This window comes from Afipia sp. P52-10 (assembly GCF_000516555.1).
Classification (GTDB): domain Bacteria; phylum Pseudomonadota; class Alphaproteobacteria; order Rhizobiales; family Xanthobacteraceae; genus P52-10.
Genome location: NZ_AZSJ01000007.1, coordinates 571,717 through 685,129 on the forward strand (window position 1 = coordinate 571,717; position 113,413 = coordinate 685,129).

At 64.0% G+C, this 113,413-nt stretch carries 106 protein-coding genes, 1 tRNA gene and 1 pseudogene (2 of these 108 running past the window's edge); 49 read left to right on the forward strand and 59 right to left on the reverse strand.

All coding sequences use genetic code 11. The annotated features are described in order from the left end of the window. Nucleotides 1-73 (reverse strand): annotated as a pseudogene (locus tag X566_RS19950) (TPM domain-containing protein); its annotated part reaches 665 nt to the left of the window's first position; the annotation flags it as partial. Between the two features lie 19 nt (nt 74-92). Next, entirely contained in the window at nt 93-686 is a 594-nt protein-coding gene (locus tag X566_RS19955) for a LemA family protein (RefSeq protein ID WP_051444377.1), read from the reverse strand. Between the two features lie 238 nt (nt 687-924). Here X566_RS19955 and X566_RS19960 point away from each other — a divergent pair, with 238 nt between their 5' ends. Continuing rightward, nucleotides 925-1,911, forward strand: coding sequence for a tripartite tricarboxylate transporter substrate binding protein (locus X566_RS19960; RefSeq protein WP_034472554.1), 987 nt, complete (start codon nt 925-927; stop codon nt 1,909-1,911). A gap of 94 nt (nt 1,912-2,005) precedes the next feature. Then, nucleotides 2,006-2,971, forward strand: a complete 966-nt coding sequence (locus tag X566_RS19965; RefSeq protein ID WP_034470882.1) for a tripartite tricarboxylate transporter substrate binding protein — start codon at nt 2,006-2,008, stop codon at nt 2,969-2,971. Between the two features lie 85 nt (nt 2,972-3,056). On the opposite strand, the gene X566_RS19970 is transcribed toward X566_RS19965, so the two are convergent. Continuing rightward, complete coding sequence (locus X566_RS19970; protein WP_034470884.1) at nt 3,057-3,755, reverse strand: ribonuclease activity regulator RraA; 699 nt, start codon at nt 3,753-3,755, stop codon at nt 3,057-3,059. 131 nt (nt 3,756-3,886) lie between these two features. Here X566_RS19970 and pxpB point away from each other — a divergent pair, with 131 nt between their 5' ends. Genes pxpB through X566_RS19985 form a run of 3 tightly spaced genes read left to right on the forward strand, consistent with a single transcriptional unit; the run spans nt 3,887 to nt 6,460 of the window. Beyond that, complete coding sequence (pxpB, locus tag X566_RS19975; protein WP_034470886.1) at nt 3,887-4,612, forward strand: 5-oxoprolinase subunit PxpB; 726 nt, start codon at nt 3,887-3,889, stop codon at nt 4,610-4,612. Then, entirely contained in the window at nt 4,609-5,706 is a 1,098-nt protein-coding gene (locus X566_RS19980; protein ID WP_051444378.1) for a biotin-dependent carboxyltransferase family protein, read from the forward strand. Before pxpB ends, X566_RS19980 begins: the two co-directional genes overlap by 4 nt. Further along, complete coding sequence (locus tag X566_RS19985; protein WP_034470888.1) at nt 5,684-6,460, forward strand: LamB/YcsF family protein; 777 nt, start codon at nt 5,684-5,686, stop codon at nt 6,458-6,460. Before X566_RS19980 ends, X566_RS19985 begins: the two co-directional genes overlap by 23 nt. Here the strand turns inward: X566_RS19985 and X566_RS19990 are convergent. The 10 genes from X566_RS19990 to X566_RS20030 form a co-directional block, all read right to left on the reverse strand. Next, nucleotides 6,450-9,176, reverse strand: a complete 2,727-nt coding sequence (locus X566_RS19990; RefSeq protein WP_034472559.1) for a nitrate reductase — start codon at nt 9,174-9,176, stop codon at nt 6,450-6,452. The genes X566_RS19985 and X566_RS19990 overlap by 11 nt on opposite strands. Before the next feature lie 37 nt (nt 9,177-9,213). After that, entirely contained in the window at nt 9,214-9,354 is a 141-nt protein-coding gene (locus tag X566_RS25080; RefSeq protein WP_160170500.1) for a hypothetical protein, read from the reverse strand. A 224-nt stretch (nt 9,355-9,578) separates the two neighbouring features. Continuing rightward, nucleotides 9,579-11,177, reverse strand: coding sequence for a sulfite reductase subunit alpha (locus X566_RS19995; protein ID WP_034470890.1), 1,599 nt, complete (start codon nt 11,175-11,177; stop codon nt 9,579-9,581). Beyond that, nucleotides 11,174-12,931, reverse strand: a complete 1,758-nt coding sequence (locus X566_RS20000) for a NirA family protein (RefSeq protein ID WP_034472562.1) — start codon at nt 12,929-12,931, stop codon at nt 11,174-11,176. The genes X566_RS19995 and X566_RS20000 overlap by 4 nt, the downstream gene beginning before the upstream one ends. Before the next feature lies 1 nt (nt 12,932). Next, complete coding sequence (locus tag X566_RS20005; RefSeq protein ID WP_051444379.1) at nt 12,933-14,147, reverse strand: NAD(P)/FAD-dependent oxidoreductase; 1,215 nt, start codon at nt 14,145-14,147, stop codon at nt 12,933-12,935. A 42-nt stretch (nt 14,148-14,189) separates the two neighbouring features. After that, a complete protein-coding gene (locus tag X566_RS20010) occupies nt 14,190-14,981 on the reverse strand; it encodes an ABC transporter ATP-binding protein (RefSeq protein ID WP_034470892.1) in 792 nt (263 codons plus the stop codon). A gap of 72 nt (nt 14,982-15,053) precedes the next feature. After that, nucleotides 15,054-15,953 (reverse strand): nitrate ABC transporter permease, encoded by a 900-nt coding sequence (gene ntrB / locus X566_RS20015; RefSeq protein ID WP_034470894.1) that lies wholly within the window; start codon nt 15,951-15,953, stop codon nt 15,054-15,056. Nucleotides 15,954-16,007: 54 nt separating this feature from the next. Next, entirely contained in the window at nt 16,008-17,321 is a 1,314-nt protein-coding gene (locus X566_RS20020) for a CmpA/NrtA family ABC transporter substrate-binding protein (RefSeq protein ID WP_051444380.1), read from the reverse strand. A gap of 370 nt (nt 17,322-17,691) precedes the next feature. Then, nucleotides 17,692-18,879 (reverse strand): CmpA/NrtA family ABC transporter substrate-binding protein, encoded by a 1,188-nt coding sequence (locus X566_RS20025; protein WP_244434845.1) that lies wholly within the window; start codon nt 18,877-18,879, stop codon nt 17,692-17,694. Next, on the reverse strand, nt 18,876-19,466 hold the full coding sequence (locus X566_RS20030) for an ANTAR domain-containing response regulator (protein ID WP_034470897.1): 591 nt from the start codon (nt 19,464-19,466) through the stop codon (nt 18,876-18,878). Before X566_RS20030 ends, X566_RS20025 begins: the two co-directional genes overlap by 4 nt. Before the next feature lie 113 nt (nt 19,467-19,579). Here X566_RS20030 and rimO point away from each other — a divergent pair, with 113 nt between their 5' ends. Beyond that, nucleotides 19,580-20,905 carry a 30S ribosomal protein S12 methylthiotransferase RimO gene (rimO, locus tag X566_RS20035; protein WP_034470900.1) on the forward strand — a complete coding sequence of 442 codons (1,326 nt, stop codon included), beginning with the start codon at nt 19,580-19,582 and terminating at the stop codon, nt 20,903-20,905. 279 nt (nt 20,906-21,184) lie between these two features. Then, complete coding sequence (locus X566_RS20040) at nt 21,185-22,381, forward strand: acetylornithine transaminase (RefSeq protein ID WP_034470901.1); 1,197 nt, start codon at nt 21,185-21,187, stop codon at nt 22,379-22,381. Between the two features lie 47 nt (nt 22,382-22,428). Here X566_RS20040 and X566_RS20045 read toward each other — a convergent pair whose 3' ends face one another. The 3 genes from X566_RS20045 to X566_RS20055 all read right to left on the reverse strand — a co-directional run bounded on the left by X566_RS20045 (nt 22,429) and on the right by X566_RS20055 (nt 25,000). Then, nucleotides 22,429-23,403 (reverse strand): quinone oxidoreductase, encoded by a 975-nt coding sequence (locus X566_RS20045; protein WP_034470904.1) that lies wholly within the window; start codon nt 23,401-23,403, stop codon nt 22,429-22,431. 104 nt (nt 23,404-23,507) lie between these two features. After that, complete coding sequence (locus tag X566_RS20050; RefSeq protein ID WP_173402601.1) at nt 23,508-24,257, reverse strand: TerC family protein; 750 nt, start codon at nt 24,255-24,257, stop codon at nt 23,508-23,510. 11 nt (nt 24,258-24,268) lie between these two features. Next, a complete protein-coding gene (locus X566_RS20055) occupies nt 24,269-25,000 on the reverse strand; it encodes a phosphatidylcholine/phosphatidylserine synthase (RefSeq protein WP_034470909.1) in 732 nt (243 codons plus the stop codon). A 113-nt stretch (nt 25,001-25,113) separates the two neighbouring features. Between X566_RS20055 and X566_RS20060 the strand changes: the two genes are divergently transcribed. Then, complete coding sequence (locus X566_RS20060) at nt 25,114-26,322, forward strand: UbiH/UbiF family hydroxylase (protein ID WP_034470912.1); 1,209 nt, start codon at nt 25,114-25,116, stop codon at nt 26,320-26,322. Here X566_RS20060 and X566_RS20065 read toward each other — a convergent pair. After that, entirely contained in the window at nt 26,319-27,269 is a 951-nt protein-coding gene (locus tag X566_RS20065; protein WP_034470915.1) for an AEC family transporter, read from the reverse strand. The genes X566_RS20060 and X566_RS20065 overlap by 4 nt on opposite strands. Before the next feature lie 251 nt (nt 27,270-27,520). Here X566_RS20065 and hspQ point away from each other — a divergent pair, with 251 nt between their 5' ends. After that, complete coding sequence (hspQ, locus tag X566_RS20070; RefSeq protein ID WP_034470918.1) at nt 27,521-27,850, forward strand: heat shock protein HspQ; 330 nt, start codon at nt 27,521-27,523, stop codon at nt 27,848-27,850. Nucleotides 27,851-28,066: 216 nt separating this feature from the next. On the opposite strand, the gene X566_RS20075 is transcribed toward hspQ, so the two are convergent. Then, nucleotides 28,067-28,840, reverse strand: a complete 774-nt coding sequence (locus X566_RS20075; RefSeq protein WP_034470921.1) for an invasion associated locus B family protein — start codon at nt 28,838-28,840, stop codon at nt 28,067-28,069. A 442-nt stretch (nt 28,841-29,282) separates the two neighbouring features. Between X566_RS20075 and X566_RS20080 the strand changes: the two genes are divergently transcribed. The 3 genes from X566_RS20080 to X566_RS20090 all read left to right on the forward strand — a co-directional run bounded on the left by X566_RS20080 (nt 29,283) and on the right by X566_RS20090 (nt 33,987). Beyond that, nucleotides 29,283-30,992, forward strand: coding sequence for an extracellular solute-binding protein (locus X566_RS20080; protein ID WP_034472571.1), 1,710 nt, complete (start codon nt 29,283-29,285; stop codon nt 30,990-30,992). Further along, nucleotides 30,976-32,490 carry a class I adenylate-forming enzyme family protein gene (locus X566_RS20085; RefSeq protein WP_051444382.1) on the forward strand — a complete coding sequence of 505 codons (1,515 nt, stop codon included), beginning with the start codon at nt 30,976-30,978 and terminating at the stop codon, nt 32,488-32,490. The genes X566_RS20080 and X566_RS20085 overlap by 17 nt, the downstream gene beginning before the upstream one ends. A 255-nt stretch (nt 32,491-32,745) precedes the next feature. Beyond that, nucleotides 32,746-33,987 carry a hypothetical protein gene (locus X566_RS20090; RefSeq protein WP_034470924.1) on the forward strand — a complete coding sequence of 414 codons (1,242 nt, stop codon included), beginning with the start codon at nt 32,746-32,748 and terminating at the stop codon, nt 33,985-33,987. Nucleotides 33,988-34,053: 66 nt separating this feature from the next. On the opposite strand, the gene mfd is transcribed toward X566_RS20090, so the two are convergent. After that, on the reverse strand, nt 34,054-37,584 hold the full coding sequence (mfd, locus tag X566_RS20095; protein ID WP_034470927.1) for a transcription-repair coupling factor: 3,531 nt from the start codon (nt 37,582-37,584) through the stop codon (nt 34,054-34,056). Continuing rightward, on the reverse strand, nt 37,581-37,871 hold the full coding sequence (locus X566_RS20100) for a succinate dehydrogenase assembly factor 2 (protein WP_034470930.1): 291 nt from the start codon (nt 37,869-37,871) through the stop codon (nt 37,581-37,583). The genes mfd and X566_RS20100 overlap by 4 nt, the downstream gene beginning before the upstream one ends. A gap of 192 nt (nt 37,872-38,063) precedes the next feature. On the opposite strand from X566_RS20100, the gene recG reads away from it, so the two are divergent. The 3 genes from recG to X566_RS20115 are packed head-to-tail and all read left to right on the forward strand — an operon-like array spanning nt 38,064 to nt 41,107. Next, a complete protein-coding gene (gene recG, locus X566_RS20105; RefSeq protein WP_034470933.1) occupies nt 38,064-40,163 on the forward strand; it encodes an ATP-dependent DNA helicase RecG in 2,100 nt (699 codons plus the stop codon). A gap of 46 nt (nt 40,164-40,209) precedes the next feature. Then, nucleotides 40,210-40,848, forward strand: a complete 639-nt coding sequence (locus tag X566_RS20110) for a DUF2975 domain-containing protein (protein ID WP_244434846.1) — start codon at nt 40,210-40,212, stop codon at nt 40,846-40,848. Between the two features lie 7 nt (nt 40,849-40,855). After that, nucleotides 40,856-41,107: a helix-turn-helix transcriptional regulator gene (locus tag X566_RS20115; RefSeq protein ID WP_034470941.1), complete on the forward strand. Its 252-nt coding sequence runs from the start codon at nt 40,856-40,858 to the stop codon at nt 41,105-41,107. A 62-nt stretch (nt 41,108-41,169) separates the two neighbouring features. Here X566_RS20115 and X566_RS20120 read toward each other — a convergent pair whose 3' ends face one another. From X566_RS20120 to glmU, 3 genes are all read right to left on the reverse strand, one after another. Continuing rightward, entirely contained in the window at nt 41,170-41,934 is a 765-nt protein-coding gene (locus tag X566_RS20120; RefSeq protein ID WP_081740366.1) for a DUF502 domain-containing protein, read from the reverse strand. A gap of 94 nt (nt 41,935-42,028) precedes the next feature. After that, a complete protein-coding gene (gene glmS / locus X566_RS20125; protein ID WP_034470944.1) occupies nt 42,029-43,855 on the reverse strand; it encodes a glutamine--fructose-6-phosphate transaminase (isomerizing) in 1,827 nt (608 codons plus the stop codon). A 132-nt stretch (nt 43,856-43,987) separates the two neighbouring features. Then, complete coding sequence (glmU, locus tag X566_RS20130) at nt 43,988-45,361, reverse strand: bifunctional UDP-N-acetylglucosamine diphosphorylase/glucosamine-1-phosphate N-acetyltransferase GlmU (protein WP_034470947.1); 1,374 nt, start codon at nt 45,359-45,361, stop codon at nt 43,988-43,990. A gap of 180 nt (nt 45,362-45,541) precedes the next feature. On the opposite strand from glmU, the gene X566_RS20135 reads away from it, so the two are divergent. Together X566_RS20135 and X566_RS20140 are read left to right on the forward strand one after the other, a co-directional pair. After that, the gene (locus tag X566_RS20135; RefSeq protein WP_160170501.1) at nt 45,542-46,609 is read left to right on the forward strand and encodes a hypothetical protein; all 1,068 of its coding nucleotides are present in this window, start codon (nt 45,542-45,544) and stop codon (nt 46,607-46,609) included. Nucleotides 46,610-46,729: 120 nt separating this feature from the next. Beyond that, a complete protein-coding gene (locus tag X566_RS20140) occupies nt 46,730-47,110 on the forward strand; it encodes a hypothetical protein (RefSeq protein ID WP_034472582.1) in 381 nt (126 codons plus the stop codon). Here X566_RS20140 and X566_RS20145 read toward each other — a convergent pair. Then, nucleotides 47,070-48,659: a beta-(1-6) glucans synthase gene (locus X566_RS20145; protein ID WP_244434873.1), complete on the reverse strand. Its 1,590-nt coding sequence runs from the start codon at nt 48,657-48,659 to the stop codon at nt 47,070-47,072. The two genes, X566_RS20140 and X566_RS20145, sit on opposite strands and share 41 nt — an antisense overlap. Before the next feature lie 320 nt (nt 48,660-48,979). Between X566_RS20145 and X566_RS20150 the strand changes: the two genes are divergently transcribed. From X566_RS20150 to X566_RS25615, 4 genes are all read left to right on the forward strand, one after another. Next, a complete protein-coding gene (locus tag X566_RS20150) occupies nt 48,980-49,561 on the forward strand; it encodes a hypothetical protein (RefSeq protein WP_034470953.1) in 582 nt (193 codons plus the stop codon). A gap of 212 nt (nt 49,562-49,773) precedes the next feature. Continuing rightward, the gene (locus X566_RS20155; protein ID WP_034470957.1) at nt 49,774-52,446 is read left to right on the forward strand and encodes a glycosyltransferase; all 2,673 of its coding nucleotides are present in this window, start codon (nt 49,774-49,776) and stop codon (nt 52,444-52,446) included. 533 nt (nt 52,447-52,979) lie between these two features. Then, nucleotides 52,980-53,055 (forward strand) — tRNA-Lys (locus X566_RS20160). 70 nt (nt 53,056-53,125) lie between these two features. Further along, nucleotides 53,126-53,323 carry a hypothetical protein gene (locus X566_RS25615; RefSeq protein ID WP_160170502.1) on the forward strand — a complete coding sequence of 66 codons (198 nt, stop codon included), beginning with the start codon at nt 53,126-53,128 and terminating at the stop codon, nt 53,321-53,323. Between the two features lie 733 nt (nt 53,324-54,056). On the opposite strand, the gene X566_RS24095 is transcribed toward X566_RS25615, so the two are convergent. Both X566_RS24095 and X566_RS20175 read right to left on the reverse strand, forming a co-directional pair. Further along, nucleotides 54,057-54,662, reverse strand: coding sequence for an acyloxyacyl hydrolase (locus X566_RS24095; RefSeq protein WP_244434874.1), 606 nt, complete (start codon nt 54,660-54,662; stop codon nt 54,057-54,059). Nucleotides 54,663-54,863: 201 nt separating this feature from the next. Continuing rightward, nucleotides 54,864-55,856: a tripartite tricarboxylate transporter substrate binding protein gene (locus X566_RS20175; RefSeq protein WP_051444387.1), complete on the reverse strand. Its 993-nt coding sequence runs from the start codon at nt 55,854-55,856 to the stop codon at nt 54,864-54,866. A 237-nt stretch (nt 55,857-56,093) separates the two neighbouring features. Between X566_RS20175 and X566_RS20180 the strand changes: the two genes are divergently transcribed. Then, nucleotides 56,094-56,315 (forward strand): hypothetical protein, encoded by a 222-nt coding sequence (locus tag X566_RS20180; RefSeq protein ID WP_034470960.1) that lies wholly within the window; start codon nt 56,094-56,096, stop codon nt 56,313-56,315. 414 nt (nt 56,316-56,729) lie between these two features. Here the strand turns inward: X566_RS20180 and X566_RS20185 are convergent, their stop codons facing one another. Continuing rightward, complete coding sequence (locus X566_RS20185; protein WP_034470962.1) at nt 56,730-56,924, reverse strand: hypothetical protein; 195 nt, start codon at nt 56,922-56,924, stop codon at nt 56,730-56,732. 143 nt (nt 56,925-57,067) lie between these two features. Between X566_RS20185 and X566_RS20190 the strand changes: the two genes are divergently transcribed. Beyond that, the gene (locus tag X566_RS20190; protein ID WP_034470965.1) at nt 57,068-57,682 is read left to right on the forward strand and encodes a cupin; all 615 of its coding nucleotides are present in this window, start codon (nt 57,068-57,070) and stop codon (nt 57,680-57,682) included. An 18-nt stretch (nt 57,683-57,700) separates the two neighbouring features. On the opposite strand, the gene X566_RS20195 is transcribed toward X566_RS20190, so the two are convergent. Further along, on the reverse strand, nt 57,701-58,606 hold the full coding sequence (locus X566_RS20195) for a DMT family transporter (protein WP_034470968.1): 906 nt from the start codon (nt 58,604-58,606) through the stop codon (nt 57,701-57,703). A 157-nt stretch (nt 58,607-58,763) separates the two neighbouring features. On the opposite strand from X566_RS20195, the gene X566_RS20200 reads away from it, so the two are divergent. The 3 genes from X566_RS20200 to X566_RS24100 all read left to right on the forward strand — a co-directional run bounded on the left by X566_RS20200 (nt 58,764) and on the right by X566_RS24100 (nt 59,911). Further along, a complete protein-coding gene (locus tag X566_RS20200; protein ID WP_034470970.1) occupies nt 58,764-59,117 on the forward strand; it encodes a GrlR family regulatory protein in 354 nt (117 codons plus the stop codon). Nucleotides 59,118-59,320: 203 nt separating this feature from the next. Beyond that, nucleotides 59,321-59,497 carry a hypothetical protein gene (locus X566_RS25090; RefSeq protein WP_160170503.1) on the forward strand — a complete coding sequence of 59 codons (177 nt, stop codon included), beginning with the start codon at nt 59,321-59,323 and terminating at the stop codon, nt 59,495-59,497. A 228-nt stretch (nt 59,498-59,725) separates the two neighbouring features. Then, nucleotides 59,726-59,911: a hypothetical protein gene (locus X566_RS24100; protein ID WP_152540045.1), complete on the forward strand. Its 186-nt coding sequence runs from the start codon at nt 59,726-59,728 to the stop codon at nt 59,909-59,911. Nucleotides 59,912-60,088: 177 nt separating this feature from the next. Here X566_RS24100 and X566_RS20210 read toward each other — a convergent pair whose 3' ends face one another. After that, nucleotides 60,089-60,550 carry a hypothetical protein gene (locus tag X566_RS20210; protein ID WP_034470974.1) on the reverse strand — a complete coding sequence of 154 codons (462 nt, stop codon included), beginning with the start codon at nt 60,548-60,550 and terminating at the stop codon, nt 60,089-60,091. A gap of 201 nt (nt 60,551-60,751) precedes the next feature. On the opposite strand from X566_RS20210, the gene X566_RS20215 reads away from it, so the two are divergent. The 5 genes from X566_RS20215 to X566_RS20235 all read left to right on the forward strand — a co-directional run bounded on the left by X566_RS20215 (nt 60,752) and on the right by X566_RS20235 (nt 66,684). After that, nucleotides 60,752-61,018: a hypothetical protein gene (locus X566_RS20215; protein ID WP_034470976.1), complete on the forward strand. Its 267-nt coding sequence runs from the start codon at nt 60,752-60,754 to the stop codon at nt 61,016-61,018. A gap of 376 nt (nt 61,019-61,394) precedes the next feature. Continuing rightward, a complete protein-coding gene (locus X566_RS20220; RefSeq protein WP_034470978.1) occupies nt 61,395-62,651 on the forward strand; it encodes a cytochrome P450 in 1,257 nt (418 codons plus the stop codon). 142 nt (nt 62,652-62,793) lie between these two features. Next, nucleotides 62,794-64,068 carry a cytochrome P450 gene (locus X566_RS20225; RefSeq protein ID WP_034472592.1) on the forward strand — a complete coding sequence of 425 codons (1,275 nt, stop codon included), beginning with the start codon at nt 62,794-62,796 and terminating at the stop codon, nt 64,066-64,068. A 266-nt stretch (nt 64,069-64,334) separates the two neighbouring features. Beyond that, the gene (locus X566_RS20230; protein ID WP_051444488.1) at nt 64,335-65,774 is read left to right on the forward strand and encodes a DHA2 family efflux MFS transporter permease subunit; all 1,440 of its coding nucleotides are present in this window, start codon (nt 64,335-64,337) and stop codon (nt 65,772-65,774) included. Nucleotides 65,775-65,958: 184 nt separating this feature from the next. Beyond that, nucleotides 65,959-66,684, forward strand: coding sequence for a PilZ domain-containing protein (locus X566_RS20235; RefSeq protein WP_081740372.1), 726 nt, complete (start codon nt 65,959-65,961; stop codon nt 66,682-66,684). Nucleotides 66,685-66,745: 61 nt separating this feature from the next. Here X566_RS20235 and cysK read toward each other — a convergent pair whose 3' ends face one another. After that, entirely contained in the window at nt 66,746-67,735 is a 990-nt protein-coding gene (gene cysK / locus X566_RS20240; protein ID WP_034470979.1) for a cysteine synthase A, read from the reverse strand. Nucleotides 67,736-68,136: 401 nt separating this feature from the next. Here cysK and X566_RS20245 point away from each other — a divergent pair, with 401 nt between their 5' ends. Then, nucleotides 68,137-68,355, forward strand: coding sequence for a hypothetical protein (locus X566_RS20245; protein ID WP_034470983.1), 219 nt, complete (start codon nt 68,137-68,139; stop codon nt 68,353-68,355). A 148-nt stretch (nt 68,356-68,503) separates the two neighbouring features. Here the strand turns inward: X566_RS20245 and tgt are convergent, their stop codons facing one another. From tgt to coaD, 5 genes are all read right to left on the reverse strand, one after another. Next, nucleotides 68,504-69,637 (reverse strand): tRNA guanosine(34) transglycosylase Tgt, encoded by a 1,134-nt coding sequence (tgt, locus tag X566_RS20250; RefSeq protein WP_034470985.1) that lies wholly within the window; start codon nt 69,635-69,637, stop codon nt 68,504-68,506. A 58-nt stretch (nt 69,638-69,695) separates the two neighbouring features. Further along, nucleotides 69,696-70,772, reverse strand: a complete 1,077-nt coding sequence (gene queA / locus X566_RS20255; protein ID WP_034470987.1) for a tRNA preQ1(34) S-adenosylmethionine ribosyltransferase-isomerase QueA — start codon at nt 70,770-70,772, stop codon at nt 69,696-69,698. A gap of 161 nt (nt 70,773-70,933) precedes the next feature. Beyond that, nucleotides 70,934-71,395, reverse strand: coding sequence for a peptidylprolyl isomerase (locus tag X566_RS20260; protein WP_152540000.1), 462 nt, complete (start codon nt 71,393-71,395; stop codon nt 70,934-70,936). A gap of 53 nt (nt 71,396-71,448) precedes the next feature. Next, on the reverse strand, nt 71,449-72,099 hold the full coding sequence (locus tag X566_RS20265) for a peptidylprolyl isomerase (protein ID WP_034472600.1): 651 nt from the start codon (nt 72,097-72,099) through the stop codon (nt 71,449-71,451). Nucleotides 72,100-72,205: 106 nt separating this feature from the next. Further along, nucleotides 72,206-72,703 (reverse strand): pantetheine-phosphate adenylyltransferase, encoded by a 498-nt coding sequence (gene coaD / locus X566_RS20270; protein WP_034470992.1) that lies wholly within the window; start codon nt 72,701-72,703, stop codon nt 72,206-72,208. A gap of 366 nt (nt 72,704-73,069) precedes the next feature. Between coaD and X566_RS20275 the strand changes: the two genes are divergently transcribed. Continuing rightward, entirely contained in the window at nt 73,070-73,327 is a 258-nt protein-coding gene (locus X566_RS20275) for a hypothetical protein (protein WP_034470995.1), read from the forward strand. Between the two features lie 188 nt (nt 73,328-73,515). Next, nucleotides 73,516-73,989 carry a VOC family protein gene (locus tag X566_RS20280; RefSeq protein WP_173402605.1) on the forward strand — a complete coding sequence of 158 codons (474 nt, stop codon included), beginning with the start codon at nt 73,516-73,518 and terminating at the stop codon, nt 73,987-73,989. Nucleotides 73,990-74,100: 111 nt separating this feature from the next. Here the strand turns inward: X566_RS20280 and gyrA are convergent, their stop codons facing one another. Together gyrA and X566_RS20290 are read right to left on the reverse strand one after the other, a co-directional pair. After that, nucleotides 74,101-76,797 carry a DNA gyrase subunit A gene (gene gyrA, locus X566_RS20285; RefSeq protein WP_081740480.1) on the reverse strand — a complete coding sequence of 899 codons (2,697 nt, stop codon included), beginning with the start codon at nt 76,795-76,797 and terminating at the stop codon, nt 74,101-74,103. Nucleotides 76,798-76,949: 152 nt separating this feature from the next. After that, nucleotides 76,950-77,348, reverse strand: a complete 399-nt coding sequence (locus X566_RS20290) for a DUF2306 domain-containing protein (RefSeq protein ID WP_034471004.1) — start codon at nt 77,346-77,348, stop codon at nt 76,950-76,952. A gap of 286 nt (nt 77,349-77,634) precedes the next feature. On the opposite strand from X566_RS20290, the gene dmeF reads away from it, so the two are divergent. Beyond that, the gene (dmeF, locus tag X566_RS20295; protein ID WP_034471007.1) at nt 77,635-78,675 is read left to right on the forward strand and encodes a CDF family Co(II)/Ni(II) efflux transporter DmeF; all 1,041 of its coding nucleotides are present in this window, start codon (nt 77,635-77,637) and stop codon (nt 78,673-78,675) included. 42 nt (nt 78,676-78,717) lie between these two features. Here the strand turns inward: dmeF and X566_RS20300 are convergent, their stop codons facing one another. From X566_RS20300 to X566_RS20310, 3 genes are all read right to left on the reverse strand, one after another. Then, the gene (locus X566_RS20300; RefSeq protein ID WP_152540001.1) at nt 78,718-79,566 is read right to left on the reverse strand and encodes a transglutaminase domain-containing protein; all 849 of its coding nucleotides are present in this window, start codon (nt 79,564-79,566) and stop codon (nt 78,718-78,720) included. Between the two features lie 98 nt (nt 79,567-79,664). Beyond that, nucleotides 79,665-80,318: a Pr6Pr family membrane protein gene (locus X566_RS20305; protein ID WP_206538716.1), complete on the reverse strand. Its 654-nt coding sequence runs from the start codon at nt 80,316-80,318 to the stop codon at nt 79,665-79,667. A gap of 200 nt (nt 80,319-80,518) precedes the next feature. After that, nucleotides 80,519-81,022, reverse strand: a complete 504-nt coding sequence (locus X566_RS20310; RefSeq protein ID WP_034471010.1) for a single-stranded DNA-binding protein — start codon at nt 81,020-81,022, stop codon at nt 80,519-80,521. A gap of 542 nt (nt 81,023-81,564) precedes the next feature. Between X566_RS20310 and X566_RS20315 the strand changes: the two genes are divergently transcribed. Continuing rightward, nucleotides 81,565-82,278, forward strand: a complete 714-nt coding sequence (locus tag X566_RS20315; RefSeq protein ID WP_034471013.1) for an outer membrane protein — start codon at nt 81,565-81,567, stop codon at nt 82,276-82,278. Nucleotides 82,279-82,440: 162 nt separating this feature from the next. Here the strand turns inward: X566_RS20315 and X566_RS20320 are convergent, their stop codons facing one another. Next, on the reverse strand, nt 82,441-82,686 hold the full coding sequence (locus tag X566_RS20320) for a hypothetical protein (RefSeq protein ID WP_152540002.1): 246 nt from the start codon (nt 82,684-82,686) through the stop codon (nt 82,441-82,443). A gap of 511 nt (nt 82,687-83,197) precedes the next feature. On the opposite strand from X566_RS20320, the gene uvrA reads away from it, so the two are divergent. Both uvrA and X566_RS20330 read left to right on the forward strand, forming a co-directional pair. Beyond that, a complete protein-coding gene (uvrA, locus tag X566_RS20325) occupies nt 83,198-86,194 on the forward strand; it encodes an excinuclease ABC subunit UvrA (protein ID WP_034471018.1) in 2,997 nt (998 codons plus the stop codon). Between the two features lie 62 nt (nt 86,195-86,256). Then, entirely contained in the window at nt 86,257-87,063 is an 807-nt protein-coding gene (locus X566_RS20330; protein WP_051444388.1) for a potassium channel family protein, read from the forward strand. Between the two features lie 65 nt (nt 87,064-87,128). Here the strand turns inward: X566_RS20330 and X566_RS20335 are convergent, their stop codons facing one another. Next, nucleotides 87,129-87,593: a pyridoxamine 5'-phosphate oxidase family protein gene (locus tag X566_RS20335; protein WP_034471020.1), complete on the reverse strand. Its 465-nt coding sequence runs from the start codon at nt 87,591-87,593 to the stop codon at nt 87,129-87,131. 160 nt (nt 87,594-87,753) lie between these two features. Between X566_RS20335 and X566_RS20340 the strand changes: the two genes are divergently transcribed. Together X566_RS20340 and X566_RS20345 are read left to right on the forward strand one after the other, a co-directional pair. Next, nucleotides 87,754-87,951, forward strand: coding sequence for a hypothetical protein (locus X566_RS20340; protein ID WP_034471021.1), 198 nt, complete (start codon nt 87,754-87,756; stop codon nt 87,949-87,951). Nucleotides 87,952-88,025: 74 nt separating this feature from the next. Then, on the forward strand, nt 88,026-88,499 hold the full coding sequence (locus X566_RS20345; protein ID WP_051444389.1) for a GFA family protein: 474 nt from the start codon (nt 88,026-88,028) through the stop codon (nt 88,497-88,499). Between the two features lie 260 nt (nt 88,500-88,759). Here the strand turns inward: X566_RS20345 and X566_RS20350 are convergent, their stop codons facing one another. Continuing rightward, nucleotides 88,760-89,161, reverse strand: a complete 402-nt coding sequence (locus X566_RS20350; protein ID WP_034471023.1) for a hypothetical protein — start codon at nt 89,159-89,161, stop codon at nt 88,760-88,762. Between the two features lie 298 nt (nt 89,162-89,459). Here X566_RS20350 and X566_RS20355 point away from each other — a divergent pair, with 298 nt between their 5' ends. From X566_RS20355 to X566_RS20365, 3 genes are all read left to right on the forward strand, one after another. Continuing rightward, nucleotides 89,460-90,545, forward strand: a complete 1,086-nt coding sequence (locus tag X566_RS20355) for a zinc-binding dehydrogenase (RefSeq protein WP_034472614.1) — start codon at nt 89,460-89,462, stop codon at nt 90,543-90,545. A 317-nt stretch (nt 90,546-90,862) separates the two neighbouring features. Then, complete coding sequence (locus tag X566_RS20360; protein WP_034471026.1) at nt 90,863-91,162, forward strand: GNAT family N-acetyltransferase; 300 nt, start codon at nt 90,863-90,865, stop codon at nt 91,160-91,162. Between the two features lie 141 nt (nt 91,163-91,303). Continuing rightward, nucleotides 91,304-91,579, forward strand: a complete 276-nt coding sequence (locus X566_RS20365) for a GNAT family N-acetyltransferase (protein ID WP_034471028.1) — start codon at nt 91,304-91,306, stop codon at nt 91,577-91,579. Between the two features lie 181 nt (nt 91,580-91,760). Here X566_RS20365 and X566_RS20370 read toward each other — a convergent pair whose 3' ends face one another. Further along, entirely contained in the window at nt 91,761-92,141 is a 381-nt protein-coding gene (locus tag X566_RS20370; RefSeq protein WP_034471031.1) for a DUF3597 domain-containing protein, read from the reverse strand. Nucleotides 92,142-92,558: 417 nt separating this feature from the next. Here X566_RS20370 and X566_RS20375 point away from each other — a divergent pair, with 417 nt between their 5' ends. Next, the gene (locus tag X566_RS20375) at nt 92,559-93,458 is read left to right on the forward strand and encodes a DUF2189 domain-containing protein (protein ID WP_034471034.1); all 900 of its coding nucleotides are present in this window, start codon (nt 92,559-92,561) and stop codon (nt 93,456-93,458) included. A gap of 120 nt (nt 93,459-93,578) precedes the next feature. Then, nucleotides 93,579-94,415 carry a patatin-like phospholipase family protein gene (locus X566_RS20380; protein ID WP_034471037.1) on the forward strand — a complete coding sequence of 279 codons (837 nt, stop codon included), beginning with the start codon at nt 93,579-93,581 and terminating at the stop codon, nt 94,413-94,415. A gap of 94 nt (nt 94,416-94,509) precedes the next feature. Here X566_RS20380 and X566_RS20385 read toward each other — a convergent pair whose 3' ends face one another. Continuing rightward, nucleotides 94,510-95,571 (reverse strand): 3-deoxy-7-phosphoheptulonate synthase, encoded by a 1,062-nt coding sequence (locus tag X566_RS20385; protein WP_034471039.1) that lies wholly within the window; start codon nt 95,569-95,571, stop codon nt 94,510-94,512. A 386-nt stretch (nt 95,572-95,957) separates the two neighbouring features. On the opposite strand from X566_RS20385, the gene X566_RS20390 reads away from it, so the two are divergent. Next, nucleotides 95,958-96,770 (forward strand): lytic transglycosylase domain-containing protein, encoded by an 813-nt coding sequence (locus X566_RS20390; protein ID WP_034471042.1) that lies wholly within the window; start codon nt 95,958-95,960, stop codon nt 96,768-96,770. A gap of 228 nt (nt 96,771-96,998) precedes the next feature. Here the strand turns inward: X566_RS20390 and X566_RS20395 are convergent, their stop codons facing one another. Both X566_RS20395 and X566_RS20400 read right to left on the reverse strand, forming a co-directional pair. Then, nucleotides 96,999-98,015 (reverse strand): DUF1775 domain-containing protein, encoded by a 1,017-nt coding sequence (locus X566_RS20395; protein WP_081740485.1) that lies wholly within the window; start codon nt 98,013-98,015, stop codon nt 96,999-97,001. A 43-nt stretch (nt 98,016-98,058) separates the two neighbouring features. Further along, the gene (locus tag X566_RS20400; protein WP_152540003.1) at nt 98,059-98,451 is read right to left on the reverse strand and encodes a hypothetical protein; all 393 of its coding nucleotides are present in this window, start codon (nt 98,449-98,451) and stop codon (nt 98,059-98,061) included. A gap of 669 nt (nt 98,452-99,120) precedes the next feature. On the opposite strand from X566_RS20400, the gene X566_RS24490 reads away from it, so the two are divergent. Both X566_RS24490 and trmFO read left to right on the forward strand, forming a co-directional pair. Next, nucleotides 99,121-99,273, forward strand: a complete 153-nt coding sequence (locus tag X566_RS24490) for a DUF1127 domain-containing protein (protein WP_081740375.1) — start codon at nt 99,121-99,123, stop codon at nt 99,271-99,273. 204 nt (nt 99,274-99,477) lie between these two features. Continuing rightward, entirely contained in the window at nt 99,478-100,926 is a 1,449-nt protein-coding gene (trmFO, locus tag X566_RS20405) for a methylenetetrahydrofolate--tRNA-(uracil(54)-C(5))-methyltransferase (FADH(2)-oxidizing) TrmFO (protein WP_051444390.1), read from the forward strand. Nucleotides 100,927-101,321: 395 nt separating this feature from the next. Here the strand turns inward: trmFO and X566_RS20415 are convergent, their stop codons facing one another. The 5 genes from X566_RS20415 to yajC are packed head-to-tail and all read right to left on the reverse strand — an operon-like array spanning nt 101,322 to nt 105,564. After that, nucleotides 101,322-102,185 carry a phytoene/squalene synthase family protein gene (locus X566_RS20415; RefSeq protein WP_034471048.1) on the reverse strand — a complete coding sequence of 288 codons (864 nt, stop codon included), beginning with the start codon at nt 102,183-102,185 and terminating at the stop codon, nt 101,322-101,324. Beyond that, on the reverse strand, nt 102,182-102,565 hold the full coding sequence (locus tag X566_RS20420) for an Mth938-like domain-containing protein (protein WP_034471050.1): 384 nt from the start codon (nt 102,563-102,565) through the stop codon (nt 102,182-102,184). The genes X566_RS20415 and X566_RS20420 overlap by 4 nt, the downstream gene beginning before the upstream one ends. 2 nt (nt 102,566-102,567) lie before the next feature. Beyond that, the gene (gene secF, locus X566_RS20425; protein ID WP_034471052.1) at nt 102,568-103,572 is read right to left on the reverse strand and encodes a protein translocase subunit SecF; all 1,005 of its coding nucleotides are present in this window, start codon (nt 103,570-103,572) and stop codon (nt 102,568-102,570) included. 13 nt (nt 103,573-103,585) lie between these two features. Next, the gene (gene secD / locus X566_RS20430; protein ID WP_034471056.1) at nt 103,586-105,187 is read right to left on the reverse strand and encodes a protein translocase subunit SecD; all 1,602 of its coding nucleotides are present in this window, start codon (nt 105,185-105,187) and stop codon (nt 103,586-103,588) included. A gap of 35 nt (nt 105,188-105,222) precedes the next feature. Beyond that, nucleotides 105,223-105,564: a preprotein translocase subunit YajC gene (gene yajC / locus X566_RS20435; protein ID WP_034471058.1), complete on the reverse strand. Its 342-nt coding sequence runs from the start codon at nt 105,562-105,564 to the stop codon at nt 105,223-105,225. A gap of 174 nt (nt 105,565-105,738) precedes the next feature. On the opposite strand from yajC, the gene X566_RS20440 reads away from it, so the two are divergent. Further along, complete coding sequence (locus X566_RS20440; RefSeq protein WP_034472619.1) at nt 105,739-106,722, forward strand: ATP-binding protein; 984 nt, start codon at nt 105,739-105,741, stop codon at nt 106,720-106,722. Nucleotides 106,723-106,803: 81 nt separating this feature from the next. On the opposite strand, the gene X566_RS20445 is transcribed toward X566_RS20440, so the two are convergent. The 7 genes from X566_RS20445 to tatC all read right to left on the reverse strand — a co-directional run. Further along, a complete protein-coding gene (locus X566_RS20445) occupies nt 106,804-108,153 on the reverse strand; it encodes a LysM peptidoglycan-binding domain-containing M23 family metallopeptidase (protein ID WP_034471059.1) in 1,350 nt (449 codons plus the stop codon). A gap of 174 nt (nt 108,154-108,327) precedes the next feature. Continuing rightward, nucleotides 108,328-108,978: a protein-L-isoaspartate(D-aspartate) O-methyltransferase gene (locus X566_RS20450; protein WP_275451034.1), complete on the reverse strand. Its 651-nt coding sequence runs from the start codon at nt 108,976-108,978 to the stop codon at nt 108,328-108,330. 110 nt (nt 108,979-109,088) lie between these two features. Next, complete coding sequence (locus X566_RS20455; protein ID WP_051444391.1) at nt 109,089-109,436, reverse strand: EthD family reductase; 348 nt, start codon at nt 109,434-109,436, stop codon at nt 109,089-109,091. 25 nt (nt 109,437-109,461) lie between these two features. Continuing rightward, nucleotides 109,462-110,466, reverse strand: a complete 1,005-nt coding sequence (locus X566_RS20460; protein WP_034471063.1) for a tripartite tricarboxylate transporter substrate binding protein — start codon at nt 110,464-110,466, stop codon at nt 109,462-109,464. Nucleotides 110,467-110,673: 207 nt separating this feature from the next. Further along, a complete protein-coding gene (gene surE / locus X566_RS20465) occupies nt 110,674-111,441 on the reverse strand; it encodes a 5'/3'-nucleotidase SurE (protein ID WP_034471065.1) in 768 nt (255 codons plus the stop codon). Nucleotides 111,442-111,447: 6 nt separating this feature from the next. Continuing rightward, on the reverse strand, nt 111,448-112,752 hold the full coding sequence (gene serS, locus X566_RS20470) for a serine--tRNA ligase (RefSeq protein WP_034471067.1): 1,305 nt from the start codon (nt 112,750-112,752) through the stop codon (nt 111,448-111,450). Between the two features lie 144 nt (nt 112,753-112,896). After that, nucleotides 112,897-113,413, reverse strand: the 3' portion of a protein-coding gene (gene tatC, locus X566_RS20475; RefSeq protein WP_034471070.1) for a twin-arginine translocase subunit TatC. 293 nt of this gene lie beyond the right edge of the window; 517 of the gene's 810 nt are visible here — the last part of the coding sequence; its start codon lies off the right edge, out of view; its stop codon occupies nt 112,897-112,899.

Sequence of the window (113,413 nt, forward strand, 5' to 3'; positions counted from 1 at the left end):
GCTCGAGCGCATGTGCGAACGTGCTTGCGATGCCGAGCAGGATCGCAAGCAGTGTCAGGCGCAGTCCGTGGATCGCGACCGCGCGCACCACTTCAGAACTTCACCGATGGTGCCTGCTGGCTCTCCGGCGTGGCCTGGAAAGTTTCCATGGTCTTGGCGCCCCAGAACAGCTTCGCCCACAGGATGCCCGGGAAGGTTCGGACCTCGGTGTTGTAGGCCTGTACCGCGCCCACATAATCGCGACGCGCGACGGCGATGCGGTTTTCGGTGCCCTCGAGCTGCGACTGCAGCGCGAGGAAGTTCTGGTTGGACTTCAGATCCGGATAGTTCTCGGTGATCGCGATCAGCCGGCCGAGGACGCCGGTCAGCTGGTTCTGCGCGTCCTGAAACTCCTTGAACTTCGCCGGATCGGTGATCGTCGAGGCATCGACCTTCACTGAGGTCGCCTTGGCGCGCGCCTCGATCACCCGCGTCAGCGTCTCCTGCTCCTGCTTGGCGTAGCCCCTGACGGTCTCGACCAGGTTCGGAATGAGGTCGGCGCGACGCTGGTACTGGTTCTGCACGTCGCTCCATTTCGCCTTGGCAGTTTCCTCCAGTGTAGGCACGTTGTTGACGCCACAGCCCGCGAGCGGCATGGCGACAAGGCACAGGACAAACAAGAGCAACAGGCGGCGCGATATCGGCATCAGCAATTCCTCAGCGATGGAACTGTCGCCACGATAGCCCAGGAAACCGGCGGGAGACCAGTCATGAGAAATGCGTAAGGGATGGGAAGTGCGTAAGTGACGAGAAATGCATGAGCGCACGGGAATGCCCAGCGTCGCGGGCTGCATGACTGTCGGAACCCTGCAGGTGCCGGACGTCTCGGATTTTTCTGTTAACGTGCATTTACCAAACAAGAAGAAACGGCGGAGGCTCAAGGCCATGCATCGAATCTTGAAACTGCTTGCGGGCCCATTGCTCACAGTCTCCCTGTCGCTGCTGACGCCGGTGGGGCCGGCTCCCGCATCCGCACAGGAGTATCCGACCCGCCCGATCACGCTGATCGTGCCCTGGCCCGCCGGCGGTCTGAACGACGTGGTGCTGCGGGTGATCGCCGAGCAGGCGGCCAAGACTCTCGGCCAACCGATCCTCATCGACAACCGCGCCGGCGGCGGCGGTTCGGTCGGTCCTGCGACCATGGCTGCGACCGCCAAGCCTGACGGATATACCTTCGCGCAGATGCCCGACGCGACCTACCGCATCCCGCTGATGCAGAAGTCGCCGTGGGACCCTGAGAAGGACTTCACCTACATCATCGGTCTCTATGCATACGCGTTCGGCCTGATCGTCCCGGCAGATTCGCCGTTCAAGACCTGGAAGGAGGTCGTCGAATATGCCAAGGCCAATCCGGGCAAGCTCACTTTCGGCACACCGGGTGCCGCCTCCTCGCTGCACATGGGCATGGAAAAACTGATCCGCGCCTCCGGCATCAAGCTGACGCACGTCCCGTTCAAGGGTTCGCTCGAGGAGAACACCGCGATCGCCGGCGGCCACGTCAACATGGGTGCGTCCGGTTCGAGCGCGAAGCCGCTCGCCGACGGCGGCAAGATCCGCTTCATTCAGATGTGGACCAGGACGCGTACCAAGAATCTGCCGGACGTGCCGACGCTGCGCGAGGACGGCTATCCGTTCGAGGTCGAAAGTCCAGTCGGGCTTGCCGGACCGAAGGGCATGGACCCGAAGATCGTCGCCAAGATCCATGACGCGTTCAAGCAGGCGCTCGACACACCCGAGGCGCGCGATGTCCTCGCCAAATTCGATATGACCGCGAGTTACAAGAGCAGCGACGACTACAAGGCTTTCATTTCCGACGCCATTAAGGGCGAGCGCGAAATCCTCGAGAGCATCGGCCTCGCCCGCAAGGACTGATCCGCTCGCACGAACCGATACCGATTTGCTGCCGACTGCGGCCGCGCGGATTGCGCGGTCATGGAGGCAACTTTCCACTGGAGACCAAGATCGAATGAAGAAACCAGCCTGCCTGCTCGCCCTGGGCCTGATGTTCACCGCCCTCGCCGGCAGCGCCGTCGCGCAGGAGTATCCGAACCGGCCGATCACGCTCATCATCCCATGGGTCGCGGGCGGTCCGACCGATATCGTCGTCCGCGCCATGGCCGAGTCCGCGCAGAAGCACCTTGGCCAGCCGATCCTGATCGAGAACAAGGCGGGCGGCGGCGGCTCGGTCGGCCCGGCGCAGATGGCAGCAACCGCCAAGTCCGACGGCTACACCATCACCCAGATGCCGGATGCGGTCTACCGCGTGCAGCTCATGCAGAAAACCACCTATGACGCGCAGACCGACTTCACCTACATCGTCGCGCTATCCGGCTATGCCTTCGGCGTCACCGTGCCGACGAATTCTCCATTCAAGACCTGGCAGGATGTGGTCGCTTACGCCAAGGCCAATCCCGGCAAGGTGACATACGGCTCTACCGGCGCGGGCGGCTCGCTGCACATCGGCATGGAGCGCATTCAGAAGTATTCCGGCATCAAGCTGACCCACGTCCCGTTCAAAGGCTCGGCAGAAGTCAACGTCGCCACCGCAGGCGGCCACGTCATGCTCGGCGCGTCCGGCTCCAGCGCGAAGCCGCTCGCCGACGCAGGCAAGCTGCGCTTCATCCAGATCTGGACACGGAAGCGGCTGCAGATGCTGCCGGATGTCCCGACTTTGCGCGACCTCGGCTATCCGTTCGAGATCGAAGGGCCGATCGGCTTCGCTGGCCCGAAGGGCATGGACCCTCAGATCGTCGCCAAGCTGCACGATGCCTTCAAGGCGTCGCTGGACGATCCGAAGGTGCAGGAGGTGATGACGAAGCTCGAGCTGTTCCCGGCCTACATGAACGGCGCCGACTACAAGAAGATGCTGGCCGAGAACATGGAGATTGAGCGCGCGATCCTCACCGATCTCGGCATGGCGAAGAAAGACTGACGGCCTTTCGCGATCAGCTACAGATAACGACGGCGCCGGAGCAATCCGGCGCCGTTTCTTTGTTACATGGTCTGAAGTGCCGCAGCTATTTCTTCAACGACGCCTCATAACGCGCGCGCGTCTCCGCGTTCATCGGGTAAAGTCCGGGCAGCGTCGCGCCGTTGGTCACCTCGTTGACGATCCAGGCCTCTTCTGCCTCCTGCGCCGGGCCCTCGTTCAGCACATGATCGAGCGACGCTTTCGGGATCAGCACCGCACCATCCTTGTCGGCGACGATCACGTCATCCGGGAATACGGCGACACCGCCGCAGCCGATCGGCTCGCCCCAGTTGACGAAGGTCAGGCCCGCCACCGACGGCGGCGCAGCGGTGCCCGCGCACCAAACCGGCAGGTTGGTGCCGAGCACGCCCTCGATGTCGCGCACCACGCCATCGGTCACCAGCGCGCTGACGCCACGCTTGACCATGCGGGCGCACAGGATATCGCCGAAGATTCCGGCGTCCTTGATGCCCATGGCATCGACCACGGCGATGCAGCCTTCCGGCATCGCCTCGATCGCCGTCCGGGTCGAGATCGGTGACGACCAGGAGGCTGGCGTCGCCAGGTCCTCGCGCGCCGGCACGAAACGTAGGGTGAAGGCCGGGCCGACCAACCGCGGCTGTCCCTGCCGGAGCGGCATCGCCTCACGCAGCCAGACGTTACGCAGGCCCTTCTTCAGCAGGACGGTGGTGATGGTTGCGGTCGAGACGCGCTGGAGGATCTCGATGACACTCTTGTCGAGCATGGGGACTCCGGAAGATATCAACAGTTGCCCTCTCCTTTGCGGGCTCCGTTCCGCTTCGTCAATGCGATCGATGGTATTAGTATTGCGGTGGCGTTCCTGCCACATCCTGCAACTTGCAAGCGCCGCGGACCATGGCCCCTACCTACCCCCGCATCCTGCCCTGCGGCGACGCAGCCCTCGTGGTCGAGTTCGGCAATCAGGTCGACGAGGCGGTCAACGGGCGCGTCCTGAGCCTCGATCGGGCTGTGGCGGAAGCGGCGATCGCGGGGCTGGTCGAGACCGTGCCGACCTACCGCTCGCTGCTGGTGCATTACGACCCGCTGCAGCTCGGTTATGTGGAACTCGGCGACCTTCTGCTCGCGCTGGCCCAGCAGACCACGGCGCAGGTGGTGCCGCGCCGGCGCTGGCGCGTACCCGTTGTCTATGGCGGCGAATTCGGCATCGATCTCGAGGCCGTCGCCGCCCGCCATAGCGTCTCAGCCGACGAGATCGTACGCCGCCACACCAATGGACATTACTATGTCGCCATGCTCGGCTTCATGCCAGGCTTCGCCTATCTCGCCGGTCTCGATCCGCAGCTCGCCACCCCGCGCCGCGACGACCCGCGCACTATGACCCCATCGGGCACGATCTCCATCGGCGGCGTGCAGGCAGGCATCCAATGCCTTGCCGGCCCAAGCGGCTGGCATCTGCTCGGCCGCACGCCGGTCCGCACCTATCATCCGCGCCGCGACCCGGTGTTTCTGGTCGAGCCCGGCGACGCAGTTACGTTCCACGCCATCGATGCGCGCGAATGGGACGCACTCGATCGCGCCGCCGAAGCCGGTGAGCCGGTCGCGGAGCTGATCAGCCTATGACTGTCCCGCCCGCGATCGCTCCGGCGAAGGCCAGACTCGTTGTGATCGCGACCGGGCCGTTGACGTCGGTGCAGGATGCCGGCCGCTTCGGCGCGCAGCGTTATGGCCTGACCACCAGCGGCGCGATGGATCAGATGGCCCTCGCCATCGCCAACGCGCTGGTCGGCAATGCCATCACCACGGCTGCGATCGAGATCGGCCCGTTCGCTGCCACATTCGCAGTGCGCGGCGGCGCGGTGCGGGTCGCGGTGTCCGGTGCCACGCGCGCAATGCAATCCGGCGGACGACCGATTCCGCACAACCAAAGCATCACCCTCGCCGACGGCGAGCAACTGACGCTCGGTCCCGCACGGGAAGGCGTGTTCAGCGTCCTCGCCATCGAAGGCGGCATTGGCGGCGAGCCAGTGTTCGGCAGTTTCAGCGTCACCGCGCGCATCGGCATCGGCAGCCCGTATCCGCGCATGCTGCAAGCCGGCGACGACCTCAACGTCCACGAAGCCACGCCGCGAGACGAGCATCGTCTGGTTCTCGAACGCCCCGAACGCGTCAGCATCCGCATCGTCGCTGGGCCACAGGATGACGAGTTCAGTGACTCACTCCAGCCGCTCCTCGACGGCGAATGGCGCGTCGCGTCCGCCTCCGATCGCATGGGCTACCGTCTCGAAGGGTCACGCATCGCCCACAGCCACGGCCACAACATCGTCTCCGACGGCACCGTGGATGGCAGCATCCAGGTTCCCGGCAATGGCCAGCCGATCGTGCTGATGCGCGATCGTGGCACCACCGGTGGCTATCCGAAGATCGCCACCGTAATCCGTCCGGACCTTGCACTGCTGGCACAGCGCCGTCCCGGCGAGACGGTCCGCTTCGCGGCGATCAGCATGGAGCAGGCGCATGCGGAAGCGCGGCGCTATGCCGCGATGCTGCGGTCGTTGCCAGCGCATGCGCAGTCGGTACGATCCGGTCCGAACCTCGCGGCCCTGCACGATGCCAACCTTGCAGGACATGCGGTGAGTGCCATCGATCCCGCGACGTGGCTGCCTTCGGACAAACCGAACCCGGACAAGAACAATGGCGACGATCGACCTCAATAGCGATCTCGGCGAAGGCTTCGGCGCTTGGCCGATGGGCGACGATGCGGCGATGCTGGATATCGTCACCAGCGCCAACGTCGCCTGCGGCTTTCATGCCGGCGACAGCGACATCATGCTGAAGACGGCGCAGCTCGCCAAGGCCAAGGGCGTCGGCATCGGCGCCCACCCCTCCTACCGCGACCTGCATGGTTTCGGCCGCAGACCGGTGCCCGGCCTCACAGCATCCGAGATCGAAACCATGGTCGCCTACCAGATCGGTGCGCTGCAGGCAGTCGCGGCGCTGGCGGGGATGCGCGTGACCCATGTGAAGGCGCATGGCGCCCTCTCCAACGTCGCCTGCGCGGATCCTGCGACCGCACGTGCGATCGCGACGGCGATCAAGGCGGTGGACCGCGAGCTGATCTGGGTGGTGCTGCCGCTATCGGAGATCGAACGTGCCGGTGAAGCGGCCAATCTCAGGCTCGCCCGCGAGGTGTTTGCCGACCGCACCTATGAGGATGACGCCTCATTGATGAACCGCAGCAAACCGGGCGCGGTACTGCACGATCCGTCCGTGATCGGCGAACGGGTCCTGCGCATGGTGCGCGATCAGGCCGTGGTCAGCACGTCGGGCAAGGTCATCAAGATGCCGATCGATACTATCTGCGTCCACGGCGACACGCCAAGCGCCGTCTTGATCGCGCGCGCAGTGCGCGCCACGCTCGAACAGAACGGTTTCCTGCTGAAGCCGTTCCACGAGACGCTCAGGCCATAAGCGGCTCCGGCGTCATCTCCGCTGGCGCCGGCGCGGTCTGCGCCAGCAGGCGCTTCAGCTCTGGAAGGCACGAACCGCAATTGGTGCCCGCCCGCAGCGACGCGCCGAGTGCCGCCGTCGAACAGGCGCCGCCCTTGATCGCGTCGGTGATGGTATTCCGGCCAATACCGAAGCAGGCACAAACGATCGGCCCGCATGAGGCCAGCCCGTCACTGCTGCGACCCGACAGCAGCAGACGCCGCTGCTCCGTTGAAACGGCTCCGGCTGCGAACGCCACCTTTACCGCCTCCCAGTCCACCATTTCGCCTACGCGGCCGATGAACAGGCACAGACCGATGTGCCCGCCCGCAAACGACGCAGCGCGATACGAGCCGTTGGCGGCATCGGCATAGACGGCGACGTCGCTACCCAGCGCGTGGCGTTCGAACCAGCCGCGCCAGACCTCGCAATCAAGATCGTGCGCAAGCAGATAGCCATGCCCGCCGGTCACCGCCACATGGCTCCACCACACACCCTCCGGCATCGCCAGAGGTCTGCGCGCGAGCACGAAGCCACGCTGAGCATAAACCTTTGGCCGGATCGCCGCGGGTGTTGCCTTCGCCTCCGGTTGGCCAGATACCGGATCGACGTGCGCCGCGACGAGCGCACCGACCCGCGCGAGCGATGCCTGCGCGTCGTTCCAATGAATCGGTGCGAACAGCATGCCGCGCTGCTGCCGATCGGTGATCTGGACCTTCAGCGTGCAGGCGCCGAATTCGGTCGTAACCTCGGCGAAACTCCCATGCACCAGACTGGCCTCAGCGGCATCCTCCGGATGCACCTCGACGAACGGCTCCGGCAGATGCTGGCCGAGCCGCGGGCTGGTGCCGGTCCGCGTCATCGTATGCCACTGGTCACGGATGCGACCGGTGTTGAGCCGCAGCGGCCGGCTCGCCGATGTCTGCGTCTGCAGTCGCGGCACCTCCGGCGCAACGAACTGGGCGCGACCGTCATCAGTGTGGAAACCGCCCGCGGCGAACAGCCGCTTCTGCTGCGTATCGCCATCGCGCGTTATCGGCCATGCGACCGGCGCCAGCGTATCGAACGCAGCATCCGAGAGGTTCGCCAGCCCGCCGATGTTGAAGCTGCGCCTGCCCTCGTTCTCGAATTCCGACAGCGCCGCATGCTCACGGAAAATCCCGGCGGCGGACGTAAAGGCGAACGCCTCGGCAAAACCGAGGCGCTTGGCGATCTCGCTGACGATCCACCAGTCGGGCTTGGTCTCGCCGGGCGCCGCCAGGAATGCGCGCTGGCGCGAGATACGCCGCTCGGAATTCGTGACTGTGCCAGACTTTTCGCCCCAGGCGTGCGCTGGAAACAGCACATGCGCGCCAGAATTCACGGTGTCGTTCGACAACACGTTCTCCGAGGCGACGAACAGTTCGAGCTTGGCGAGCGCGGCACGGGCGGCGTCCGCATTCGGCAGCGACACCGCCGGGTTGGTGCCCATCACCCACAGTGCCTTGATCTCGCCACGGCCGATCGCCTCGAACATCTGCACCGCCTTCAATCCCTCCCGCGGCGCGACATGCGGAGATTTCCAGAACCGGCGCACGCGATCGATATCGTCCTGGCTGAACCCCATATGCGCTGCAAGCTGGTTGGCGAGCCCGCCGACCTCGCGCCCGCCCATCGCGTTCGGCTGACCGGTCAACGAGAACGGCCCCGCACCAATCTTGCCGATGCGTCCGGTCGCCAGGTGGCAATTGATGATGGCGTTGACCTTGTCGGTGCCCTGCGCCGACTGGTTCACTCCTTGTGAATAGGCGGTGACGACGCGCGGCGTCGTTCGCACGAGGTTGAAGAACGCGGTCACGTCCTGCTCGCTGAGGCCGGTGGCAAGCGCCGTCGCTGCGGTGCTGCCCGCGATCGTCCGCGCCTGTGCCAGCGCCGCATCGAAGCCGTGGGTAAAGCGCGCGATGTAGTCACGATCGAGCGCATCGTTGTCAGCGAGATGAACCAGAAGGCCGCAGAACAAGGCCGTATCGCTGCCGGGCTTCAGCCCGAGGAACAGGTCAGCGTCTTCACTGGTGGAGGTCTGGCGCGGATCAATCACGACAATGCGCGCGCCACGCTCCTGCTTGTTCTTCAGCATGCGCTGGAACAGCACGGGATGGCACCAGGCGGCATTGGAACCGACCAGCACGATCAGGTCTGCCTGATCGTGGTCTTCATAGCAGCCCGGCACGGTATCGGAGCCGAATGCGCGGCGATGGCCCGCGACCGACGACGCCATGCACAGCCGCGAGTTGGTGTCCACATTCGCCGAGCCGATGAAGCCCTTCATCAGCTTGTTGGCGACGTAGTAGTCCTCGGTCAGCAACTGTCCTGAGAGATAAAATGCAACTGCGTCGCGACCGTGCTTGGCGATGATGTGCTGCAGGCGGTTGGCGACGTGATCGAGCGCGTCGGTCCAGGCAACCCGTTCGAGCTTGCCCTTGGCGCAGCGGATCATCGGATGCAGCAGCCTGCCATCGAGGCCGAGCGTCTCGCCGAGCGCAGAGCCCTTCGAGCACAGCCGTCCGAAATTGGCGGGATGATCCGGATCGCCAGCGATGGCAGCGCCGCCGTTGCCATCCGGTGTCGCGATTACGCCGCAGCCGACGCCGCAATAGGGACAGGTGGTCCGGATGGAACTGGAAACGGTAGATTCAGGAGCAGATGCGGCGATCGTCATGCGGAGCATCTCCGCACGGCGGCGCAGGACGCGGCACTCAGAAGATGCGGTGCGGCAGCGTAACGATCAGGATCAAGGCCATGAAGGACAGTGACGAGTAGGCCGTCAGCGTCTGCCAACGCTCGATACGCTTCTGCAGGGCCTCCAGACGCGCGCGGCACAGCGAAAGGGCGGACATCGATTGATCTTCCGAAGCAATGGACATGCCGCCAATAGAAGCGCTCCCCGCTGGAACCGCAATATGCCGGAGAAAAAGACAAAATCCTTGCCTTCCGGACCGGCGCCAGAGAGGAAAATCTCACGGCAGCCGCGCCGGTCGCAAGGTTCATTCGCTGCCGGACCTTGGCCTTCATGCTTGCGCCTGCCGTCGCCCCTACCCCTGTCCTCATTGCCATCAGCGCCTCAATAAACATCCTGCTGGTAACGGCCCTTCTTCTTCAGGTCGGCGACGAAGCTGATCGCCTCGTCGGTGGATCGCGCGCCGAACTGAGCAGCGATGTCCACCAGCGCACGCTCGACGTCCTTGGCCATGCGCTTAGCATCGCCGCAAACATAGATGTGCGCGCCGTCGGCGAGCCACGCCCACAGATCGCGGCCGACCTCGCGCATGCGGTCCTGCACATAGAACTTCTGTGCGCCGTCGCGCGACCATGCAAGCGAGAGCCGCGTCAACAAACCGGACGCTTTCATCGCGTTGAGTTCGTCCGCATAAAAGAAGTCGTAGTCGCTGCGCTGATGGCCGAAGAACAGCCAGTTACGCCCCGGCGCCTTGGTCGCCTGGCGGTCATGCAGGAAAGCGCGGAACGGTGCGATGCCGGTGCCCGGACCGATCATGATGATCGGCGTGTTGCCGTCCTGCGGCAGACCGAAGCCGTGCGCCTTCTGCACATAGACCTTGAGTTTGTCGCCGGGCTTGATGCGATCGGCGAAAAACGTCGACGCGACACCGAGGCGCTTGCGGTCTTTGATCATGTAGCGCACCGCATCCACCGACAGCGAGACCTTGCCCGGCGTCGCATTGCAGGACGATGAGATCGAGTAGAGCCGCGGCTGCAACGGCTCGAGCGCCTCGACGAACGCCTCCGGGTCCGGTTTGACGCCGAATTTCTGCACCGCTGCCAGCACGTCGAGGGTCGCGGCGTCGGCATCCGGGTCTTCGCCCGAGGCCAGTGCCTTCGCCTTCTGCCGCCGTTCACCGCCGGTGATGTAAGAGATCAGTTGAAACAGCGAGTCCGGCGCCGGCGCTAACGACACCTGGTCGGTCAGCACCTGCCGCAGCGTCCGTCCGCCAATTGCGAAATCGGGGGCTGCGCCGATCGCCGCCATCACGCTTTCGACCAGCCTTGGCTCGTTCAGCGGAAACACGCCGAAAGAATCTCCGACCACATAATCGAGCTCCGCCTCCGAAAGATCGAGCTCGAGATGCCAGGTGTCCTTCTCGGAGCCCTCCTTGTTCAATCGCCGACGCGAGAGGAACGTGGCCTCGGCCGGATTGTCACGCGAGCGACCGGGCGCGCCCGCCGGCGCAGCCGATGCTGGGGCCACGGGGGTTTTCGTCGGCGGCGCCTTATCCAACTCCTCGGACAGCGTCTTCAGCATGCGGGCGGTGTCCTTGCCACCCGGCACGCACAGGTTCAGCCGCGCCTCCGCCTTGCTGGCGATCGCCTCGGAATAGTCGTGGCAGTTGTAACCGCACTGGCCACAGTCCTGCTGCGCCATCGCCGCCATCATCCGCCGCCGCAACGGCCGCCCTTCCGCAAGCGCCATGCGCTCGGCGATCGGCATGGTCTGGTCATGCCACGGCGCCTCGCCGTCGTCGCCATCGCCCGCAACGCCCTGCATGACCGCCGCGCCCTGATCGGCCGACAGCGGCGTGACGCTCGCACCGTCCAGCGAGACGATCCCGGCGAAGAAGCCGTTTAGCCAGGCGCGCTGCTCCGCGGAGAACGGCGCGCTTTCGGGAATAAGATCGAGCTTTGGCGGCGGGGTTAGCTGGTTCATTCGGCGGCCTCAAGCTTGGCGATGTCGCGGAACACGTTCGTATCCGTGCGTCTGGCGAACTCCGCAAACGATTCCGTCGTCGATATCCGCTGCCGCAGATAGACGGTGAGGATGTGCGCGACCGTGCGTGGCGCGTCGTCCGCCTTCACGTTCTGGAACAGTTCGCGTGCAATGGCCGCCTCCGGACCATAGCCGCCGCCGACCAGGATGTTGTAGCCGTCAACCGTGTCGCCCTCGTCATTGACCGGCACGCGTGCGCCGATCAGGCCGATGTCGCCGATGTAGTGCTGCGCGCACGAGTGATGGCAACCAGTCAGGTGGATGTTGACCGGCGTATCGAGCGCGACATGCTGCTCACACCACGCAGCAATCGCATCGGCGTCCTCCTTGGTATGGGCGGCAGCGAAGCGGCAGCCGGTCGCGCCGGTGCAGGCGACGAGGCCTGCGCGCAACGGCGACACCGATGTCGAAAGCTCCAACGCCTCGATCGCCGCCAGAGCTGCGGTGACGTTCGCGTCGCTGATGCCGGAGATCAGCAGATTCTGCCAGACCGTCAGGCGGATATCGCCATCGCCCAGGGTGTGGGCGATCTCGGCGAGGCCGCGGATCTGGGCGGGCGATAGCCGGCCGAGATTCAGTGCTATGCCGATCCAGTTCAGCCCGGCCTGCTTCTGCGGATGCACGCCGATATGCGCGAGCTTGTCGAAGATCGCACGCGGCTCGATCGCCTCAGCGGCAACGCGGACCAGCGCCGTTCCCAGTTTCTCCTCGACAGCTTTAAGGAACTTGTCGAAGCCCCACGCGTCGAGCACGTATTTCAACCGCGCCTTGTTGCGGTTGGTGCGGTCGCCATGCTCGATGAACACCCGCACGATCGCATCGGCGACGCGCGTCGCCTCTTCGGGCTTGAGGATGACGCCAGTGTCGCGGGCGAAGTCGCGATGTCCGGTGATGCCGCCGAGCGCGAGCCGGTAGTAGACGCCGGCCTCCACCCCATGCCCGTCGCGGACGCGCACCGCCTGGAAGGCAATGTCGTTAGTGTCTTCCAGCACCGCGATCCGCCCGGCCCCGTCATAGGCGACGTTGAACTTGCGCGGCAGGCCGAACAGCGAGCGGTCATTGAGGATGTGGAAGTGCCATTCGCGCGCATGCGGTCGAGTATCGAGCAGCTCCTGCGGATCGATGCCCGCGGTCGGCGTGCCGGTGACGTTACGGATGTTGTCGGCGCCGGAGCCGCGCGACCACAGGCCGAGGTCCTGGATCGCCTCGATCACGTTGGTCGCGTTCTTCGGCTCTATCTCGCGCAGTTGCAGATTGGCGCGAGTCGTCACATGCGCGTAAGGCCCGCAGAACTGTTCGGCGATGTCCGCTATCCCTGCGAACTGCCAGTGCTTCAACATGCCGTTCGGAATCCGCAACCGGCACATGTAGGAATTCTGCGCGGGCGCCACATAGAACAGCCCGTGATAACGCCAGCGGAAATTGTCCGCAGGCTTCGGCGGCTGATTGTCGCGCGCCTGCTGCACCAGACGCGGATAGGCATCGAACGGGTGTTCGTCGCGCTTGAACTTCTCCTGTTCGGCGAGCTTGCCGCCGGCCGCCACCACCTTGTCCTGCGCCTTAAGGTGGATCGCGTCGGGACCGACCGGCTCGGAACGTCCAAGCACATTCCCGCGTGCGACGCGCGATGCGCTGAGGCCCGAGACGAATCCTTCCAGATAGCGCTTCTGGTCTGGCGTGAAGTCTCCGGACATGTCAGGCGGCCCTTCGTTCGGCGAACGCACGGCCGAACATCAGATCGCTGCGGAACGGCGCAACGCTCGCACCGCTGCGGATCAGCTCCAAATACCAGAGCGCATCCTGGGTATCGCCGATCAGGATCGCTCCGGTCAGCCGCCCATCGGCAATTACCAGCTTCTTGTAAGTGCCACAGCTCGGGTCGTTCAGCACGATCGCCTCGGTTCCGGCAGCTCCCACGAAGTCGCCCGCGGAAAAGACGCTGACACCTGACACCTTGAGATTGGTAGACAGTACGCTGCCCTCGTAGACCGAGACGCGGCCGGTCAGCGTATCGGCGAGCACCTTCGCCTGTTCGTAGGCGGGCTCCACCAGCCCATAGCAGGTGCCGCGATGCTCGGCGCACTCGCCCAGCGCATAGACGCCCACGACGTTGGTCGCGAGACGATCATCGACCACAATCCCGCGGTTGGTGGCGATGCCGGCCGCCTGCGCGAGTGCAGCGTTCGGGCGAATGCCGGCCGCGAAAATCACCGCATCGGCGGCGATGTGGGTGCCGTCGGCAAGCACGACCCGTTCGACCTTCGTCGCGCCAACGATCTCCTTGGTGCTCGCGTTGAGCCGGACATCAATACCCTTCTGCTCGACCAGCCGCTTCAGCAGCGCCGCCGCCGGCACATCGAGCTGCCGCTCCATCAACCGATCCATCAGATGGACCAACGTCACCAGCGCACCTGCCTTGGCAAGGCCGTAGGCCGCCTCCAGCCCGAGCAATCCGCCGCCGATGACGACCACGCGCTTCTGTTCCGCCGCGAGCTTCAGCAACAGGTCGACATCGCGGCTGTCGCGAAACGTATGCACGCCCACGAGGTCGGCTCCCGGCACCGGCAGCCGCAGCGGCTGTGAGCCGGTGGCGAACACCAGCTTCGAGAACGGCACCTGCCGCCCATCGGCCAGCGCCACGCGGCGGCTTTGCAGATCGACCGAGGTCGCCGCGCGACCGTAGCTCAACGTCACACCACGATCGCGCCACCAGCGCGCGGGCTGCAATTCGATATCCTGCGATGCGATCTCGCCCGCCAGCACCGACGACAGCAGCACGCGGTTGTAGGCCAGCCGCGGCTCGTCGCCGATCACCGCGACCGCGTAACGGCCGAGCGCCCGCGCCGCGATCTCCTGGGCCAGCCGCGCCGCCGCCATGCCGTTGCCGATGATGACCAGTGGCTCGCTCAAACGATCTCTCCTCGCAGTTTCCCGATGACGATCCGAGGCGGCTTATGCCGCCTCGACATAGCGATGCCGCTCGTAGAGGAATTCGAGCACCCGCTGGCGGCACTTCAGGTACGTCGCGTTGGTCGCAAGCTCGAGCCGCTTGCGCGGCCGCGGCAGCGGCACGTCCAAAACCTCGCCGATCCGCGCGCTTGGACCGTTCGTCATCATCACGATGCGATCCGACAGCAGCACCGCTTCGTCGACGTCGTGAGTGATCATGATCACCGTGTTGCCGAGCTTCTGGTGCAGCGCCATCACCGAGTCCTGCAAGTGCGCGCGGGTCAGCGCGTCGAGCGCGCCGAACGGCTCGTCCAGCAGCAGCACCTTCGGCTCCATCGCCAGCGCGCGGGCGATGCCGATCCGCTGCTTCATCCCGCCGGAGATCTCCGACGGCCGCTTGTCCTTCGCGTGCCCCATCTGCACGAGATCGAGGTTGTGCATCACCCAGTCGTGCCGCTCGGCCCGGCTTTTGGTTTTGCCGAAAACCTTGTCGACGCCGAGGCGAACGTTGTCATAGGACGACAGCCACGGGAGTAGCGAGTGGTTCTGGAACACCACGGCTCGGTCCGGCCCCGGTGCGTTGACCTCGCGGCCCTCCAGCAGCACGCCGCCACGGGTGGCGTTGGTCAACCCGGCGACGATGTTGAGCAGCGTGGACTTGCCGCAGCCGGAGTGGCCGATGATGGAGACGTACTCGCCCTTCTCCACCGTCAGCACGATCTCCTTCAGCACTTCGGTCTCGCGCGTGCCGCGGCTGTAGACCTTATCAACGTGATCGATCTTGAGATAGCTCATCTCAGAGTTCCTTATTCGTCATTGTTCGCATGATCTTTTCGGAAAACCGGTTCCCACTTTTCCGGATCATGCTCAGTTGGCCTGCGCGCCGCGGGTGGCGATATTGGCGATGAACGCGACCATCCGGTCGAGCACGAAGCCGACGACGCCGATGTAGACGAGCGCGATGATGATGTCGGACAGACGCGAGGAATTCCACGCGTCCCAGATGAAGAAGCCGATGCCGACGCCGCCTGTGAGCATTTCGGCTGCGACGATGGCGAGCCACGACAGACCGACACCGATCCGCAGGCCAGTGAAAATGTAAGGCGCGGCTGAAGGGATCATGATCTTCCAGAAGAACTCGAGCTGATTGAGCCGCACGACGGAAGCAACGTTGCGATAGTCCTGTGGGATGTTGCGGATCCCGACCGCGGTGTTGATGATGATGGGCCAGATTGCGGTGATAAAGATCACGAAGATCGCCGACGGGCGACTGTCGCGGAACGCAGCCAGCGAGATCGGCAGCCAGGCGAGCGGCGGCACAGTGCGCAGCACCTGGAAGATCGGATCGAGGCCGCGCATCGCCCAGATCGATTGGCCGATCAGCGCACCAAGTAGCACGCCGACCACGGCGGCAAGTCCGAAGCCAACCGCGACCCGCTGCAGCGACGTCAGGATGCGCCAGCCGAGGCCGATATCCTGGGGTCCATTGACGAAGAACGGATCGACGATCAAATCCTTGGCATCCGTCCAGATGCGAGTCGGCGACGGCAACGTCGCGCCGGGATTCATGCAGAGCAACTGCCAGATCACCAGCAGCACCGCGACCGTGACGATCGGCGGGATCAGCGTCGCCGCCCACTCCTTTGCGGCCGGAACGATGCGCGTCCTGAACAGGCTCGTGCGGGGCGGCGCGAGTGGAACGATGGTCGCCGATGCGACCGGCGCCACTTCGCCGCTGTCGGGGGTCTTCTGAAGGGCAATGGTCATTGATGGCCTCGCATGAAGGAGGCGGGATGGCGCAGGACCATCCCGCTCTGGCGATTAGACTTCGACGCGCTTGATCGAGAGAGACTTCAGGTACGCAGTCGGATCTTCTGGATCGAACACCTTGCCATCGAAGAAGGTCTCCTTGCCGCGTGAGGACGACGCGGGCAGATCGGACACACCGAGCGTCTTGGCAGCGTCGCGCCAGAGGTCCTCACGGTTGACCTTGTCGACCAGCGCCTTGATGTCGGTGGTCGGCTCGAACTTGCCCCAGCGGATGTCTTCGGTGACGAACCAGGCGTCGTGGCTCTTGAACGGATACGATGCGTGGTCGCGCCAGAACTTCATGAACTGCGGCGTACCCTTCTCGATGCGCCCGTTGCCGTAGTTGATGTCGCCGTTGGCGCGGCCGATGATGTCGGCGACCGGCACGTTGAACCACTGGCGGCGGCCGACGATCTCGGACATCTCCGCGCGGTTCTCCGGCTTGTCGCACCACATCTGCGCTTCCTGCACCGCCATCAGGATCGCCTTGGTCGCGTTCGGATACTTGTCGGCATATTCAGCGCGGATGCCGAGCGCCTTCTCCGGATGCTTCGACCACAGTTCACCGGTCGAGCACGCTGTGAAGCCGATCCCCTGGTTGACGAGCTGCTCGTTCCAAGGCTCGCCAACGCAGAACGCATCCATGTTGCCGACCTTCATGTTCGCCACCATCTGCGGCGGCGGCACGACGATGGTCGACACGTCCTTGTCGGGATCGATGCCGCCGGCGGCCATCCAGTAACGGATCCACAAGTCATGGGTGCCGCCGGGGAAGGTCATCGCCACCTTCACCTCCTTGCCTTCCGCCTTCTTCTTGGCGAACGCGGTTTTCAAGGGCGAAGCGTCGCTCGTGACCTTCAAATCCTTGTATTCGTTGGAGACCGAGATCGCCTGCGCGTCGAGGTTCAGCCGCGCCAGCAGATACATCGGCGTCGGCACGTTGTTCTGCGTCACCTTGCCGGTCGAAATCAGGTACGGCATCGGCGTCAGGATGTGCGCGCCGTCGATGCCGTTCTTTTCGCCGCCGAGCACGAGGTTGTCGCGCGTCGCGCCCCATGAGGCCTGCTTGGCGACCTCGACGTCACCAACGCCATGCTTGGCGAACAGCCCCTTCTCCTTGGCGATCACCAGCGGCGAGGCATCCATCAGCGCGATGTAGCCGAGGATCGCCTTCTTCACCTCCGGCCCGGCGCCCTGCGCGAACGCGCCCGCCGGAAAGTTCAATTTCGCCGCCGCCAGCAGCGCCGCCGTCCCCGCGCCGCTTTTCAGCAGCGATCGCCGGCTCACCTTTGAGCCCATCCATCCATCTTTGGTGATCTTCGTCATCGTCTATCCCTTTGACCCGTGTCCGTGTTCGCGATGCCTGGTCGTCTGCCCAAAACAAAAAGCCGCTTCCTTGGAAGGCGCGCGAAAACGCGATCTCCCCCAGGACAGCGGCTGTGCTGATGGCCCCTCGTTGGACCTGCCGGCCCCGTAACCGGCCCGGCGTTCTTGTCTATTCAAGCTCCGTGCCAGCTTTGTGCGACGCACAAATCACTTAAAATACAAGGACATAGGGAAAGGACTGGAAGGCATGCGCGCGAAATCGGCGCCTCAAGCGCGAGCAAATGACATCAAATTGTGCATTGCATAACAATTAAGCAGACGGAAACGCACCGGCTTCCGGTCAGCAAGACCAACCCGTCCAGACCGCCGATTAGTCCTGACGCCGGATCGGAAAGGAGCCGAGGTGGGCGGCGATGTCCGCCGGATCGAACGGCCCGCCCGCGAAGGCTCCGACGCCATCAGCGACGCTGTTCTGCATCGGCGGGCTGGTACCCGTGGCCGCGTCGTAGAGATCGGGGCGGAAGACGGCCATCGCCACTTGGAGCGACTGATCCGACAGCGGCGCCTGCCCCCAACGGACCATCTGCGCATAGAGCCACGCCGCCTGCACCGGATCTGGCCGCGCCGCCCCATCCCGGCCGACCAGCAGATAGCGCTCGCTGCTGCGAACCTCGCCGCCCGGCGACACTTTCAGCCGGCCGTCGAGGGTGCGCTGGATGACGCCCGCCTCCACACCGATGTACTCGGCCTTGGCCAGGATGGCCGCAGCTTCAGCGCGATGCTCAGGCGCCTCGATGAAGGTCGCAGCGCGATGGTGCGCGCGGATCAGCCCAGCTAGCGCTTCGCCATGCTTGTCCGCCCATGGCTGACGTACCGCCAGCACTTTCTCCGCCGCCCGCGCCAGGATGTCGGAGACAAAGTGCAGGATGTGGCCGATACCGAGATCGACGGCGACGGAATTCCACGGCGCGCCGACGCAGAATGCATCGACATGGCGGTTGGCGAGACTGTCCACCATGTAAGGCGGCGGCAGCACCACCAACCGCACATCCTCGTCCGGATCGACGCCGCCCGCCGCCATCCAGAAGCGGAGCTGGTAATTGTGGGTCGAGAACGGAAACGTCATGCCGAATACCAGCGGCTCGGCGCCGCTCCTGCGCCGCGCCTCCACCACGCGCTTCAGCGCCTTCGCCGTCGCCAGCGGATCGAGCGGATCACCCTCGACCGCGCCCATAATCGCCGCATGCAGCGCGGGCGAGACCGTGATCGCGTTGCCGTTCAGTCCGAGATTGAACGGGGCCACGATCGGCACCTTCACATGGCCGAGCCCGAGGCTGGAGGCGATCCCCACCGGAGCCAGCAGATGCGCAGCATCGAACAGGCCGAGATTGAGCTTGTCGCGCACATTCGACCACGACACTTCGCGGATCAGCGTGACATCGAGCCCCTCCTCGCGGGTAAAACCCTTGTCCACGGCCACCAGCAACGCTGCGGCATCGACCAGCGGAATGAAGCCGATCCGCAGCGGCATCAGCGTGCCTTGTGCCCGTTCGCTCATTTGAGCAGCTCCGACGCGGTGATGATGGATTGCGCGATCTCGACGATCTTCTTCTTCTCGCGCATGGCGGTGGATCGCATCAGCACATAGGCCTCGTCCTCCGACAGGCTCTTGTGCTTCATCAGGATGCCCTTGGCGCGATCGATCACCTTGCGCTCCTCGAGCGCGTTCTTGGTGCGCTCCAGTTCGTCCTGCAGCCTGGCGAAGGCATTGAAGCGCGAGATGCACAGGTCGATGATCGATTTGATCCGCTCCTTGCGGAAGCCATCGACGATGTAGGCCGAGACGCCCGCGTCCACCGAGGCCTGGATCGAGGCGGAATCGCTCTGGTCCACGAACATGGCGATCGGCCGCCGCACGGCGCGGCTGACCTGGAACATCTGCTCCAGAATATCGCGGGAGGGGTTTTCCAGATCGATCAGGATCACGTCCGGATCGAGCGCATAGATGCGTGCGAGCAGGTTGTTCATCTCGCCCACATGGGCGACGTCGGAAAACCCGGCTTCGCGCAGGCCCTCTTCGAGGATCGCAGCCCGGATCGGGTTTTCGTCGATAATGGCAATCTTGGGCGACGACTCAGCAGCCATCCGCAAACTCACTCCGGCAAACCCGGTCATAGCAGGGGCTATCGCAGCGTCAAAGCCTTGTAATTCGCCCCGTTCGGGGATAGCTCCTGCGCTTCAGCCGGACATTGAGGACGATGGAACAAGGCCGCGCGCCCAGAATCAGTTTCACATCCCTGGGATGCCCCAAGGCCCTGGTGGATTCCGAGCGGATCATCACCCGCCTGCGGGCGGAAGGCTATGAGCTTGCGCGCAACCACGACGGCGCCGATCTCGTCATCGTCAACACCTGCGGCTTCCTCGACAGTGCCAAGGCCGAATCGCTGGCGGCGATCGGCGATGCCATGGCCGAGAACGGCAAGGTCATCGTCACCGGCTGCATGGGCGCCGAGCCCGAGGCGATCCGAGAGGCCTTTCCCGACGTGCTGTCGATCACCGGGCCGCAACAGTATGAGAGTGTGCTGGAGGCGGTGCATCGTGCCAACCCCCCGGTCCACAACCCGCTGGTGGACCTGCTGCCGCCGCAAGGCATCAAGCTGACGCCGCGCCACTACGCCTACCTGAAGATTTCCGAAGGCTGCAACAATCGCTGCACCTTCTGCATCATCCCGAAGCTGCGCGGCGATCTCGTCTCGCGCACCGCCGACGACGTGCTGCGCGAGGCCGAGAAGCTGGTGAAGGCGGGCGTCAAGGAATTGCTGGTGGTCTCGCAGGACACCTCGGCCTATGGCATCGATCTCAAATACGCCTCGGCGACCTGGAAAGATCGAGAGGTGCGCGCCCGCTTCTACGATCTCGCCAAGGAGCTTGGCGAACTCGGCGCCTGGGTGCGGCTGCAATACGTCTACCCCTACCCGCATGTGGACGAAGTGATCGGCCTGATGGCCGAGGGCAAGGTGCTGCCCTATCTCGACATCCCGTTCCAGCACGGCAATACGGACGTGCTGAAGCGCATGAAGCGTCCGGCCGCGCAGGACAAGACACTGGCCCGCATTGCCAGGTGGCGCGAGCAATGCCCTGAGCTGACGCTGCGCTCGACCTTCATCGTCGGCTTCCCTGGCGAAAGCGACGCCGAGTTCGAGGATCTGCTGCAGTGGCTCGACGAGGCGCAGATCGATCGCGTCGGCTGCTTCAAGTACGAACCGGTTGCGGGCGCGACCTCGAACGCGATCGACAATCCGGTGCCGGACGCGGTGAAGGAAGAACGCTGGAAGCGATTGATGGCGCGCCAGCAGGTGATCTCCGCCCGCCGGCTGAAGCGGAAGGTCGGCACGCGCCAACAAGTGATCATCGACGAGGCTGGTCCGACGGTTGCGAAGGGCCGCAGCAAGGGCGACGCGCCGGAGATCGACGGCACCGTTTATGTCGCGAGCCGCCGCCCGCTGCGCCAGGGCGAGATCGTCACCGTGAAGATCGAACGCGCCGACGAATACGACCTGCACGGCACCGCCAGCGGTTTCTGAAAACGGATGGGCTTGTGAGCCCGCAAGCCACCCGGCCGCCGAACATTCGTCCTTGACAGCGCCGCCGCCGCGGGCGTATGGCCGCGTCATGACTTTGAACCGGACCCACCGCCGCGCTTGCCTCCGTCGTCGCTCGTTCGACGATGCCGGGTCGCGCCGTGTCCGACGACAACGCTGAACGCACACACGCAATCAGCCACGTTCTCGAAAAGGCCGCACCCACAACGTGCGGCCTTCTCGCGTTTCGGCCCCTGCCATCAACCCCGTTGGAGACCTGCCATGACCATCGCGACGCATCGGTTCGACGCCTTGATGAACATCACTGCCCGCCCGCCGGTGGTGTTCGTGCGCGGCGAAGGCTCGTATCTGTGGGACCAGCACGGCAAGCGCTATCTCGACTTCGTGCAGGGCTGGGCCGTCAACTGCCTCGGCCACGCGCCACCCGCACTGGTGCAGGCGCTGTCGCAGCAGGCGGCGACGCTGCTGACGCCAAGCCCCGCCTTCTACAACGAACCGTCGCTCGCGCTCGCCAATGCGCTGATCGAGCGAAGCGGCTTCGACCAAGTGTTCTTCACCAACTCCGGCGCCGAGGCCAACGAAGGCGCGATCAAGCTCGCACGCAAATACGGCTCCCTGCACAAATCCGGCGCGTTCGAGATCATCACCTTCCAGGGCGGTTTCCACGGCCGCACGCTGGCGACGATGTCGGCGTCGGGCAAGAAGGCGTTCGAACCGTTGTTCGAGCCGAAGGTGCCGGGCTTCCGGAAAGCCACGCTGAACGATCTCTCGTCGGTGGAAGCACTGATCGGGCCGCAGACCGTCGCCGTGATGCTTGAGCCGATCCAGGGCGAGGCCGGCGTATGGCCCGCGACGCATCAGTTCCTGCGCGACCTGCGCGCGCTGACCGAACAGCATGGCCTGCTGTTGATCCTCGACGAGATCCAGACCGGCATGGGGCGCACCGGCAAGCTGTTCCACTACGAGCACGCGGGCATCGCGCCGGACATCATGACGCTGGGCAAGGGCATCGGCGGCGGCGTACCGCTCGGCGCCCTGCTCGCGACCAAGCAGGCGTCGTGCTTCGCGCACGGCGACCAGGGCGGCACCTATAACGGCAACCCGCCGATGTGCGCGGCGGGGCTCGCAGTGCTCGAGGCTGTCAGCCAGCCAGAGTTTCTGAAAACGGTTGCCGAACGCGGCCATATGCTGGCCGCCGAACTGCAACGTGTGTCGGCGCGGCATGGTCTCGGCAGCGTGCGCGGCGAAGGCCTGCTGCTGGCGCTCGACCTGAAGCGGCCAATCGGCGCCACCATCGTCGCCGAGGCGCTTGGAGACGGACTGCTGCTGAACGCGCCGCAGCCGGACGCGCTGCGCTTCATGCCGGCGCTGAACGTCACGCGCGAACAGATCCTCATCATGACCGGCGGGCTCGACGCCATTCTGACCCGGCTCGGCGCGGCGCGCTGCGTTGCCTGAAGTCTAGCGTGCGTATCGCGCAATACTGCGACATGCGCTCAGACGCGTTACGGCTTCAGGATCGAGGCGCCGGTGGTAACCCTGCTCTCCAGGTCGCGATGCGCTTTGGCCGCATCCTTCAGCGCGTAGGCATGATGGATCGGCACCTGCAGGCTGCCGGAGATCACCGCGGCGAACAGCGTGTCGGCGGCCTCCAGCAGGTCGCGTCGCTTGGCGATGTAGTCGTTCAGCGTCGGCCGGGTCGCGAACAGCGAGCCGCGCCGCTGCAATTCACCGACGGAGAATGGCGGCACCACGCCCGACGCATTGCCGAACGACACGAACATGCCGAGCGGACGCAGACAGTCGAGCGAGCCTGGGAACGTCATCTTGCCGACGCCGTCATAGACGACATTGCAGAGATCACCGCGGGTGATCTTCTTCACCTGGGCGACGAAATCCTCCTCGTTATAGAGGATGACGTGATCGCAGCCATTGCGCTCGGCGAGCTCCGCCTTCTCCTTGGAGCCGACCGTGCCGATGACGTTGGCGCCGAGCGCCTTCGCCCACTGACAGGCAAGAAGACCGATACCGCCGGCAGCCGCATGGATCAGCACGTTCTGTCCCGGCTCGACCTTGAAGGTCTTGTGCAGCAGGTAATGCACGGTCAGCCCCTTGAGCATCAGCACGGCCGCTTGCTCATAGGTGATCATGTCCGGCAGCTTCACCAGCCGCTCGGCCGGCATCACGCGCTCGCTCGCGTAGCCACCCAGGGCATAGGTGTAGGCCACCCGATCGCCGGGATGGAAATCGGTGACGCCGGGGCCAACCTCCAACACGTCGCCGGAGGCTTCGTTGCCAGCGATGAACGGCAGCTCGGGTGCCTTGTAGAGGCCGGTGCGGAAATAGGTGTCGATGAAATTCAACCCGCAGGCGCGCTGCCGGATGCGGACCTCACCCTTGCCGGGCGCGGGCACCTGGATGTCCTCGTAGGCGAGAACCTCCGGTCCGCCCGTTGCGTGCACCCGCACTGCCTTGGTCATTTCCCTTAACTCCTTGCCCTCAACTTCTCGCTTCGCGCAAGCCTATGACGGTGGCGAAGCCGAAACAACCGGCCAGTGCCCTGCCCCGTCGAATGCCGCAGCCGTCATTCCTGCTTGCGCGTGGTGATCACGCGCGTTCCCTTCATCCGGTTGCGCTTGGCGAGAATGTTGAACGCCTCAACCGCCACCGCGAATACGATCGAGAAGTAGATATAGCCGCGCGGAATGTGGAAGGCGAAGCCGTCGGCGACCAGGGCCACGCCGATCATCACCAGGAACGCCAGCGCGAGCATCTTGGTCGTCGGGTGCTCGGCGACGAAAGCCGCGACCGGCCCGGACGAGATGTACATCACCGCGCAGGCGATGATCACCGCAGCGATCATGATCTCGATCTGCTCGGCCATGCCGATCGCGGTGATGATCGAGTCGAGCGAGAACACCAGGTCGATGATGATGATCTGGAAGATGATCCAGGCGAACGCGTTGCTGGCTCCCGACTTCTGCTCCTCGGCCGCGTCGTGCGCCTCGATCTCGGCGTGAATCTCGTGGGTCGCCTTGGCGATCAGGAACAAGCCGCCACCGATCAGAATGATGTCGCGCCAGGAGAAGCCGTTGCCCATGATGGTGATCACGGGCTTGGTCAGGCCGATCAGCCAGAACAGGATGCTGAGCAGCGCGATGCGGAAGATCAGCGCCAGCGCGAGACCAATTTGGCGTGCGCGCGTAGCCTGCGGTTCGGGCAGCCGCGACACCAGCACCGACAGAAAGATCACGTTGTCGATGCCGAGCACGATCTCCAGCGCCGTCAGCGTCGCCAGCGCCGCCCAGGCTTCCGGGCTCGTCAGCAGTGCCATTACGTTTTCCATCATCTCCTCGCCTTCGCAATCAGTCGGATAATCGGGTCGCTCAGCATCACATAGGCCGCGATCGCGCAGAGCACGGCGGTCACCGGTGTAGACACATAGAAGTCGTTCATGACGGCGATGGCGGCGAGTGCGGCACCCAGCACGACCAGGCTGATGTTGAGGACGCGCAAGCGCTCGGTCCGCACCGGATGCATGACGTGGATCGGCAGGAAGGTCGCTGCAACCAACAAGGCCATCACAGCCGTCGCGGTCCAGGGCGATGGGCGCAGCAGGAACAGGTAGAACGCCGCAACGTTCCACAGCGTGGGGAAGCCGCGGAAATGATTGTCTGCCGTCTTCATCCGCAGGTCGGCGAAGTACAGTGCGCCGGAGATGACGATGGCGATGCCAGCCAGCGGCGCGAGATGCGGCACCAAAAGGCCGCTTGCGGCGATCGCATAGGCCGGCACGAAGACATAAGTGGTGAAATCGACCACGAGATCCAGGGTGTCGCCCGACCAGTTCGGCAAGGTCTGCGCCACCTTCAGCCGCCGCGCCAGCGGTCCATCGATCGCATCGACGACGAGCGCAATGCCGAGCCAGGCGAACATCGCCGGCCAGTGGCCGCGAACCGCCGCCATCAGCGCCATGAACGCCAACCCCGCGCCCAGCGCCGTCAGCAGATGCACGGCGAACGCGCGGGCGCGGATCGCCACCGGCGCCGGGGGAGAATCTGCTTGCCGCCCAGTCATCGCAACTAGCTACCAGACTTTGGATTTTCTTGCACATCGGCTCGGAGCGGCCTACCTGCTGCAGGTGAGACTACCCATCCGGGCCTGTCATCAACCTTTATGAGCCAGCGTTCATGGACAGTTCTGTGACAACGGAAACCGATGTTGCGGTGATCGGCGGCGGCCCCGCCGGTTTGACGACAGCGATTGCGCTGGCGCGCCGGGGCGTGCGGACCGTACTGGTCGCCCGCCTCGCCCCCTATGCCGACAACCGGACCACCGCGCTGCTGCACGCCTCGGTGGCGGTGCTGGAGGAACTCGGCGCCTGGGAGGCTTGCCGCAATGCAGCAGCGCCGCTGCGGACGATGCGGCTGGTGGATGACACCGGACGCTTGATCCGTGCTCCGGAACTCCATCTCGACTGCAACGAGATCGGCCTCGACGCATTCGGCTACAACATTGAGAACCGCATCCTGGTCGAGACGCTGGAACGGCGGGCAACGGACCTGCCTGCCCTCACCCGCATCGATGAGAATGCGGCCAGCATCGAGCCGTCCGAACATAACGTGACAGTGCGTACCCAACAGGGCCGGACGCTGCACGTCCGCCTCGCGGTCGGCGCCGACGGCCGCAACTCGATCTGCCGCGAGGCGGCGCAGATCGGCGTGCGCAAACGCGCGCTCGATCAGTCGGCGCTGACGCTGAACATCGAGCACACCCGTCCACACGACGCGATCTCCACGGAATTTCATACCGCGCATGGGCCGTGCGTGTTCGTACCGCTGCCGGGCAACCGATCCAGCGTCGTCTGGGTGATGCGACCGGAGGATGCCGAGTGGCGCGGAGCGCTCGATGATGACGCGCTGGCCCGCGAGGTCGAGCGCCAAGCGCATCATCATCTCGGCGCGCTGCGGGTCGGTCCCACCCGCCACGTCTTTCCCCTCGGCATCGAGCAGGCGGACAGGATCGCAGCCCATCGCATCGCCCTCGTCGGCGAGGCCGCGCATGTGCTGCCGCCGATCGGCGCCCAGGGTCTCAATCTCGGCCTGCGCGATGCCGCCGACATCGGCGCCATCGCCGCCGATGCGCTGCTGCTGGAGCAGGATCCCGGATCACCGGCGACGCTGCAACGCTACGAGCGCAAGCGGCGGCTCGATATCCAGGGGCGCATCGCTGTGGTTGATTTCGCCAACCGCACACTGTTGTCGGATTTCCTGCCGGCGCAGGCGTTGCGCGCGGCCGGCATGCAGGCGCTGGCGTGGAGCGGCCCGATGCGCCGCTTCATCATGCGCCAGGCGATCGCGCCACTTTTTGCCGCCGGCCAGAACCGCGACGCGCGTTAGAGACCGAGCAGCCCGCTCTTCAGCATCCACATGATGAGCGTCAGCGTCAGCACCGAAACGAGTGTGCCGAGCAGCACAGCGGTCGAGGCCGCCTCGACCCAGGTGTCGTATTGGCGCGCGATGATGAAGGCATTCAACGCCGGCGGCAGCGAGGCCATCAACAGCGCGGTGGCGATCCATTGCGGATCGAACGGCCCGAGCAGCGTCAGCAGCGCGAACGCCATCAGCGGATGCAGCAGCAGCTTCACCGCGACGACGCCCGGCACCTCCCACGGCACCCGCTCGAACGGCCGCAGCGCCACCGTCACGCCTAGCGCGAACAGCGCCACCGGCGCTGCCGCATTCTGCAAGAATTCCAGCGTGCGATCGACCGCGATCGGCGGATTGAAATGCACGGCGGCAGCAAGCGCGCCAAGCCATGAGGCCACGATCAGCGGGTGGAACGCGATCTGTTTCGCGACGTGCCAAACGGTCGGCCACAGCGGCCGCCGGTCCGAGCCGAACACAGCCATCAGCATCGGCACGATCGAGAACAAGAAAATGTTATCGAAACAGAAGATCAGCGCCACCGGCACAGCCGCCGACGTGCCGAATGTGGCAAGTGCTAGCCCCGGCCCCATATAGCCGATGTTCCCGTAACCGCCGGCGAGTCCAGCCATGACCGCTTCGCGGGCGGTGCGGCCGCCGAGGAGCCGTGCGGCGATGGCGGCCGCGGCAAAGGCCAGCACCGTTCCGCAGGTGGTGGCGATCACGAACGGCGGGTTATTCAGTTGCTCGAACGGGGTTTTGGCAAGGATGCGGAAGAACAGCGCCGGTAGCGAAATATAGAGCAGAAAGAAATTGAGCCATGCCAGGCCCGTTTCCGGCAATCGGCGGAACTTGCCGCAAGCGAAGCCGATGAAGATGAGGCCAAAATACGGAAGCGAGAGGTTGAGGACGTCAATCATGCAGCGGCACGTTTAATGCATCTCACGTTCAGATGCCTCGGCGTCATGCGTCTCACCGGCGCATATCGGCCCATGTCCATATCCGGCCATGTCGCAGCTCCGGACGCGGCAAGGCGGGGATCAGACTGGAAACATGCCACTGCGGCGTCGGAGCCCTGTCCGCAACCGCGGCGACGAGGCCGCCAAAGCAATACGATTCTAGGGTTTGCCCCTAGCATCGGCCACAATCATGGTCTATTCGACAAGATGCGATGAAGACACGAACCGCCAAATTTCAGATCGGGCAGATCGTCCGCCACCGGGTTTTCGCATTCCGGGGGGTGATCTTCGACATCGATCCGGAGTTCAACAACACCGAGGAGTGGTGGCTGTCGATCCCCGAGGAGGTGCGCCCTCACAAGGATCAGCCGTTCTATCACCTGCTCGCCGAGAACTCCGAGAGCGAGTACATCGCCTATGTCTCGGAACAGAATTTGCTGCCCGACAATTCGGGCGAGCCGGTGCGACATTCGCAGGTCTCCGAGATTTTCATCAAGGACAAATCCGGCGGCTACCGCCAGCGCAACCCGTCGCTGAACTGAGCTGCTGACTTCATCCGGTCGTCACCTTGCGCTGATGCGCAAGCGACGTGCATGCGCGCCGCAATCGCCCATCTCGTTTCGACCTCCACACCATTGGTGCATTCGCATGGGCGGATCGCACAAGCAGACATCTTCACACGCAAAAGGCGCGCATCGCTGCGCGCCTTTGTTTTCGGGCCGTCTGAAAGGCTTACGCCTGACGTCCAACCGGACAGCTTACTTCGCCGCCGGGTTGGCGGGCTGCTGCGCTTCCAGCCGCTTGCGGGCCTCTTCGGCGCGCTTCTGCAGTTCTTCCTGCAACTTCTTCTGCTGCTCCTCGAACACCTTCGGGTCAGTCGGCGGACCGTCATAGGCCTTGCCGAAATCGGTGAGCGGTAGCGGCAGCGTCAGCGGCTGACCATTGGCATTGATCGCTTGCACGATCAGCGCCTGGCTCTTCTTCAGGTTGGCCAGCATTTCCGGCGTGGCCTCGTAGTCCGACATGCAGCCATTAGCGAAGCAGATCACATACGGGCTCTGCTGCGGCTGGTTCTGATCGATGATGATGCGGGTGCCGTGCACGAGCTGCATGCCGAGCGGCAGCGTCACGCGCAGCACCTTCTTCGGCTCGCCTTCCGGCTCGATAATCACGGCGGCGACCACCGGCTGGCCTGATTCGATGCGGCCGTCCTTGCCGGTGAAGCAGACCTGCTTGGCGTTGGCATCCTGGCCCTTGAGGCAGAATTTGGTCCAGGGCGAGTAGATCAGCTGCACCTGATCCTGCTGCGCCTGCGGCTGCTGTTGGGCGGGCTGCTGTTGGGCTGCGGCCGGCGGCGCGTCCTTCTTGGCAGGGGCCTTCGGGGCCGCCTTCGGCGGGGCCTTGGGAGCAGGCTGCTGGGCCGGCTGCTGCGCAGCGGCGGGCAACATCGCAAAAGCAAGAGCGGCGGCGGCGAGCCCGGCGGTAACCCGCCCACGCGGCAAAGCCAGCGCGGACAAGAGACGGCTATTCATTGCGGAAAACCCTTTCCTGGACCGAATAATTTCGACCGCGACTGGATCGCGGAGAATGGGGCCTTGGCCGGCTGTCTCGTCGCCAAATGGGGCGGCAGCGTGACCGGAGCCGGCAGCCCCTTGTTTGACGCCCGCCTTCCATACAACGCTTGCGAAAAAGATCAATGCCGACAAGCCTTGCACTCACACCCTGAACGCTCATGCGGGGCGCGTGCCTATGCTAAATTCCACCATGGAATTCAGGCGAATCAGTGGGGGGAACGCTGCCGCCGCGCCGGACCGGGCGCCGTCCGCCGTACGGCCAGCTGGATTGCGCGCGGTGGATACCGCACAGCTCTCGCGCCGAAGGGCTCTGGCCGGCTTGCTGGCTTCCGCGGGCGTGCTGTTCCAAGGCCTGGCCTCCGCCAGCGAACCAGGCAGCATCAGCGGAACGGCGATCGCCATGCATGGCGAGCCCGCATTCCCCGATGCGACCATGCCTTACGTCAATCCGGACGCGCCGAAGGGCGGCCGGCTCGTGTTCGGGGTGCTCGGAACCTTCGACAGCCTCAATCCGATGATCGTCAAGGGCCTCGCCCTACCGCAGATTCGCGGCTACGTGGTGGAAAGCCTGTTGGCGCGCGGCCACGACGAGCCGTTCACGCTATACGCGCTGCTCGCCGAGAGCATCGAGACCGATGCCGAGCGCAGCTACGTTACCTTCCGCATCAATCCGAAGGCGCGCTTCTCCGACGGCACGCCGGTCACCGCCGAGGACGTGCTGTTCTCGCGCGAGCTGCTGCGCACCAAGGGGCGCCCCAATCACCGGCTGTTCTACGCCAAGATCACCAAGGCCGAGGCGCTCGATGCCCGTACCGTCCGCTTCGATCTCACCGGCGCCAACGATCGCGAGCTGCCGCTGATCATTGGCCTGATGCCGGTCCTGCCGAAGCACGCCACCGACGAAGCGACCTTCGAGGAAACCTCGCTGACGGCGCCGATCGGCAGCGGTCCCTATCGCGTCGGCCATGTCCGCGCCGGCACCAGCATCACGCTCACGCGCAATCCCGATTATTGGGGCCGCGACCTGCCGATCAATCGCGGGATGTGGAATTTTGACGAGGTCCGGTTCGAATTCTTCCGCGATGCCAACACCGCGTTCGAAGCCTACAAGCGCGGGCTGTACGACTTCCGGATCGAGACCGAACCGCTGCGCTGGGCGACCGGCTACGATGTCCCGGCACTGCGCGAGGGCAAGCTCGTGAAGGAAGAGCTTGCCAACGGCCAGCCGCAACCGTCCGACTTCCTGGTCTTCAACACGCGCCGCCCGCAATTCGCCGACATTCGCGTGCGCGAGGCGCTGACGCTATTGCTCGACTTCGCCTGGATCAACAAGAACTACTTCTTCGGCCTGTACCGCCGCTCGGGCAGCTATTTTCCAGGCTCCGAGCTTGCCGCCTATGGCCGGCCCGCGAGCCCGGCCGAACTCACGCTGCTGCAGCCCTATATGAGCAGGCTGCGGCCCGACATCCTCGACGGCTCGTACAAGCTGCCGCAGTACGACGCGTCCGGACGCGACCGCGAGGCGCTGCGGCGCGCGCTCGGTCTGCTCGCTGACGCGGGCTATCAGATCTCCGGCAACGTACTGAAACATCGTCAGACCGGCGAACCGTTCAGCTTCGAGATTATGGTGACGACCCGCGACCAGGAACGGATCGCCCTCATCTTCGCCCGCGATCTCAAGCGCGCCGGCATCACCGCCCGTATTCGCGTCGTCGATGCGGTACAGTTCGATCAGCGCCGTATCGCCTTCGATTTCGACATGATCCAGAACCGCTGGGACCAGTCGCTGTCGCCGGGCAACGAACAGGCCTTCTACTTCGGCAGCGCGGCCGCTGATGCGAACGGATCGCGCAACTACATGGGCGTCAAGAGCCCGGCTGTCGATGCGATGATCGAGGCCCTGCTCAAGACGCGCGATCAGGCGGATTTCGTCGCCGCCGTCCGCGCCCTCGACCGGGCACTGATGTCAGGCTTCTACGTGATCCCGGTTTTCAACGTGCCCAGCCAGTGGGTGTCGCGCTGGACACGCATTCAGCGGCCGGAACGGACCTCGCTCTCCGGCATCCTTCCCGAAACCTGGTGGCAGGCTCCAGATGCAAGACGGCCATAGCTTCATTGCTGCGCGCCCCGCGCCCGTTCAAGCCCCCTCGCTGGACCAACTGTTCAGCCGCACCGCCGCACGCCGGCCGGAAGCCCAGGCCCTCGTCGATCCCGCCGACAAGGAGCGCGTCACCGGCCAGCCGCCGCGCCGTCTGAGCTATGCCGAGGCAGATGTCGCGGTCGCCCGGCTCGCCGCCTATTTCGTCGAGGTGGGCCTCCCGTCGGGCGCGATCGTCGCCGTGCAACTGCCGAACACCGTGGAGGCGGTGGTGACCATCCTGGCGGCGATGCGCGCGGGCTTGAGCGTTGCGCTGCTGCCGCAGCTGTGGCGCCAGGCCGAACTGTCCGATGCGATCAACCGGATCCGCGCCCGAGCCCTGGTCACCATGAGCCGGATCGACGGGGTCGATCATGCCGATCTCGCCATGAACGCAGCCGCCGAAGCCTTTTCGGTGCGGCAGGTATTCAGCTTCGGCGACAACACGCCCGAAGGTAGCGTACCGCTCGATTACATCACCTTCGACGAGGACCGCACACCGCACCTGCCGGACCGCGGCGCCGAGCGCACCAGCCTGATCACCTTCGACGTGCTGCCGGACGGCTTGCGCGCGGTGCCGCGCACCCAGGCGCAGGTGATCGCCGGCGGCCTCGCCGTGATGCTCGATGCAGATATCCCGGCCGGCACCCGCATCATGTCGGCGACGATGCCGTCCAGCTTCGCCGGTATCTGCGCATCAATGGTGACGTGGCTGTTGAGCGGCGGTCGGCTCGCGCTGCACCACCCGTTCGAGACCGACGTGCTGTTGAGCCAGATCGCGCACGACCGCTGCGCGCTCCTGGTCGCGCCGGCCCCGCTCGCGCTGCGGCTCGGCGAGACCGGCGCCTTCGCCGATCTGCCGCAGCTCAATCAGGTGATCGGGCTGTGGCGCGCGCCCGAGCAGGCGGCCACCTCCTCCTCGTGGACTTATGCCCGCAGCTTCATCGATCTCTACGCATTCGGCGAAGCCGGGCTGTTCGCCGTGCCGCGCGACGGCGAAGGCACTCCCGCACCGGTCGCGCCGGGCGCGCGGCCGCTGCAAGGACAGGGCTCGGCAGGCGTCGCCTGCGAGGTCTTTATCTCCGATCACGGCACCGTCGGCATGCGTGGCGCGATGGTTCCGCTCGCCGCCTATGCCGCCCAGCGCAGCTCGGATCTGCTGCTGACCCGCGACAAACCCGATCACGTCGACACGGGCTATGCCGCCCGGCTCGATCGCCGGAACGGCGCGATCTGCATCACAGCCCCGCCATCCGGCGTGCTCAACGTCGGCGGCTATCGCTTCCTCACCAATGACCTGAACACCTGGGCGCAGCGCCTGCCGCAGGGCGGGATGCTGACGGCCCTGCCCGATCGGATCAGCGGCCATCGCCTGGCCGGCCGTGCCAGCGACAACGCCCGGGCTCGCGCAGCACTTGCACAATTGGGGCTAAACCCTTTGATGGTTGAGGCCTTTCGCGAGCGCTCCTGATCGCGAACGCAATCGTACGATCGCGTTGACGCGGTATTAAGCCTGTCTGGGTAGATTGCTGCGGAAATTCTAGCGGTTCGATTTCAACATTTGCATGCCAGTGCGGCAGCCGTGTCTGCAAATATTGAAATCAAAGAACCGCTAGCAAACGTCACCCTTGCGTGGAGCTTTGGATTTGACATTCGCATTGCCCATCTGCGGCCTGGGTGGGATGCGAATGTCAAATCCGCTCCACTAGCATGATTTCTCCCTGCAATGTCCCAGCAAGGTCCCATCATCGTCGTTGCGCGCGAAGGACGGCCCGCCTTCGCTGACGTTCTGGCTGACAGCGGCGCTTCTCCGGTCGTAACCGCGACCTGGGACGAAGCGGCGGCGGCCTTCACCCAGGTCCAACCCGCTCTGATTGTCTTCGAGGTCTCAGACGGTTGTACTGACGATTTGATCCACCTGGCGAGCGGCCTGGAAGCCGCTGCCCCGTATGTGCCGCTGATCGCGGTGGGCCCATTGTCCGCACCGCCGCGCAACGTCATCGTCTTCGACGCGCCTGACAACGCCTTCGACCGGCTCCCCGCGCGCGTCAACGCGGCGCTGCGGGTGCGCAGCCTGCATCTGACGGTGCTGCGCCGCCTCGATGGCGAAGCCGCACCAGCAGCGTCACTGCCGGACACCGATCCGATCGAGGACGCAACTGCGCTCCTGGTCGGCCGTGGCCCCTCCTATCCGGCGCTCTCGGTCGCCTTCGGCCAGCACATGGGCGTGATCGGTGCGCTCAGCGTCGAAGCCGCGGCCAATCACCTCAACATTCGCGATGTCGACGGCGTGATCGTCGGCGAAGGGTTCAGTCCGCGCGTCACCGACGCCTTCCTGACAGTGCTGTCGGAAGACTCCCGCTTTCGCCACTTGCCGGTGATCGTCGGTGGCAGCCTCGCCGGTGTCCGCGCCGATTACGGCATGGCCAATCTGGAAGTGGTGCGCGGCAGCGCTGCCGCGGTCGCCGCCATCGCGCTGCCGCTGATCCGCCAGCATGCGCTGGAGGCGCGGCTGACACGGGCATTGAACTCGCTCGACGCAGGTGGCTTCCTCGATCCGCGCACCGGGCTGCTGACCATCGACGCATTCGACCGCGATTTCGGCAAGGCGGTGTCGGAGACGATCGCCCAGGGCGGCGGCTTGTCCGCAGCGCGCTTCGCTTTCGCCGGCCGCGACCGGCGCACCAGCCTGGATGCGGCGCGCATCCTCAGCCGGCTGATGCGGCGGATGGACTTCGCCGCGTTGCAGGAGGACGGCTCGATTCTCGCCGCCTTCGCGCAGACTGATCTGCGCACGGCCCATGTGATCGCCCGCCGCCTCGCCAGCGTGCTGAAGCACACCATGCTGTCGGCCGAGGGTAACAAGCCGATTGATCCGCAGGTGACGCTCGCAACGCTGAGGGCCAACGATTCCGCGGAGGCTCTACTGGAGCGGCTGCAGCCGGCGGCAAGCCGCGCGGCGTCATAGCACGGTCGCGGCTCCGTTCAGCCTCCGTGGGAGCCGCAACGCTGCCTCTCATCACGAGCATGAATCTCACGCGGCCTGGCGTTTCTCCGCAAGGTCGGCGAGCTGGCGCAAGATGTCGGTCGTGCCGGTGACACGGTGGTCGAGGCCGCTCCACTCCTCGAAGAACACCACCTTCATGTCCGGCCGCACCTTCGCCGACGGCCCCTGCTCACGGATGAATTTCACCAACCGGTCGGGGAAGGCAAACGCATTGTCGCGGAAACTCAGCACCACGCCCTTCGGGCCTGCGTCGACCTTCTCGATGTTGGCTCTACGGCAGTAGTTCTTGATTGCCGCGACCTTGAACAGGTAGCGCACCTCGTCCGGCAGCGGGCCGAAGCGGTCGCGCAGCTCGGCGCCGAAGTTCTCGATGTCCTCCTCGTTGTCGAGATCGCCGAGCCGGCGATAAAGCGAGAGCCGCACCGCGAGGTCGGCGACGTAGCTCTCCGGGATCAACACCGGCATGCCGAGCGTGATCTGCGGCGACCAGCGGTCGGCAACCGGCTCGCTCAGACCCGCCTTCAGGTTGGTGATCGCCTCCTCCAACATCGATTGATACAGCTCGAATCCGACCTCCTTGATATGGCCGGACTGCTCCTCGCCGAGCAGGTTGCCCGAGCCGCGGATGTCGAGGTCGTGCGAGGCAAGCTGGAAGCCCGCGCCGAGGTTCTCCAGCGACTGGAGCACCTTCAGCCGGCGCTCCGCCTGCGGCGTGATCTTGCGCTGCGCCGGCAGCGTGAACAGCGCATAAGCGCGCAGCTTCGAGCGGCCGACGCGGCCGCGCAGCTGGTAGAGCTGCGCCAGGCCGAACATGTCGGCGCGATGCACGATCAGCGTGTTGGCGGCCGGAATGTCCAGGCCGGACTCGACGATGGTGGTGGACAAGAGGATGTCGAACTTGCCGTCGTAGAACGCCGACATGATGTCCTCGATCACCGCCGGCGGCATCTGCCCGTGCGCGACCGCGACCTTCATCTCCGGCACATGCTTGTCGAGGAACTCCTTGGCCTCGGCGAGATCGTCGATGCGTGGGCAGACGTAGAACGCCTGACCGCCACGATAGCGCTCGCGCAGCAGCGCCTCGCGCACCATCAGTGTATCGAACGGCGCGACGAAGGTGCGCACCGCCAGACGATCGACCGGCGGCGACGCGATGATCGACAGTTCGCGCACGCCGGTCAGCGCCAGTTGCAACGTACGCGGGATCGGCGTCGCGCTCAGCGTCAGCACATGCACCTCGGCGCGCAGCTGCTTCAACCGCTCCTTGTGCGCCACACCGAAGTGCTGCTCCTCGTCCACGATCAACAGGCCGAGGTCCTTGAATTTAATGCTTTTGCCGAGCAGCGCATGCGTGCCGACGACGATATCGACAGAGCCGTCGGCGATGCCCTTCTTGACCTGCGTCAATTCCTTTGCCGACACCAGTCGCGAGGCTTGCGCCACGTTCACCGGAAAACCCTTGAAGCGCTCGGTGAATGTACGCGCGTGCTGGCGCGCCAGCAGCGTCGTCGGCACCACCACCGCCACCTGCTTGCCCTCCAGCGCCGCGGCAAACGCCGCGCGCAGCGCCACCTCGGTCTTGCCGAAACCGACATCGCCGCAGACCAGCCGATCCATCGGCCGGCCGGCTTCAAGATCATGCAGCGTCGCCTCGATCGCGGTAAGTTGGTCCTCGGTCTCGTCGTAGGGAAAGCGCGCGCAAAATTCGTCGTAGCTGCTTTCGGCCACCTTCAGCTTCGGCGCTTCGTGCAGCATGCGCTCGGCCGCGACCTTGATCAGATCGCCGGCGATTTCCTGGATACGCTTCTTCAGCTTCGCCTTGCGCGCCTGCCAGCCGCTGCCGCCGAGCCGGTCCAGCTCGACACCTGCCTGCTCCGAGCCGAACCGCGACAGCAGTTCGATGTTCTCCACCGGCAGGAACAGCTTGGTGTCGTTGGCGTAATGCAGCTCGAGACAGTCATGCGGCGCGCCCGCCACCTGCAACGTTTGCAGGCCGACGAAGCGGCCGATGCCGTGCTCGACGTGCACCACGAGGTCGCCGGTCGTCAGACTTGTGACCTCGGAGATGAAGTTCTCCAGCTTGCGGCTCGAAGCGCGGCGTGGCCGCACCAGCCGGTCGCCGAGGATGTCCTGCTCGGAGATGATGGCGGCCTCGTCGGTCTCGAAACCGCTCTCGATGCCCAGGATGGCGAGCGTCACCTGGTTGCGCGGCGTCGCCGCGACCGTGCGCCAGCTCCCGACGGCGACTGTGTCGATCAGCTTGTGGTCGCGCAGCACATGCATCATGCGCTCGCGCGAGCCTTCGCTCCACAGCGCCAGCGTCACCTTCTTGCGCGCGGCCAACAGGCCGTGGATGTGCGAGACCACCGCCTCGAACACGTTGACAGCGCTGTCGGCGCGCTCCGGCGCGAAGTCGCGCCCCTGCCGCGCACCCGCATCGATCACGTTGGCGCCGCCTTCCGGCAGTGCGAACGGCGTCAGCTTCGCTAGCGGCGCCTTGGCCAATCGTTGCGTCCATTCGGATTCGGCCAGATACAGCCGGTCCGGCGGCAGCGGCTTGTAGGGTGCGCCGCCGCCTGCCATCGTCATCGCCTCGCGCCGCGCCTCATAGTAGTCACCGATCTGCTTGATGCGCTCGCGCGCAACATCCTCGCCCTGATGCTCGATGGCGATCGCCGCCTCGCCGATGTAGTCGAACAGCGTCTCCATCCGCTCGTGGAACAGCGGCAGCCAGTGCTCCATCCCCGGATGCTTACGTCCCTCACTCACCGCCTCGTACAGCGGATCGTCGCGCTCCGGCGCGCCGAACGCCTCGACATAGCCCATGCGGAAGCGGCGGATGGTTTCGGTGACGAGTTGGAATTCCGACACCGGCATCAGATCGAGGCCGCGCATGTCGAGCAGCGTGCGCTGGGTCTCGGCATCGAAGGTACGGATCGACTCCAGCGTGTCGCCGAAGAAATCGAGCCGCACCGGCTGGTCGAGACCTGCCGGAAACAGATCGAGGATGCCGCCGCGGATCGCATACTCGCCGCTTTCGCGCACGGTCGAGGAGCGGTTGTAGCCGTTGTGCTCCAGCCAGCCGACGACGCCTTCCATGCCGATGACATGGCCCGGCGCGATCGACAGCGCCTGGCTCGCCATCACCGCGCGGGTTGGCACCCGTTGCAGCACCGCGTTGACGGTGGTCAGCACGATCAGCGGCTTCTCGGTGCCCTTCAGGCGCGACAGCCGCGCGAGTGTCGTCAGGCGTTGCGCGAGGATGCCGCCATGCGGCGACACGCGGTCATAGGGCTGACAGTCCCAGGCCGGGAACTGCAACACCTCAATGTCGGGGGCGAAGAACTCCAGCGCCCGCTGCAACTGCGCCATGCCCTGCCCATCGCGGCAGATCACGGCGAGGCTGACTGGTTCGCCCTTGCGCTTGGCGGCGGTCGCGCGTGCCAGATCGGAGACGATCAGTCCCTCGGCCCCGTCGGCGACGCTGGCAATGGTGAGAGCTGTGCCTGCCGCCAGCCGCTCGGCCGGCGATCTCGCAGGATGACGCGAACTGCTCATGCGCCATGTTCCCAGGCGCGGAAGTTTCGCATGCGTTCGAACAGGCTGCCGTCGTATTCGGCCGGGATCGGCCGCGCCCCCGTGAGCGCGGCATAGAGATCGGGGTCCGGCAGTTCGATCAGCCGCTCGAGCTGGTCCAGTTCCGCATCCGGCAACTCGGCCAGATGCGCGTCGGCGAAGCGGCCGACGATCAGGTCCATCTCGCGGGTGCCGCGATGCCAGCAGCGGAACAGGAGCCGCTTGCGTCGCGCGTCGAGCCCTTCGCTTGATCGTGTCGTCCCAGTCATCTGCAACCTCAATCCACAACGCCGAAAGCCCGGACGGGCCGGGCGGCTGTCATATAGCCCCGGTGGCGGCTAATGTCAGCCTCAGATCCATGGGAATGCTTCCATGGATGCAACCGGGCGTCGCAGCCGCAACTCCGGGTCCCGTTCGAACACGCGCTTCGCCAGTATCCTGTTCACTCCAACCGCTCAGTCATGCGCCCACCCCTGCTCAATCCCCTGTTCGCGCCCGTGACGAGCCTGTCCGGGGTCGGTCCGAAGCAGGACAAGCTGCTGCGCTACCTGCTCGACCGCAGCGACACGCCGCGGTTGGTGGACCTGCTGCTGCACATGCCGTCGAGCGTGATCGACCGTCGCGCCCGGCCGACCATCAGCGAGGCCGCGGTCGGCTCGGTGGTGACGCTGAAAGTCACCATCGACCGCCATCGTCCGCCGCCGAGCCGCCATTCACGTGCGCCCTACCTCGTCTACGCTAGCGATGCGACCGGCGACGTGGTGCTGACCTATTTCCGCGGTGACCGCTCCTATCTGGAAAAGCTGATGCCGATCGGCTCTGAGCGCTACGTCTCGGGCACCGCGCAGATGTTCGATGGCACCCTGCAAATCGTGCATCCCGATCGCGTGGTCGATGAGAAGGGCTTTGCGGCGATGCCGCTGATCGAGGCGGTCTATCCGCTCACCGACGGGCTGATGCTTGGTGCGCTGCGCCGCGCTGTCGCGCAGGCGCTGCCGAAAATCCCACGCATGCCGGAATGGATCAGCCCGGAGGTGATGCGGCGAACCGGCTTTCCCGCCTTCGCCGAGGCGCTGAACCGCATCCACATGCCGCAGACGCTGCAGGACATCCTGCCCGAGCAGCCGTTCTGGTGCCGCCTCGCCTATGACGAGTTGCTCGCCGGACAACTGGCGCTGGCGCTGGTGCGCGCGCAGTTGCGGCGGCCGGCGGGTGTGCGCAACGCGGGCGACGGCCATCTGCGCCGCAAGGTGATCGACGCGCTGCCTTATGCGCTCACGGCCTCGCAGCAGCAGGCTGCCGCCGCCATCGCCAATGACCTCGCCAAGCCGTTACGCATGTTGCGGCTGCTGCAAGGCGATGTCGGCTCCGGCAAGACCGTGGTGGCGCTGCTCGCTGCCGCCGCCGTCGCCGAGACCGGCAAGCAGGCCGCCTTGATGGCGCCCACGGAAATCCTCGCGCGCCAGCACCTGAAGACTATTGCGCCGCTCGCCGAGCGTGCCGGCATGCGGGTTGCGATCCTCACCGGTCGCGAGAAAGGCAAGAAGCGCAAGGACATTCTCGCGCGCCTTGCAGCAGGCGAGATCGACCTGCTGGTCGGCACCCATGCAGTCATCCAAGACGACGTGATCTACAAGGCGCTGGCGCTCGCCATCGTCGATGAGCAGCACCGCTTCGGCGTGCGCGAGCGGCTGGCGCTCACCGGGAAAGGCGACGCCGTCGATGTGCTGGTCTTGAGCGCGACGCCGATCCCGCGCACGCTGGTTCTCACCTACTTTGGCGACATGGACATCTCCGAGCTGCGCGAGAAACCCGCCGGCCGCCAGCCGATCGACACCCGCGCGGTGCCGATGGACCGTCTGAATGAGATGATCGATGCGGTCGGCCGCGCGCTCGATGCCGGCAAGCTGGTCTACTGGATCTGTCCGCTGGTGGAGGAATCTGAGACCATCGATCTCACCGACGCCGAGCAGCGCTTCAAGGTGCTGCAACAGCGGTTCGGCGAGCGCGTCGGTCTCGTGCATGGCAGGATGAAAGGCGCTGAGAAGGATCGCGTGATGGCGCGCTTCGCTGCACACGAGATCAATGTTCTGGTCGCGACCACGGTGGTCGAGGTCGGCGTCGATGTGCCCGACGCGACCATCATGGTGATCGAAAACGCCGAGCGCTTCGGCCTGGCACAACTGCATCAGTTGCGCGGACGCATCGGCCGCGGCAAGGAAGCCTCCACCTGCATCCTGCTCTACAAGGAGCCGCTCGGCGAGATGTCAGCATCGCGGCTGCGCGTGATCCGCGAGACCACCGACGGCTTCCGCATCGCCGAGGAGGACCTGAAGCTGCGCGGCGAAGGCGACGTGCTCGGCACCCGCCAGAGCGGCCTGCCGGGCTATCGCATCGCCCGCCCGCTGGCGCATGCGCAACTCATCGCGCAGGCGCGCGAGGAGGCAGTGCGTATCCTGCGCGAGAACCCGAAGCTGCAGGGCGAACAAGGCGAAGCACTGCGCGCGCTGCTGTATCTGTTCGAGCGTGACGAGGCGATCCCGCTCTTGGGCGCTGGATGACGCGCTCGGTCAGCACATCAGATGCTCTCGCTTGACGGGAAAGTTCTTGCCGTATTTCTGCCTTTTTTTATCGCAAAACAATAAAAATATGCCATCTATCAAAATGGACTCATCCGCGATGACCGTGATCACCCTGGCCGCTCCACCACCTCCTCCAGCCCCTCGCCTGCGGCGGATCGGGCAAGTCGTCGCTGTCGGCGCGCTCGCCTGCGCGGTGGCTCTGGTCATCGGCACCGCCGTTGTCTGGTCCAATGACGCCATGATCCGCCACGCGATTGTCTGGCCGGGTCCACTCGGCCTCGGACCGGTGACGCTCGGTTTCGACACCCGGCTGTTCGGTGCGCTGCTCAGCCTGCTCGGCGCAGCGCCGGCTCTCTACGCACTGGTGCAACTGTCGCGGCTTTTCTCGGCGTTCGCCCGCGGTGTGGTGTTTGAGGACGAGAATGTCGCCCGCATCCGCGCGATCGGCATCGCGTTGCTGGTCAAGGTCGCGCTGTCGCCAGCGATCCAGGTGCTCACCACACTCACCCTGACCATCAACAATCCGCCAGGCGCACGCAGCATCGCGCTCGGAATCGAGATGAACCACCTGTTGACGATTCTCGGCGGGCTGGCCCTCATCGCCTTTGCCAGCGTGATGCGTGAAGCGGTGCGCGTCGCGCGCGAAAACCACGAATTCGTGTGAGGCCGCCATGCCGATTGTCGTCAATCTCGATGTCATGCTGGCCAAACGCAAGATGCGCTCGCGTGAACTCGCAGCGCGCATCCAGCTGACCGAAGCCAACGTCTCGCTGTTGAAGTCCGGCAAGGTGCGCGGCATCCGCTTCGATACGCTGGAGCGCATCTGCGAGGTGCTGGACTGCCAACCCGGAGATATCCTGGAATACGTGCCAGTGACGGACCAGGATGGGCTCACGCGCGTGCCGTTCAAGAAATCCGCTTAAAAGAAGCATCGCGGTCCGGTCCAGCCGCATCGACGACCCAACGATGCCGGGTGCGGGCTACCTTACGGCGCATCCACCTTCTTCGGCGCGGCCGCCTGCTGCGCGATACGCGCCTGGTTCGCCATGTCCGCGAGCGCAACCACGTTCTTCTTGTCGTTGCTCCCCGGCTGCACTACGCCCGCCGACATGATCAGCGTCGCCGCCTGCTCGGCGGTCATATCCACCTCGATCACCGCGCTTTTTGGCACGTAGAAGAAGAAGCCGGTGGTCGGGTTCGGCGCACACGGCAGGAACACCGAAATGTGCTCCTCCTTGCCGGGCAAACGCACCGACACCTGCTCGCTCGGCGGCTGCGAGATCAGCACGATCGACCACATGCCCGGCGACGGGAATTCGACCAGCCCGACCTTGCGGAAGCTCGAACCCTTGCCTGAGAAGAGCGTCTCGAACACCTGCTTGAGGCTGCGGTAGATGGCGCGGACGATCGGCATCCGCCCAAGGATCATCTCGCCGATCTCGAGTACGGTCCGGCCGATCAGGTTTGCGGTGAGAAAGCCGAGCAGCGTCAGCGCGAACACCGCCACCACCAGGCCGGAGCCTGGGATCGGATACGGCAGGTACGTCTCCGGCCGATACGCGACTGGAACCAGCGGCCGCACCAGATCATCCACCCAGTTGATGAACGACCAGGTCAGGTAGATCGTGATCGCCACCGGGCCTGCGACAATCAGGCCAGTAAGGAAATAGGTACGCAGACGCCCCGCGAAGCTATGGCGGACCGGCGCCTCGAGGTCGTCGGGCGGCACCTGCTTGGATTCGTTACTCATCAGCCTGTCGTTGCGCCTCGGTTGATCGCGGAACCTGCGTATCGCGGCAGCATTTTACCAGAGTTTGATCTCCGGATGACAATTATCCGGCTTGCTATTCGACGGTTACGGATTTCGCAAGGTTTCTCGGCTGGTCGACGTCGGTGCCCATCACCACGGCGGTATGATAGGCCAGCATCTGCACCGGCAGTGCGTAGACCAGCGGCGTCACCGTGGCCGGCATATCGGGCAGGATGATGGTCTCGACCGAGTCGACGGTCGCGTGCGCCGCCCCCTTTGCATCGGTCATCAGGATGATCCGTCCGCCACGCGCGGCGACCTCCTGCATGTTCGACACCGTCTTCTCGAAGATGCGGTCGAACGGCGCGATCACCACCACCGGCATGGTCTCGTCGATCAGCGCGATCGGCCCGTGCTTGAGCTCGCCCGCGGCGTAGCCTTCGGCATGGATGTAGGAGATTTCCTTCAGCTTCAGCGCGCCTTCCATCGCCAGCGGGTAGCTCGTGCCACGGCCGAGATAGAGCACGTCCTTGCTCTTGGAGATGTCGCGCGCCAGCTTCTCGATCTGCGGTTCGAGCGCGAGCGTGGCAGCCATCAGTCGCGGTACCTCCACCAGCGCGTGCGCGAGATTCATCGCATCTGCATCGGAGAGCACGCCGCGCGCCTTGCCGGCGGCGATCGCCAGTGTCGCCAGCACCGTGAGCTGGCAGGTGAATGCCTTGGTCGAGGCAACGCCGATTTCCGGGCCCGCCAGCGTCGGCAGCACCACATGGCTCTCGCGCGCGATCGTCGAGGTCGGCACGTTGACGATCGACAGCACGTGCTGCCCCTGCTCCTTGGCGTAGCGGAGCGCTGCCAACGTATCGGCGGTCTCACCCGACTGCGAGATGAAGATCGCGAGATCGCCCTTCTTCAGCGGCGCCTCGCGATAGCGATACTCGGAGGCGATGTCGATATCGACCGGCAGCCGCGCCAGCCGCTCGAACCAGTACTTCGCCACTTGCCCGGCGATGCAGGCGGTGCCGCAGGCGGAAATCGAAATGCGTTCGAGCTGGGCGAAGTCGAACGGCAGTGCGGCGGGCAGCGCGATCGTCTCGGTCGCCATATCGAGATAGTGCGCGAGCGTATGGCCCACCACCTCCGGCTGCTCGTGGATCTCCTTCGCCATGAAGTGGCGGTAGTTCGCCTTGTCGACCAACAGGCTCGACGCGCTGGATTTCAGCATCGTCCGCTGGACGATGGTCCCCTGCTCGTCGCGCACGATGGCGCCGGCGCGGGTCATCACCACCCAGTCGCCATCGTCGAGATAGCTGATGGTATCGGTGAACGGCGAGAGCGCGATCGCGTCCGAGCCGAGATACATCTCCTTGTCGCCGAAGCCGATCGCCAGCGGCGCGCCCTTGCGGGCGCCGATCATCAGGTCGTCCTCACCCGCGAAGACAAAGCCGAGCGCGAAGGCGCCACGCAGGCGCGGCAGCGCGGCCTTCACCGCATCGACCGGCTTCAGTCCTTTGACGAGATAGCTATCGACAAGATGCACGACCGTTTCGGTGTCGGTCTCGGTCGAGAACGTCACGCCGGTCTTCTCGAGTTCCTCGCGCAGTTCGCGGAAGTTCTCGATAATGCCGTTGTGAACCACCGCAACCCGTTCGGTCGCATGCGGATGCGAGTTGGTCTCGCTCGGTCGGCCATGCGTCGCCCAGCGGGTGTGGCCAATGCCGCTGTGTCCTTGCAACGGCTCGCGCTGCAGCCGTGCCTCCAGATTCTTCAGCTTGCCTTCGGCGCGGCGGCGTTCGAGCCGGCCACCTTCGAGCGTGGCGACGCCTGCGGAATCGTAGCCGCGATATTCGAGGCGCTTCAGCGAATCGACCAGATGATCCGCAACCGGACCCTGCCCCAGAATTCCGATAATGCCGCACATGCGGTTCAGCGTCCTCGTTTCTGCAAGAGGTGCAACAAGCGGCTTTTCATACCCACTCGCGACACGGCAGCGTTACTCAAAATTTATTGCCGATTGCGACACGGTTAAGCCCGCGTCACTTGTAGACTCGTGTCACTTGCCTTTGCTTTTGGCGGCCTTGTCTGCCTTCGCACGCAGCTTCATCTCGCGAAAACGCTTCGCCCAGCCATCCTTGGTGGTCTGCTCGGCACGTTCGACCCGCAGCGCGTCGGCGGGCACGTCCTGGGTGACGACGGAGCCCGAGCCGACATAGGCACCGGCGCCAATCGTCACCGGCGCCACCAGCGCCGAGTTCGAGCCGACGAACGCGCCTTCGCCGATCTCGGTGTGATGCTTATCGAAGCCGTCGTAATTGCAGGTGATGGTGCCGGCGCCGATGTTGGCGTTAGCGCCGATATGCGCATCGCCGATATAGGTCAGATGGCTGACCTTGGCACCGGCGTCAATCGCCGCGGCCTTGGTCTCGACGAAGTTGCCGATCTTCGCGCCCTCGCCGAGCACGGTGCCCGGCCGCAGCCGCGCATACGGGCCGACCGAGGCATTCCGGCCGATCTTGGTCTGCACCGCGTGGGTGAAGGAATGCACCACGGCACCGTCCTCGATCTCAACACCGGCGCCGAGTACGACGAACGGTTCAATCATCACGTCCTTGCCAAATTTGGTGTCGGCGGACAGGTAGACCGTCTCCGGCGCGATCAGCGTCACGCCCTGCTCCATCGCCGCGTCCCGGAGACGCCGCTGCATCACGGCTTCGGCTTCCGCAAGTTGCGTCTTGGTGTTGATGCCCCGCACTTCGTCCTCCGTGGTTTCGATGACGGATGCTTTCAGGCCTTGTGCGTTGGCAATGGTCACGGCGTCGGGGAGATAATACTCGCCCTTAGCATTGGCGTTGCCGATCTTATCGAGCAGCGCGAGCGCGACCTTGCCGTCGAGCGCCATCACGCCGCCGTTGCAGAGCGTAATCGCCCGCTCCGCTGCGCTCGCATCTGCGTGCTCGCGGATCGCCTTCAACCGGTCGCCATCCGTGAGAAGCCGGCCGTATCCAGTCGGGTCAGCCGCCTGGAAGCCGAGCGCGACGACAGCCGAGCCGTTGGCGAGCGGTTCACGCATCCGTTGCAGCGTCGCCGCCGAGATCAGCGGCGTATCGCCGAACACCACAATCAGGTCGTCATACCCCTTCGCCAGCGCCTCGCGCGCGGCCAGCAGCGCATGCGCGGTCCCGAGACGCTCGCGCTGGATGAAGATCGCAGCATCGGGGCGCGCAGCCCGCGCAGCGGCGGCCACGTCGTCGCGGTCGGGCCCGACCACCACCGCTAGCGCCTGTCCCGCGCCCCTCGGCGCGGCCGCCAGCACATGCGACAGCAGGCTCTGCCCCGCGACCGGGTGTAGCACCTTCGGCAGCGATGAACGCATCCGCGTCCCTTCACCCGCTGCCAACACCACCGTCAGACTGCTTCTTCCGCTCATACCGTTCCTTCGAACCTCTGCGTTCAGGCCAGCGCCGTCATAGCCGAGGCTCGGGGCCGAACAAAGCCCTTTGCGGCATCCGGCGCTGCGGCGCAACCCGCCGGTTCCTGTTAGGCTTCGCGCATCGATTCGCGCCATGGCTGAGGAATGGCTGGGGACGCCGCACGTAAGATGGCCAAGATGGCTCACACCGAGACCGCGCCCGACAGGCCCGGCCCCGACGACGCCGAGGGTTGGCTGAGCACGCTCGTCGCCGACGAGGACGACCGCCCCTCACTGTGGCGGCTTGGCGTCTGGGGCGTTGCCGCCGTGGGCGCGCTGGTGCTCGGGATCATGGCGCTGCAGCTGCCGGTCAACGCGCAGCGCACGCTAACCGCGGCGGCCGAGTTCACAAGCCATGCCAGCCAGATCGAACGCGCGATCCAGGACAACCGGCTGGAGGCGCGGCGGCTGGCGGCGGCAGTGGAGACCTTGGGCAGCGACCGCGACCGCACCTTCACCCGCCTGTCGGCGCTCGAGCAGGGTCTCGACAGCGTGACCGGGTCGATCGGCCGACGCGAGGCAGAGCCCTCGCCTGTCCCTTCGTCCACATCTCAGTCGGCCCCTTGGCTCGGCGCCACAACAGCGCCGGTGCTCGATGCCGCATCGGAGACGTTTGCTCCCGCAGCGCCGGTCGCGAGCCCGGAAGCCACGCGCGAACAGGCGACTGCGGCCCACGCCGAACCACAGGCCGATGCCATTCCATTGATGCCGCCGCCGGTGATCCAGGCCGCAACCGCGACAGCCACGACGCTTGACGAGCCGGCCGCGCGCACCGACTTCGCGGTCGATCTCGGCGGCGCCCAATCGATCGATGCTCTCCGCGCGCTCTGGCGCGGTGTAAGCGGAGCGCACAAGGCGCAGTTCGATGGCTTACGTCCGCTGATCGCCGTACAGGAGCGCAAGAACGGGCTCGGCGTGCAATTGCGGCTGGTCGCCGGCCCTATCAAGGACGCGGCCAGTGTTGCGCGCCTTTGCGCGACGCTCGAGGAGGCTCAACGCGCATGCAAGACGGCGGCGTTCGAGGGGCAACGCCTGACGCTGCCGGCGGCCAAGCCCGCCGAAACCGCTCCACCTCCACGCAAGCCGAAACCGCAGAAGTCCGCGCAGACGCAGCCCCATCCGGAGCCCGCGCATACGCCGCCTCCAGCGCCGCCTGCCCCGCCTCCGGAACGCAGCTTCTCGCTGTTCGGCGTCGGCGGCAGTTGAAGCGCCGTCCAGTTTCGACCGCGATCAACGTGGAGATTGTGAGGCGGAGCGTTCCCTGAGCGTTGTCATTGCTGATGCAACGCGCTTTGGCCCGGCGCGGTGATGGCGTATACTCGCATCATGAAGAAAGAACCGTTCCGCCTGAGCGCCCTGCAGGTCCAGTGGCTTCTGATCGTCGGCTTCGCCACCGTCGGCTATGCCCTCTACCTGCGTTATCTCGCCATCGAGAATTCCCCGACTGCGCTGGCCTGCGACGCCGGCCTGCAGACATGGCTATGCAAGACGCGGCTGACCGCGACGTGGCTGTTCCGTCACTCGGTGTTCGGCGGCGCCGCGATCGTGATCGGCGTCCTGCATGTGCTGCGGCCCTCGATCGTCACGCTGACTGCGGGGCTGATCGTCGCCGGCGCCGGCATCGTGCTCTATAACATCGTCCTGTCGGGCATCGCCATTGGCCTGCTCATTCTTGGCTTTGCACGGCCCGCGCCCGCCACATCGTGAGCGCGAGCGCGGCGTAAACCACGCAGGTCCAGACCGACTGCCAGTTGTTGAAGCCTTCGTTGATGACGATGTAGACCGCCGACAGCAGCAGCCCGCCCGCGAACACCGCCTCCGCAATCGGCCGACGGCCCTCGGCGGGCCGGTTCAGCAGCATCAGCATGAACATCGGCAACACCGCCATGGTCAGCGCGGCGAACGGGAAGTCGCGGTAGCGCGGATCGAACACGAAGCCAAGCGCGGTTTCGAAGCCGATCACCGCGGTCACCGCAAGGCATAGGCCGAGCGGAATCGACAGCGGCGTGCGGTCGCGCATGTGCTGCGGACCGATTAGTTGCACCAGCGTCGGCAGCGGTCGGCCGGCGATCAGCGCGACGGCGGCGAACACCGGCGTCAGCACGCCCGCCGCCAACAGCGCGCCCCAGCGGACATAGGCTCCGGTGCTGAGACTTTCGACCAGCAGCTTGTCGGTTGCAACGCCGAACAGCACGCCGCCCGCGGTGGCTGAAAGCGCGATCGCCGCCCATGCGGTCCAGCGCGGCGCCCACGGCCTGCGGCGCTGCGTCAGGTAACCGACCAGGAAGACGAACGCGCAGTAGATCAGGCCGGCGCCGAGCTGCATGTTCCAGTGCGGGAAGTTGCTGACTGGCACGCCCGCCGGATACTTCAGCTCGCGGCGATCGGCATCGAATAACCCCCAGTAGCCGCCGACAGTCCCCTCCAGTGCCCGCTTCCAGGGTTGGTCGTAAGCCTCGATCAGGTTGACGCGAAACTTTTCCCGCCGGGCGAGATCGAGCACTTCGGAGATCACCCGCGCCTGGTTGGTGCGCGACGGCAGCGCCCCCTCGCGCATGCGGCCCGCACTCGGCCAGCCGGTCTCACCGATGATGATCTCCTTGTCGGGGAACGCCACGGCCATCCGCTTGCGAATCGAATCCACATGCGCCGCCGCATGCCGCGCCCGGACCGGAAAGTCCTCCCAGTACGGCAGGATGTGGATGGTGACGAAATCAACGGCGGCGTAGAGCTCGCGGTGCTTCAGCCAGAATTCCCAGACATCGGCGTAAGTGACCGGCACGTTGGGAAGCTCCGCCTTCACCTGGCGGATATAGGCGATCAGGTCGGGGGCGATCATCTCCCCGCGCAGCATCACCTCGTTACCGACGACGACCGAGGAAACCACCCCCGGATACTCTTTGGCGAGTGCGATTGCGCCCGCGACCTGCTGACGATTCTTCAGCCGGTCGCTGCCGATCCACAGGCCGAGCATCATCTTCAGCCCGGCCTTCTGTGCTTCCGCCGGTGCCTGGTCGAGGCCGTTGTCCACCGAATAGGTGCGGACGCAGCCGGTGACCTTGGCGAGCTGAGCGAAATCCTCGGCGATCTGCTGGGCGCTGACATGCAGCCCCGGATCGAGCGGACTCTGCAGCCCGCGGAAGGGTGCGTAAGATACGCATTCGAGCCGCGTCGTGGCGTCGATCGGCGGACGCGCCAGATGCACCGGCTGGGCGATCCACCACCACACGCCGGCAATGATACCCAATGAAACGATGAGAAGCGCAAGAGGCGTGCGAAGCGAGGACAGGTCAGTTCTCCCGGAACGGCGTCGATAGGCTTAACCGGCGAACGGTCCCGCCTCAACGCCCGTTGCAGGCGTATCGACTTCGACCCACCGATTATTCGTGCGGAAAAGTCCAATCAATCCTGCCATGAGGTCGCATCCGTACGGGATTGCTGGACAAGTGTCTGAATTTACGTCATTTGAGTCAGCCTGCGGCGTTGCGCGTGTCGCCGCATTGGGGACCAAATTGCGCGGCATCAATCTGCGTTGCCGCCCTGGCCAACAGGGGGCAGGATATTCTCGGGAACTTCATGCGTCTTGCAGCCTCTCCTTCTTTCAGCCGCGTCTTGCATTTTACGGCCCGCGCCGCAGTGACATGCGCGACGGTTCTCCTGATCGGAACCAGCGTTGTCCATGCACAAAGCGGCGATTTGCGGACACAGGAACAACAGCAGCCGAAACAGGGCGCAGCCAATTCGACGCAGCAGGATCAGGCCAAGGACAATCAGCGCAAGATCGACGAATTCGCAGAAGCCGCGCAGGCGATCAACGGCCCCGCCGGAAACCCCGAATGCGTCTGGCTCGGCCGCCGTGTCGTCGGGCTAATGTGGCGCGACGATCTCGACACCGCGTTCCGTCACCTCGACCTGTATGATCGGTTCGGCTGCCCCGGTGGCCATGTGCAGGCCGCGTTCCGCTGCCTGACGCGCTTTGGTGCGTTCGACCCGAAGGCGCCGGAAACCCTCACCGGCCGCGTGCATGCCTGCTGGATCAATCCTGCAATCCAGCCCGCGGCGACGACTGCCACCGCGCCTGCGCCGCAGCCGGCAACCCCGCAGGCGCCAGCTCCTGCAGCACCCGCGACGCCGCCGGCCGCGACCAACAACAAGTAACAAGACGGCGCGCGCAAGCAGCAACGGCGCGCGCGCCTGAACAAGCGTTCAGAATTTTTCGCGAATTTGCTGGCCGAAAGCCTTCAAATCGACACTGCGTCATACGAGTTGTTAAATCGTGCGGCATAGATACACTCCGAGGCCGCAGCCTTAGGCGAACCGAGGGGACGGGTTCGCTCCGCAGCAGTTCTGCCCCTTTTTAGGTTTGGTGCATGCGCGCCGTCGTTCTTGTTCTTGCTTGCGTCACCGCGCTCCACGCCGGGATCTGGGCACTCCTTCGCGATCAGCAGTCCGCAGCCGACTTCCGGGGAACGCTGCCGAGCGTGTCGTATGCGCCGTTCGAAGGCACCGGCCATCCCGACGTCGACAACATTCCCACCCAGGAAAAGATTCGCGCCGACCTGCGCAAGCTCGCGCCGCTGTCGCGGGCGATTCGTCTGTACTCCTCCACCGGCGGCGTCGAACTGGTTCCGCCGATCGCCAACGAGTTCGGCCTGAAGGTTACCGTCGGCGCCTGGATCGACAAGAACATCGACCGCAACGAGCGCGAGATGCAGGCCGCCGTCGCGCTTGCCAAACGCAACAGCAACGTCAACGGCATCGTCGTCGGTAACGAAACGATCTATCGCGGCGAGCAGAAGGTCGAGGACCTGATCAAGCTGATCCAGCGGGTCAAGCGCCAGACCGATGTTCCCGTCACCACCGGCGAGATCTGGAACATCTGGATCGAGCACCCGGAACTGGCATCCGCCGTCGACTTCATCGCCGCGCACATCCTGCCGTACTGGGAAGGCTTCTCGGACAAGCAGGCCGTCGATCAGGCGATGATCATCTACGAGAAGCTGCGCGCCACCTTCCCCGGCAAGCGGATCGTCATCGCCGAGTTCGGCTGGCCGAGCTCGGGTTACAACCTGAAGGCCGCCAACCCCGGCGCCTTCGAGCAGGCGATCACGCTGCGGAACTTCGTCTCCCGCGCCGAGAAGATCGGCATGGAGTACAACATCGTCGAAGCGATCGACCAGCCGTGGAAATACTTCGAAGGCGGCGTCGGTCCGTACTGGGGCATCCTCAACGCCGACCGCGAGCCGAAGTTCTCCTGGACCGGCCCGGTGGTGAACGAATCCTACTGGAAGATGGCGATGATCGCGCTGCTCGTCGGCGTGCTGTTGTCGCTGCCGATCCTGCGCCTGAACCGGCCGACAGTAATGCAGGCGCTGGTGCTGTCGGCCGCTGCCTGCGCGGTCGGTAGCTGGGTCGCGACCATCTTCGCCTATTGGACCACCCACTACTTCCTATTCGGGTCCGGCTTTGCTCTCACCCTTGGCATCGTCCTGCTGGTCCCCCTGATCTGCATCGCTATGGCGCGAATCGAGGAGATCGCCACCATCGCCTTCGGCCGCGGTCCAGAGAGGCTGATCAGCAAGCCCTTGACGCAGCCGGCTGAGTGGAATGGCGCGTTCCCAAAGGTGTCGATCCATATCCCCGCCTACTTCGAACCGCCAGAGATGCTGAAGCAGACGCTGGATGCGGTGGCGCGGCTGAACTATCCGAACTTCGAGTGCGTGGTGATCATCAACAACACGCCCGACCCGGCCTTCTGGCAGCCGATCCAGGATCACTGCCGCGCGCTCGGCGAGCGTTTCATTTTCATCAACGCCGAGAAGGTCGAGGGCTTCAAGGCCGGCGCCCTGCGCCTTGCCATGGCCCGCACCGCCGCCGACGCCGAGGTGATCGGCATCATCGACGCCGATTATGTGGTGCAGCCGAACTGGCTGATCGACCTCGTTCCCGCCTTCGCCGATCCGCGCGTCGGCATCGTCCAGGCGCCGCAGGACCACCGCGACGGCGACCGCTCGCTGATGCACTATGTGATGAACGGCGAATACGCCGGCTTCTTCGATATCGGCATGGTCGAGCGCAACGAGCACAACGCCATCATCGTCCACGGCACCATGTGCCTGATCCGCCGCTCGGCGATGGAAGCCTCCGGCGGCTGGGCTGGCGACACCATCTGCGAGGACACCGATCTCGGCCTCGCCGTCATCGAGCGCGGCTTCTCGACCCACTACACCAACACCCGCTACGGCCACGGCCTGTTGCCGGACACCTACGAGGCATTCAAGAAGCAGCGCCATCGCTGGGCCTATGGCGGCTTCCAGATCGTCAAGAAGCACTGGCGCCGCTTCCTGCCGGGCGCCAGCCTGTTGACGCCGGCGCAGCGGCGCGAGTTCAGCCTCGGCTGGCTGAACTGGCTCGGCGCGGAAAGCCTCGGTGTGCTGGTGGCGTTGCTCAACCTGATCTGGGTGCCGATCGTCGCCTTCGCCGATATCGCCATCCCCGACAAGATCCTGACGCTGCCGATCATCGCCGCCTTCGCCGTGTCGCTGATCCACTTCCTGTCGCTCTACCGCCTGCGCGTGCCGGTCGGCATCGGCCAGATGCTAGGGGCCATGATCGCCGCCATGTCGGTGCAGTGGACGGTCTCGCGCGCCGTCGCCGACGGCCTGATCAAGGACAACCTGCCTTTTGCCCGCACCTCCAAGGGCGGCCTGTCGCGGCTGTCGATCGAATTCCAGGCGTTCTGGGAGGCGGTGATCGGCGTGCTGCTGTGGATTGGCGCGGCGGTGCTGATCGTCACCAACACCAAGGAAGTGCGCGAAATCTACGTGTTCGCCTTCGTGCTGCTGCTGCAAAGCCTGCCGTTCCTGTCGGCGGTGGCGCTCGCGCTTTTGGAGAATTCGCGCATCAACCAGTTCGCCTTCTGGCGCAACGCCCGCATCCGCTCCGCCGAATTGATCGGCATCCGCCCGGTCGGCGTCCACCGGCAGATCGCTGCTGGCGCGAGCCAGCTCCAGGCCGAGCAGCATCAGGATGCTGCGCGCTAAGGGCATCGCCGAAAGGTAGGCAGCGCGCGGCGACACACCATCCGCATGCTGAAGGGCAACGCTTCAGGCGGCTATTACAGCGCAATCGTCCTCGCGCTGTGGCTCACTGTTAAAGCATGATCCTCGGCTCGAGCCGAGGGATGAATATCTTTTGGACAGCCGCTTCGTCCCTTCGCTGACGTGGCCGTTTCCGGTCCAGACCATACTTTAACTTTAGCCGCGGTACCGGATATCCGTAGCTCGCGATATCCGTAGCTCGCGTCTCCGATTTTCGTTTTTCACCTGCGCGCCCGTGGGGGCCGCGAGCCCCGGTACCAGAGGCGGCCGGCCCGCGATGCCCGGCGCGGCAGCGGCAAAACATCCCTGATTCTTGTTTTTTCGCCCGGCGCGCCCATGCGGCGGCCGCAGAGCCCGGATGAGCAGTTCCGGCTATCTTTTTGGCCCTGGTGCGGTTTTTGCCCTGTCCCGGCTTGGGAAAGACGGGCCAGACGACTTGACCCCTGCCCGCGCGGCTCTTACACAGCGCGGCTAGTGAGCGCGTAGCTCAGCTGGTAGAGCACGTGACTTTTAATCATGGGGTCGAGGGTTCGAGTCCCTCCGCGCTCACCATGCAGCAATAAAAACCAATGCTTTAAGACCAATAATATTAGATGGACGCTCGCAACGTGCCCTTAAATTGATGTCTCCACTTCTTGCACCTGAAATATTGCGCCTCAAAGCGGCGATCGTTGACAGTTTCAACAACGAACGCTGGATGGAATTAGGTGTTCTGACCGAATGCGCGGACACTATAAACAAGCACTCTCGACTTCTTCGTAGTCTAAGTTGGGGTGATCCCGACTACCCCGGAATGTCCTCGAAGTCGTTACCGCAATAATCCATCGTAATCCGGCCAAATGCTGAAGTCATTCGTTCATACGTCGATAATGGTATCGATGACGTTCTGAATATTTCCAGCAAACCCAAACCGGGACCGAAGATTGTCTTTCAACCACAGGTCTTTGATATTCCCGATCAATCGATCGATCATCAACTTGTTGCGTGATGATGCCTTTCGACAAGACGTTCGACGACGTCTTTGCGTCGATCAGGCTAGCTGCCAACTCTGTTGGACTACGATTGCAGCGAGCAAGCGACATTTGGGAACATTCTGCGATTATTCAGGACATTTTCAGCCTCATTTATAGGTCTACCGTCGTTATCTGTGACTTTACGGGCCGAAATCCGAACGTGTTTTACGAAGCAGGTATAGCCCACACGCTCGGCAAACACCTTATTCCCATTACTCAATCACCAAATGATATTCCGTTCGATTTGCAGCAGCCTCGTTATCTGCACTATCTGAACAACATGGAAGCTGCACAACAATGTGCAGCGAGCTTGAAAAGAGGCTCCGCTTTCTAACGGATATTGGCTTGGGATAGAGCGGTGGGCCGAGATACGGCTATCGATGAGGCCAGCCTCAACTCAGCGTAAACCCATACCCTCGGCAAGTTTGGCCCTGCTGACCGGAGCCCTCCCCGATAACCTATTTTTCAGCTGGCGGCTGCTGATCGGATTCGAGAGCGGGCGTAAAATGCGTGAGCGTCGGCCTGCCCGCAGCCTCGCCGCTAAAACGCGTAGCTGATCCGCGCACCCCAATGATTGAGGCCCTGATTGCGGCCACGCGAACGCAGTGCGGTGACTTCGTTCTCACTGCAGCGCCGATCGAAGACCTGATTGCCATTGGAGATGTGATTGAAAGTCCCTATGACGGACCAGTTTTGATTGATACGATAGCCTATCGACCCGCCAGCATTGAACAGCACATAGCAGCCGAGGGCCGCTTGTCTGTCGGTGCCGGCCAGCGAGCCGTCATGGATGGCAGCGCCGAAGAATCCTTCCACGAACCAACTCTTGTAGACCGGGATCGTCCAGAGCAGGCCGCCATACGCATGATTGGTGCGGCCCGAAAGGTTGACGAAGCCGCCGGCATGAACGCGAGGCACAAGAAAAGCCCAGAAGCCGTCCACCCCGTAAAGGCGCGGCGTGACGATCTCGGCGTTGAGGCTGATCGTACCTTGTTCGGCGCTGCCCGTTCCGTGGGCGAAGGCACCGAAACGAGCCTCGAAGCGGTCATAGGGAGCTGGCGCCAGACCTGAACTGAGGCCGACAGGCGGGGTCACCGCAAGATCGGCAGCCCGCGCCGGCAGTGCTGCCGCAAGACCACCAAGCACAAGCAAAAGGACATGGATCCTGCGAAAGTCACCAAGTCTCATTGAAAATACCTACTTTTAAAGACAGCAGGCTGCTCTTAGAATTTTGCAATGTCAAGGCTGGCGGCTTGGCCGACACCTCCATCCCCATACTTTGGTTCGCGCTCCGCAAGCCAGCGTCCGGCAGCTTTGCCGGCGCCAGCGATAGCGGCCCTCAGCCTCTCAGCTCGGCGTCAGGCCCAGGCCCGCGGTCAGTTCGGCCCAGATCGGCCCCTCCTCGACGATCCATTTCTTCAGCTGCTGGCGGCTGATCGGCTTTTCCTCAGCACCGACGATCAGGAACTTCTGCCAGGTCGCTTCATCGCGGCCGGACTCCACCATCAACTGCGAGTAGAGCTCGACAATATTCTCCGGCACGCCCGCCGGCGCCATCATGCAGGTATGTCCCATCAGCGACAGACCGCGCTCGGTCGCGCCGAGTTCGAGGAACGTCGGCACGTCGGGCAGCTTCAACAGCCGATTGCGGCCCTGGATCGCGATCGCCTTGCACTTGCCCATGTCGACCACGTTCTGCGCGCCGGCGCCGCCACCGATCGCGGCATGCACCGATCCGCCGGCGACATCGGCCCACATCGGCGCGCCACCGCGGTAATGCACGGTCGAGAACGTCAGGCCGTATTGCTTCTCGATCGCCGCGACGCCGATATGCGCCAGAGACCCCGCGCCATAGGTGCCGATGTTGGTCGGGTTCTTGCGCGCGAACGCGACGAACTCGTCGATGTTGGTGATGCCGGTCGAATTATGCACCACCAGCGCGAGACCTGCGACGGGGCACGCCCCGACCGGCTGGAAGTCCTTGGCATGATCGTAAGGCAGGCTCTTGTAGAGCACCTTCTGCGTCATCAGCGCCGATGACACGAGATACATCAGCGTGTAGCCGTCCGCCGGTGCGTTCTTCAGCTCGGTTGCCGCCATGACGCCGTTGGCACCGGATTTGTTGTCGGCCACCAGCGTCTGGCCGAGCTTCTTGGTCATGTATTCGAGAAAGACGCGGCAGACCTGGTCGGTGCCGCCGCCCGCGCCATCGCCGATGACGACGCGAACCGGCTTCGCCGGCCGCCAGTCCTGCGCGATCGCAGGTGCCGCGATGAGTGAGGCAGCGGCCGCTCCCGCACCTCGAACAAGGATCTGACGACGGGTCAAGCGGCGCGGCATGGTGATCTCCCTCTGATTTTGTTTTTGTCTTAGGCACAGCGTGCGCTTATTCGGCCGCTCCGGCAAGGCCGGTGGTTTCCGCGATCGATCGCAATGCAACCGTATCGTTCAGCAACCGTTTGCTCTGGTTGCGAGATCGGACACCGGCCCCTGCGCGCCGGCCGCCTTCCCCCTCCCGTCGCGTGCAACTTCGCGCTAATGTTTCGGTCCCGAACCAGACCACCAGGGAGTCTCGCCATGAAACGTCTCGTGATCGCCGCCATGCTCAGCGCCTTCGCCGCAGCGCCAGGTTATGCCCAGAGCTGTAAGGCTGTCAGCGCCGACGGCAAGGCGCTCGCTGGTGCCGCCAAGTCGAGCTACATGAAGAAGTGCTGCGAGGATTCCGCCAAGAGCGCAGACGGCAAGGCGCTCGCCGGTGCTGCGAAGAAGAGCTACGTCACCAAATGCATGAAGGGCTGAGGCCAAACGGCCGCAGCTTTCCTGTCGCAATAGCTTTCCTGTCGCAATACAAAAATCCGGCCGCCCGAGCGGCCGGCATGGCGGCTTTGTCGCAGCGGACGCTTGCATCCTCGGTCGTGCTCTCGCCGTGTAACGAACGCATCCTGCGGATCACCAAACTCAATCCCCGCCTGGCCGGCGGCGCCATAGCGTAAAAAAACAGGCGTTAACCATCGCGATTCCAAAACCTTTAATCAATTGCCCCGAATCTCCTCGCTCTGGGGTGTCGGGAGTTTGGTCATGCGTATGGATCTCGCCGTCAAAGGCTATCTCACCGCGGTCGTCGCGGGTTACGTCATTCTTTGTTCAACGCTGATCCTGTCGATCCTGCGCTGAGCGCAGAACCAGGCGCGATTGCGCGAAAGTCGCACTACGTCACCGCGCGCGTTGCGCTTTCTGCGGGTCCTCGGCCTCATCGCGACGGATGGTGTTGCGTTCGACCTGCAGACGATGCGACCCCTTAAGCTGGCCCGCGCGCATCGCACCATAGGTTAGCGCGCCGCCGAGCACGAACGCGCCGATGAACCACAGCCAGAGCTGCGTCGCGCTGGTCTGATAGAAATCCCACATACTCGTCTCCCGTTTTCAGTCTTAACGAGGCAACACGCGGCTGCGTTCCTCAGAACATGCGCTGCCCTGCGCCATCCTGGGGTCCCGCTGGAACTGGCGGGGCAACGGATCGTTGCCGGTATGAGCCGGAGCGAGGTACCGTCATGGCTGTGGTTGAGGAGATCAAGCGGGTTGCGGAACGGGTGACCGGCCGCGGCCGTCCGTCGCCTGATCAGCGGGCGGACAGTGTGCGTGCCCGAAAAGCCCATCTGTTCCGCTTCGAGGATGACGGTATTATCCCCAATCACCCGCGCTGGCCGCTGATCCTCTATCGCGGCGCCGTGCGGTTCGATGATGGGCTCGATCCGGCGGCGGTGCTGGAAGACCTGTTCGGCGCCAATGGCTGGGGCGATAGCTGGCGCAATGGCATCTACGACTACGTGCATTATCACGCGCGGATTCACGAGGTCCTTGGTATCGCCCGCGGCCGTGCAACCGTGCAGTTCGGCGGGCTGAAAGGCCGCAAGCTCACCCTCAAGGCCGGCGACGTCGCCATCCTGCCGGCTGGCACCGGACACCATTGCCTCGATGCCAGCAAAGATTTCCTGGTTGTTGGCGCCTACCCGCCGCAAGGCACCTACGACGAATGCACGCGTAGCGAAGACCATGCCCGCGCCAGCCGCACCATTCCGCGGGTGCCTCGTCCCCGGAAGGACCCGCTCTACGGCACGCAGGGGCCGCTGCTCACGGCCTGGCGCCGTCCACGCCGCGAGGCATGATCGTCCTGTCTATCCGCGTCAGACTTTAGCTGGATACCGGCGCAGACGCTCGCCGACGATGACCATCAGCCCAGCGGCGATGATCAGCGTTGCCCCATAGACCACACCGGAGCGCGGCACGTCGCTCCAGATCAGATAGCCGAGCGCGAACGCCCAGACCAATGCGGTGTACTCGAAGGGCGCCAACACCGAGGCCGGCGCACGCTTCATTCCCTCGATCAGCAGGAACTGCGCCCCGCCGCCGATCACGCCGACACCGATCAGCATCAAAAGGTCACCGAGGTCCGGCCTGCGCCACACCAGTGCTAGCGGGATGATCGTGATCACCAGGAAGAAGCTGTTGTTCAGCGTCATCTGCACCAGGCTCTGTTCGTGCAGCGCGATCTTGCGCAAGAGCACGATCGCCAGCGCCCAGGCAAATGCAGCAAACAGCACTAGCGCCACCGGCCACGATAGGCCGAGATTGGCCGGATCGCAGGCGATGAACACGCCGGCAAAGCCGGTCAGCACGGCGATCCAGCCCACGAGCGACACCTGCTCGCCCAGCACAACGATCGCCAGCACCGTGACGATGATCGGCGCGGCAAAGTAGATCGTCGTCAGTTCGGCGAGCTGGAGCTCGCGGGCGGCGGTGTAGAAGCAGAACCACGCCGCCGCCAAAAGAAACGAGCGCAGGAACATCGGCTTGACCACCGGCGAGCGGATCGTCTTGCGGATCAGTCCGCGGCCGCCGAAAGCGAGGCAACCTGCCAGGATCGTCAGGCTACGGACGAACAGGATCTGCCAGACCGCGAACGAGGCCACGAGCCATTTCACCGCCGCGTCGTGCAGGGTGAACAGGAAATATGCCGCCGTGGTCACGGCGATCCCCGTGAAGACCAGCGCGCGCGGATCGGCCACTTGGTTGTTGTTATTGTTAGGCATATCCGATGTCGCACAGCGCAGGCCTTGCGGAGGGAATCGCCCGCGCCCTGCCCGCCGATCTATACCTGTGCTTTGCCATCACAGCCCAGCGGCAAATGCCCACGGTTTACAAAAAGCCGCATGGGTCTACAAACATCCGGACAAGACGAGTGATGCAATGCAAAACGGGCTGTATTCGATCCATGTAGATCTGCTCGATGGCCGCTCCGGCCGCGGCAGCGGTGTGCTGGTATTCCACGATGGCCAGATTCTTGGCGGCGACGCCTACCTGTTCTATACCGGCACCTACAGCCTGCATCCGGCCAACGGCACCTTTCGCGGCGAGGTGATCGTTGATCAGCACACTCCGAGTCCGGACGTCAATCCGCTGTTCGGTGGCGGTGGCGTGAGCATCGGCATCTCCGGCAGCTACACCGAGACCGCGGCGACCATGAACGGCGTTGCCCTGGTCGGCAAGCAGAGCCTGATGTTTAAGGCGACGCTGCGCCAGCTCGTTCGCGCCGAGGCGTAGTGCGCAATCTGCGGCCCTAGTGGTTCGATTTCAACATTTGCATCCCGCTGCGGCCACAATGTTTGCAAATGTTGGAATCAAAGAACCACTAACAAACATAAGAGCTTAGTGGAGCTTTGGATTTGACATTCCCATGGCGCATCCGCGGTTAGGTGGGATGCGAATGTCAAATCCGATCCACTGGATCGTCGCGTGGAGATTCTGTGCTGTCGCTTGAGGTCATCGTCCCAGTGCTGATGAGTTGCGCCCTACTCTGGTGGGTCAGCCGCGGCATGAGCTGGAGCATCCGCCTGATCGTGGTGGCGGTGACGCTTGCTGTGATCATCGTGCTCGTTGCCGTCGAGCAGGCCGGCTACTGGCCGGAGCAGTGGCGCCGCTAGATTCATCTGTTCCTACCCGTCTTCGCGGCGACGCAGGACAAAATCCGCGCGTGCGTGATCTCGGTCACGGACCTGGTTGGGCTGGCCGACCAAAACTTCCGGATATCCACCCTGATCATCGGGAGACGCATCGTGGTGCAGAGCGGAAACAGGAGCCGTGATCCACAAGCTCAATCAGGACACGCTGCATGGCGTGTCCCATTCGCCGTTGCCGCATTGACGCTGGCGATGCTGAGCGCGGGCCTGGCTATGGCCGCGAATACGCCTGGTACGCCCGCTCAACGGCGCGCCTGCACCCCCGACGTCTACCGCCTGTGCGCCGGGGAAATCCCAAGCGTGCCGAAGATCACCGCCTGCCTGCGCCGCAACAGGGCCAATCTGAGCGCGGCCTGCCGCGCGGTGTTCGAACAGTAGCCGCGCCGCTCCGTTCGTTTGGTTATGACACCGGTCATGAAGTGGCCGGTTTCCCGGTTGTCCGTTGGTCCGACCGTGCCAGGATTTCCCTGCGTCAAACACGGGAAGCCGCGGACACAAGGTCCCGCGGCTTCCCTTCGCGTAACTCTAGTAAAACAGGACGCAGCCGGCGCCGCATCAGCGATGCCGCGCCCGCCTGCGCTTGCCGTGTCGTCCACCACCAGTGTTGATCATGCTCATCATCTGCGGCAGCATCGCCATCATCCCGCTCCCGCCTAGCATGCCCATGATGTTGCCGCCACCGCCGGTGAAACCGATATCGCCGCCCATACCGTCGGTGCCGAAGCCACCATCGCCAAAACCTCCGCCAGGTCCACCACCAAGTCCGCCCAAGCCTCCACCGAACCCTCCGCCGCCTTCCATCATCTTGCTCATTATCGGGCCCGCGGTCTGCATCAGCATGGCGAAGCGCTTCTTGCCCATTTTCGCCTTCATCATCTCCAGCATCGGCGCAAACTGTGTCATCATATTCTCGCCCCCAGCACCGCCGCCGAACTGCGCCTTCGCCTGCGCAGTTGTCATTGCAAGCAACAGCACCACCGCCGCCACCTGGCCCGTTGCCTTGATCGTGCCGCTCATCGTCGTTCTCCTGTTGCTGCGTTGCTCCGCAAATCGCGGCGCATCATCGGACGCATAGCGAGAACGCTAATGGCGGCTATGTCCGGAAACTGTGCGAGAGATCACATCGCTTGTGGCTCAGGCTCGCTTGCCCTCGCAAGCTTGTCGCGGCCTGGGCCATGCGCTACCTCCGGCGGCAATCGGCGAGAGAAGGAAGGAACCATGCTGAGCGGCGAGGCTCTCAATCTGGCGTTCACCCTCCGCGACGCAGTGGGACCGCTGGTGCAGGGCGATGGCCCGGCTGCAAGCGCCGTCAAAGCCGCCTCGGGGTTAAGCGATGCCGCGTTCGACGCAGCCGTTGCCGAGCTCGAATCCGTCGGCTTCGCCCAGCGGTTCCTGGATGATCAGACCGAACCACGGTTGATCGTGCAGGCGCCGCTGCAAATCTATCTCGATGACCTGGAGAATCAGGGAAGCGACGAGCTGTAACGGGAACGCGACGGCCCCCGGTGGCCCTGCCGTAACGATGCAGCCGTAAGGTCCAGCGCGGGTGCATTGCACCAGTGATCTCGGCCGTTGCCCCTGTTTGGCCCTGCCCGGCCAAAGGCCCCGCATCACTCTCTTGATTAAACCGTTGGACTGGCTGCGGCTTTAGCCGGTCGCGGGCACGGCTGGCAGCCCGCCCCGCTTGGGTCGCCCGGCACGCGGATTCTGCGAAAATGACGCACGCGACATTTTTACTGCTGGGGGTGCTTGCAAATCCTCAGGCGAGAGATTGTAATCATTCAAAGTGGCACCTTGCGCGAATGATAACGCAATCATCCAGGGCCACAGAAGCGGATGATTGCCAAGCGGAGCAAACGCCATGCATGGCAACATCAAGCCGCTCGAGGCCGCGCGTGAGCGCGCCTATTCGATGCCCCTCGAGGACATCGACGTCGGCAATCCCGATCTGTTCGTGAATTACGAGTTCTGGCCCTATTTCGAGCGCCTGCGCAAGGAAGCGCCGGTCCACTACTGCAAGAACGGCATGTTCGGTCCGTACTGGTCGGTGACCAAGTACAACGACATCATGGAAGTGGAAACCAACCATCAGTCGTTCTCCTCGGCAGCTGATCTCGGCGGCATCACCATCCGCGACGTGCCGATGGAGTATCGGCGCGAGAGTTTCATCGCCATGGACCAGCCGCGGCATGGACCGCAGCGCAAGACCGTGGCGCCGATGTTCACGCCGACGCATCTCGACAACCTCGCCATCGCCATCCGCGAGCGCTCGGCCTCCTGCCTCGACAACCTGCCGATCGGCGAGACCTTCGACTGGGTCGATCGCGTGTCGGTTGAGTTAACGACGCAGATGCTGGCAGTGCTGTTCGATTTCCCGTGGGAGGAACGGCGTAAGCTCACCCACTGGTCGGACGTGTCGACCACCATTCCGGCTCCCGGTCAGCTGGTGGAGACCGAAGAGGAGCGGCAGAAAATCCTGCTCGAATGCGCGAGCTACTTTGGCAAGATGTGGAACGAGCGCGCCAAGCAGCCGCTGAAGAGCGATCTTCTGTCGATGATGGCCCACAACGACGCCACGCGGAACATGGATCCGAACAATTTCCTCGGCAATCTCGTGCTGCTGATCGTCGGCGGTAACGACACCACGCGCAACACACTGTCCGGCAGCATCATGGCGCTGCACGAGAATCCGGATCAGTACAAGAAGCTGCGTGAGAACCCGGCGCTGATCGAGAGCTTCGTGCCGGAGGTGATCCGCTGGCAAACGCCGCTCGCGCACATGCGCCGTACCGCCCTGCATGACGTGACGCTGGGCGGTCAGCAGATCAAGAAGGGCGACAAGGTGGTGATGTGGTACGTCTCGGGCAACCGCGACGGCGACGTGATCGAGAATCCCGACGCGTTCATCATCGACCGCAAGCGCCCGCGCACGCACCTGTCGTTCGGTTTCGGCATCCACCGCTGCGTCGGCATGCGCCTTGCGGAACTGCAGCTCAGGATCATCTGGGAGGAGATTCTCAAGCGCTTCTCGAAGATCGAAGTGGTCGGCGAGCCAGTCCGGCCGTATTCGAGCTTCGTCAAGGGTTACGATAAACTGCCGGTGCGGATCACCGCATAGGCGCAGGACGAACGATCAACGATACGATCCGGCGACCGTCGCCGGGTCGTATCGACCTCATGGCATCATGGACGCCAGAAGCCATTTGCCGGACACCAGTTTCGACACCAATAGCTTCGACACGGACACAGGAAACGACGCCATGCACGGGACTCTCGCAGCAGCAGTCAAACAAGCCGCGGCCGAGGAAGCGCGCCAGCGCGCTTATGCGCTGCCGCTGGACAAGATCGACGTCAGCGATCCGGAACTTTATCGCACCGACACGCACTGGCCGTACTTCGAGCGCCTGCGCAAGGAAGCGCCGATCCACTACTGCGCCGAGACCCGCGTCGGTGCCTACTGGTCGGTGACCAAGTACAACGACATCATGAGCGTCGACACCAACCACAGTGTCTTCTCCTCGGACATTCATCTCGGCGGCATCGGCATCCAGGACGTCAAGGTCGACTATCGCAAGGAAAGCTTCATTGCGATGGACAACCCCCGTCATGCCGATCAGCGCAAGACGGTGCAGCCGCTGTTCCTGCCGGAAAATCTCGACCAGCTCGCTCAGATCATTCGCACCCGCGCCTGCATGATCCTGGACGACCTGCCGCGCAACGAGACCTTCAACTGGGTCGACCGCGTATCGGTGGAGTTGACCACGCAGATGCTGGCGACGATCTTCGACTTCCCATTCGAGGAGCGCCGCAAGCTCACCCGCTGGTCGAATGTCGCCACCGCAGCACCTGGAAACCGCGAGATCATCGCCTCCGAGAAGGCTCGCGAAGCGGAGCTGCAGGAATGCCTCGCCTACTTCATGGAGCTCTGGAAGGAGCGCGCCAAGCAGCCGCAAAAGATCGACCTGCTGTCGATGATGGCCCACAGCGGAGCCACCAAGGATATGACGCCGGACAACCTGCTCGGCAATCTGATCCTGCTGATCGTCGGCGGCAACGACACCACGCGCAACTCGCTCTCCGGCAGCGTCTATGCGCTGAGCCAGTTCCCAGATCAGGACAAGAAGCTGCGCGAAAATCCGGCCCTGATCGACAGCTTCGTACCGGAGGTGATCCGCTGGCAGACCCCGCTTACCCATATGCGCCGGACGGCCCTGATGGATACCGAGCTCGGCGGCAAGACCATCAAGAAGGGCGAGAAAGTAGTGATGTGGTACGTCTCGGGCAACCGCGACGACGAGGTGATCGATCGCCCGAACGAGTTCATCATCGACCGCGCCCGTCCACGCAATCACCTGTCGTTCGGCTTCGGCGTCCACCGTTGCCTCGGTCTGCGATTGGCCGAGCTGCAGCTGCGCATCACCTGGGAGGAAATCCTGAAGCGCTTCCCCACCATCGAGGTGGTCGAGGAGCCGAAGCGGACCTACTCCAACTTCGTCAAAGGCTACGAGATCCTGCAGGTGCGTATTCCGGCATAACGCACCATCGCACGCATCGTATTCTTACAGCAGAAGGAAGGCTCGGCTGTCGCCGGGCCTTTTTCATGTTAGGCGTCGGCTGGTTGTCGTCGCTGGCGTGAGCGATCGCCGTCTGCTCATGCTGCTCACGGCATGGCTCTCGTTCCGTTTGACGACATGCCATGCGCCCGGGCGCGGGGCTTACGCCAAGCCGGCAATCCTCACCGCGCAGGCGATGAATTAGGTTGGCGGCGTCCGTACCAAAGCGGACGGAAACGCCGGAAGCCATGCAAAGAGAACAGCTCATCGCCGTTATCGTTGCGGTCGCGCTGTTCATGGAACAGATCGACTCGACGATCATCGCCACCGCCCTGCCCGCGATCGCGGCGGACCTCAACACCACGCCGCTGAAGTTGAACGTGGCGGTGACCGCCTATCTCTTGGCGCTGGCAATCTTCATCCCGGTCTCCGGCTGGTTTGCCGACCGCTTCGGCGCGCGCAACGTCTTCCGCGCCGCCATCATTGTATTCATGACTGGCTCGATCTGCTGCGCGCTGTCGAACTCGCTGCCGGCGTTCGTCGCCGCCCGCGTGCTGCAGGGCATGGGCGGCGCGATGATGACGCCGGTGGCGCGATTGATCATCCTACGCTCTGTGGACAAGAGCCGGCTGCTGAACGCCATGAGCTTCATGTCGATACCGGGCCTGGCCGGACCGCTGTTCGGCCCACCCCTCGGCGGCCTGATCGTCACGGTCGCGACCTGGCACTGGATATTCTTGGTCAACATCCCGATCGGCCTGCTCGGCATCGTCATGGTCACGAAGTACATCCCCGATATCAAAGTCGAGCGCGCCGAGCGCTTCGACATTGTCGGCATGCTCCTGATCGGTCTTGGCCTCGGCGGCCTCGCCTTCGGCCTGTCCTTGACCCGTAACGCCTCGGTGCCGCTGTTCGTCGATCTCGGGCTCGCCGTGTTCGGCGCCGTGATGATCGCGTTGTATGTGCTGCGGCTGCGACGGATTGACAATCCGGTGCTCGATCTCGGCCTATTAAAGCTGCGCTCGGTCGAGATCAGCGTGTTCGGCGGTTTCCTGTTCCGCACGAGCCTTGGCGCAATGCCGTTCCTGCTGCCGCTGCTATTCCAGCTCGGCTTCGGCATGTCACCGCTACAATCCGGCTTCCTGGTGATCTCGACCTCGATCGGCGTACTTTTGGTAAAGCCGTTCGCGCCGACGCTGCTGCGCGCCTTCGGCTTCCGCAACCTGTTCCTGATCAACGGACCGCTGGTGTCGCTGACCTTCGCCGCCTTCGCCCTGTTCTCGAAGGAGACGGCGCTATGGTTGATGGTACCGCTGTTGATCTTCAACGGCTTCATCCGCTCGCTGCAGTTCACCACCTTCAGCGCCATCACCTTCGCCGACGTGAGCGCTGCGAAGATGTCGCACGCGACCTCGCTGTTGGCGGTGTCGTCGCAGCTTGCGATCTCGACCGGCGTCGCCATCGGTGCGCTGGCGGTCGAACTGGCGATGCAGTGGCACGGACATACGTCACCGACGGCGGCCGACTTCCCTTACGCCTTCATCACCATCGCACTCGTCACTGCCTCGTCGTTCTTCGTCTGCCTGCGGCTGCCCGCCGATGCCGGCAGCGAGATCGCCAACCGCCCACCCAGACCGCAACCCGCTCCAGCTGCGACTGAAGAGACGCTGCGCCGCAAAGCAAGCTGAGCATTTGCTCGCGCAGCGACGCAGGATGGTGCATCAGCCAAGTCCGGACAAAACGATTTATCTTTGCCTCGAATTGGCAGCGCACCAGAAAGACAGGGACAACCTCAAAACCGGAACCCGCTTTCACGGTGCCATGGTACGGCAGTAACCCTTCGGCAGACCAACGTGCGACCAAGGATGCACCGTGTCGATCGAAGCATTTCTCAAGCAGCGGGCCGTCACTATCGCCGTGGGCGGGAGCTATACCCTGCCGAACTGGTACGATCCGCAAGGCAAGCCGCGCACGTTCGCCTGCCGGGCGACCCGCGTTTCGCCATTCCAGATGATGGTGGAGGTGCCGGTGGTCGGAAAGCTGGGGGATCGCCTCTCGTCATATTTCCGCGATTTCGGCAATCTCACCGGCTGCATCACCGACACCGCTGCGGGCAAATTCCTGCTCGAACTGGAGATGACGCGGGCGATGCGCGAGAAGCTCGCGAGCAAATTGACCTGGCTCGAGAAGAAGCAGAAGGACCCGAGCGTTCGCGACGTCAGGGGCGATCCGCGCATCATGCCGGAAAATCCGCATTCGATGCTGACGCTGGCTGACGGCAGCATTCAAAGCTGTTTCGTCATCGACATGTCGATGTCCGGAGTGGCGGTCTCGGCGAAGGTCCAGCCGCAGGTGGGAACGCCGCTGGCGATCGGCTGCTGTGTCGGCCGCGTCGTCAGGCTGCTGCCGGACGGATTCGCGGTCAAATTCGTCGAACCGCAGAACCGGACCCATCTTGAGCGGCTCGTCATCCGCTCCGCGCCGCCGCCCGCCGCGGGCAATCCCAAGCCCGCCGCAGGCGATATCAAGCCCGCCGCGGACGATACCAACAAGGCACCGCGCGACCGCGCGCGAGAGATCGTACTGCTTCCCGTGTGACGCGCTTGGCTGAGGCGATATGCGGCCACATCTGGCGGGCCGCATCGTATCTCCCAGGCGTCTAAATCCCCTCGAACAGCGCGGTCGAGAGATAGCGCTCGGCGAACGACGGCACGATCGCGACGATGGTCTTGCCCGCATTCTCAGGCCGCTTGGCGATCTCGATCGCCACCGCGATCGCAGCCCCCGAGGAGATACCGCCTGGAATGCCTTCCAGCCGCGCCAGTGCCCGCGAAGTTTCGATTGCAGTAGCGCCGTTGACGCGCATGATGTCGTCGATCACCGAACGGTCGAGGATCTCCGGCACGAAGCCCGCGCCGATGCCCTGGATCTTGTGCGGCGTATGCTGACCACCACCCAGCACCGGACTCTCCTCCGGCTCAACCGCGATCACCTTCAGCGACGGATTGCGCGGCTTCAGCACCTGGCCGACACCGGTGATGGTGCCGCCAGTGCCGACACCGGCAACGAAGAAGTCGATGTTGCCCTTGGTGTCGTTCCAGATTTCCTCCGCGGTGGTGCGGCGATGGACTTCCGGATTGGCAAGGTTCTTGAACTGCTGCGGGATCACCGAGTTCGGCGTGGTGCGGTTCAACTCCTCGGCGGTGGCGATGGCCCCCTTCATGCCTTGCGCGGCGGGCGTCAGCACCAGCTCGGCGCCGAGATAGGCGAGCATCTTGCGCCGCTCGATCGACATCGATTCCGGCATCACCAGCTTCAGCCGATAGCCCTTCGCCGCCGCCACGAAGGCAAGCGCGATGCCGGTGTTGCCGGAAGTCGGTTCGATCAGCACCGTATCGGGATTGATGATGCCCGCCTTCTCCATCGCCGCGATCATCGCCGAGCCGATGCGATCTTTCACACTGGCCGCCGGATTGAAGTATTCGAGCTTGGCCAGCACCGTGGCCTTGGCGCCATGCTGCTGCGGCAGCTTGTTGAGCCGCACCAGCGGCGTATCGCCGATTGCGTCAGCGATGCTGTCGTAGATACGTCCGCGCCCCGGTGTAGCGGCGGTATCGGCAGGCTTGGCTTGGACGGCTGGCGACGACATGGGACATGCTCCGGCTATTCGGCATTGTTTGGTTCAGCTGCTCGCGACCATAGCGCAGATGTCACTCGCGGTGCAGCAAGGCCGACGCAGAAAGTTTCGGCAAAAATTGGATCAATTGCAGCAAAGCGTTCTAAGCTGCTCTTCACTCCGATCCTGAACACATGCGTCCGGCGAAGGATGCTTGCTTGCAGCGCACAATCGCAGTTGCGCCTGCGCTGCAATCACAAACGTTCACCGCAACGTGAATCGCGCCGCGTCGCGAAAACCGAAAATCGTGAAATCAACGTATTTGTGTCGCGACATCGTCAAGCTAATTGTTGATACAGTGGCTGCGAGAGCACACAAGGCTCGAGAGCACACAAGGCTCAAGCATTCACAGGCAAAATCCAGAGGAGGTCACGATGCCAGCGATTGCTGAAGCTCTATCGTCCGACATCCCTCGTCCGGCTCCGCGCGCAAGCGATCGGCCGGTCTGCCCGATCTGCGCCGACTCGCTGATCGCTGCCGAAGGATCTGCATTCTCTGCCGAGGGTGAGCTGAGCTATCTCTGGAGCTGTGAGACCTGCGGCTACGGCTTCGTCACCCGGCATGCCGTCAAGCAGGCGTTCATCTGCAATTAAACCGCCTGCAACTGAACGGGCCTGTCTGTGATGGAACGTCTGCAGATTGTCTGCACCTGACGGTCTCCGCTCCCAACAACAAGCTTGCAACGCCATACGATATGATGGCGCGCGATGCTCTCACCGTGCGCCAAATGCGAAAGATCTGTCAGCGCGGCGCGATGTCGCCCTGCTCCCAGCCTGCGCGCGTTGCCGCCGCGAAGTCATCGAATCGACCTGCGGCAATCGCATCGCGCAGGCCCGCCATCAACTGTTGGTAATAGGCGATGTTGATCTCGGACAGCAGCATCGCGCCGAGCGCCTCGTTGGCCTTGACGAGATGATGCAGATAGGCGCGCGAATAGGTACGCGCCGCGGGCCACGGGCTCTCCTCATCCAGCGGCCGCGGATCGTCCGCATGGCGCGCGTTGCGCAAGTTGACCGAGCCGCGCCGCGTGAACGCCAGCCCGTGGCGGCCGTTGCGCGTCGGCATCACGCAGTCGAACATGTCGATGCCGCGTCGCACCGCTTCCAGAATATCCTCCGGCGTACCGACCCCCATCAAGTAGCGTGGGCGATCGGCCGGCAACAGCGGCGCCGTCTCCTCGATCATCGCCAGCATCACCGCCTGCGGCTCGCCGACCGCGAGCCCGCCGATGGCGTAGCCGTGGAAACCGATGCCGGTCAGTGCCTGTGCGCTCTGCTGCCGCAGCATCGGCACGTCACCACCCTGTACGATGCCGAACAGCATGTGGCCTGGCGGCGCATCCTCGAACGCACGTTTGCAGCGCTCGGCCCAGCGTAGCGAGAGCTGCATCGCCCGCTCGATCTCATCGCGGCTGGCCGGCAGCCGCACGCACTCGTCGAGCTGCATGACGATGTCAGCGCCGAGCAGCCGCTGCACCTCGATCGCCCGCTCCGGCGACAGCACCACGGTCGCGCCGTCGATGTGCGAGCGGAATGTCACCGCCTTCTCGGTTACCTTGCGCAGTTGCGCCAGTGACATCACCTGGAAGCCGCCGGAGTCCGTCAGCATCGGTCCGTTCCAGCCGGTGAAGGTTTGTAAGCCGCCCAGCGCCGCGATCCGCTCGGCGGTGGGGCGCAGCATCAGATGATAGGTGTTGCCGAGCACGATGTCGGCACCGGCCTCGCGCACGTCGCGCCAGTGCAGGCTCTTCATCGCTCCCGCGGTGCCGACCGGCATGAAGGCGGGCGTGCGCACCACGCCGTGCGGCGTCGTCAGCCGTCCGGTGCGGGCCTGGCCGTTGCTGGCCAACAGTTCGAAATGATTGGGTACAGTCATTCGTAAGGCTTGTCGTCTGTTTTAGACATGATCCGAGAACCGATCTTCACTATCGGGATCATGCCTCAGCCCGAAACAACAGGCTGGCATCGCCGTAAGAATAGAACCGGTAGCCGCTCGCGATCGCATGCGCGTAGGCGGCCTGCATGGTCTCGAGCCCGCTGAACGCCGATACCAGCATGAACAAGGTTGAGCGCGGCAGGTGGAAGTTGGTCATCATCAGATCGACGGCGCGGAAACGATATCCCGGCGTAATGAAGATCGCGGTCTCGCCGCTGAAGGGATGGATCGTGCCGTCCTCGTCCGCAGCACTTTCGAGCAGCCGCAGCGAGGTCGAGCCGACCGCGACGATGCGGCCGCCGTTGCGCTTCGCCGCGTTCAGCGCCTCAGCCGTCTCCATTGAGACGGTGCCCCACTCCGCATGCATGGTGTGGCCGGCGGTATCGTCGGCCTTCACCGGCAGGAACGTCCCCGCTCCCACATGCAGGGTGACGCGGCGGATCGCGACGCCCTTGGCGGTCAACGCCGCTTCTAGCTCCGGCGTGAAGTGCAGTCCGGCGGTCGGGGCTGCCACCGCGCCTTCCTCGCGCGCGAACATGGTCTGGTAGTCGGTGGCGTCCTGGTCGTCCGCCTCACGCTTGGAGGCGATGTAGGGCGGCAGCGGCGGCGCGCCCATCTCGGCGATCGCCTGATCCAGCACCGGCCCATGGAACGTGAAGGCCAGCGTCACCTCGCCCGCCTCGCCCTTCGCCTCCACCGTGGCGTCGAGCTGGCCGAGGAAGCAGACCCGGCCTTCGGAACCGAAGCGAACCACATCGCCGACGGCTAGCCGCTTGGCGGGCTTGGCGAACGCCTGCCAGCGCGAGCCGTCGATGCGCTTGATCAGTGTTGCCTCGATCCGCGGCTCAGGCTCGCGGCCGATGCGGCGGCCGGACAGCTGCGCGGCGATGACCTTGGTGTCGTTGACGACGAGCTGATCGCCCGCGCGCAGGTAATCCGGCAGATCGCGGACGCTGCGATCGGCCAACCCCTCACCCGGCTTGACCACGAGCAGCCGTGCCGCATCGCGCGGGCTCGCCGGCCGCAACGCGATCCGGTCAGGCGGAAGCTCGAAATCGAACAGGTCGGTACGCATGGGCCTGTTTCCGCAGGGAGGATATCGCGTTAGCGCGATACCCTCATCCTGAGGAGGCCGCAATGCAGCCGTCTCGAAGGATGAGGCCTGCAATCGAGCCTCATCGTTCGCTACGCCTGCCTTGCAGGCTCCTCACCATGAGGAGCGTGGCACGGTCGATATCAGCTATCGAGCGCCATGTGCGCCTTGACGATCTTGTCCGGGTTCTGCACCGGCTCGCCGCGCTTGATCTTGTCGACGTTCTCCATGCCCTCGGTCACCTTACCCCAGACCGTGTACTGGCGGTCGAGGAAGCGGGCGTCGTCGAAGCAGATGAAGAACTGGCTGTCGCCGGAGTTCGGGTCGGCAGCGCGGGCCATCGACACGGTGCCGCGCACATGCGGCTCGGCATTGAACTCGGCCTTGATCTTGTTGCCCGAGCCGCCGGTGCCGGTGCCGTGCGGACAGCCGGTCTGCGCCATGAAGCCGTCGATCACCCGGTGGAAGACGATACCGTCATAGAAGCCCTTCTTCACCAGCGCCTTGATCTGCGCGACGTGCAGCGGGGCGAGGTCGGGACGCATCTCGATCGTGACGTTGCCCTGCGTGGTCTCAAGGATCAGCGTGTTTTCGGTTGCCATTATGTGTTTCCTTGTCAGCGGGATGGGAAGCTAACGCACAAGCGATGCTTCGGGTCTCAGTTCTCGATGGTGGCCTTGCGCACGAAGTCCATGCGCGCGAAGTCCTTCGCCAGATAGGCATTGCCTTCCTGCTGCAGCCGGCCCTGGTCGGGACCACGGCCGCGCGGCGCACCCTCGCCGTATTCGGCGTTCAGCGCATCGACCACGTTCATGCCGGAGATCACCTGGCCGAATGGAGCGAAGCCCTGGCTGTCCAGGAAGGTGTTGTTGCCGAAATTGATGAACACCTGGGTCGTGCGGGTGTTCGGGCCGGCGGTGGCGAAGGTGATGTAGCCGCGCTTGTTGCTCTGGCGGACCGGATCGTCGGGGATGCGCGCTTCGCGCCATGGCGCCGACAGCTTCGGATCGCCGGAGATCCCGAACTGCACCATGAAGCCGGTGACGACGCGGAAGAAGCGGACGTTATCGTAGAAGCCGTTCTTGACCAGATTATAGAACCGGTCGGCCCCATTCGGCGCCCAGTCGCGGTTCACCTGGATGACGAACGGACCCTTGCTGGTGTCAAACTTCACCTTGTAGGCGGCTGGTGCCTTTTCGGTCAGCGCGGCCGGGTTGGCGAGGCTGGCGCTCTGGCTGAAGGCCGGCGCCGCGATGATCGACACGGCGACAGCGACGGCCGCGCCGAGCAGCGACTTGCGAAGGGTCATGGACATTCCTTGCGTTCGTTCGAAGTGAAACGGATCAGATGGGGTGTCCCGCCCGGAAAGAAAGACGGGAGATGGCCGAAAATGCAGGACAGCCTAAGCGTTAGAGCTAACCCTTGAGCTTTTCCTTGAGGCTTTTGGCCACCGATGGCGGCACGAACGCCTCGACGTTCCCGCCCATGCCTGCGATCTGCCTGATCAGTGTGGCGGTGATCGGGCGCACGGCGACGGAAGCCGGCGTGAACACGGTATGGATGTCGGGCGCCATCTGCTCATTCATGCCGGCGATCTGCATCTCATAATCGAGGTCAGTGCCATCACGCAGGCCTCGGATCATGATGGTGGCGCCGACGGCCTGGGCGGCGGTCACGGTCAGGTTGTCGTAGGTCGAGCAATCGAAGCCGCAGCCCGCCGCCTTGGCGATCGGTTCGCACACCTCGCGCACCATGGCGAGGCGCTCTTCGGTGGTGAACAGCGGCTTCTTGCCGGGATGGATGCCGATCGAGACGATCAGCTTGTCGCAAAGATGGACCGCATGGCGCACGACGTCGAGGTGGCCGTTGGTGACCGGATCGAACGAGCCGGGATAGATGGCGATACGGGGCATGGACGGCGATCAATCCGTTGGCGTGAAGGGGATTCTCAGCAGCGGGACGTCCGGTCTAACCCGCCAGCCGGAGGCTCGCAAGCGCAGCCGGTTCCGCCGCAAGTGCATCCCCGCGGGAGCGTTTCCTTGCAGACCGAAGCCGCCGGAAGATCCGGCGCGCAACCGCTCCGGGGCAACAGTTTGTTGAAATCATTACCCTTTTCACCTCGTGTTTCATCCTCCTGCAGCGACGAAACACTTTGCCGGTGCGACGAAACCGTTTTCCGCCTGCGACGCAGACATCCTGAAACCGGGTGCGGTTACACCTGTCTCCAACAACGGCGCAAACAGACGGGCCAACGAGCCCAGACGTCACAGGGGACCACCATGATCAAGGCTCTTTCCGCGATTGCCATTGCGGCCTTCATCGCAGCCGCCCTCACCGTTCTTCCCGGATTTGCCCCGCAGGTCGAAGCCGGCGTCAGCACGCCCGCCCTGCCGAAGGCCGATCGCCTCGACTATCGCCCGGTCGGCAAGGATTGTTCGCAGCAGGCGTGGCCCAATTTCGAACCGTCCTGCCTGCGCAGTGCTGGCACGAAGATCGCACCTGAAACCGTACGCATTGTGCCGGTCGTGCAGCGCTGACCGCAGCGCTTATTCTTTCTCCATTCCTCCCAGACTTGGCGGCCGTCTCGGCCGCCATTTTTTTGGCTGGCATGGCGTACATGGTTGGCGGAACGACGGACAACGCCGATGCATTCTCTGTGTCGGATGTCCTAATTTGGTTTGAAGCGCGAGGAAGAGGATAAGCAATGGCCCCTGCCAAGACCACGATTGCCAAGAACACGATCTGCCTGTGGTACGACAAGGATGCCGAGGCGGCAGCCCACTTCTACGCCGGGATATTTCCGAACAGTTCCGTCGGAGCAGTCAATCGCGCGCCCGGCGATTACCCATCGGGCAAGGCGGGCGACGTCATCACCGTCGAATTCACGGTCGCCGGCATACCTTGTATCGGTCTCAATGGCGGGCCGACCTTCAAGCATAACGAGGCGTTCTCATTCCAGATTTCCACGGAGGACCAGGAGGAGACCGACCGCTACTGGAACGCCATCGTCGGCAATGGCGGCCAGGAGAGCGCGTGCGGCTGGTGCAAGGACAAATGGGGCATCTCCTGGCAGATCACGCCGCGTGTGCTGATCGAGGCACTGGCGGTCGGTGGCGACGAAGCCAAGCGCGCGTTCGCGGCGATGATGGAGATGAAGAAGATCGACGTCGCCAAGATCGAGGCCGCCCGGCGCGGCTGAGACTCCGAAACAAGACAAGACGCGAGAGATGCCGGTTCTGATTCCGTCAGAACCGGACATGCTCTGACAAGTCGCGGCGCGTGCCTCAAGTGACGCACGCCGCAATTGGCTTTAGCCGCCGTTGCCGTTCTCGCCTTCTTCGCCGATGTGCTCGACCGAGACGACGCGCTCGCCTTCGGCCGTGTCGAACACGATCACGCCCTGGGTCGAGCGTCCGGCGATGCGGATGCCATCCACCGGGCAACGGATCAGTTGTCCCGCGTCCGTCACCAGCATGATCTGGTCGCTCTCCTCCACCGGGAACGAGGCCACCAGCTTACCGTTACGGCCGTTCACCGACATCGCGACGATGCCTTTGCCGCCGCGGCCGGTGGTGCGGTACTCGAACGACGAGGTGCGCTTGCCGTAGCCGTTTTCGGAGATGGTCAGCACAAACTGCTCCACCGCCGACATCTCCACGTAGCGCTGCTCGCCGAGTTCGATCGCGCCGTTGGCCTCTTCCGGCTCGGCGCCCGCCTCCTCCTCGGAGCCGCGGCGCACCGCATTGGCGCGGCGCAGGTAGGCTGCGCGTTCTTCGGCGGTCACTTCGCTATGGTGCAGGATCGACAGCGAGATCACCTTGTCGCCGTCGGCGAGCGCGATGCCGCGCACGCCCATCGACGTGCGCCCTGAGAACACGCGTACGTCCGTCACCGGGAAGCGGATGCACTGGCCACCAGCGGCGGTCAGCAGCACATCGTCATGTTCAGTGCAGATCTGTACATCGACGATCGCCTCGCCCTCGCCGAGCTTCATGGCGATGATGCCGGAGCGGCGCACGTCGGCGAAATCGGACAGCTTGTTGCGGCGGACAGTGCCGCCGGTGGTGGCGAACATCACGTCGAGATCGCCCCAGGTGCTCTCGTCCTCCGGCAGCGGCATGATGGTGGTGATGCGCTCGCCCTGCTCCAGCGGCAGGATGTTGATCATCGCCTTGCCGCGCGCGTTGGCGGCCCCCATCGGCAATCGCCAGACCTTTTCCTTGTAGACCTGGCCGCGCGAGGAGAAGAACAGCACCGGCGTATGCGTGGAGGCGATAAACAGGCGGCTGACGAAATCCTCCTCGCGGGTCTGCATGCCGGAGCGGCCCTTGCCGCCGCGCTTCTGCGCCCGATAGGTGGAGAGCGGCACGCGCTTGACGTAGCCCGCATGCGAGACGGTGACGACCATGTCCTCGCGCTGGATCAGGTCTTCGTCCTCGACCTCGCCCTCCTGCTCGACGATCTGCGTCTTGCGTGGGGTGGCGAACTCCGCCTTCACCGCCTTCAATTCGTCCTTGACGATGCCCTGCACCCGCGCCCGCGAACGCAGGATGTCGAGATAATCGGCGATCTCGGTGGCGAGCTTGTCGAGTTCGTCGGAGATCTCGTCGCGACCCAATGCTGTGAGCCGCTGCAAGCGCAGGTCGAGGATCGCCTTGGCCTGCTCGAACGACAGCCGCGCCGTGCCGTCGGCGGCGAGTTTGTGGCGCGGATCGTCGATCAGCGTGATCATGGTGGCGACGTCCTGCGCCGGCCAGTCGCGCGCCATCAGCGTTTCGCGCGCGGTGTTCGGGTCCGGCGAGGTGCGGATGACGCGGATCACCTCGTCGATGTTGGCGACCGCAATGGCGAGACCCACCAGGATGTGCGCACGATCGCGCGCCTTGGCGAGCAGGAACTTGGTCCGCCGCGTCACCACCTGTTCGCGGAAGGCGATGAAGATGCTCAGCAGGTCCTTCAGGTTCATCACCTGCGGCCGGCCCGCGTCCAGCGCCACCATGTTGGCGCCGAAGCTCGTCTGCAACGGCGTGAAGCGGTAGAGCTGGTTGACCACCACGTCGGCCACCGCGTCGCGCTTCAACTCGACCACCACGCGATAACCATCGCGGTCGGACTCGTCGCGCAGGTCGGCAATACCCTCGATCTTTTTCTCGCGCACCAGTTCGGCGATGCGCTCGACCATCGAGGCCTTGTTCACCTGATAGGGAATTTCCGAGACGATGATCGCTTGGCGATCCTTGCGAACTTCCTCGATCTCGATCTTGCCGCGCATGACGATCGAGCCGCGGCCGAGGTGATAGGCCGAACGGATGCCCTGGCGGCCGAGAATGACGCCTCCGGTTGGGAAATCCGGTCCGGGAATGATCTGCATCAGATCATCGATGCCGAGCGCCGGATTGTCGATCAGCGCGATGCAGGCGTCGATGGTCTCGCCGAGATTGTGCGGCGGAATGTTGGTGGCCATGCCGACGGCGATGCCGCCGGCACCGTTGACCAGGAGGTTCGGAAACTTCGCCGGCAGCACGCTCGGCTCGCGCTCGGAGCCGTCGTAGTTCGGCTGGAAATCGACCGTGTCCTTGTCGATGTCGTCAAGCAGCGTCTGCGCCACCTTGGTCAGACGCGATTCCGTGTAACGCATCGCCGCCGGCGGGTCGCCGTCCACCGAACCGAAGTTGCCCTGCCCGTCGATCAGCGGCACCCGCATCGAGAAGTCTTGCGCCATGCGCACCAGCGCGTCGTACACTGACTGGTCGCCGTGCGGATGATACTTACCGATCACGTCGCCCACGGTGCGCGCCGACTTGCGGTACGGCTTGTTCCACTCGAAGCCATTCTCCTGCATGGCGAACAGGATGCGCCGGTGCACGGGCTTCAGGCCGTCGCGCGCATCGGGCAGCGCACGCGAGACGATCACGCTCATGGCGTAATCGAGGTACGAGCGCTTCATCTCGTCGAGGATGGAAACGGGACGAATGTCGGAGGGCGCGGACGGCTCCCCCGGCTTCATGTCATCGGTATCGGACAAGTTAGAATCCAGGCTGGTTTAGCTAGGAATCATATAGCCCATCGATGCTGTAAAACCAAATCCCACGGGCCCAAAACGAGCCTTTTTCCGGTTGTTTTTCCAATCACTTAGAAGGACAGCATGCGGGCTTCGGCTCAGTTCCCGAAGGCCACCGCATGCATGATGCGACCTGGGACAAAGGTAAACAGGCCAGCGACCACGAGTCCGCCCGCGAACATGCCGATCACCGTCATCGCATGTCCCCGCACCCGCCCCTTGCGCGCGTAATAGATTGCCAGCGGAACCATCAGCAGCACCCAGATCGACAGCAGGTGGATCGGGCTCCAGGGCCCCAGCAGGCGGATCTCGCTGATCCAGAACGAACTGACCGCCACGATCAGCATCAGCGCCATCCAGAGGAAGCCCAGCGTCCGGTGCGGCAGGGTCCCCTTCGGGCCGACGAACTGCACCAGCCCGATCACGAAAGCCGCCATCGCCGCGAAGGCATGGAGCTGGATCGGCAGCGCGGCATTCAGCAGTGGCGCGAGGCTCATGGCGTCTCTTTTTTCCGGCAGCGGTTGGGCATCGGCGGGCCGCGCATCCGCCGCCTGCGGTCATCAATCCGGCAAATCTTTTCGTTGTCAAGATTAGATCGAGGGCAGCACCAACAATCACCGACGCGATGGCGTTCGAGGCCTTGTGGCTGGTGCCTCGATTGTGATTAGCCGCCCGGCGGGCCATCGCCGTATCACGGGCACCGATCCACCCTTTCCGCTTCGTCCGCAGAGGACCGGACGCCGGCCAATGCGCGCATGAAAGCTTCGTCGAGGACTCTCCGCCATGCATACCCATTCGATTGCGCCCTGGCAGCACCACCACACCTTCCTCGGCGAGCGGCACACGCGCAACGAGACCCGCACCTGGATCGTCGTCTCGATCACGGTGGCGATGATGATCGCCGAGATCGTCGGCGGCAGCCTGTCAGGTTCGATGGCGCTGGTCGCCGACGGCTGGCACATGGCGACCCACGCGGCGGCGCTGGCGATCGCCGGCTTCGCCTATCGCTTCGCGCGGCGGCACGCGCACGATGCGCGCTTCTCGTTCGGCACCGGCAAGATGGGCGAACTCGCCGGCTTCACCAGCGCGGTGGTGCTGGCGGTAATCGCCGTGTTCATCGGCATCGAGTCGATCGGCCGGCTGGTCGCGCCGGTGGCGATCCGCTTCGACGAGGCGATCGCGATCGCCTCGCTCGGGCTCGGCGTCAACCTGCTGTGCGCGTGGCTGCTGCGGGACGACGACCACCACGGCGATCATCACCATCATGGCCATCATCATACAAGCCATGAACACGCCCAGCCGCACGATCACAGCCATCATCACGGCCACGATCACCACGCCGCGCACCCGCACGGCCACGCGCCAGCGCCCATCCAGCACGACCACAACCTGCGCGCCGCCTACGTGCATGTGCTGGCGGATGCGCTGACCTCGATCCTGGCGATCGTCGCGCTGCTGACGGCCCGCTTCTATGGCTGGCTGTGGATGGATGCGGCCGTCGGCCTGGTCGGCGCGTGCGTGATCGCGGCGTGGGCGCTGAGCCTCGTGCGCGCGTCGGGCGCGGTGCTGCTGGATATGGTGCCGGACCGCGCCCTGCACGCGGAGATCCGCAAGCGGCTCGAGATCGGCGGCGATCGGGTCAGCGACCTGCACCTCTGGCGCGTCGGTCCCGGACACACCGCCATGATCGCCGCGCTCGTCTCCGACGATCCGCAAGAGCCCGCTCTTTACAAGACTCGGCTGCAGGGTGTGCGCGGACTCTCCCACATCACCATCGAGGTTACCGCCTGCAGCGATCACCATCCGCTGTCCGCCGCGGCCTGAGCAGCACGCGCGGCATCGATCAAATTCGACAACTACCAAATCCTATAGCCGCCAAGGCGGCGTCTGGATCGCCGGCGCGATCGCCATCAACGCGGCGACACCATCCGCATCGCGCGCGGCTGTGTCCGCGGCCTGCGCGAGATCATCGACCGCCGCAAGCGCCGCCGCATCGAGCGTCTTGCTCGCCTCGGTCGCGCAGCGCCAGCTATCCCACGCGGAGGTCTGCTGATGCGCCAGCGCCAGCAGATCGCGATGGACGTTGACGCGCAGAAACCACAGGCCGCTCCCCTCCGTGCCATGGCCGAATGCCTCGGCTGCGATGGCGCCGCGGCGCATCTCGCGCCATGCCTCATTCGCAGACAGGAACGTGCCGTCCGGAAGGTTGGCGCTGTCGAAGCCGATGCCAAGATGCCTGCGATGCAGGGCATCGAGCTGCGCATCCGCCCGCAGCCACCTCTGCGCGGCCGTCGACCAGTATTCGCAGATCCAGTGGTCCTCGTAAGGCACAGCCGCCTCGAAGTAAGTGGCGAAGCCGCAGCGCACCCGCGCCGGGATCGCGCGATGCCGCAGCATGCTGCACAGCATCAGCGCATAGTCGCGGCAGGTGCCGAATGATCGCCGCGCCGCTGGCCGCGCCTCGGCCAATGGCCCTGCCGTTACAGACTGGATCAGCCGCAGCCGCTCGGCCACAGCCTGGGTCTCGCGCGGCATCAGCGTATCCGGCGGAATCCCATACCTTGACGCCCAGGCGACATGCACGATCAACCCGGACGCGATCGCGCGCAGCGCCGCCGGATCGCTTGGCAGCGGGTCGAACAGCGCAGCCAAGCCGCCGGGATCAGTCAGCGGATCGTGCCGCGCATAGAGATCGGCAACGGTTGCGGTCATCATCTCTCCTGTCCGTTCCGCCGCAGCGGCTTCAGTCAGCACCAGTGTTCAGATGACGATACCGTCGCAGCGGTGCGTTGCAAGCACGCCCGCGCCGGCGCTCAACCTCTCGCTCTGACCGCCCACCAGCGGTCGAACCAGACCAGCGCCTCTCCGGCGAGGACGAACCCGATCGCGATCAGCGCGGCATTGATGAGCGTCTGCGCCAGGCCGATCTCTACGACGTTGATGAATGGATAAGGATAACGCCCTTCGATCGCGCCGCGCGCCAATGCGTAGAGAAAATAACCGATAGGATAGATCACCCAGAGCAGAGGATAACGCCATGCGAGCGCGCCCTTGTAGGCGAAGGCGAACCAGAACACCGTCACGAGCAGCGGCGTGACCCGATGCAGCAGAACGTTCGCGAGTTGGGAGCCTCCCGTCAGCTCGCGCAGTCCATGCAGCAGCAATGCATAAATGATTCCGACCAGGAGAATATTGAGAAGCGTCCCGCCGATCAGCCAGGGCGACCGCCAGGCCGCTCGCCCCGCAGCGATCGCCGTGAACACCACCGCGACCAGCAGGTTCGTGGTGATGGTGAAGTAGCCGAGCAGCGCCCAGAGTGCGGCGGGCCACGATACACCGCCGCTGACGAGCGCATGGAAGTGCACAGCGATCCCGCTCCACGCCGCCAGCGCGATCAGCACAGCCAGCGCTCTAGCCCAACGATCCATGCCCTGGAGTGCCGCTTCGCCCGTCACACCATCCTGCATGCGTGGCCTCATTCCTGCTCGCAACGATTGCCGTGATCAGACAGATGCCCGGAATGCGGACATACATGCAGGCGCTGACAAGCACTCTCGTGATAGTATTCATCATAGGGCCTTAGGCGCAACGTCACGACGGAACGCAAAACGGGGAGCAACTGCTCCCCGTTTCGCCGAATGTCGCCCTGGTCAAAAGTCGCGCTGGCTCAGAACGGAATTTCGTCGTCCATGTCGCGCCGGCCGCCACCGCCACCACCGCCAGAGGACGCGCGGCGCTGACCGCCGCCACCGGACATCGAGCTCGAACCAAAGTCGCTGCCGCTGTCGTCGGGAATATAATTGCCGCCGCCACCGCCGCGCGCACCGTCCAGCATCGTCATCACCGAGTTGAAGCCCTGCAGCACCACCTCGGTCGAATACTTCTCCTGGCCGGACTGGTCGGTCCATTTGCGCGTCTGCAGCGCGCCTTCGATGTAAACTTTCGCGCCCTTCTTCAGATACTGCTCGGCGACCTTGCACAGCCCTTCATTGAAAATGACGACGCGGTGCCACTCGGTCTTTTCCTTGCGCTCGCCAGTGTTCTTGTCGCGCCAGGTCTCGGACGTCGCGATTCGCAGGTTGGCGATCGGCCGGCCATCCTGCGTGCGACGGATTTCGGGGTCGGCACCCAGATTGCCGACGAGGATTACTTTATTGACGCTACCCGCCATCGCTTCATCTCCACTCCGACGTGCGGCAACCGCCGCCACGTAAACTTGTCACTAACCGTATATTGCGATCCGGCGGCCGAACGACATGCCATCGCGCTTATCCACATCGCAAATTCGGCGCTAAAACCGCCATTTGTTCCTTTTCTGTTCTAGTCCCAATGCGCGCAGAAGTCTACGGTTGTGTCAAACCCGTGTCGCAACGCCCCCGTTAAAAAGCCGTTGGCACCGCGATTCCCAATTAATTACGGCGCTCAATTGAAGTGCACAGCAACTAAATACCACAAGCACCCCGAAACGTGGCGTTTTCCGCCTTCAATTGAGGCAGGAATGCGGCAGCCATGGAACTCACAACGCGTTGGTTCCCTTAATGATTTTTAAACGCCGGTTGCACCACTTGAGCCGCGACTGTGACTTTTGGGAGACGGACTTTCCAGGCGGAATCGCTATAGTCCTGCCTATCTGAGCGACGGGGGTTGCCTCTGGGGTCAGCAGTCGTTCGCCAAACGGGGGTCGCGGTCGCGGCCATGCACTGGAGAAGTAAGATGAAGAAGTATCTGTTGGGATCCGCCGCGATCGTCGCGCTGGCGCTCGCAACACCGGCCGCTGCTGCGGACCTCGGTGTTCGTTATCCGACCAAGGCTCCGCCGCCGGTCGTCGCCCCGATCTGGAACTGGACCGGTTTCTACATCGGTATCAACGGTGGCTACGGCTGGGGCAACAGCAACTGGACCCACGCGGTTCTCGGTCCGGAAGGCTCGCACAAGACCGACGGCGGCACGGTCGGTGGTCAGATCGGCTACAACTGGCAGGTTGGCCAGTTCGTGTTCGGCCTGGAAGCTCAGGGCAACTGGGCTGACTTCAGCGGCTCGAACGTGAGCCTCGCGAACCCGGCGTTCACGAACCACACCAAGATCGACGCGTTCGGCCTGTTCACCGGTAAGCTCGGTTACGCTTGGGACCAGGTCCTGCTGTACGCCAAGGGCGGTGCAGCGGTTGTCTCGGCTGACTACAGCTTCGGTGGTCTTCCGGGTGGCGGCAACGCCAGCGAGACCCGCTGGGGTGCAACGGTCGGCGCCGGCATCGAGTATGCCTTCGCTCCGAACTGGTCGGCTGGCCTCGAGTACAACCACCTGTTCCTCGAGAGCAAGAACGTCACCTTCAACACCGGCGACGTGGATCGCATCAAGCTGAAGAGCGACATCTTCACCGCTCGCATCAACTACCGCTTCGGCGGCCCGGTTGTGACCCGCTACTGATCGCTTTCGCGATTGGACGACGGAAAGGGCCAGCATTCGCTGGCCCTTTTTGTTTGTGCTGGCTGGTTTACACAGGCCGAATCTGTGCCCTCCGGCCGGAATACTGCGCTGTTGAAAATCACGCTGGCGTGATGGCGCGACGCCTCTCCGCACCCGCGGCCGTCATTCCGGGGCGCGAGCGTTGCTCGCGAGCACGGAAACCATAGCCCCAGTCTTCATGAGATAGGTCTTCATGAGATGGGTCTTCATGAAATGACGGACACAACCTTTGCGCGCGTGATCTTCAGCCGCGCCCCAACGAATCACATCTTCCCGGTGAGCAGCGAGCGCGAACGCAGAAACCATCATCAGATGCAGGGATATGGTTTCCGGGCTCGACGCTGCGCGTCGCCCCGGAATGATGGCCATGGTGTGGAGACGCCAACGGCCCACCTGCCCTAGAGACCTTCTGGCCGCCGGGCTTGCGAAAGTTTTTGCGCTGATCGTGTTGCCCTGATGGTGAGAGACCGCTTTCTCAAATGACGAACAGGTTCCTCATGGTGGTGAGGAGCCGCGCGCCTTCGTGATATCTAGCGCCGGGCTCAACCACCGGCGTCTCAACCATGAGGCCACGCAGGTTTTTGGCCTAGCGACGTGTTCCTTAAGTCCGGCGCAATCAGCCTCCATGGATCAAATGCGGCCGTTTCGGTCTGCTGGAACTGGCTGGCAGTAGCCAGCCTGTTGCCATTTTGTGGCACACCCTCTGCTAGACTACGAAGCGGTTGATGATAGCAATCGCCTCTGGAAATTGGTTGTCGTTCTTACTATGTTCCGGAGCAAAATCCCCGACGCCGTATGACCTGCAGACGCCCGCGTCTGCCTCCATGCGGTTTCCAGTGGCGCGGTGGCAGACTGCGCCAGCAAGCCGGAATCAGATCTCATGGACGAAGTGCTCAAGGCGAACCGCAAGCAGTCCGCCGCCAACAGCCTCCGCGCGATCACCATTCGCGGAGCGCGCGAACACAATTTGAAGGGCATCGATCTCGAGATCCCGCGCGACAAGCTGGTGGTATTCACCGGCCTGTCCGGCTCCGGCAAGTCGTCGCTGGCGTTCGACACCATCTATGCCGAGGGCCAGCGCCGCTACGTCGAATCGCTCTCCGCCTACGCCCGGCAATTTCTGGAGATGATGCAGAAGCCGGACGTGGATCAGATCGACGGCCTGTCGCCCGCGATCTCGATCGAGCAGAAGACGACGTCAAAGAACCCGCGTTCGACAGTCGCCACCGTCACCGAGATCTACGACTACATGCGCCTGCTCTGGGCACGCGCGGGCGTCCCCTACTCGCCGGCGACCGGCCTGCCGATCGAAAGCCAGACCGTCAGCCAGATGGTCGACCGGGTGCTGGCATTGCCCGAAGGCACGCGGCTCTATCTGCTGGCGCCGGTGGTGCGCGGCCGCAAGGGCGAGTATCGCAAAGAGCTCGCCGAATACCTCAAGAAGGGCTTTCAGCGGGTCAAGATCGACGGCGCCTTCCATGAGCTGTCTGAGGCGCCCGCGCTCGACAAGAAATTCCCGCACGACATCGACGTGGTGGTGGACCGCATCGTTGTCCGTCCCGACATCGCCCAGCGCCTCGCCGAAAGCTTCGAGACCGCGCTGAAGCTTGCCGAGGGGCTTGCCGTAATCGAGTTCGCCGACGCGCCTGCCGGCAGCGGCGCGCCGGAGAAGAAGTCCGACAAGAAGACCGCGAAGATCCACGACAAGAGCGGACCCGAGCGCATCCTCTTTTCGGAGAAGTTCGCCTGTCCGGTGTCCGGCTTTACCATTCCCGAAATCGAGCCGCGGCTGTTCTCGTTCAACAACCCTTACGGTGCCTGTCCGCAATGTGGCGGCCTTGGCGTAGAACAGCACATCGACGCCGACCTTGTGGTGCCGGACAAGGACATGACGCTGCGCAAGGGCGCGATCGCGCCTTGGGCAAAGTCGTCCTCGCCATATTACGTGCAGACGCTGCAGGCGCTCGGCAAGGCTTACAAGTTCACGCTCGATGCGAAGTGGAAGGATTTGCCGAAGAAAACCAAGGACGTGCTGCTGTACGGCTCCGGCGACGACGAGATCAAATTCGCTTATGACGACGGCATGCGCTCCTACGAGACCAAGAAGCCGTTCGAGGGCATCATCACCAATCTGGAGCGCCGCTTCCGCGAGACCGAGAGTGAGTGGGCGCGCGAGGAGCTTGGCAAATACTTCACTGATATTCCCTGCGCCGCCTGTCACGGCTACCGGCTGAAGCCTGAGGCGCTGTGCGTCAAGGTCGGCGGCAAGCACATCGGCGAAATCGCTGAGCTGTCAGTCAAGCGCGCCGGCGAATGGTTCGAGGGCGTGCCGAAGAAGCTCAACAAGCAGCAGAACGAGATCGCCGTCCGCATCCTGAAGGAGATCCGCGACCGGCTGACCTTCCTCAACGACGTCGGCCTCGATTACCTCACCCTGTCACGCTCCTCCGGCACGCTGTCCGGCGGCGAGAGTCAGCGCATCCGCCTCGCCTCGCAGATCGGCTCCGGCCTGACCGGCGTGCTGTACGTGCTGGACGAGCCCTCGATCGGCCTGCACCAGCGCGACAACGCGCGGCTGCTCGACACGCTGCGGCGGCTGCGCGATCTCGGCAACACGGTGATCGTGGTCGAGCATGACGAGGACGCGATCCACACCGCCGACTATGTGGTTGACGTCGGCCCAGGCGCTGGTGTCCATGGCGGCAGCATCGTCGCGCAAGGCTCGCCCGCCGACATCATGCGGAATCCGAAGTCGCTGACCGGGCAGTATCTCACCGGCGAGAAGTTCATCGCCGTGCCCGATCGCAAGCCGCCGAACCATCGCCGCACCATCAAGGTGGTCAACGCCCGCGGCAACAACCTGAAAAACGTCACCGCGGAGATTCCGCTCGGCCTGTTCACGGCGATCACCGGCGTCTCCGGCGGCGGCAAGTCGACGCTCTTGATCGACACCCTCTACAAAGCGATCGCGCGAAAACTCAACAACGCCAGCGAAGGCCCCGCCCCGCATGACCGCATCGAGGGGCTGGAGCACATCGACAAGATCATCGACATCGACCAGTCGCCGATCGGCCGCACGCCGCGCTCCAATCCTGCGACCTACACCGGCGCATTCACGCCGATCCGCGAATGGTTCGCCGGCCTGCCCGAAGCGAAGGCGCGCGGCTACGAGCCCGGCCGCTTCTCGTTCAACGTCAAGGGCGGCCGTTGCGAGGCCTGCCAGGGCGACGGCGTGATCAAGATCGAGATGCACTTCCTGCCCGACGTCTACGTCACCTGCGACACCTGCAAGGGCAAGCGCTACAACCGCGAGACGCTGGAGGTGCTGTTCAAGAACAAGTCGATCGCCGACGTGCTCGACATGACCGTGGACGAGGCGGCCGAATTCTTCAAGGCAGTGCCGCGCGTGCGCGACACCTTCAACACACTGCAGCGGGTCGGTCTCGGCTACATCCATGTCGGCCAGCAGGCGACCACGCTGTCCGGCGGCGAGGCGCAGCGCGTCAAGCTCGCCAAGGAGCTGTCGAAGCGCGCCACCGGCCGCACGCTCTACATCCTCGACGAGCCGACCACCGGCCTGCACTTTCATGACGTGGCGAAGCTGCTCGAGGTGCTGCATGAGCTGGTCAACCAGGGCAACAGCGTGGTGGTGATCGAGCACAACCTCGAAGTCATCAAGACCGCCGACTGGGTGATCGATCTCGGTCCCGAGGGCGGCGACGGCGGCGGCGAGATCGTTGCCTGGGGACCACCTGAAGACATCGCCAAGGCGCCGCGCAGCTACACCGGCCAGTTCCTAAAGCCGGTGCTGGCGAAAAAGCACCCGGCGCCGAAACGCAAGGCCAGCGAGGAGAGTTCGGAGGAAGCAGCGGAGTGAGCTTGCGCGCGCGGCGATTTCCGGGAAAGCTTCCCCTGAAAGCTTGACCCTGAAAAGTTGACATGTCGCGCACCTCCGCCACCACTTCCGCCCCGCAACTTGCCTCCCTGAAAAGCCTGCTGCGCGAACTGTATGAAGGCGCGACGCCGCGTGGCGTCCGCTTCCGCTACGGTCTGCTGGCGTTCGATATCGTCACGGTGCTGTTCATCATCGCGACCTCGTTCCTGCCCTCGACCAACGTCACCGACATCATCGACGTCGTCTTCGGCATCCTGATCCTCGCCGACTTCGCCGCGCGGCTGTGGATCAGCCGCCGCCGCTGGCGCGATCTTGGCCGCATTTCGACCTGGGCCGACGTCGTCGCCATCGTCTCGTTCCTCGCGCCGCTGTCCGGCGAAGGCGGCGGCTTCCTGCGTATCCTGCGCACGCTGCGGCTGTTGCGCGACTACCAGATGCTGGCGCGGCTGCGCAGCGACAGCTCGTTCTTCCGCCGCAACGAGGAAGTGTTCATCGCGGTGACCAACCTCGCCGTCTTCATCTTCGTAATGACGGCGATCGTCTACGAGACGCAGAAATTCCGTAACCCGCAGATCGCTAATTACGCCGACGCGCTCTACTTCACCGTCACCGCACTGACGACGACAGGATTCGGCGACATCACCCTGCCCGGCACCAGCGGCCGGTTGATCTCGGTGGTGATCATGATCTTCGGCGTCACGCTGTTCTTCAACCTCGCCCGCGCGCTGCTCAGCCCGAACAAGGTGCGCTTCCCCTGCCATGCCTGCGGCCTGCAGCGCCACGACGCCGACGCCGTCCACTGCAAGGCCTGCGGCACATTGCTCAACATTCCGGACGAGGGGTTGAGGTAGCTATTAGGAATGACGGTCAAGGCGCATTTACAAGCACGATCAAATCCAAACGTTTCTTGCCTCATTTATTCCGCCCACTTCTCGCCCGGCTGCAATCTCCTGAACCGCGCCGTCCAGGCTTTACGCAAACTCTCCTCGCTCACGCCGTCGTCATAGCTCGGCGATGACAACGGCGATGCCTTCGTCACAGCGATGACGACGATGGCGCGGATGCGCGGCGCCAGCGCGGTGTTGAGCCTTGCCAGCAGCGTGTCGAACTCCGCCTCCCCGCGCGCGACGATTTTTGCCGTGCCGCTGATGCGGCAGCCCTTGCGCGTGAACACGTCGACGAAGTTCACCTCCGCCTGCGAATTGGTTTGCAGATTGCGGATGCTTCCGGGCGAACGGATTTCGCCGAAGGCGATGGTGGCGTCGTCAAGCACGGTGAAGGTGCCCTTCGGCGACACGCTGGGCCGGCCGTCCGTGGTTACGGTGGCGAGAAACCCGAGCGGCTGCTCGCCGATCAGGCGTTTCATCTCATGCGTCAGCATCGGCCGCCTCCGGCTTGCTTTTCTAGCTTACGAGCCTGAGTTAAACTAACCGAGAACGGACGGGCGCGCCCGGGGGCTGCGACACTGCCGCCCTGCAAACAGTCCGGAACAATCAGGCGGCGCAGCGGTTCCCTCTGCACTCACATCACGGGGAAGACGGATGAGCGAACGCGATCATGAATTGCTTGTCGGCCGGGCGGCACTTCGGCTTTGGGGCGAACTGCCGCGGGAGATCCAGGAAAAACTGTTCGAGACGGCGGCCCCGAGAGACGATCAGGTCCGTCACAACCTGGCGGTCTTCCTGCACGAGCGGCATCCGCGCACCGCGCACCCGCCGAAACCGACCGCATTCGCCTAGCATACCTCCGCCGTTGCATTCGCCGTCCGGCTGGCTACCCTTCACGCCGCAGGCAGCATGATGCGAGGTTTGCCATGGCGGAGAGCGAGAGCGGTGGTCGCGTCCACGAAGGCGGCTGCCTGTGCGGCGCGGTTCGGTTCAGCGTCGCCGGCGCGCCGCTGAACGTGCGCATCTGTCATTGCCGATTCTGCCAGAAGGCGCATGGCGCGCCATTCCTCGCCCGCGCGGTGTTCGACCAGCGCGTCGTCCGCTTGCAGGGGCCCATTGGCCGCTATCCGTCGTCGCCAGCGCTCGATCGCCTGTTTTGCCAGCAATGTGGCACCCGCATCGGCGCCTGGCGCGTGAACGGCAGCGTGATCGGCCTCGCCCTTGCCCTATTCGATGATCGCGATACGTTTACGCCGACCGAGCACGTCTGGATCAGTTCAAAGCTGCCGTGGCTGGCCATCGACGATGGCCTGCCACAATATCGCGAGGGCGTGCCGCAGCCAGACGTAATGCCCCTGTCCGCGCCCGTATTGGACGTGCAGCCTGTGACCTGCGACTGAGGGAAACGTGCTGTGTTGCGGCCGCCCCCTGAAGAGCGCATCTTCGATGCGCGTCTTGAACGATGAGGCTTGTGACGACGTGCTCGCTATGCGGCCGGCGAGACTGAGGCTGTAAGAGCCCGTTGCCAGCCGTGGCCTCAGTTCGAGATGTGGGCGACGGTTCAGGCCTAACGGCCCACGCGGGCAACCGCCCCTTACATGGAGAAGCGCCTCGATCCGTGTCCACCAGCAATGTCGAAAAGCGCGCGAGAAAGCTGAGCTCAGCCGTCGTTCCGCACCACCGACAGCATGGCCACCTTGTGCGGATACTTGCGCGCGTAGCGGGTCCAGTAACCCAAGAGGCCGTTGTCGATCTCCTGCAACTGCCAGAAGCGCCGCGTCAGCGGTTCGGTCGCCCTGGCGAAGGCCGATCCGTAGTACCAGCCGGAGAACTTGTCGTCCGGCAGCGTGCTGATCATCGACCAATGCGGCTGCGCCAGCGCATAGGCCTGCTCGAACAGCTCCGCCTGCTCGAAGGCCTCCAGCTCGCGCAGCGCCCAGATCGTCTCCTTGGAATAGTCGTGGTGCGGCCAGTTGCCGAAGTGCCAGCCGAGATCATCGAGGGTGATGCTGACATCGAGCGGGTGCACCACGGCCATCGCGTGCAGACCGACCGGCAGCATGCGCAGGCGACGCAGATGCTGGTCGAGATCGCCTCCTGTGAACTCCGGCAGGCGCCGCTGCAGCTCCTCTGATAGGAGGTCGAACAGCCCGTCATGGGTCGGACAGGCCAGGATGGGATGCGCGTTTGTGTCAACGGTGCGACACCCATCCTATCATCCTTTTCGTCTCGCTCCGGCGCTTGCGGTTATCCCAACGGCAAAATGAACACCAGATGAAGGGCGGCGGGGTGCCTGTTTCTGCATCGGCGGCTGTGTCATGATAGCCACAAATCAAAACGACGAAGAAGAGGAAACCACGATGCGGGCAGCCATTTTCAGAGACGGACAGATCGTTGCCGATACACTGCCTGATCCTGTTCCGGCGGCCGGCCAGGTGTTGGTGAAGACGCTCGCCTGCGGTATCTGCGGCTCCGACCTGCACGCCCGCAAGCATGCGCACCGCATGGTCGAACTGTCCCGGCACCTGAGCAACGGGCGCAGGCCGATGGACCTATCGCGCGACGTGGTGTTCGGCCACGAATTCTGCTGCGAGGTCATCGACTACGGCCCCTCCACCCAACGAAAGTTCAAGCCCGGCACGCGGGTCTGTTCGGTACCAGGCCTTCTCACCGCCACGGGGCCGCAGAGCATCGGCTACTCCAATGACAATGTCGGTGGTTACGCCGAGCGCATGCTGCTGTCGGAAGCGCTGATGCTGGAGGTGCCGAACGGCTTGCCGGCCGAGCACGCGGCATTGACCGAGCCGCTGGCGGTCGGCATCCATGCGGTCGCAAAAGCCAACGTGCAGGGCAACGAGGTGCCGCTGGTGATCGGCTGCGGTCCGGTCGGGCTTGCCGTGATTGCCGGGCTGAAGCTGAAGGGCTTGCACCCGATCGTCGCCGCCGACTACTCGCCCGCACGCCGGGCGCTGGCGGAGAAGATGGGTGCGGATGTGGTGATCGATCCGGCCAAGGTGCTGCCGTTCAAGACCTGGGCCGAGCATGCGCAGATGACGCCGGAGCAGAAGGCCGCGCGCTCACCGATGCAAGCGCTGCTGCCCGCGCTGAAGCCTGCGCTGGTCTTCGAGTGCGTCGGCGTCCCCGGCGTGATCCAGCAGATTTTCGAAGGTGCGCCGCGCGATGCCCGGATCGTCGTGGTCGGCGTCTGCATGGAGACCGACCGCTCCGAGCCGATGCTCGGCATCATGAAGGAGCTGAATGTTCAGTACGTGCTGGGCTACACCCCGGCTGAGTTCGCAAGCTCGCTGCACCTCCTGGCGGAGGGTAAGGTGGAGGCTGCACCGCTGATCACCGGCAAGGTCGGCATCGATGGTGTTGCCCAGGCGTTCACCGACCTCGGCAATCCCGAGCGGCATACCAAGATCCTGGTGGAGCCATGGCGTTAGCCGGTTGGGGACACGCTGCTGAGCCCTGCACACGAACGGTCCGCCACCGAACAGAAGTCGGTCGCCACCGCTATTCCCGCCGGCGTGCAATACACAGCGCTGTGCATTCACGTAACATGTGAACCAGAGTCCAAGCGTAAACGCTCTGGAACCGGTCACGCTGCGATGCAACGCGATCCTCACCGCCGCGTTTTCGCGCATGCAGCCATGCAAGGAGCGGAACATGACGGCGATGCGCCCGTGGCGGCTTTACCTGCACTGGGGTTGATCCTACCTGCTGCGATGAGAAAAGCAGAGCAGTCCAGGACATCCGCCTCATGCAGCAGCCGTTGACCCAGACCGTGCAGCACGATCCGTCGCGCCATCGCTTCGAACTGGCCGTCGACGGCGAAACGGTCTTCACCGAATATCGATTAACGCCCGGCGTTATTACGTTTCTGCACACGCTGACGCCGCCGCGCTTGCGCGGCCGAGGACTCGCGGCGATCGTCGTGAAAGCGGCGCTGGATTATGCGCGCTCAGAAAAACTGCAAGTCGTGCCGGCTTGCTGGTACGTCAATGAGTATATCGATACCCACCCTGAATTTCAGGATCTGCGGGTTCAGCGCGCAACGTAAGCTTGCGCACCATGCGCGGCGTGAATGGAAGGCATGAGCGTACTTCCGTGGCTCGGCTGCGCGCACCATGCTTGATGATCCGAACTTCAAACTTCGTTCGTCGCCGCGTCATCACGCGCAAGAACAAGAAGGATTTCTCGCATGCCTCCAACACTTCGCAACAACAAATCGCGGAGCCGGTTCGAGCTCGAGATCGACGACTATGTCGCATTCGTCGATTATCAGCTTTCGCCAGGCACGATTGCGCTCGTCCATACCGAAGTGCCGAAGGAGCTTGGCGGCCGCGGCATCGGCTCGATCTTGGCCAAGGCCGTGCTGGAGAACGTTCGCGCGCAAGGCCTCAAGGTGGAGCCGCGCTGCGAATTCCTCGCCGGCTACATCAAGAAGCATCCGGAGTTCGCGAGCCTGGTCAGCTAAGCTTCGTTCGCGCGTCGCAGGTTGTTGCCTGCGCGCCGGGATCAGGCGTGTCGCAACTTTTTGCGACACTTTACCCGGCAGCCCTGCAGTCGCAGTCAACGAAAAGCCCGCCAACGGCGGGCTTTTCTGATGCATGCTGCGGATCGATCGCGCTCAATGGCGCGCCAAACGGCGGGCGTCCTTACTTCAGGTCGTCCGGAACCTTGCCGCCGTTCGCGGCGAGCTTCTGCATGACCTGCTTGTGCAGCCAGATATTCATCGACGCGGAGTCGCTCGTATCGCCGGTGTAGCCGAGTTCCTTGGCGAGTTCCTTGCGAGCGCCCAGGCTGGAATCCAGATCGAGAACCTTCATGAGGTCAACGATCGAGGTCCGCCAGTTGAGCTTTTCCTTCTTCTCGGAGGCCGCCTTTTCCAGAATCGGCACGATATCGACGGTCTGGGCAGGTGCGGCTGTCGCCGTTCCGGCCGATGCGCCTCCGCCTGCTGCAGGCGCAGTTCCTGCCGGAGCAGCTTGAGCGCTGTTGCCGAAGATCGCGCCCATAATTTTTCCGAAGATGCTCATGTCTAACTCCCGATGATTAAACCAGTGGTTCGAGAAAGGACGTTCAAGACGACAGACTTACACAAACCTTGGGATCATAAGCTTAAGCCGCCCGTTCCCGGTTGCCAATGTGCCCTGCAACAATCCGCAGCGCCAGGTTAACAGGTCAATATGGCAGATACGGTATTACAAAGAACCGGATGTCTTTACCGCAAATTTGTGACGATTGTCCTAGCCAGTACCCCTGCCTGTCACTGAACAGTGAGTGCATTCTACCGAAATTCGCGTTATCCTGCCTCAACAGGTCGCGGCTTTGCCAACACGGCATCCCTTCGCTCGCGCTTGGTTTTGATCGCGGTCACGTCGTTGTCCGGGATGGGCACGCGCGAAAGTATCGTGTGCTGTCTTCGTCCACGGACGCTTAGGGAGATAGCGATCATGGCAACTCCACTCACCACCATTCAACACGGTACAAGCAGCGCGGCCGATCCTGCGGCGCCGGTCGTCCGCAAGCTGCATCTCGACGATATCGGCACCGCACTCCGCAACGGCCTCGAAGACTTCAAAGCGATGCCGAGCCACGCGGTCGTCCTCTGCATCATCTATCCGGTGCTCGGCCTGGTGCTGGCGCGCATGGTGCTCGGCTATTCGGTGATGCCGCTGCTGTTTCCGCTCGCCACCGGCTTTGCGCTGGTCGGACCGTTCGCCGCCATCGGCCTTTACGAGATGAGCCGTCGTCGCGAGCTCGGCGAAGAAGTCTCCGCATGGCACGCCTTCAAGGTCCTGCGCTCGCCGTCGTTCTCCGGCATGCTCGGCCTTGGCGTGCTGTTGCTGGCGTTGTTCGTGACCTGGATCGCGACCGCGCAGGCGATCTACGTCTGGACGTTCGGCAATGCCCCGGCGGCAACGATCCCGGATTTCGTGAGCCGGGTTCTGACCACACCGGAAGGCTGGTCGCTGATCGTCGTCGGCTGCGGTGTCGGCTTCCTGTTCGCGCTGGTGGCCCTCTGCGTGAGCGTCATCTCCTTCCCGATGATGCTCGACCGGCATACCAGTGCGATGGATGCGATGGTCACCTCGATGCGCGTCGCGGCCGCGAATCCGGTCGTGATTGCCGCCTGGGGCTTTGTCGTGGCGGCGCTGCTGCTGCTCGGAACGATCCCCTTCTTCCTCGGCCTCGCCGTGGTCGTTCCGCTGCTCGGCCACGCGACGTGGCACCTGTATCGCATGGCACTCGAACCGAACAGCCAACCGCGTTACGAGCCGCCGCCGAAAGTCTATCATTCGGCCGCGGAATTCCCGGTGTCGCTATTCCCCTGGGCACGCGACAAGCACTGAGTGCAAATCCAGGCGCGGTCTTCGGATCGCGTCCGGTCGCCTGGCCTCAATCCAATTGATTGTCCCGCTGCCATTTGGCATGCAAACTACCGAGCCAAGGAACCTTCTCGGCACGGCACGATGTTTGACGGACTGGTATTCGCAGGCGGCGGCAATCGCTGTTACTGGCAAGGCGGTTTCTATGAAGCTGCCGCCGACCGGCTCGGCCTTGCGCCGAAGCTTGTCGTCGGCGCAAGCGCTGGCGCATTCGCCGCCACCTACTCGCTGCTCGGCATCGGCGATAAGGTCCGAGAGCTTGTCATCGGCAGCTGCGGTACTCATCTGAAGAATTTCGATATCGCAGCGTGGCGACGTGGCGAACCGCTCTGCCCGGTCGGGCCGATGTATCGCGCGCTGCTCGACACGGTCATCGACGCTGCCGCGCTGGCGAAGCTGAACACGCTGACTGATCTGCAATATGCGATATCGCGCATGCCGCGCTGGCTATCACCAATCAGTGGTGCGGCTCTTGGCATTACTGCCTATCAGCTCGAGAAGAAAATTCTTCATCCGGTGCATCCGACCTTCGGGCGCAGGCTTGGTTACACCTCCGAGTTCGTGCGGACCCGCGATCTCTCCGATCCAGAGCCGCTACGCGAAGCGTTGATGGCCTCCGGCGGCGTGCCGCCGTTTATGCCGGTTACGCTGGTGAACGGGCGGCCTGCCTTCGACGGCGGTCTCGTCGACAATGTGCCGGTCGAACCGCTGGAAGCGATCGAAGCCGCGGGCGGTCAGACGCTGGTCCTGCTCACCCGCGTTTACAAGCGCCTGCCGGTCGTGCGGGGGCGCACCTACGTTCAGCCCTCACAACCGGTTGGCGTTGGCCAATTCGACATCACCAATCCAAAAGGCATCCGCGCGGCTTACGAGCTCGGCCGAAAGGATGGCACTGCGTTCGCAGCCACCATCCGCACATAGCCGGGCTCGAGGTGCCCGCCGCTCAAGCGCGATGAAATGGATCAATCGTCATGCGCGTGAGCACATTGTTTGAGCATGCTCCTTGGGTCATGCTTCAGGCGGCAAGCGCGCGCTGCCTGCGTGTTCTAACCGCGGCGGCAAGCCGCTCCAGCACGTCAACTGAGGTCTCCCAGCCGATGCAACCGTCGGTGATGCTTTGTCCGTAACGCAGCGGCTGACCAAGGCTCTGCTTGCCACCGACGAGGTGGCTCTCGATCATAACGCCGACAATGCAGTGGTTACCGCCTTCGATCTGCTGCGCGACGGCGTCAACCACCTTCGGCTGGTTATCGGGATCGTAACTGCTGTTGGCGTGGCTCGCGTCGATCATCACTCGCCGCTCAAGTCCCGACGCTTCCATCGCACGACAAGCCGCCTCCACACTGGCCGCGTCATAGTTCGGCGCCTCACCGCCGCGCAGAATGACATGGCAATCGCGATTGCCGGTGGTCGAAGCAATCGCCGACTGGCCCTCCTTGGTGACTGCCAGGAAGTGATGCGGCTGCGCGGCCGCCTTCACCGCATCGACCGCGATCTTCACCTTGCCGTCGGTGCCGTTCTTGAAACCGATCGGGCACGACAGACCCGATGCAAGTTCGCGATGCATCTGGCTCTCGGTGGTGCGCGCGCCGATGGCACCCCAGGCGATCAGGTCCGACATGTATTGCGGAGCGACGATGTCGAGGTATTCCGAGCCGACCGGCAAGCCCAGCTTGTTGATGTCGAGCATCAATCGCCGCGCAAGCCGGAGGCCGTCGTCGATGCGGAAGCTGCCGTCGAGATCGGGATCGTTGATCAATCCCTTCCAGCCGATCGTGGTGCGGGGCTTCGCCACATACACCCGCATGACGATTTCCAGGTCGCCGCGCAGACGCTCGCGCAGCTTGCTCAGGCGATGGGCATATTCCATCGCCGACTCCGGCTCATGGATCGAGCATGGTCCGATCACCACGGCAAGGCGGTCATCGCTGTGACGCAAGATGTTGCCCAGCGCCTGCCGCGCCTCGGCGACGGTGCGGCTGGACTGGTCGGTGTGCGGGAATTCGCGCAGCACGGTGCTAGGCGGGACGAGCGCCTTGATTTCGCGAATACGGGTATCGTCGGTGGCGGCAAGCACGGGAAGGCTCCTTGGTTCGGAGTCTCCTGGCGACACAAAAAAAGCCGCCAGGAGACTGGCAGCTCGGTCGGATTGGTCTGTACGGTGGTGTCAGATCAAACGCGTCCCTTCCTCTGCCAGGGGCTTCGGAAACCGTAAAACCAAAAGTAATAACGGTTGGACGTGTGGATCATGATGGGCGCTACATAGTGCATCCGCCGCCCGCTGTCTAGCCGGGTGAGTGCTTCCCGTTCGTACCTGCCCTGCGAAACCCTTGGGTTTCTGCCGATAAGCGTTTGATCACGCACGGCGAACTGACATCGGCCGGCCTTGTTTTGGCCGCTGTTCGCGCCGAGCCTTCACGGGCTGGGGCATCGCCGATTCATCTTCGAAGCGAGACGACCTGCATGACCTTCATCCCGACAGCACGTCTGGCGGCTCTCGCCGGAGCGCTTGTCGTCGCTGCATCAACGACCACCGTTGCCGCAAGTTGCGGCAAGGACGACTTCAAGGGCTGGATCACCGAGTTCAGCCGTGAGGCTGCGGCCAAGGGCATCTCACCTCGCGGCCTCGATGCGCTCTCCGGCGTCAGCTTCGACCAAAACGTCATCACGCGGGACCGCAACCAGCAGGTCTTCAACCAGAGCTTCGAACAGTTCTCCGGCCGCATCGTGCCTCCGCGTCTGACCCGCGGCCGCAACATGATGAAGCAATACGGCTCGGTGCTCGGCAGGATCGAACAACGTTATGGCGTGCCGGGTGCGGTGCTTGTGGCGATCTGGGGCATGGAGACGGATTTCGGCGTCAACACCGGCAAGTTCTCCACGCTCAATTCGCTGGCGACGCTGGCCTACGACTGTCGCCGCTCGGAGATGTTCCAGGCAGAGCTGCTGGATGCGCTGCGCATCATCGACCGTGGCGATCTGCAGCCGTCCGATATGCGCGGCGCATGGGCTGGCGAGATCGGCCAGACCCAATTCATGCCGTCGTCATACGTCAAGTTTGCCGTCGATTTCGACGACAACGGCCGTCGCGATCTGCTGCGCAGCGTCCCCGACGTGCTCGCCTCGACCGCCAACTATCTCGCGAACTACGGCTGGAAACGTGGCGAGCCCTGGGATCAGGGCACGACGAACTTCAGTGTGATCCAGCAGTGGAACAAGAGCGAGGTGGTCGCACGGACGATCGCCTATTTCGCCAGCCAGATCGACTCCGAGTAGCGGCTCTTGGAGGAAGGACACACACCCCGCTGATCCGGCTATCGCGAGTCCCTGAAGGCGTACCGCAACCGCACCGTCAAAGCGTGCGGCGAAGCTTCGGTGAAGCATCGCCGCGCTCATTGCGCTCTTTGAGCGTGTCTTCGCTTGAGCATGTCCGGCCGGCCTCACCTGGGACATGCTTTGCAGGACGCTGAGACGGGCTCTGGAGCCCGCCTCAACAACACGAGATCAGTGATGGTGGTGCTGGTGCTGCGGCGATGACGAACCGCCGACCGCGCCGACGTTGAATGTCACGTCAGCCGTGCCGGCCTTCTCGAACTTCAGGGACGCCTTGACGGTCTCACCCTGCTTCAGCTGGCGTTTCAGGTCCAAGAACATCATGTGAAAGCCGCCGGGCTTTAGTTCCACGGTCTGGCCCGGCTTGATCTCAAGACCGGCATTCAGCGGCCGCATCTTCATGACACCGCCTTCCATGGCCATCTCGTGGATCTCGATCCGCCCGGCGATATCGCTGGTGCCGCCGACGAACGTATCGGACGCACTACCCTTGTTGGTGATCGTCAGATAACCGCCGGCAACTTTGGCGCCGCCCGGCGTCGCACGGGTCCACGGTGTCGCGATCACCAGATCGCCGACCTTCATCTCGTCGGCCCCCGCCATGGCCGCGTGGTCGTGCTGCGGCGCAGCCTGCGCGACCGTCGTCGCAGAGACAAGCCGCAGCGCTGGTGCCGGCTTCTTTAGATCATGCGATGACTGCTGACCTGTGGGAATTTCAGTCCACGCAGCCTCGCCCTTGGTGCAGGTCTGCACGGTCGGGAAATAGAGCTGCTTCGCCTCCGCGCCATCGGCTGCGATCAGCGCCTGGAACGTGAATTCGTCGAAATTGTCGTCAGACAGATTGCCGCCCGACCAGACGATCTCTTTCACACCCTCGCTGACGCTGCGGCCATGGTTCTCGTAGGCCTTGGCGTAAGACCCGCGCGTAGTGGTCAGCGTCCAGCCGGGCTTAGGCATCGGCTTTACGCCGACGACGCCTTCCGGAATCTGCACGCGGACGGCGGTGGTTGCAGCGCCCTCGCAGCCGTGCGGCACTTGCAGCACCGCCTTGTAATAGCGGCCGGGCGCCGCCTCAGGATTGGCGAACGTCACATGCGCGAACGCAGCAGAACCAGCAGTGCCGGACAAGAGAATCGCAAGCGGTGCAACGGCGAACGCGCGCGCGCGGGTGGAACGAACGAGTGTCATGATGGCCTCCAAACGGGATTGAAACGTATCGGAACGAACGTCTTCAACCGGCGAAGGGCGGCCCTCTGGCATTCCATGCAACACCCGTCGCAACAGGGATGCGCACTTGCGCGACCATGTCCAATGGTACGCCGCGCGCGTGCAGCGCCGAACAGGCGAACACCGAGACGATGGCGACAGGCGGCTGCGGCGAGCCGCAGCCCCCGCTCAGGCACATCAACTGGCAATGCGAGGACCGCTCGGGCGTGCCTCCAGCAGGCTCGCTCTGGTCCTGAGCGCCCGACCCTTGAGCCATCGACCGACACAGCGAGAGAGCCGGGTCGAATGCGCTCGCCTGCGCTATGCTCGACCACGCGCCAAGCAACGCCTGCAGCGCCAGCAGATAAGCCAGCAGCAGCCGAACGCCCCTCACATGGCCGAAACGAGAAGCACGCATGGAGCCGCTATCGCACGCGGCACGGTCCGGGTCCACTCACCAGTTGGCGCAGCCGGTCGATCCACAGGAATTCGCGAGAATCAGATCGACCGAGCCGTCCTCAAGTCTGGACCGGGGCATGCAACTCTCTCGTCAGCTCTTCAGATGTTGGCTTCACCGTGCGCATTCGCCCTGCCGCAAACGCTCGTCACGGAACCAGGCCTCTGAGCATACACGGTGCGAAATCGCACATGGCAGCAGAACGAGTGAGCGTCCTTCCCTGCCCATTTTAGGTATTCCGACATCCGCAAATGAATTTAAATTCACATTATTAAAGCATCTTTTGTCACAAAACGCATAACTTGCGTGCACCGCAGCATCCGAATCAGGCTGATTACACCATACAATTCCGTCCTCAGCTTCCGAGAGGAATATTCTTTGCGAGTTCCAAAATTCGCCAAAGTTCAACCACAGCTAGGGCAAATCACTGGGATAAAAGACATTTTTCTTACCACAGCCTTCCGTCGCAATTTTTGTCCGAGCTACTCGAATGATTGATCATTTCTTACTCGACCCATGCAATTCTCACTTAGCTGCATCGCAACAATTGCTCTGCTGCGTCGCGCAATAACAAGCTATATAGAGTTCCAACGCTGGGTTCGGCCCACAGAGACGAAGGAGACCCTCATCATGTTGCTCTCGATTATTCGCGCGATTCAGTCCTTCAAGGATTATCACCGGAACCTGCGTGAGCTTTCGCAGCTCACCGACCGCGAACTCGCCGATATCGGCATCGATCGTTCGGACATTCCGCGTGTCGCAGCAGGCCAGGCGCTCGACTAAGACCGCCTCACTGCAGAAGTGACGGATGACGCCCGCTCCTTGAGCGGGCGTTCTCGTTTCAGGACTTGCGTTTCAGGCCTTGGCCGCGTCTTAAGCCGCCTCGGATTTTGCTCAGGCCTGCTTGGTCCTGCGCCCGCTCGTTGAAACTGCCTAGGGCGGCTCGATCAGTTGCGCCGCGCGCAGCGAGGCTTTACGTGTCCGCCCATGACGACGCAGATCACGCCTTCGCAGGCGCCCCAACCAGCCACCATCCACATCATCGGCGCCGGCCTCGCTGGTTCCGAAGCCGCCTGGCAGGTGGCCAACCGCGGTGTCCCTGTGGTCCTGCATGAGATGCGCCCGGTCCGGACCACCGAAGCGCACGTCACCGACACTTGCGCGGAACTGGTCTGCTCCAATTCCTTTCGCTCCGACGATTCCAGCACCAACGCGGTCGGCCTGCTGCACGAAGAGATGCGCCGGGCGAGCTCGCTGATCATGCGGGCGGCAGATACCAACAAGGTGCCCGCGGGCGGCGCACTGGCGGTGGACCGCCATGGCTTCTCCGCCAGCGTCCAGGCTGCGCTGGAACGGCACCCGTTGATCGAGATTCGCCGCGAGGAGGTCGCAGGCCTGCCCCCGGCGGATTGGCCCAATGTCATCGTCGCGACCGGCCCCCTGACCTCGGCGCCCTTGGCCGAAGCCGTGCGCGGTCTCACCGGACAGGACTCCCTCGCCTTCTTCGATGCGGTCGCGCCGATCGTGCATCGCGAGTCGATCGACATGGGTATCGCCTGGTTCCAATCCCGCTACGACAAGGTGGGGCCTGGCGGCGGCGAAGCCGACTACATCAACTGCCCGATGACTAAGGAGCAGTATGACGCCTTCATCGATGCGCTGATCGCCGGAGAAAAGGTCAGCTTCCGCGAGTGGGAAACCAACACGCCCTACTTCGACGGCTGCCTGCCGGTGGAGGTGATGGCCGAGCGCGGGCATGAGACGCTACGGCACGGGCCGATGAAGCCGTTCGGCCTGACCAACCCGCACAACCCGACCGTGAAGGCCTATGCGATCGTCCAACTCCGTCAGGACAACAAGCTCGGCACGCTCTACAATATGGTCGGTTTCCAGACCAAGCTGAAGCACGCCGAACAGGTGCGCATCTTCCGCACTATTCCCGGTCTCGCCAATGCCGAGTTCGCGCGGCTCGGCGGCCTGCATCGCAACACCTTCCTGAACTCACCGGTGTTGCTCGACGCGCAACTGCGCCTGCGCGCGCAAACGCGCCTGCGGTTTGCCGGACAGATGACCGGCTGCGAAGGCTATGTGGAATCGGCGAGCGTAGGCTTGCTGGCGGGCCTGTTCGCGGCCGCCGATGCAAAGGCCGAAACGATCGCGCCGCCGCCGCCGACCACGGCGCTCGGCGCCCTGCTCGGCCATATCACCGGCGGCCATATCGAGACGATCGATGCCGGACCGCGTTCGTTCCAGCCAATGAACATCAACTTCGGCCTGTTCCCGCCGCTGGCCCAGGCACCGACCAAGAGCGCCGACGGCAAGCGCCTGCGCGGCCCGGAAAAGACGATCGCCAAGAAGCGGGCTCTGACCGCACGCGCCCTCAGCGACATCGATCGCTGGATCGCAGAGAGTTTGCCGCGGACTGAGGCGGCGTGAGACCCGCACGCCTCAGCGGAAACAATCCGGACAGTTCTTAAGCACCTGCCGTCTGGAATCCTCGATGCCCCGCATCATTCGCGTCGTCATCTGCACCGCACTCTGGCGCTGACTAACCGCGCTTTGCAGCTGGATCATTCTCAGCTCGCTGTTCCTATTCATGCCGGTCTCGGCGCGCTTGATCGCCTGGGCCTTGCTGGCTGGTCTGGCATTCTGCGGGAGAGCCGAAGCAGATCCGGCAACGGCTGGCAGTGAAACGGCGAACGTCACCAGGATGGCGATGATACGCGAACGAGTGGGACGCATGAGGATATCCCTGAGGTTGAAGGCTTCAGGATGATCGTCACAAATGCGGGTCCTCGACTGTGGTGCAGATCACACGCGCAGAATGCTTATCAAAGCCGGTCGAACGACCGTGCCTTAAGCCACATCGACGTCAACAGCCGCAATCGCGAAACCGGTTGCGGCGCGAACGGGTCGTACCCCGTTGCCTCGATGCGATCGAGCGCGCGCCCGGCCATGACAAGCGGCAGGAAAACCCTACGCGCCGGTTTCGGTACGTCGGGAAGCGCCGCAAGTGCATCTTGCAGATGTGTGCGTGCCTCTGCAGCGAGGTTGCGCAGCAACGCCAGCAATTCTTCCGTCGCTCGGCCCTGGAGAATGACGTGCGGATCGACCTGGAACGCCGCAAGGCTCTCGACCGGCAGATAGATCTGACCGCGGGCCGCATGGCGTGGCATTGCCTCGATGATCCGCGCGATGCCGATCGCAAGGCCGGCGTCGCGACAGACCGCGTCGTTGGTGCCGATGTCGCCGGCAAGCACCTTCACACCGAGCGACTGCAAGGCCGAAGCCGTATCCTGCAGATAGGCGCGGAAATCGGCCATGGTCTGCATCGGCTCGTCATAGAGATCAAACCGATGCGCATCGATCAACCGCTTCAAGGGCGCGCGCGCGAGCTGATGACGTTCGATGACTTGCAGCAGTTCGGCTGCAACCGGATTGCCCGTAGCCTCGCCATGGGCCGTGCCGCTCAAGAGATCGTGCCACCATTGCAAGCGGATTTCGCCGGCCAGCGCCTGGCTGATCTGCTCGCGCACCCGCGCGATCTCGATGTTGAAGGCGTAGAGGCTCAGCAGCGCCCGGCGATGCTCTGGGGTGACGAACAGCGTCGCGGCATAACGCTCGAAATCGGACTCGCGGACGAGGCCCGCGCAATACGCGGCATCGGCTTCGTTCCGCCCGGTCGCCCCACTCATGACACTGCGATCAGCCCGGCCGCGACACGGCGGCCTTCGCCGATCATGATGTTGTAGACGCGGATCGCTGGCCCGGTCTGCATCGCATCGACGACGATGCCGAGCGCGCGCAGCTTATCCCGCAGGGGGTTGGGAAACAGGATGACCTCCCGCCCCGTGCCGATGATCAGCGTATCGATGCGGTCGGCATTGCTGAACACCAGCGCCAGCGCCTGCTCATCGATCTGATCGGCGCGCTCGACCGGCCATGCGCGCATGCTGTCTGGCAGGCATAGCAGCGAGCCGCGATGCGACATGTCGGCAAAGCGAAACCCGCCATTGCCATAGGCGTCGATCGGGACCGCGGAAGGCAGATGCCGGTCGCTGTCCGCGTCCGACATGATCACGGCTTCTTCGGCTTGTCCTCGTCGTCGAGGCGGTTGGTACCGACGCCGAGGTAGATCAGGATCGGAGCGGCAATGAAGATCGAAGTGTAGGTACCGACCAGCACCACGCCGAACATCATGGTCGCAGTGAAACTGTGGATGGCCTTGCCGCCGAACAGCAGCAGCGCGAGCAGCGCCAACGTCACGGTGACGTGGGTGATGATCGAGCGCGACAGCGTCGAGTTGATCGCCAGGTTCAGCAGCTCGGGCATCGGCATCTTCTTGTAGCGCCGCAAGATCTCGCGGATTCGATCGAAGATGACCACAGTATCGTTCAGCGAGTAGCCGAGAATGGTCAGAAGCGCCGCGATACTGGTGAGGTCGAAGTCGATCTGGGCAATCGACATGAAGCCGATCGTCAGCACGATGTCGTGGACGTTGGCGATCATCGCGCCGAGCGCGAACTGCCATTCAAACCGGAACCACAGATAGATCAGGATGCCGACGATCGCCAGGATCAGGCCGACGGTTCCGTATGCGAGCAGCTCGCTCGAGACGCGCGGACCGACCACCTCGACCCGGCGGTATTCTACAGAATCCCCGAGCGCCTGCCGCACCTTTTGCACCGCCTGCTGCTGAGCCTCATCGCCGCCCGGCTGCTGCGCAAGCCGGATCAGCACATCCGACGGGCCGCCGAACAGCTGCAGCTGGACCTCGCCAAGGCCCAGCTCGCTGAGCGTGGTGCGAAGCTGAGCGATGTCAGCGGGGCCGGACTTCTGCTGCACTTCCATCAGCGTGCCGCCGCGGAAGTCGATGCCGAAGTTCAGTCCGTGGGTGAAATAGAGCGTGATGGCGATGATCGACAGCAGCGCCGAGATCGGAAAGCTGATGCGGCGGAAACGGATGAAGTCGAACTTGGTGTCGTCCGGCACGATACGCATCGCCGGGATGACACCGTAGATGCTCAACACCGTCAGAACGGTGATGAGCACCCCGAGCGAAATGATGATCCAGAATGTCACGCGCGCTTCTTTCTTAGATCGGCACGACCTGCGGCCGTTTCCACCGGACCCACATCGCAACGATCAGCCGGGTGACGGTGAAGGCCGTGAAGACGGTGGTGATGATGCCGATACCGAACGTCACGGCGAAGCCGCGCACCGGGCCGGTACCGACGTAGAACAACACCGCCGCCGCAATGAAGGTGGTGATGTTGGAATCGAGAATGGTGGCAAGTGCGCGCGAGAAGCCGGCGTCGATCGCTGAGATCGCACTACGCCCTGCTCGCAGCTCCTCGCGGATGCGCTCGTAGATCAGCACGTTGGAGTCGACGGCGATGCCGACGGTCAACACCACGCCAGCGATACCCGGCAACGTCAACGTCGCGTTGAGCATCGACAGGATGCCGAAGATCATCGCCACGTTGATCATCACAGCGACGTTGGCGAAGAAGCCGAACAGGCGGTAGGTCAACAGCATGAAGATGATGACGAGCACCGAGCCCACATAGGAGGCGAGCTCGCCGGCCTCGATCGAGTCCTGTCCGAGCCCCGGTCCAACGGTGCGCTCCTCAATGATGGTCAGCGGTGCGGGCAGCGCGCCAGCGCGCAACAGGATCGCAAGATCGTTGGCCTGCTGCACCGTGAAGCCGCCGGAAATCTGCCCCGAACCGCCGGTAATCGGCTCGCGGATGACCGGCGCCGAGATCACCTCGTTGTCGAGCACGATCGCGAACGGCAGACCGACATTCTCGGAGGTCGCCTGCGAGAACTTGCGGGCACCCGAGGTGTTGAAACGGAACGATACGATCGGCTCACCCGAGCGCTGATCGAAACCCGGCTGCGCATCGGTGAGATCACCGCCGGACACCAACACCTGCTTCTTGATCACATACGGCGTCTTCGGTGCCTGCGAACTCATCAAGAGTTCGGAATCCGGCGGCAGCCGCCCGCCCTGGGCCTGCTCCGGCGAAATGCTGGTATCGACCATGCGGAAGTCGAGCTTGGCGGTCTTTCCCAATAGCTCCTTCAGACGGCTCGGGTCCTGCAGACCCGGCACCTGCACCAGGATGCGGTCGATGCCCTGGCGCTGGATCAACGGCTCGACGGTGCCGAGCTCGTTGACACGGCGTTCGACGATCTGGATCGATTGCTCCACCGACTGGCGGATGCGCTCGGTGATGGCCGCCTGTGGCACAGTCAGGCGAATCAGGCCTCCGCCGGCATCGCTCACCTCCATGGTCCGCTGGCCGCTGGAACCCAGCAGGCCGCCCAGCGGCTGCGACAGCTCGCGCAGCTTGGCGAGCGCCTGCGGAGCGTCGGCCTCGGAGACCCGGACCTCGACCACGTCGCCACGGATGTTGATGCCACCGGTGAAACGGATGCGGGCGTCACGCAGCGTCTTGCGCGCGTCATCGACGACCTGCGCCAGCTTGTCCTTCTTCACCGCATTGGAATCGACCTCCAGCAACAAGTGCGAACCACCCTGCAGGTCGAGACCGAGCACGATGTGACGCTGTGCCCATTTCGGCCAGGTCTTGACCACATGTTCCGGAACGAAGTTCGGAACGGCGCACAGGCAGACGAGCAACGCGGTCGCAATGATCGCGAAGACCTTCCAGCGGGTGAAATAAAGCATGGCGCTTGACCGTTTCGCTTGCAGCGGAGCCGGCGCTAGCTTGCCGCCGCCTCGTCCTTGGCCGGTTCGCCTTTGGCACGTACCGCCGTAATCATCTGCCGCATCTGCCGGATTCGCACGCCGTCGGCGACCTCGATTTCCACCTGGTCGTCATCGACCACCTTGGTCACCTTGCCGACCATGCCGCCGGAGGTGACGATGCTGTCGCCGCGGCGCAGGTTCTTGACCATTTCGGCATGGTCTTTCACGCGCTTCTGCTGCGGGCGCAGGATCAGGAAGTACATGATGACGAAAATCAGCGCGAACGGCAGCAGCGAGGTAAGCAGGCTGGTGGTGTCGCCGCCGGCAGCTTGCGCAAACGCAGGGGTAATGAACATGGAAGGTCCTTCAGGCGGAATCATCGCGGAGGCCAAATCGGCTGATTTGGCCAAAATTCGCGCGGACTATAACGACCAGCGCCCCAATTGCAACGGCAGCTAAGGCCTTGATTTATGGGCCGCTTGCGGGAGAGCCGCGGCCTCGTTATGCCTGCGGGCAAAGGAAGTGCCGTGATGACCAAAAAGCCTGAAAAAAAGCAGCCCCCCCGCAAAACCAATCCCCGTAAACCCGCGAAGGCAGCCAGCGCGACAAAACGTCCGCAACGGGCGGCCTTGCCCCCTGAACTCGACGCCAGCGAGCGGATTGCCCGCGCCCTGGAAGCGATCGCCGCCCGTCTGCCGGGAGCCGCTCCCGCAGATCAACCCGAAAATCCTCTGGCCCAGGCGGACGCATTCGTTTGGCATCCCGCTGGTCGGCTGATTCCCGTGCCGCGCGTCAGCCGGGTCGAACTCGCGCTCTTGAAGGGCGTCGACCGCATGCGCGACATCCTGACCGAGAACACCGAGCGCTTCGCTACCGGCTTGCCCGCCAACAACGCCCTGCTGTGGGGAGCGCGCGGCATGGGAAAATCGTCCCTCGTCAAGGCTGTGCATGCGAGCGTGAATGCATCACCTGAGGTGAACGGCAAGCTCAAGCTGATCGAGATCCATCGCGAGGACATCGAGACCCTGCCGGTGCTGATGACGATGCTGCGCGGCGCCAGCGAGCGGATCATCGTGTTCTGCGACGACCTCTCCTTCGACGGCAACGATGCATCCTATAAGTCGTTGAAGGCCGTGCTCGAAGGCGGCATCGAGGGTCGGCCGGACAACGTTATCCTCTACGCGACCTCGAACCGGCGCCACCTGCTCGCGCGCGAAATGATCGAGAACGAGCGCTCGACTTCGATCAATCCCGGCGAAGCGGTCGAGGAGAAGGTGTCGCTGTCCGATCGTTTCGGACTGTGGCTCGGCTTCCATCGCTGCAGCCAGGACGAATACCTGGCGATGGTCCAGGGCTACTGCGACCACTACGGCATCACGATCGCCGAGGACGAACTGCATCGCGAGGCGCTGGAATGGTCCACCACCCGCGGCTCACGGTCGGGCCGCGTCGCCTGGCAGTTCGTGCAAGACCTGGCCGGCCGCAAGAAAGTGCGCCTCACGACGAAGGCCTGATCCCGTCATAGGAATCAGGCCTTTGCTGATGTCGTATCCGGGCCGGCACCGTTCTGGAGCCGGCTGACTGAAGCTGGCCGCTCAGGTCCCGTTCAGGAATTTAGACGGGTCGACGGGGGTTGAACCCTGACGGATTTCGAAGTGGAGCTGCGGGGACGCCACTTCTCCCGTCTGACCCGCCTTGGCAATGGTCTGGCCGCGCTTGATCGTCTCGCCGCGCTTGACCATCAGCTCGCTCGCGTGGGCATACGCGGTGACATAGCCGTTGGAATGCCGCACCAGAACCAGATTGCCATAACCTTTCAACTCGTTGCCGGCGTATGTGACGACGCCGTCTTCGGCCGCCTTAACCGGCGTGCCCTCCGGCACGGCGACGTTGATGCCGTCGTTCTGCTTGCCGTTGGTCTTCGCCCCGTAGGCGGTGATCACCCGGCCGCGCACGGGCCAGCGGAACGACGGAAGACCGCCCGTCGCATCTTGCCGAGCCTCTTTCTCGATCTCCTTGGTTTCGGAGGCGAGATTGGCGCTTTCCTTCTTGGATGGAATCTCCGCCACGACGACGGGCGTAGGTGCAGCCGCTGCAGGCGCGGGCTTGGCGGAAGCCACGACCGGTGCGGGCTTCGGCTGCAGCGCGGGAGCCGGAGCCTGTGCGACGGCGACACCCTTCCCGCCTGGAATGGTCAGCCGCTGGCCGATCTTCAACTGCACGGTCACCGGCAGGTTATTGGCCCTGGCAAGCTGCGCTGCCGGAATGTTGTTCTTGCGCGCGATGCTGTGCAGCGTCTCGCCTGGGTTCACGACGTGAGCGCCGCCGCGCGCCACCGAGGCAACCGCGGCCGGCTTGGTTTGCGGAGCGGCCAATGCCGGCGCGGCCTGCGCGACGCGCCGCGGAATGACGAGCTGCTGGCCCGGCTGCAGGTTGCGCGGGGTCGGCAGGCCATTTGCCTTCATGATCTCCCGCGCCGGCACACCGTAGCGTTGCGCGAGCGTATCGACGGTATCGCTGGTGCCGACGATGATGGTCGTCCCGTCAGCCGTGCTCCAGGTTCCATTGGCGGCAATCGAACGCGGAGAAGCGCTTGCGGTGGTCTCGATCGGCTTGGACGGCGGTGCGTAGGCGGCAACGCCGCGCCCGCCTCCGGAGACGCCGGACGGCTGCAGGCTGCCCTGGCGCTGATAACCATAAGCCGGTGCAGTCTGCGGCGGCGCGCCGTATTGCGGAAGCGGACGACTCTCGACCCGCCCATAAGGCGCGGCAGGCGCCGGCGGCGGGGCAACACTCCCTGTCGCCTCCTGTTGGCGCGTCGCGAAAGGGTTTTCAGCGAAACGGTGAGAATCTGCGCTGCAGCCAGCCAGACCAGCGGAGACTAGCGCGACGACCGCTACAGGCGATGCGCGGCGCGCACGAAACAACTCGGCGACACGGGACATGGTTACTCACTCGCACGCAACTCGAACTAAATTGAGTTAACACGCGGGCAGTAAATAAACCCTTTCGCCTGCCACAATCGTCTGATCGCACTCGCAAAACCCTGGTTCTTGGTACGCAGCGTCATGCTGACGTGCGCGGGGCCATGCCGGTCGTGAGCAGCTCAACGTGCCCTGTCAAAGCTGACGCGCAATCCCACGCAGCGCCGGGACGAAGCGAACCTCGAGCAGATCCTCCCGCGCAACGCCGTCGGCGCTGCGGGTGAACCGTGTCAGCATCTGTGTCCCCTGCTGCGGTCCGACCGGCGCAAGCAGAATGCCCTCCTTCGTCAGTCGCCCCAGCAGCTCATCCGGGACAGCCTCCATCGCCGCGGTCACCATGATGCGATCGAACAGGCCGAGCTCATCCGGCAGGTCGTAGCCGTCCACCGTCTGCACCTCGACATTGTCGCGCGACAGCCGTTGCAGGCGAAGCCGCGCACGGTCCGCCAGCGTCCGAAAGCGCTCCACCGAAACCACCTCGGCGGCGAGATGCGACAGCACCGCGGCCTGATAGCCCGACCCGGTGCCGATCTCCAGCACGCGATGATGCGGCCGCAGCCGGAGCTGCTCGGTCATGTAGGCAACGACGAACGGCTGGCTGATCGTCTGCCCGCAAGCGATCGGCAGCGCGGCATCGGCATAGGCTTCCTCGCGTGTACCCGCTTCGACGAACTCCTCGCGCGGGACTTCGTCCATCGCTTTCAGCACCGCATGATCGACGATGCCGCGACGGCGCAGCAGGAGCTGAAAGTTCATCCTTTCGTTAGAAGAATCGTCCGAAGACACGGCCGCAAAACTCGCCTGAAGAATCGATGCGAGTGGCACAATAGCACTGTGCGGCCGAAGTTTGACCGGCCGAAGGCATTTACGCTGCGACGCAACCACGCCTTGGAGCGTCAGGCCGCTTGTCCGCCGGCGATGATCACCTTCTCCTCGGTGATGAACATCTTGATCCGTCCGATGAAGATCGCCCCGTGGGCGCGCAGCGCCTTCATCTCCGGGCTTTCGAGCGCCTGCTGCATCGATGCCTTGTCGTCGTACCAGAGCTCGGCAATGCCATCGGCCTGAACCTGCTGGTCCGGGATGTCCGCCCGGCTGGGTTCATCAACGATCAGCGAGAGCACGTAGCGCCGGAGGCCCGGCACTGACAGCGCCATCGGTGCGTGATCGTCGACCCAGTGGCGCAGGAATTCCTCGCGCGTCATGCCGTCCTTGCGCGTCAACAGGGCAATGCTTTTGATCATGATCGTCTCCGCCGTGTGATAAGCGTCAGTTCACGCTCGCGCCCGAGACCGCGATCACCTCGCGGAAACGGGCGATCTCTTTCGCCGTGAACGCCGACAGCTCGGCAGGGCCGGCAAACTCGATTGCCGTGCCAGTGCCGGCGAGACGCCGCTGCAGGTCCGCATCCGCCATCGCCCGCTCGAACGCCTTGGTGAGCGTGTCGATGATCGCCTGCGGCGCGCCAACCGGTGCATAAATCGCATTCCACGAGGCGAACACGAAGTCCGGGTAGCCGCTTTCGATCATCGTCGGCACGTCCGGCAATTCGGCAAGCCGGGTCGCACCGAGCGTCGCCAGCGGGATCAGTTGCTTCGCCTCCACATAGCCTTTCAGCGGCAGGTACGGATAAAAGATCATCGAGGTACGGCCGCTGAGCAAATCTTGAAAGACCTGTCCGCCGTTGTAAGGCACGTGCAGCAGTTGCAAGCCGGCCGCCTTGTTGAACGAAGCGCCGGCGAGATGCGCCGAGGTGCCGCTGCCGGTCGATGCATAGTTCAGCTTCTCCGGCTGCTTCTTCGCCAACGCCACGAGTTCGGCGACCGTGCGCGCCTGCACATCCGGATGCACCACCAGCACCAACGGCTGGCTGGCGATGCGTGCGACCGGCGCGAAGTCCTTCATCGGATCGTACTTGATCGATTTGTAGAGGCTGATGTTCACCGCCTGCGTCTGGCTCGTTCCCCACAACAGCGTGTAGCCATCCGCCGTCGAGCGAGCCGCGGACTCCGCACCGAGGCTGCCGCCGGCACCAGCCTTGTTCTCGATCACCAGCCGCTGGCCAAGCAAATCCGATACTTTCTCCGTCACCTGCCGTGCGAGCAGATCGGTGGTCGTGCCGGCCGCATACGGTACGACCAGACGGACCGGGCGATCGGGATAGGTCTGCGCGAAGCTCGCGCGCAGCGACAGCGGAGTAGCGGCTGCAGCAAGCGCTCCCGCGACCAAGGTGCGGCGGTTAAGTGAGACTGATGATGGATTGCGTGATGACATCGACCCGCGCCTCCGGTTCGCGTTTACTCGCTACGCACCGATGAGATTTTCATTCGACGCGCTCTCCGATCAAGCGACGCGAATGCACATCGCAAGGCGAGAAACGCGTCTAGAGACCTCGCACGCGGCCCTTGGACGGTCAACACGGAGACGTTGACAACTGCGTCGCTTCGTGCCGCGGCACGAAACCACGCGCAGCAATCAACGTTATTTCAGCAGGTCGATGAGTTTGCCGGCATAGGCGTCGTCGGTGAGATTGAGCTTGAGCGGCGTCACCGAAACGCATTTGCGCGCGAGCGCATCGAGGTCAGTGCCGGCGATCGGCGGCTCGACGGCCTGCAAGCGCTCGAAGCCGATCCAGTAATAATCGTTGCCGCGTCCGTCCTTGCGGCCATCGATCCGCAGGAAGCCCTGGTTGCGCTTGCCCTGCCGCGCGATCACCACGCCTGTCACATCGGCGGGCGCGCAATTCGGGAAGTTGATGTTGACGACCACCTCCGGCGGCACGCCGGTCTTGAAGATCTTGCGCACGATCTCCGGCCCGTGGGTCAGCGCCGTATCCCACGGCATGTTCTGCCGCGTCTCGATGCCGAACTCCTGACTGAGCGCGAACGAGGGGATGCCAAGGATCGCCCCCTCCATCGCGCCGGCGATCGTGCCGGAATAGACGACATCCTCGGCGACGTTGCGCCCGCGGTTGACGCCGGAGAGAACCAGATCGGGCCGTTTGTCCTTGATGATATGGCGCACGCCCATGATCACGCAGTCGGTCGGCGTGCCGCGCACCGCGTAGTGGCGCGGCGAGATTTCACGCAACCGCAGCGGATCGTTCAGCGACAGCGAGTGCGACACGCCGGACTGGTCGCTTTCCGGAGCGACCACCCACACGTCGTCGGACAGCTGCTTGGCGATATCCTCAACGACCTTGATGCCGGGAGCGTTGATGCCGTCGTCGTTGGTGCAGAGAATGCGCATGCCGCCTCAATTGCCTTTCTCGATTGTCTTCAGCCCGCCCATGTAGGGCTGCAGCACATCCGGCACGGCAATCGACCCGTCCTGCTGCTGATAGGTTTCCATCACGGCGATCAAGGCACGGCCGACCGCCGTGCCCGAACCATTCAGCGTATGCACGAAGCGCGGCTTGCCGTCGCTGCCGCGGTAGCGCGCATTCATGCGGCGCGCCTGAAACTCACCGCAGATCGAACAGGAGGAAATCTCGCGATACATGCCGCCCTCGCCCTGCCCTGGCATCCAGACCTCGATGTCGTAGGTCTTCTGCGAGGCGAAGCCCATGTCGCCCGCGCAAAGCGTCATCACCCGGTAATGCAGGCCGAGCCGTCGCAGCACTTCCTCGGCGCAGGACAGCATGCGCTCGTGCTCGTCCTTCGAGGTCTCGGGCGTCGTCACGGACACAAGCTCGACCTTGTTGAACTGGTGCTGGCGGATCATGCCGCGCGTGTCGCGTCCCGCAGCACCCGCTTCGGCGCGGAAGCACGGCGTCAGCGCGGTGAAGCGCAGCGGCAGTTCTTTTTCATCGACGATGCTCTCGCGCACGAGGTTGGTCAGCGAGACTTCGGCAGTAGGGATCAGGCCGAGACGCGCGCCTTCGCGCATGACCCAGAACTGATCCTCCTCGAACTTCGGCAGTTGCGCGGTGCCGAACATCGCCTCGTCGCGCACCAGCAGCGGCGGATTGACCTCGGTGTAGCCGTGCTCGCCCGCATGCACGTCGAGCATGAACTGGCCGAGCGCGCGCTCGAGCCGCGCGAGCCCCTTCTTCAGCACGACGAATCGCGCGCCGGACAGCTTGGCGGCGGTTTCGAAATCCATGTCGCCGAGCGTCTCGCCGAGATCGAAATGCGGCAGCGGCTTGAAGCCATAGCTGGGCTTGGCGCCGAAGTGGTGATGCTCGACGTTGCCGTGCTCGTCCGCGCCGTCCGGCACGTCGGGCGCCGGAAACGGCAGGTTCGGGATTTCCGCAAGCCGCCGGTCCAGTGCCTCGCTGGCTGCCTTCGAGTCCGCCTCAAGCTCCGGCAGCCTTGTCTTCAACTCGCCGACTTCCGCCATCAGCGTGTCGGCGCGGGCATTGTCCTTGGCCTTCTTCGCCTCGCCGATTTCCTTCGAGGCCGCGTTGCGCCGCGCCAGCGCCTGTTCGGCGGCAAGGATCGCGGCACGGCGAGTCTCGTCCAGCCCGATCAGCGATGACGACAGAGCCTCCAGCCCGCGCCGCTTCAGCGCGGCATCGAAGGCATCGGCATTGTCTCTGATCCAGCGGATATCGTGCATCGGTTCACTCGTTCTATCGTCATGCCCTTTGCAGGCAGGCATCCAGTACCCCGAAAGGGGCACGTTTGAAATACCGGACGGGAATTGGCCTGCGCCTTACGGGAATCGCAGCGATTTTAGCAAGTTTCGCTGCGTCTCAAGGCGTTATTCGGCTGGGGTCACTGAGGAGGACGACGAGTCCGGCGCCGCCGCCTGCGAGGCTTCGGCCTTCTTCTCAACCATGCGGACGGCGAAGATCGAGGCCTCATAGAGGATCATCAGCGGGATCGCCAGCGAGAACTGGCTGATGATATCCGGTGGCGTCAACACAGCGGCGATGACGAAGGCACCGACGATGAAATAGCGCCGCTTGTCCTTCAGCGTCTTGGAGGTGAGCACGCCGATCCGGCCGAGCAACGTCAGGATCACCGGCAACTGGAAGGCGATGCCGAAGGCGAAAATCAACGACATCATCAGCGACAGATACTCGCCGACCTTCGGCAATAGCGCGATCTCGGCCTGTCCGTCGCCGACCTGCTGCATGCCCAGCGAGAACCGCACCAGCATCGGCAGCACGACGAAATAGACCAGCGTCGCGCCGAGCGCGAAGAAGATCGGGGTTGCGACCAGATAAGGCAGGAAGGCTTGTCGCTCGTTGCGATAGAGGCCGGGCGCAACGAAC

Bases quoted from the DNA above. Each gene is read 5' to 3' on its own strand.
- X566_RS19955 (WP_051444377.1), bottom strand. From the start codon at position 686: ATGCCGATATCGCGCCGCCTGTTGCTCTTGTTTGTCCTGTGCCTTGTC.
- X566_RS19960 (WP_034472554.1), top strand. From the start codon at position 925: ATGCATCGAATCTTGAAACTGCTTGCGGGCCCATTGCTCACAGTCTCC.
- X566_RS19965 (WP_034470882.1), top strand. From the start codon at position 2,006: ATGAAGAAACCAGCCTGCCTGCTCGCCCTGGGCCTGATGTTCACCGCC.
- X566_RS19970 (WP_034470884.1), bottom strand. From the start codon at position 3,755: ATGCTCGACAAGAGTGTCATCGAGATCCTCCAGCGCGTCTCGACCGCA.
- pxpB (WP_034470886.1), top strand. From the start codon at position 3,887: ATGGCCCCTACCTACCCCCGCATCCTGCCCTGCGGCGACGCAGCCCTC.
- X566_RS19980 (WP_051444378.1), top strand. From the start codon at position 4,609: ATGACTGTCCCGCCCGCGATCGCTCCGGCGAAGGCCAGACTCGTTGTG.
- X566_RS19985 (WP_034470888.1), top strand. From the start codon at position 5,684: ATGGCGACGATCGACCTCAATAGCGATCTCGGCGAAGGCTTCGGCGCT.
- X566_RS19990 (WP_034472559.1), bottom strand. From the start codon at position 9,176: ATGACGATCGCCGCATCTGCTCCTGAATCTACCGTTTCCAGTTCCATC.
- X566_RS25080 (WP_160170500.1), bottom strand. From the start codon at position 9,354: ATGTCCGCCCTTTCGCTGTGCCGCGCGCGTCTGGAGGCCCTGCAGAAG.
- X566_RS19995 (WP_034470890.1), bottom strand. From the start codon at position 11,177: ATGAACCAGCTAACCCCGCCGCCAAAGCTCGATCTTATTCCCGAAAGC.
- X566_RS20000 (WP_034472562.1), bottom strand. From the start codon at position 12,931: ATGTCCGGAGACTTCACGCCAGACCAGAAGCGCTATCTGGAAGGATTC.
- X566_RS20010 (WP_034470892.1), bottom strand. From the start codon at position 14,981: ATGAGCTATCTCAAGATCGATCACGTTGATAAGGTCTACAGCCGCGGC.
- ntrB (WP_034470894.1), bottom strand. From the start codon at position 15,953: ATGACCATTGCCCTTCAGAAGACCCCCGACAGCGGCGAAGTGGCGCCG.
- X566_RS20020 (WP_051444380.1), bottom strand. From the start codon at position 17,321: ATGACGAAGATCACCAAAGATGGATGGATGGGCTCAAAGGTGAGCCGG.
- X566_RS20025 (WP_244434845.1), bottom strand. From the start codon at position 18,879: ATGAGCGAACGGGCACAAGGCACGCTGATGCCGCTGCGGATCGGCTTC.
- X566_RS20030 (WP_034470897.1), bottom strand. From the start codon at position 19,466: ATGGCTGCTGAGTCGTCGCCCAAGATTGCCATTATCGACGAAAACCCG.
- rimO (WP_034470900.1), top strand. From the start codon at position 19,580: ATGGAACAAGGCCGCGCGCCCAGAATCAGTTTCACATCCCTGGGATGC.
- X566_RS20040 (WP_034470901.1), top strand. From the start codon at position 21,185: ATGACCATCGCGACGCATCGGTTCGACGCCTTGATGAACATCACTGCC.
- X566_RS20045 (WP_034470904.1), bottom strand. From the start codon at position 23,403: ATGACCAAGGCAGTGCGGGTGCACGCAACGGGCGGACCGGAGGTTCTC.
- X566_RS20050 (WP_173402601.1), bottom strand. From the start codon at position 24,257: ATGGCACTGCTGACGAGCCCGGAAGCCTGGGCGGCGCTGGCGACGCTG.
- X566_RS20055 (WP_034470909.1), bottom strand. From the start codon at position 25,000: ATGACTGGGCGGCAAGCAGATTCTCCCCCGGCGCCGGTGGCGATCCGC.
- X566_RS20060 (WP_034470912.1), top strand. From the start codon at position 25,114: ATGGACAGTTCTGTGACAACGGAAACCGATGTTGCGGTGATCGGCGGC.
- X566_RS20065 (WP_034470915.1), bottom strand. From the start codon at position 27,269: ATGATTGACGTCCTCAACCTCTCGCTTCCGTATTTTGGCCTCATCTTC.
- hspQ (WP_034470918.1), top strand. From the start codon at position 27,521: ATGAAGACACGAACCGCCAAATTTCAGATCGGGCAGATCGTCCGCCAC.
- X566_RS20075 (WP_034470921.1), bottom strand. From the start codon at position 28,840: ATGAATAGCCGTCTCTTGTCCGCGCTGGCTTTGCCGCGTGGGCGGGTT.
- X566_RS20080 (WP_034472571.1), top strand. From the start codon at position 29,283: ATGCATGGCGAGCCCGCATTCCCCGATGCGACCATGCCTTACGTCAAT.
- X566_RS20085 (WP_051444382.1), top strand. From the start codon at position 30,976: ATGCAAGACGGCCATAGCTTCATTGCTGCGCGCCCCGCGCCCGTTCAA.
- X566_RS20090 (WP_034470924.1), top strand. From the start codon at position 32,746: ATGTCCCAGCAAGGTCCCATCATCGTCGTTGCGCGCGAAGGACGGCCC.
- mfd (WP_034470927.1), bottom strand. From the start codon at position 37,584: ATGAGCAGTTCGCGTCATCCTGCGAGATCGCCGGCCGAGCGGCTGGCG.
- X566_RS20100 (WP_034470930.1), bottom strand. From the start codon at position 37,871: ATGACTGGGACGACACGATCAAGCGAAGGGCTCGACGCGCGACGCAAG.
- recG (WP_034470933.1), top strand. From the start codon at position 38,064: ATGCGCCCACCCCTGCTCAATCCCCTGTTCGCGCCCGTGACGAGCCTG.
- X566_RS20115 (WP_034470941.1), top strand. From the start codon at position 40,856: ATGCCGATTGTCGTCAATCTCGATGTCATGCTGGCCAAACGCAAGATG.
- X566_RS20120 (WP_081740366.1), bottom strand. From the start codon at position 41,934: ATGAGTAACGAATCCAAGCAGGTGCCGCCCGACGACCTCGAGGCGCCG.
- glmS (WP_034470944.1), bottom strand. From the start codon at position 43,855: ATGTGCGGCATTATCGGAATTCTGGGGCAGGGTCCGGTTGCGGATCAT.
- glmU (WP_034470947.1), bottom strand. From the start codon at position 45,361: ATGAGCGGAAGAAGCAGTCTGACGGTGGTGTTGGCAGCGGGTGAAGGG.
- X566_RS20135 (WP_160170501.1), top strand. From the start codon at position 45,542: ATGGCTCACACCGAGACCGCGCCCGACAGGCCCGGCCCCGACGACGCC.
- X566_RS20140 (WP_034472582.1), top strand. From the start codon at position 46,730: ATGAAGAAAGAACCGTTCCGCCTGAGCGCCCTGCAGGTCCAGTGGCTT.
- X566_RS20150 (WP_034470953.1), top strand. From the start codon at position 48,980: ATGCGTCTTGCAGCCTCTCCTTCTTTCAGCCGCGTCTTGCATTTTACG.
- X566_RS20155 (WP_034470957.1), top strand. From the start codon at position 49,774: ATGCGCGCCGTCGTTCTTGTTCTTGCTTGCGTCACCGCGCTCCACGCC.
- X566_RS25615 (WP_160170502.1), top strand. From the start codon at position 53,126: ATGTCTCCACTTCTTGCACCTGAAATATTGCGCCTCAAAGCGGCGATC.
- X566_RS20175 (WP_051444387.1), bottom strand. From the start codon at position 55,856: ATGCCGCGCCGCTTGACCCGTCGTCAGATCCTTGTTCGAGGTGCGGGA.
- X566_RS20180 (WP_034470960.1), top strand. From the start codon at position 56,094: ATGAAACGTCTCGTGATCGCCGCCATGCTCAGCGCCTTCGCCGCAGCG.
- X566_RS20185 (WP_034470962.1), bottom strand. From the start codon at position 56,924: ATGTGGGATTTCTATCAGACCAGCGCGACGCAGCTCTGGCTGTGGTTC.
- X566_RS20190 (WP_034470965.1), top strand. From the start codon at position 57,068: ATGGCTGTGGTTGAGGAGATCAAGCGGGTTGCGGAACGGGTGACCGGC.
- X566_RS20195 (WP_034470968.1), bottom strand. From the start codon at position 58,606: ATGCCTAACAATAACAACAACCAAGTGGCCGATCCGCGCGCGCTGGTC.
- X566_RS20200 (WP_034470970.1), top strand. From the start codon at position 58,764: ATGCAAAACGGGCTGTATTCGATCCATGTAGATCTGCTCGATGGCCGC.
- X566_RS24100 (WP_152540045.1), top strand. From the start codon at position 59,726: ATGCTGAGCGCGGGCCTGGCTATGGCCGCGAATACGCCTGGTACGCCC.
- X566_RS20210 (WP_034470974.1), bottom strand. From the start codon at position 60,550: ATGAGCGGCACGATCAAGGCAACGGGCCAGGTGGCGGCGGTGGTGCTG.
- X566_RS20215 (WP_034470976.1), top strand. From the start codon at position 60,752: ATGCTGAGCGGCGAGGCTCTCAATCTGGCGTTCACCCTCCGCGACGCA.
- X566_RS20220 (WP_034470978.1), top strand. From the start codon at position 61,395: ATGCATGGCAACATCAAGCCGCTCGAGGCCGCGCGTGAGCGCGCCTAT.
- X566_RS20225 (WP_034472592.1), top strand. From the start codon at position 62,794: ATGCACGGGACTCTCGCAGCAGCAGTCAAACAAGCCGCGGCCGAGGAA.
- X566_RS20230 (WP_051444488.1), top strand. From the start codon at position 64,335: ATGCAAAGAGAACAGCTCATCGCCGTTATCGTTGCGGTCGCGCTGTTC.
- cysK (WP_034470979.1), bottom strand. From the start codon at position 67,735: ATGTCGTCGCCAGCCGTCCAAGCCAAGCCTGCCGATACCGCCGCTACA.
- X566_RS20245 (WP_034470983.1), top strand. From the start codon at position 68,137: ATGCCAGCGATTGCTGAAGCTCTATCGTCCGACATCCCTCGTCCGGCT.
- tgt (WP_034470985.1), bottom strand. From the start codon at position 69,637: ATGACTGTACCCAATCATTTCGAACTGTTGGCCAGCAACGGCCAGGCC.
- queA (WP_034470987.1), bottom strand. From the start codon at position 70,772: ATGCGTACCGACCTGTTCGATTTCGAGCTTCCGCCTGACCGGATCGCG.
- X566_RS20265 (WP_034472600.1), bottom strand. From the start codon at position 72,099: ATGACCCTTCGCAAGTCGCTGCTCGGCGCGGCCGTCGCTGTCGCCGTG.
- coaD (WP_034470992.1), bottom strand. From the start codon at position 72,703: ATGCCCCGTATCGCCATCTATCCCGGCTCGTTCGATCCGGTCACCAAC.
- X566_RS20275 (WP_034470995.1), top strand. From the start codon at position 73,070: ATGATCAAGGCTCTTTCCGCGATTGCCATTGCGGCCTTCATCGCAGCC.
- gyrA (WP_081740480.1), bottom strand. From the start codon at position 76,797: ATGAAGCCGGGGGAGCCGTCCGCGCCCTCCGACATTCGTCCCGTTTCC.
- X566_RS20290 (WP_034471004.1), bottom strand. From the start codon at position 77,348: ATGAGCCTCGCGCCACTGCTGAATGCCGCGCTGCCGATCCAGCTCCAT.
- dmeF (WP_034471007.1), top strand. From the start codon at position 77,635: ATGCATACCCATTCGATTGCGCCCTGGCAGCACCACCACACCTTCCTC.
- X566_RS20300 (WP_152540001.1), bottom strand. From the start codon at position 79,566: ATGATGACCGCAACCGTTGCCGATCTCTATGCGCGGCACGATCCGCTG.
- X566_RS20305 (WP_206538716.1), bottom strand. From the start codon at position 80,318: ATGCAGGATGGTGTGACGGGCGAAGCGGCACTCCAGGGCATGGATCGT.
- X566_RS20310 (WP_034471010.1), bottom strand. From the start codon at position 81,022: ATGGCGGGTAGCGTCAATAAAGTAATCCTCGTCGGCAATCTGGGTGCC.
- X566_RS20315 (WP_034471013.1), top strand. From the start codon at position 81,565: ATGAAGAAGTATCTGTTGGGATCCGCCGCGATCGTCGCGCTGGCGCTC.
- X566_RS20320 (WP_152540002.1), bottom strand. From the start codon at position 82,686: ATGGCCATCATTCCGGGGCGACGCGCAGCGTCGAGCCCGGAAACCATA.
- uvrA (WP_034471018.1), top strand. From the start codon at position 83,198: ATGGACGAAGTGCTCAAGGCGAACCGCAAGCAGTCCGCCGCCAACAGC.
- X566_RS20330 (WP_051444388.1), top strand. From the start codon at position 86,257: ATGTCGCGCACCTCCGCCACCACTTCCGCCCCGCAACTTGCCTCCCTG.
- X566_RS20335 (WP_034471020.1), bottom strand. From the start codon at position 87,593: ATGCTGACGCATGAGATGAAACGCCTGATCGGCGAGCAGCCGCTCGGG.
- X566_RS20340 (WP_034471021.1), top strand. From the start codon at position 87,754: ATGAGCGAACGCGATCATGAATTGCTTGTCGGCCGGGCGGCACTTCGG.
- X566_RS20345 (WP_051444389.1), top strand. From the start codon at position 88,026: ATGGCGGAGAGCGAGAGCGGTGGTCGCGTCCACGAAGGCGGCTGCCTG.
- X566_RS20350 (WP_034471023.1), bottom strand. From the start codon at position 89,161: ATGCTGCCGGTCGGTCTGCACGCGATGGCCGTGGTGCACCCGCTCGAT.
- X566_RS20355 (WP_034472614.1), top strand. From the start codon at position 89,460: ATGCGGGCAGCCATTTTCAGAGACGGACAGATCGTTGCCGATACACTG.
- X566_RS20360 (WP_034471026.1), top strand. From the start codon at position 90,863: ATGCAGCAGCCGTTGACCCAGACCGTGCAGCACGATCCGTCGCGCCAT.
- X566_RS20365 (WP_034471028.1), top strand. From the start codon at position 91,304: ATGCCTCCAACACTTCGCAACAACAAATCGCGGAGCCGGTTCGAGCTC.
- X566_RS20370 (WP_034471031.1), bottom strand. From the start codon at position 92,141: ATGAGCATCTTCGGAAAAATTATGGGCGCGATCTTCGGCAACAGCGCT.
- X566_RS20375 (WP_034471034.1), top strand. From the start codon at position 92,559: ATGGCAACTCCACTCACCACCATTCAACACGGTACAAGCAGCGCGGCC.
- X566_RS20380 (WP_034471037.1), top strand. From the start codon at position 93,579: ATGTTTGACGGACTGGTATTCGCAGGCGGCGGCAATCGCTGTTACTGG.
- X566_RS20390 (WP_034471042.1), top strand. From the start codon at position 95,958: ATGACCTTCATCCCGACAGCACGTCTGGCGGCTCTCGCCGGAGCGCTT.
- X566_RS20395 (WP_081740485.1), bottom strand. From the start codon at position 98,015: ATGACACTCGTTCGTTCCACCCGCGCGCGCGCGTTCGCCGTTGCACCG.
- X566_RS20400 (WP_152540003.1), bottom strand. From the start codon at position 98,451: ATGCGTGCTTCTCGTTTCGGCCATGTGAGGGGCGTTCGGCTGCTGCTG.
- X566_RS24490 (WP_081740375.1), top strand. From the start codon at position 99,121: ATGTTGCTCTCGATTATTCGCGCGATTCAGTCCTTCAAGGATTATCAC.
- trmFO (WP_051444390.1), top strand. From the start codon at position 99,478: ATGACGACGCAGATCACGCCTTCGCAGGCGCCCCAACCAGCCACCATC.
- X566_RS20415 (WP_034471048.1), bottom strand. From the start codon at position 102,185: ATGAGTGGGGCGACCGGGCGGAACGAAGCCGATGCCGCGTATTGCGCG.
- X566_RS20420 (WP_034471050.1), bottom strand. From the start codon at position 102,565: ATGTCGGACGCGGACAGCGACCGGCATCTGCCTTCCGCGGTCCCGATC.
- secD (WP_034471056.1), bottom strand. From the start codon at position 105,187: ATGCTTTATTTCACCCGCTGGAAGGTCTTCGCGATCATTGCGACCGCG.
- yajC (WP_034471058.1), bottom strand. From the start codon at position 105,564: ATGTTCATTACCCCTGCGTTTGCGCAAGCTGCCGGCGGCGACACCACC.
- X566_RS20440 (WP_034472619.1), top strand. From the start codon at position 105,739: ATGACCAAAAAGCCTGAAAAAAAGCAGCCCCCCCGCAAAACCAATCCC.
- X566_RS20445 (WP_034471059.1), bottom strand. From the start codon at position 108,153: ATGTCCCGTGTCGCCGAGTTGTTTCGTGCGCGCCGCGCATCGCCTGTA.
- X566_RS20455 (WP_051444391.1), bottom strand. From the start codon at position 109,436: ATGATCAAAAGCATTGCCCTGTTGACGCGCAAGGACGGCATGACGCGC.
- X566_RS20460 (WP_034471063.1), bottom strand. From the start codon at position 110,466: ATGTCATCACGCAATCCATCATCAGTCTCACTTAACCGCCGCACCTTG.
- surE (WP_034471065.1), bottom strand. From the start codon at position 111,441: ATGCGCATTCTCTGCACCAACGACGACGGCATCAACGCTCCCGGCATC.
- serS (WP_034471067.1), bottom strand. From the start codon at position 112,752: ATGCACGATATCCGCTGGATCAGAGACAATGCCGATGCCTTCGATGCC.